Here is a 115,343-nt window from a genome sequence, read left to right as displayed (position 1 = left end):
CCGATTGCGGCAGTATTCGTAGCCGATGTATCCGGGAGCATGAGTGGTGAGCCGCTAAACCGATTAAAAGAATCACTGCTAACAGGCCAAAAGTATTTGGGCAGAGAGAATCGAATCGGATTTGTTTCGTATTCGAGTAATGTTTCCATCAATCTTCCTATAGGGAAGTACGATACGAATCAGCAGTCGATGTTTGTCGGAGCCATTAATAGCCTTCAGGCTGCCGGCGGTACAGCTACATTTGATGGGATTTTGGTCGCTATGAAAATGCTTCAGGAGGAGTTAGCTTTAAACCCTGATTTAAAGCCTCTGATCTTTGTTCTTAGTGATGGAGAAACGAATGAAGGGCATTCACTGAAGGATATACGAGAATTAATTGAGACATTCAAAATTCCAGTGTACACCATTGGCTACAATGCAAATATTAAGGCGCTTCAAAGCATATCAAGTATTAATGAGGCAGCAAGTATTAACGCAGATACAGACGATGTTGTATATAAAATCAGCAATCTGCTCAATGTTCAGATGTAATTTTTATTTTAAGGAGGGGAAAAATGTCATTTACTATGGAAGTCGTAAGTCCTGAGAAGCTAAAGTCTGCAATTGAAGAAGAAGTAAAGCCGGTCCCCGAGGAAGTGTTGCAGCTAAAGGAGCTGGCATTAAACAACGTTACAACGATTTTGGAATTAAATATTGAATCATTGGAAAAGCGGAAGGAGGTCTTGCAATCCATTGATAGCTTCGGCATAAGCTCGATGAGGTCGTCCTCGGAGAAAAACTCCCTCTTGCAGGTATCTGTAGCGAATTTATCCAAAACAGGGGATGAAGGCGGTCAAGTAGCCAAAGGCCTAACTGAGCTGCATCTCCAGTTGAAGGATTTGGACCCCAGTGTTGTTGATTTCGCAAAAAGTGGTTTTCTAGGTAAGTTCTTTAACCCTTTGCGAAATTACTTTGCCAAATACCAAAAAGCAGATGCTGTCATTTCGGACATTATCATTTCGCTTGATAAAGGAAAGTCCGTATTAAGAAATGACAATACTACTTTAGAATTTGAACAGCAAGCACTCCGGGAGCTCACCAAGAAGCTTCAAAAGGAAATCCAGCTTGGTATGTTGATGGATGAAGAGATCGAATCCCAGATTGGAGCAGCCAAGATTCGTAATGAGTCTGAAGATAAAATCAGGTTTATTACAGAGGAAGTATTGTTTCCACTGCGGCAGCGCGTGATGGACCTGCAGCAAATGCTGGTTGTCAATCAACAAGGAATCATGGCTATTGAAGTCGTTATGAGAAATAATAAAGAGCTAATCAGAGGAGTAGACCGAGCTAGAAATGTTACCGTATCTGCCTTAAAAATTTCAATAACGGTAGCCAGTGCGCTCTACAATCAAAGAATTGTCCTGAAGAAGATCGAGCTTCTAAATCAAACCACGGACAGTCTTATCAGCGGTACCTCAAGAATGCTTAAAGACCAAGGCGCCGCTATTCACAAGCAATCCCTTGAAGCAAGTATTTCTGTAGACACATTAAAAGTGGCTTTCACCGACGTGCTGTCAGCTTTAGATTCAATAAGTACTTACAAGCAGGAGGCACTTCCAAAAATGCGTGAAACGATCAATCAATTCAGGGAACTCGCTAATACGGGTGAACAGCAAATTGTACGTTTAGAGAAAGGGCAGAGACTCGGCTTGTAATCGATATTAGGAAAAAGGACGGTATCCAGAAAGTCTAGCGACTTTCCGGATATCGTCCTTTTTAAACTTACTATACAAGGATCAAGAAGAGGATTTTTGATCTGTCGTGGAGCTGAGCTGATGAATCTGCTCTTCTAGAACCGTGCCAGCCTTGCTTAAAAACTGCGTAATAAGAGCAAGTTCATCATCCGTATAGGAAGAGGCCAGATTAATCATAGCATCGTGCAGGGGTTGGTATGTATTGCTAACCTCTTCTTTATTTTCATACTCAGGAACAATAATCACTTTTCGACGGTCCTTTGGGTCATTTTGTCTGCGAACGTAGCCGATTTTTTCAAGCCGATCAATTAATGCGGTAACACTGCCTGTAGCAAGACCAGTTAATTTGGACAATTCCCCTGCGGTGATTGGACCTTTCTCACGCAAAATATCGACCGGTATAAAATCATGATTGTATAGCCCGAGAGAAGCAGCAACATTTTGCTGGTATTGTACGGTCCGTGTTCCTAGTCCACGCATGAGTAAAACAAAATTTTCCTTCGGATCGGTAGGCTGACCCTGTTGTTGGCTTGACAAAAGACAAACCTCCTTCTATGATGTTTATATCTTGATTATCGAGATATTTAGTATTGAGATACTTGATGAAGTGGATTATTAAAGTTTATTGTATCGGAAACATTAATCAATTGCAAAGTCATTTAGAATTTGAATGCGGGGGGGATATTTGTGAAAGATACCATATTAATTAAGGGTGCCCGAGAAAACAATTTAAAAAACATTTCGCTTTCGATTCCTAAATATAAACTGGTTGTTTTGACAGGACCTTCTGGATCAGGTAAATCCACACTAGCTATGGATACGCTCCAGCGTGAATGCCAGAGACAGTACATGGACTCCATGAGAATGACAGCAGATACGATTGGCAAGCCGAAGGTTGATTCCATTGAAGGACTATCTCCGTCCATCAGTGTGGGCCAGCATGTCACCAATCGAAATCCGCGCTCGACAGTTGGAACCGTGACAGATATCTACACGTTTATCCGCTTTATCTTTGCCAGACTGGGTGAGAGGATATGTCCTTCTTGCAGCGGCAGCATTCCGCCAACCTTTGAACCGACTGGTTTAATGGCAGAGGAAGATGAGGGATGGGGCTCCCAAACCATAGGCTGTCCGCATTGCGGGGCAGAGCTTGAGAAGCTCGGAATGGCTCATTTCTCCTTCAACAAGCCGGAAGGAGCATGCGGAGCGTGCAGTGGACTTGGGCATGTCGCCAGTATAAATGAAGCTGCTGTGTTCAATCCCGAGCTTAGCTTGCGTGATGGAGGAGTAGCTTCTCTAAATGGCGTCCATCGGGATATTCAAATTCGTATTTTAATGGCTGCTGCCAAGCATTATGGCTTTGAATTAGATCCGGATCAGCCGTTGAAAGAGCTTGGCGAGGTTCAACGTGATTTATTATACTGCGGTGCCGAGAGTGAAGCATTCAAGCGTCATTATCCGAATGCGAAGGCAGTCCAAGGCACCAAATTCGAAGGTGTCATCCCCAGTTTGTGGAGACGCTATAAAGAAAAAGAAGGGGAGGCAGGCGCCCAGGAAAAAGAGGGAGGATTTTTTCAAGAACAGCTTTGCCCCGAATGTCTGGGAGCACGCCTCAAGGAAGAGGTGCGTCTTGTACAGGTAGCAGACGCTTCCATCTCCGATGTGATGGACTGGTCGCTCGGTGAGCTATTCGAGTGGACGAGCAGTCTTCAAACGGCGCTGCCACCCGAAGGGCTGCATCTATTGGAGCCGATCCTTGCTGATCTTCCCACGCGGCTAAAGCGAATTATAGATGTCGGTCTTGGCTATCTGTCGATGAACCGCCAGACCGTAACGCTCTCTGGCGGGGAAACACAGCGGCTGCGGCTCGCATCGCTGCTTGGTTCTGGCCTAACAGGCGTATTGTATATTCTGGATGAACCGACAACGGGCCTGCATCCTCGGGATACTGTCGGTCTCATTCGAGTGCTTCAACAGCTTCGTGATCTAGGCAACACAGTACTTGTTATTGAGCATGATATTGAGATGATGCGCGCTGCTGATCATATTATCGATATCGGGCCAGGTGCCGGCTTAAATGGCGGAAATGTTGTTGGTGAAGGAAGCTTGGAGGATTTGATGGCCAGTGAGCATTCTGTTACGGGCGCCTATTTAAGAGATGAAGGGCTGCAGCCCCCTACTCGGATTCGCAGAACAGGGAACGGACAGCAAATCACGATTCGGCAGGCACAAGCGCGAAATATCAATATACCAGCGGTTTCTTTTCCACTTGGCTGTCTAGTATCGGTAACGGGAGTTTCAGGCTCGGGAAAATCCACGCTCGTCTTCGACATTCTAGCACAAGGAAGTGCGAATGGTCTTGACCAGACGGGATGCCAGGAGATTACGGGCTTAGAACAGGTCGGCAATATCGTTATTTTTGACCAATCTCCAATGGGAAGAATTCAGCGCTCAAATGTCGCGACCTACACCGATATGTTTACGCAGCTGCGCCAGCTGTTTGCCGGCTTGCCAGAAGCCAAGAAAAGAAAACTGACAACGAAACATTTCTCCTTTAACACGTCGGGAGGGCGTTGTGAGACATGTCAGGGACTTGGCGTGTTATCTTTAGACATGAACTTCCTCCCCGATCTGGAAGTCAGGTGTCACGACTGCAATGGCAGACGATTTACCGACGAGGTATTACAGGTTCAGTATGAAGGCTATTCCATATCGGATCTGCTCAATATGTCGGTGCAGGAAAGCCTGCCGATTCTTAAGACAGAGACGAAGATTGCAGGTTTAATCGAGATGTTATGCGAGGTTGGGCTTGGCTACTTGAAATGGGGCCAATCAGTCAAAACCTTATCTGGCGGCGAGGGACAGCGAATCAGACTAGCGAAGGAGCTGAGCAAGCCGTCAAAAAATCATACATTATATTTACTCGATGAGCCAACAACTGGACTGCATCCGTCAGACATCAAGCAGCTTCATATTTTGCTGAATAAGCTGGTCGAATCGGGCAATACCGTTGTTGTTGTTGAGCACAGTCTAGAGCTGATTCGGGAATCCGACTGGGTTATCGATATCGGCCCGGAGGGCGGTGCAGCTGGAGGCACATTGGTAGCTGAAGGAACACCAGAACAGGTTACAGAAGTAGCAGCATCGTACACGGGGATGTTTTTGCGAAGGGTTTTGGCTGGTGGGCTCTGAACGCAGCGAGCTCTTAAATAAGAAAAGCATCCCAGCCCGTTAAATCGGGCTGCGGATGCTTTTTCTTGTTTCTCCAATTTGGTGCTATTTCACAAGCTCAATAAACTTGTTTGCCGCATTGGAAAGGGGCATATTGCGCATAATCATGAATCCCACTTGGGAGGGCGGCATCTTGATATCTAATTCAATTTCAAAGAGTGAGCCCTCTTCCAGTTCCTTCGATATGAATTCTTTTGTGACATAAGAAATTCCGAGACCCTTCCGCGCAAACTCGATGAGCAGATCCACGCTGCCCACCTCAATTTCAGGTTTGATTTGATGACCGTAGCTTTCAAATAGCTCCGTGATGGCCATCCGTACCCGGCTATTACGCGAGAATAGAATAATGGGATATTCAAGCAGCTGCTTCAATGAGAGCACTTTGTTCTTAAGCTCGGCATAACGAGACCCCGCTACAAAACAATCCTGCAGTTCAATTCCTCTCATGACTTCAAGCTGGGAATCGACGATCGGCATACGAACGACGCCCATATCGATTTTACCTTCTTTCAAGAAAGCGATGGTTTCTGGTGTTGTCCCATGATTCAGATGTAATTTAATGCCGGGATACGTCTGAAGATAGCTTTCCAGATAAGGCAGCATATAGTGCTTGAACAATGAATCACTGCCGCCGATCCGCAGCTCGCCGCTGTCCAAATTTTTAAGTGCCGCCATCTTTTCTTCCGCGAGCGAAATTAAGATCTGAGACTTCTCGATATAGGAATAAAGGGTGGCACCCTCTGGGGTTAAGGACACGCCTTTGGAATTCCGATAAAACAAAATAATGCCAAAATTGTCTTCCAATTGCTTTATGGCATGGCTGACGCTTGGCTGGGTGATGTACAACGACTTGGCGGCCTTAGATAAGCTCCCCGTCTTCGCGGCCCAATAAAAAACCTTATATAGTTCGTAATTGATCATAGACATGGTCTATATCTCCTGTAAAATATATTAATTACCTGTATAGGTCTTATTGGTATTATAGTGGAATTAAGAAATAGAAACCAGTGCTAACAAGATGAAACTTATACTTCCTGTATTTCAAATAAAACGTAACGGAGGGAGAAGAAAAATGGAGGCAACCACTTTTGTCTTGTTTGGAGCAACAGGGGATTTAGCAAAAAGAAAAATTTACCCTGCCCTCTATAATTTATTCGTAGATCAGAAGCTACCACAATCTTTCTCTGTAATCGGCCTTGGAAGAAGAGAGCTTTCCGATCATACTTTTCAAGCGAATGTCGAGCAATCTCTTCGTATGTTTTCTAGACGCGAAGCGAATGATCCTGTTTTAATTAAAAGCTTCTTGAGTGCATTTCGCTATAGCGTTCTCGATGTAGGCCATAAAGAGGATTATCAAAAACTGCTGGAGATGATTGAGCAACGGGAAAAAGAGCTTCGTATCACGCCAAATCGGATGTTTTATTTGTCCGTAGGCCCTGAGTTTTTTGAAACGATTGCAGCCAACATTGATGAAAGCGGGTTAGGCTCTGCGAATGGCTGGAAGCGTTTGGTGATTGAGAAGCCTTTTGGCCATGATTTGCAATCTGCTCAGGATTTGAATAAAAATCTGAGCAAAGCTTTTACGGAAGAAGAGATTTTTCGAATCGATCATTATCTCGGCAAGCCGATGGTGCAGAAGCTTGAGGTTCTGCAGCAGAGCAATCCAGTCCTTCAGGCATTATGGGATAAGCGTTACATTGCCAACGTCCAAATAACAGCGAATGAAATTGTCGGTGTTGAAGAACGAGCTGGCTATTACGATCATGTTGGTGCTGTAAGAGACATGTTCCAAAACCATATGCTGCAATTGCTTATGATGCTGACGATCCACCTCCCGAACAACAGTACTTCAGAAAATGTCCGTTTCAAGAAAAAATTGGTGATGGACTCCCTGGAGCTGCTGCAAAAAGAGAATGTCAAATCCCATGTAGTCCGCGGACAGTATGGTGAAGGAACGATCCAAGGTAAACCGGTGGTCGGTTACACATCCGAACCCAATATTTCCGCAGGCTCAACAAATGACACCTTTATTGCAGCTAAGCTGCAAATCGACGATTATTTTTGGCGGGGAGTTCCTTTCTACATCCGCACAGGCAAAAGAATGAAGGACAAATCGACACGAATCGTGATCGAGTTCAAAGAACCTTTAAAACAATCAGCAACAAATGAGGATCATACAACACCTAATCTGCTCGTATTCGAAATCAGTCCAAACGAAGGCATCCTGCTCCAACTAAATACAAGAGATCCTCTGAACAATGGGGAGTTCAAGCCCATGAAAGTCAACTTTCATGAGGTGAAAGACAATGTACCCGAAGCTTACGAAAATTTAATTTACGATGCGTTTCAAGGAGATTCTACTTTCTTCGCGCATTGGGACGAAGTAGAATTGTCATGGCAATGGGTTCAACCTATCTTAGACGCATACAAAGAAAACCTAGTGCCGCTTCATCTCTATTCGGCTGGTACTTATGGACCCGCTGAATCGGATGAGCTGCTCGCACAAGACGGCTATCATTGGTGGTTCGATGATAAGTCAGAACAAGAAATCGAAACCATAAAAGGAGAACAATATGCCTATCACACAAACCATTGATCAACTGGCTGTTGATACGATCCGTACTCTATCCATTGATGCTATCAACGCCGCCAATTCCGGACATCCAGGGCTCCCAATGGGAGCTGCACCTATGGCGTATGCGCTTTGGGGCAAGCTGCTCAATCACAATCCAGCTCATGCAAAATGGTTCAACCGCGATCGTTTCGTATTATCCGCGGGTCATGGCTCGGCTTTGCTTTACAGTCTTCTGCATTTGTCTGGCTATAACGTTTCCATTGAAGATGTGAAGCAATTCCGCAAGCTAAACAGCAAAACGCCAGGTCATCCTGAATTTGGCCATACAGATGGCGTAGATGCAACAACCGGTCCTCTTGGACAAGGTATTGCGAATGCCGTTGGTATGGCGATGGCTGAAGCTCACCTAGCTTCGAAATTCAACCAAAGCGGTTTCCCAGTCGTTGATCATTACACGTATGCGCTTGTCGGAGATGGCTGTCTGATGGAAGGGATCTCCTACGAGGCGATGTCCATGGCAGGACATATGAAATTAGACAAATTAGTTGTATTGTATGATTCCAATGATATCTCCTTGGATGGTGAACTCAATCTTTCCTTCGCAGAGAACATCCAAAAAAGAGCAGAATCCGTAAATTGGCAGTATTTGAGAGTCGAAGACGGAAACGACATCGATCAAATTACTAAAGCGATCGAAACAGCAAAGCAAAATGATTCGCAGCCAACTATTATTGAGATCCGGACGATTATTGGTTATGGAAGTAAAGTAGCAGGAACGAATAAAGCCCATGGCAACCCGCTTGGCAAAGAAGAGGCAAAAGCAACGAAAGAAGCCTATGGCTGGAAGTATGAGGAGGAGTTCACGGTACCTGCTGAAGTCAAAGCTCATTTTGCGCAGCTTAAACAAAATGGCGAGGCCAAAGAAGCCGCTTGGACCAAACTGTTCGCTTCATATAAAGCAGAGCATCCAGCGTTAGGCGAAGAGCTTGAACAAGTCATTCATGGTTCCGTTGTGATCGAAGCCAAAGACATCCTTACCTTCGATTCTTCCAAGACACTTTCAACTCGCGTCGCAAGCGGTCAATCGATTAATCATTTCGTTAAATCTGTTCCTTCGATTTTTGGCGGCAGTGCCGACTTGTCTCATTCGACGATGACCGATATTACCGGAGAGAAAGTATTTGCGGTTGAATCTTATGCGGGACGCAATATCTACTTCGGCGTACGCGAGCATGCAATGGGCGCGGCTGGCAACGGCATGGCGCTTCACGGCGGCGTGAAACCTTTCGTAAGCACATTCTTCGTGTTCAGCGATTATTTACGCCCATCAATACGACTGGCTGCACTGCAAAAACTGCCTGTTACTTATGTATTTACTCATGATTCAGTAGCTGTCGGCGAAGATGGACCTACGCATGAGCCAGTAGAACATTTGACAGCGCTGCGTACTATTCCAGGTCTAACGGTCATTCGCCCTAGCGATGCAAATGAAACAGCTAACGCATGGGCTTATGCCTTGCAGCAAAATGAAGGTCCGGTAGCATTAGTGCTAAGCAGACAAAACCTGCCTATATACGAAGCGACAAAAGGGAATGTGGACGGGGTTGCCAAAGGCGCATATGTGCTGATGGAAACCAATGATCAACCTGATGTTATTCTAATTGGAACTGGTTCCGAAGTTTCCTTGGCAGTGAGCGCCAAAGCTGAGCTTGAGAAGGAAAATATCTCTGTACGAGTAGTTGCTATGCCGTCCCGTGAGCTGTTCGACCGTCAATCCGAGGCATATAAGCAATCCGTACTGCCTGCTGCCGTCACTAAGCGTTTAGCTATTGAAGCCGGCATTTCGCTCGGATGGGAACGTTACACCGGACCAAGCGGTAAAGTATTGTCTATCGATACCTTTGGAGCTTCGGGTCCTGGTACTGAGGTCTTGGAATACTTTGGTTTCTCCGTGGATAATGTCGTTCGTTTGGCGAAAGAATTACTATAGTAAATAGAACTAATAAACAGAACATTCGAAGCAGCTTAGATAAACTTTGTTCTCAAGACAAATTAGGTCAATACAAGTAATATAAAAATAAAACCAAAAAACGGAGGTAATTATTATGAAATTCTTTATCGACACTGCAAATTTGGTAGATATCAAAAAGGCTTATAAAATCGGTGTATTATCCGGCGTTACGACTAACCCATCCTTGGTTGCCAAAGAAGGAGTAAAATTTGAAGATCGCATCGCTGAGATTTTACGTGAAGTACCTGAGGTTGAATCCGTTTCTGCTGAAGTAACTCCTGATGCAGTAACAGCTGAAGAAATGATTGCACAAGCCAATGAACTAATCAAGATCAACAACAATGACAAGAATATTACAATTAAGCTTCCGATGACATTAGCAGGTTTGGAAGCATGCCGTTACCTGACGGAAAAAGGTGTTAAAACAAACGTAACATTGATCTTCTCCGTGAACCAAGCACTTTTGGCTGCTCGCGCTGGTGCGACTTATGTTTCTCCATTCCTTGGCCGCTTGGACGATATTTCGGAAGATGGCGTTCTACTCGTCTCCAAAATCGCAGAATTGTTCCGCACGCATAACTTGGATGCACAAATCATCGCAGCATCTGTTCGTCATCCGGATCACGTGACACGTGTAGCTATGGCTGGCGCGCATATTGCAACTATTCCATTCTCAGTTATCGAACAAATCTCGAAACACCCTCTAACGGATCAAGGCATGGAGAAATTCGCAGCTGATTGGAAAAAAACTGCTCAACTTTAAGTTGAGCTCTGCTCTTAAAGCATTTATCAGCAACTGGCAGTAATGATAGGAGGAAGCTAGTAATGAAGAAACAACAAATTGGCGTGGTCGGGTTAGCCGTTATGGGTAAAAACCTGGCCTTCAACATAGAGAGCAAAGGATTTTCCGTTGCCGTATTCAATCGTTCGGCGGAAAAAACAAATGAACTATTGGCAGAAGCGCAAGGAAAGGATTTCGTAGGCACCTACACCATCGAAGAATTTGTTCAATCGCTGGAGACGCCGCGTAAAATTCTCATTATGGTCAAAGCTGGTCAACCAACTGACGATACCATTAATCAGCTTGTGCCTTACCTCGATCAAGGCGATATTCTGATCGACGGCGGAAACGCATATTTCCCTGATACACAGCGCAGAAACAAGGATCTGCAGGCTCAAGGCTTCCGATTCATCGGCGCAGGAGTCTCCGGAGGCGAAGAGGGCGCATTGAAGGGTCCTGCCATTATGCCAGGTGGGCAAAAAGATGCGTATGAGCTGGTAGAACCGATTCTGACAGCCATTTCCGCAAAAGTGAACGGCGATGCCTGCTCGACTTATATTGGAGAAGGCGGCGCTGGCCATTATGTCAAAATGGTACACAACGGCATCGAATACGGTGATATGCAGCTCATCGGCGAAGCTTATCAGCTGCTCAAGGATGTGCTGAACCTCAGCACTAGCGAGCTGCATGACATTTTCACAGAATGGAATAACGGTGAACTGGATAGCTATTTGATCGAGATTACTGCTGATATTTTCAAGAAAATAGATCCAGAAACAGGAAAACCGATGGTAGATGTTATCCTCGATTCGGCAGGGCAAAAAGGAACGGGCAAATGGACTAGCCAAAGCGCATTGGATTTGGGCGTCCCATTGTCCATCATTACGGAATCTGTATTTGCACGCTTTATCTCAGCGATGAAAGAAGAGCGTGTAGCCGCCAGCAAGCTGTTGAATGGACCTGCAGTGTCCAGCTATGACGGCGATCCTAAAGAATTTATCGAGGCTGTTCGCAAAGCTTTGTATACGAGCAAAATAGCATCATATGCACAAGGCTTTGCACAAATGAGAGCTGCTTCTGACGAATTCAAGTGGGATTTGAACTATGGCAGCATTGCGATGATATTCCGCGGAGGATGTATTATCCGTGCACGTTTCCTGCAAAATATTAAGGATGCCTATGATCGGAATCCAGCTCTAAGCAACCTGTTCTTGGACGAATACTTCAGCGAAATCGTTGATAACTATCAAGACGCTTGGAGAAAAGTCATCTCACTTGCCGTTACTAGAGGAATCCCAGTTCCTGCTTTTGCTTCTGCTTTAGCCTATTATGACAGCTATCGTTCGGAGAGGCTGCCAGCTAATTTGCTGCAAGCACAAAGGGATTATTTTGGGGCACACACGTTCCAACGGCTAGATAAAGAGGGAAGCTTCCACTTCCAGTGGATGGACAAAAACGAATAACAACGGCGTGAACTTTACCTATATAACAAAAAGGTTGATCTTCAATATTGAAGATCAACCTTTTTGTTATATAATATGTGAAGAGAACATAGGTTCTCTAGCGGTTCGTTCTTTTTTCAAAGGAAAGGTGAAGCATTTGAATTATAGTAGATGGACTTTTGCTGTTATTAATATCATCGTTGTACTCATCCTGATATTAAATTGGAAAGAGCTGCTGATTTGGCTAAAAGATGACGACTACAGTTTCTTTCCGCTTGTATTTCTCCTGGTCGTGCTGCTCGCTGTTATTCCTGGAATACCTTTTGGTTTAGTAAGCGGAATTATTGGTGCTAAATATGGATTAATAACTGGCGGAGTCCTTAATTTAGTTGCTTCGACAATTGCAGCTGCAATCGTATACTCTCTAATGTACAAATTATTTAAAGATTGGGGGATACGTTGGCTGGAAAAATCTACGCAATTACGTCGAATAGATAGTTTTTTGCGAAAACGTATCTTTTGGTCGATTTTAACAGCTCGATTGATTCCGGTAATGCCTGCAGCTCTAATAAATCTTTATGCTGGTGTATTCGGTTTGCAATTTAAGATCTTTCTGACTGCAACGATTCTAGGTAAAATACCGTTCATTCTAGTTTCAACCTATGTTGGAGATAACATTCAATCCGGAGCTAATGAATGGATTATGGCAATCAGCATTTATGGGGTCTTTCTGACAATTACTTATATCGTATATCAACTTATTATGAAGCGCCGTTCTTTAAGATGAAGCTTCTAGTGCATAGTGTGTTTAATAACGAAGGAGAGATAGAGCGTTGAAAAATAATATCATCAAATACTGTTTAATGAAAAAAGGAGCGGCTAGGGAATATCCCTTCGGACCCGATTCAATGGTTCTTAAAATTGAAGGTAAAATGTTCGCGCTTATTTTCGAGGGAAAAGAAGAGTATCTTCAGATCAACCTGAAATGTGACCCGATGATTGCGGAGAACTTAAGAGAGCAGCACGAGGCCGTTCGACCAGGGTACCATATGAACAAAAAGCACTGGAATACAATTACAATCGATGGCTCCATGCCAGAGATGGATGTTTTTGAAATGATTGATCACTCTTACGATTTGGTTGTTGGAAATCTTCCTAAGAGTCTCCGTGAATCTATAACGAAAATGAATGAACTGGCGTAGAAACCGACGGATATTAAATAGATCTTAGGTAAATCCATACTACCTTCCAGCCGAATTCACCGAGTGGACTCAGTGAGCCGCTGTCCTTGTCTAAGGACAATAAGTTTCTCGCAAAATATAGGCAGAGTATTAATGTGAAACTTATACTCCGCCTATATTTTTAAAAAATTGACAACCTCCCCATAGAATTAGTATAATTTTAATGAACAACTGTTCATTAAATATCAGGAGGGATTCATCATGCGTTTAGAAGGAAAGGTTGCTGTCGTTACAGGAGCTGCGTCGGGCATGGGTAAAGCCATTGCGGAGCTATACGCGAAAGAAGGAGCACGTGTCGTTGTCTCAGATTTGAACATCGAGGGTGCGGAAGCTGTTGCCACCGCTATTAAATCAACTGGTGGGGAAGCAATCGCAGTAAAAACCAACGTTGCCGACCTGAATGACATTAATGCTATGATCGATACCGCCGTTAAAGAATACGGAACACTTGATATTTTGGTTAACAATGCCGGCATTATGGACAACATGGCAGCTGCTGGTGATGTAAATGACGAAAAATGGGATCTTATCTTCGATATTAATACAAAAGGCGTTATGCGGGCGATCCGCAAAGCACTTCCGATCTTTCTTGAGAAAGGAAATGGCGTTATTATTAATACAGCCTCAACAGGGGGCTTCAGCGGTGCTCATGCGGGTGTTGCTTATACAGCTTCCAAACATGCCGTTATCGGCATAACCAAAAATACAGGCTTTATGTATGCGCAAAAAGGCATCCGATGTAATGCGATTGCTCCAGGCGCAACGATGACAAATATCGCTAACACAATCAATAACGTAAATGAATTTGGCGCTTCGCGCACGAAGGTTACGCAAGGTGTTATCCCACGTGTTGGACAAGCGGAAGAAATTGCACAGGTGGCTCTGTTCCTGGCATCCGATGAATCCAGCTTTGTAAATGGCGCTGTAATTGCCGCGGACGGTGGCTGGACGGCAGGTTTCTAAACTTGCGATCTGCACTTTGCTTAAGCAGAATAAGCAATGATTGAAATTAATGCTAGGCGATATATATACTTTATTACGTTTGACACAAAGGCTACAGGCAGCTAGACTGCTTGCAGCCTTTTTTCTCTTTCAAGTGCTGCTAAGAGACGTCAGAGTCGTCGCAAAAAAGTACACATTTTGAAGAAAACGTTATATAATACACTTCATATTAAAGCTATTGAACAGACGAGTTCAAAATCGTTCATTAAACCAATACATATTTTATTTTACAAGAGGTGAATAGAGGACATGAATGAAAATGATTTAAGAGTTGTTAAGACAAAAAAAGCATTACATCAAGCACTCTTGGCTCTGTTAAAAACAAGTACGCTCGAATCGTTATCCGTATCCACGCTTTGCCGAGAGGCTGTAGTCAATAGAGGTACCTTTTACTTGCATTATAAAGACATTGGAGCATTATTTGACGAGCATCTTCATTATTTGCTCAAAGATTTGGAGGAGTCCTATTACGAGCCTTACCGGCATGTGTCACATTTAATTCCGAGCCACCTAGACCCTACGACGATACGTATTTTTCATCATGTGAAGAAATACCAGACATTCTATGAGATCGTGTTTGATAAGAAATCATCGTTGTCTTACTATTATTCATTATTAGAGAAAATAAAAAGCTTGATGCATGAAAGTACTTCGGTCGACCAATTACAAGATGTAGACGTCCCCTTGCTAGTCGCTTATCAGGCTAATGCAATTATGGGCTTGCTCATCGAGTGGAGCGATGATGGCTTCGCTCGCAGCCCAGAATATATGAACGAACAGCTCATTTATTTTCTGAGGATGCACGAGAAGGGCTCGGCCGCTGAAGACTCACCGGTAGATCAGTTATAGTACCTGAGCAGGCAGCTTTAAATAACGAAACAATAATGCTACAATTATTTATAAAAAAAAGCAGGTGCACATCGTGTCAACAACTTCTGAAAAAATTTCTTTTAGCGATTTCATGCTCAGTCCAAACTTTCTAGCGTTTAATAATGTTGAGCATGATAAACAACCGCGCATGAATGCTATAATTGAGAATTGGGATAACCACACATTAATTAGCAATATTTCAAAACTTAACCGAGAACTACTTAGACGTGATGCTCATGGAATAGATCAGACTCCATTTTCAGAAACAAATCAAGAATTGCATTTACAGCTTTATTCATTAATTATGTATCTGAAAGAACGTTTAGTGACTGAACCTTCTAATTGAAGGCTGAGAATAATTTCCCAAGTGAATTTAACGAGGAAAAGCAGCAGATCTGAGATCTGCTGCTTTTCCTCGTCGGTATTAGTAACGGTTCTAAAATGTAGAAAGCAACTTTGCCAGTTATAATGTAGAGATGTCAATAACGAACCGATATCGCACATCACTTTTAAGGACACGCTCATACGATTCTTCGACTTGGTCTGCACTGATCACTTCAATCATAGGGGCAATGCCGTGTTCAGCTGCGAAATCGAGCATTTCCTGGGTTTCACGAATTCCACCAACGAGTGAACCTGCAATGCTGCGACGACCCATAATTAATGAAAATACATGATACTGATCTGGTTCAGCTGGTGCACCGACATTTACAAGGGTCCCATCAATGCGAAGCAGTGATAAATACGCATCAACATTCAGATTTGCAGACACGGTGTTTAAGATCAGATCAAAACGACCTGCTAATTCTTTAAATGCAGCAGGATCACTTGTCGTAAAGTAATGATCTGCACCAAATTGTAATGCTTCTTCTTTCTTATGATTAGAGCGGCTCAATACGGTTACTTCAGCACCCATAGCATGTGCAAATTGAATCGCTACGTGGCCAAGGCCTCCCATGCCTACAATGGCGACCTTCTTACCTGGGCCCGCATTCCAGCGTTTTAAAGGAGAGAACGTGGTAATGCCTGCACATAATAGCGGACTTGCCACATCCATATCCAGACTATCTGGAATACGGACAACGAATCCTTCCGTTACAACGATTTTTTGACTATATCCTCCGTATGTTGGATTACCATCGTAGTCCAGACTGTTATATGTGTTGATAACACCTTTCGTACAATATTGCTCCTCACCACTGAGGCAGTATTCGCATTCTCCGCAGGAATCAATAAAGCAGCCAACGCCAACACGGTCTCCAACAATATATTTGGTCACTTCTGTTCCCACTGCTTCTACGACTCCGGCAATTTCATGACCAGGAACCATTGGGAAGATTCCACCAGCCCATTCACCGAATGCACTATGAATATCGGAATGGCAAATGCCACTAAACTTAATATCTATTAAGATATCGTGTGGCCGTAATTCTCTCCGCTTAATAGTGGTCATTTCAAATGGTGCTTTTGCACTTGGGACACTTAGAACACGTGTCGTAGTCATGTTTTTGCGATTAGTGCACATAAAAGATAACACAATCCTTTCTTTTGTGAAAATAATAAGTTGACTGACGAAGTAACGCTCAGCAGCTTATTTTTAAAGTATTTAGTAGCTGCATGAATAGCTTAAGCCTTAATGTCGACTTTAAGGCAAGGCTTTTTTGAAAATGATTAATAAAGAGCGGTGTCCCACTTCATTTACAATTTGACTCAATAAAAAACATCTTAATTCAATTTTTCTTTGTGGTACTTCTTTTCTAAATCATGATAATATTCTATTTTGGTTTCAATTTTGTTAAAAGCGTTATCCAAATCTCTTTGTTTCTCCATCATTTTCTCTTTATGTTTTTCAAATATCTGTTTGCGCTGCGAAGCTGTGCTGTCTCCTTCTTTTGTTAATTCAACGATCGCACGCAGCTCTGAAAGAGGGATGTCAGTTTTCCGTAAACAAATAATAAACTCTAACCATACTAAATCTGCTTCGTTGAAAATACGATTTCCATTTTCATCTCTTGTTATAAAAGGCAAAAGACCCTCTTGTTCATAATATCGGAGTGTATGTGTAGGCAAACCTATCTTGTCTGCTGCTTCTTTTATATGCATTTCCATTGTATCCTCCATACTTCGTATATAATTTTGCACTTATTATTACTGTGCTCTAACCATTAAGTTTTATTATAGACCTTAAAGTTAACTTTAAGGCAATAGCGCGTTTTACATCTTCTTCAGGGAATTTAAAAATATTTCTTGACTTAAAGTCAAGTTTAAGGGTTATTGTTGCTTTGCATTAAGAAAATAAAGAAGAAGTAAGGAAGGTTGGAGATCTATTTTTATGGCTAAACGAAGTAATTTGCTTATATTTATATTGACGGTTGGAGTTTTTGGTATTTTAAATACTGAAATGGGTGTTATCGGTATATTACCTTTGATTGCTGATTACTATGCTGTCAGTGTAGCAAAAGCAGGCTTGTTTGTTAGTCTCTTTGCACTTGCCGTTGCAATATCGGCTCCAAGTATGCCGCTCTTGTTTTCGGGTGCATTTACAGTAGCTGCTAACTCAGTAAGCAGTGATGAAGCACCAAAAGCTGTTTCTAAAATCATGTTGGGAGTCTCTGCCGGTATGGTACTCGGTGTGCCAATTACTAGTTTTATTGCTAGTGAAACTTCGTTTGAAATGGCCATGTTATTCTTTGCTATCATTAATACATTAACATTCATTGCTACATTACTATTTGTACCAACTATGCCTGTTAAGGAAAGACTCTCATACGGCTCACAATTAAGCGTATTAAAAAGTTCAATTACTTGGCTTTCCATTGCCGCAGTTATTTTTATAAATTCAGCAATATTTGGGGTTTACAGTTATCTCGCTGAGTATCTTGAAACCATTACTAATATTTCTGGGAAGACGATTAGTTTAATGTTAGTCATATACGGCGGGGCAAATGTTATTGGAAATATTGTGGCAGGGAAGTTGCTTACTAAAAATGCTATCAAAACTGTAGTGTCTTTTCCTTTCGCATTAGGAGCCGTTTACATCGTATTATTCTCTTTTGGACAGTTCACTGTACCTATGGCTGTCATTACTTTGGTTTGGGGAATATTATCTGGTATTGGAGGTAATATCGCTCAATATTGGATCACATCTGCAGCTCCCAAAGCTCCTGATTTCGCTAATGGATTATTTTTATCATCCGCTAATATAGGAACAACAATTGGTACTGCTGTAGGTGGATTATTTATATCAGCAATCGGTACACAATACATCGTAGTAGGGGGATTACTATCGTTGCTACTCGGAGCTGTGTGTATTTTGCTAAGAAACAACTTATTTAGTCCACGAAAACAACTTTCTATATAAGAAATTCAATAATGTTATTAAGAGAATGGAATAATGGGGGAGCATTGAAGTTTATCGTCTTAGCCTCAACTTTATCAAAAACCTAACGAAATAATTTCATGAATAAACAGAGACAAGAAATGAAAATATAAGGAAGTGGTATACATCTCATTTTCCAAAGGAGGATATCTGATATGGCTCACCAGAAAAGAAGGAAAGAGGCTGCCTGGAAGTCACGAAAGCAAGACCAGCATCCCCATGGTAAAGTCAAATCGCTCAAGGAATTGTCCAACGAGTAGGATTAGGAGTATACTGCTTATAAGAGAAGGACTGTCGGCGAAATTTACCGGCAGTCTTCTTTCTTGTGATAATATTCCATTAAACGTCCAGCAAGATAGCATGCCAATTATAATAAGACATAAAGGAGATAAAGATATGACGGAATTCTGGGAATCAAGTTTTATAGAAAAACAAACGATGTGGGGGTTTGAACCCACAGACTCCGCAATCGTGACAAAGGACTTTTTCCTTGAAAGGAATGTTAAGGACATCCTGTTACCAGGTATTGGATACGGCAGAAATGCAAAGGTTTTTATTGACAATGGAATAAATGTAACAGGTATTGAGATTTCAAAAACAGCGATTGATTTGGCAAGGCAAAATGGGCTTGATATTAGTGTTTTTCATGGTTCAGTAACTGACATGCCTTTTGATAACAAACTCTATGACGGTATATTTTGTTATGCACTTATTCACTTATTGAATAATCGTGAGAGAGAGAAGTTTATTAACGATTGCTATAATCAATTGAAGCCCAATGGATATATGATTTTTACAACTGTATCAAAAAAAGCTCCAATGTTTGGAAAAGGAACACAATTGGATAAAGATTATTTTGAGATAATGGAAGGCGTAAAAATGTTTTTTTATGATTCTGACTCCATAAAACAAGAATTTGAAAAATATGGACTAGTAGAGTTTTCAGAAATTGACGAGCCAAATAAGCACATGAATGATAAACCTCCAATAAATTTTATTATTGTAACATGCAAAAAAAGCTAACAGGGAACATTAGCTGAATCAAATGAAAACGAACGCAGTGATTATAAATGGTAAATTTGTGTTTATAAACAGGATGCGTGGACATAATGATTTTAGTGAACTAAGAGCAAGAACATTGCCGTGCAAAATCATACGAGAATAAGAGGGAGGTGTGATTAGTTAATGTCAAATAAAAAGAGCTACTATGCATTCGAGGATCCATCTGGCACCACAATTGAATTTCAAGCCACCAGCTTACAGCAGGCCATGGTGATAAAGAAGAAGAAGGCGCTAGAACTAGGGATTCATAAAGAGGCTTTTGAGCTAACGACCATACGTAAAAAACCAAGCCAGAGCGCATAGCCTGGCTTTTTATTTTATCGGTTCAAGTACTTGTCTTTTCGCGATGACAAGTACTTGAACCGATTCCAGTCAGAGGTTTCTTGAATTATCATTCTAATAAACATCTCGTGCATATCTTTTGGACTGTGACATTTCTTTCACGTATTGTTCGGCCTCTGCGACGCTTTTGCCTCCGTATTGTTGGATGATTTGCTTCAGCGCTGCGTCGACATCCTTGGCCATTCTACTGGCGTCGCCACATACATAAAAGTGAGCCCCTTGTTGCAGCCACTCCCACAACTCCGCACCACGCTCAATCATTCGATGCTGAACATATACTTTTTCCGGTTGGTCTCGAGAGAAAGCTGTATCCAATCTTGTGAGGATACCATCTTTCTGCATAGCTTCCAGTTCCTCTTTAAAGTAGTAATCATGCTCGGATCGTTGCTCACCGAAGAATAGCCAATTTTCACCCTTAGCCTGAGTAACAAGTCGTTCCTGTAGAAAGCCACGGAAGGGCCCGATTCCAGTACCTGGTCCTACCATGATTAAGGGTGCATCTGAGTCAGACGGGAGATGGAAGTGTGATGTTTTCTGAACAAAAATGGGCACTCCTTGTGTTTGTTCTGCTCGATCTGCAAGAAAAGCGGAACAAACACCAAATCTGCTTTTGTCATTGAATGGATAACGAACGGTTGAGACTGTTATATGCACCTCATCTGGATTTGCTTTCGAGCTCGAAGAAATGGAATACAGGCGTGGCTGAAGAGGCTTCAACATCTTAACAAATTCATTTGGATCAAGGGTCAAAGGGAATTCCTGTAATAAATCAGGAATTTGACGCCCCCATAGCCATTCCTTGAGCTCTGCGTTGTTTTCGTTCTTTAGAAACCTTGCAAGCTTTTCGCTTTTTGTAAGGTCTTGCACAGTCTGTAACAGGCTAGGCGTGATTCGTGTAATATCGTAATGCTTGGTTAAAGCTTCACTTATTGGCAGCTCTCCATGCCCGTTGACTGTTACGAGTGGTGTAGGCTGAAGGTTGACCGCTTGCAACACTTCTTCAACGAGGTTTGGGCAATTTGCCGGCCACACACCTAATGCGTCTCCAACCTCATATTGCAGTCCTGTATCTTTCAAATTGAAAATATAATGGCGTGTTTCTTTTTCAGAGCTTTCTGTGCTTAATCTCCGATTAGCGATTAGAGTTGTTTGTAGCGGATTATTTCGATCATAAATAGCTGTCACTGATGCTTCTTGCGTCGCAGCAATGGAATGGGCGGTATGAGCCAATTCGTTGCTGATTGTGTGCAAAGCAGGACGAGAAGTATCTTTCTCATTAAGCGATAGCTCAAGAGCTCCCATCCAGGCGTCGACATTGTCTTGAAAGTCCGTATCACAATCGATTCGCGGGATCATACGCTTTGCTCCAAGCTGTTCGAAGCGCATATCTAGGTTGCGCCCGAATCCACAAAACAGATCATAGTTGGAGTCTCCGAAGGCAAGCACCGAAAAACGCAAGCCAGTCAGTTTAGGAGAATTATCAGCTTGTAATGACCGCCAGAAGCCTTCACCGTTATCAGGGGGATCTCCGGCTCCGAAAGTGCTTGCCACACACAAAATAATTTGTTCGGAGGAGAGATTGTCGAAGGAATAGCTGTCCATATTCAGGTGTTGGACATCATGACCCAATGTCTTTAATTTGTTCGCACAATTTTGGGCAACTTCTTCGGCATTTCCGGTTTGCGAAGCCCAAAGAACGGTAATACGCATCGCGTTGGAAGGATTATCTTGCAAGGAAGGAGCAGGTGGCTCAAGAGTAGCCAGCATCGTATTTGACCCTGACACAGGAGCATATCCTGATTCGGGTAAATAGGTTCGAGAGAACATACCTGCAAGCATGCCATCGAGCCAAAAGCGTTTGGAAGCTTCAAGCGGCGCGGTAGGAGGTAATACAGGTACGCCAGCAACTGGTCGGAGCTCATCCGTTCGTAAGCTAGTAATAAAACCTGATAGATACATTTTCTCATGACTGTCCAGCGTCATCATCGATGTAGATTCTATGCCGAGCATGGTAGCGAGTGTATCAACTTTGGCCAAATAAATCTCCTCCTTCTGAGCATTAGTGTGGGCTTCAGATAACGAATGGGTAGGGGGCAGCTCCTCATTATTCGTCTCCACGGGACTATCAACACGAGCAAGGGAAACAGCACAATATTTAAATTCAGGCTGAAAAGAAATAGGATCAACAGCGTCATTAGTAACATCGTTAATAGCGAGATTTTTTCCAAAAACATCATTCCAATGAAACGGAGCGAAGCAATTGCCAGGTCGAACCCGATTCGTAACGACTGCCGGTAGTATAGCCAAACCGCGTCTTGAGCGAATCTGTACTTTGTCGCTGTCTTCAATTCCGAGAATAGCCGCATCCTCCGGATTAATTTCGATAAATGGACCCGGATTCAATTTATTCAACTTTGCAATCTTTCCAGTTTTGGTCATGGTGTGCCACTGATGCTGTAAGCGGCCAGTATTTAAGATAAGCGGATAATCCATATCTGGAAGTTCTGCGGGCGGTAAATACGGCCGAGCTAAAAAAACACCTTTTCCGGATTCCGTTGCAAATACGATACGTGGGCGACTGCCGTCATCTTTAACTTTTAATTTTTGACTCATACCCGTATTTAAATATCGAATTGGATTTCGATCATTAACGCTATCTGGAGCACATGGCCATTGCATTGGAGTCTCGCGAAGCCTTCTATAAGAAGCGCCACGAATGTCATAGCCGGTTTTTGGATTCCAGGCTTGTTGAACTTCTTGGTAGACTTCTTCTGATGTGGAATAAGAAAAAGCATCAGCATAACCCATCTCGCAAGCGATACGTGCAATGATAAGCCAATCTGGCAATGCTTCGCCTGGCGGCGTCACTGCCTGCTGCATTAATGTCAAGTTTCGTTCTGAGTTAATCATAACGCCTTCCGCTTCTGACCATAATGCCCCAGGAAGCATGATATCCGCATAACGATTCGTTTCAGTATCGAAAAAGGCATCCTGTGTAATGACTAGCTCTGCAGCCTCTAAACCTGCAATAACATTTCGACGGTTCGGAACGGTGGCCACCGGATTTGTGCAAATTATCCAACAAGCTTTGATATCGCCAGATTGCATGCTCTGAAACATGGAAACAGTACCTGTACCCACTTCCGTTCTGAGCTTACCTCGCGGTAGTTTCCACATGTCTTCTATAAAAGCTCGTTCCGATTCGACAAATACAGAACGTTGTCCAGGTAATCCGGGACCCATGTAGCCCATTTCACGGCCACCCATAGCATTGGGCTGACCAGTAAGGGAGAAGGGACCGCTGCCAGGACGGCATATTTTTCCGGTAGCCAGATGTAAGTTGCAAATTGCGTTCGTATGCCAGGTGCCATGTGTGCTCTGATTCAAGCCCATCGTCCAGCAGCTGATCCATTCCGGCGATTCTCCCATCCACGAGGCCGCCTGACGGATATCTGCTTCGGGAATGCCTGTAATCTCTGATACTTTAGCGGGTGGATAATCGTCAAGAAAGCTGGGCATATCCTCCCATCCGGTAGTGAATTCAGAAATAAAAGTGGAGTCAATCGCGTTATTCTTCACAATCAGATGCAGCAGCCCATTTAAGAGTGCCAAATCCGTTCCAGGTTTGATTTGCATAAATAAAGAAGCTTTATCTGCGGTTGTATTTCGGCGAGGATCTACAACAATGAGCTTGGCACCAGCTTTTACACGATCCATCATGCGAAGGAACAGGATGGGATGACAATCAGCCATATTTGCACCAATAACGAAAAACAAATCACTGCGATCAAGATCCTGATAAGACCCGGGAGGCCCATCCGCTCCTAGCGACAGCTTATAACCACTTCCTGCGCTCGCCATGCATAGGCGGGAGTTCGATTCTATATTGTTAGTACCTACGTAACCTTTTGCTAGTTTGTTAATAAGATATTGCGACTCCAAAGACATTTGTCCAGATACGTAAAAGGAGATGGCGTCTGGCCCATGTTCGTCTATAATCCGACGGAGCCGTTGAGCTGTATTGCTTATAGTCTCGTCGATACCTACTCTGCCTGGATCGCCTTTACGAACTGGACGTACATAGGCGTACTCCATACGTCCGGATTCTGTGATCGCTTCTGCACAGGTATTGCCTTTGGTGCAAAGCCTCCCAAAATTAGTAGGATGTTCTTTATCACCGCTTACTTTCACTACACGGTTATCGGCTACTTCGAGTACGATTCCGCATCCAACCCCGCAATAGGGGCAGACGCTTTTTACAGTTTTAGTTGACATACAGTTCACCACCAAGATTGAAGCATATTTATAGCCTATAGAATGATTGTTTTAAAGTTAATCATGTCTAAATATAACGGGATATGCTCAAATATATATCGTACTGCGATTCAAGTCAATGCTCTAGTGTTATGTTTTATGACATGAAAACGTTTTAGTTTCAAATAATTTTTGATTAGCTAACATCGAGTTAGAAAAACTTACATTGTCATCAATCTTAAAGCAATTGTTTTGTTGTTTTTGATTGTTCAGGGATTATGAATGATATAGACTATAGATATTCATAAATAGCTTAGGAGTGGGATATGACAAACCAACGTTTGCCTAAACATGTATACGAGGAGCTTGCTTTATTTCGTTACCGCATTCGCAAGTTTATCCGATTTAGCGAAGATGCGGCTAGAAGCAAAGGGCTTACTCCACAATATCACCAACTTATGTTAGCTATCATGGGATTTCCAGACCGGGAGTACGCAACACCAAAAGAACTGGCGGAACGCCTGCAGCTAACACCTCATGCTTGTATAGAACTTATAAAACGATGCGAGATTTTAGAGCTTGTACAGCGATTGCCCAATCCGCAGGACAAACGCAGTATTTTTATAAGTGTGACAGAACGCGGAATGGGCATATTGGAAGAACTATCAGAAATTCATGTCGAGGAATTGAATAAAGCAGGTTTGCTTGAGGTTCAGAAAGAGCAGCATGTACAAGACAAATAATATATGGGTGCAATTTAGACCTCTTCCAATCGGAAGGGGTCTTTGCATTTTTGGCAATATATTAAAGAACTTAGATTTTCATGTTATATAAACTAACATAAATAGATTGATTTATGTCGCGAAACGATATATATTGATAATGGATTATATGGTTTAGATATATTTAGTATGTTTTGGTGCGGAATTATTAAAGAGAGGGGGATGGCTAGAATTAAGGGGCAATAAGTTTTGTCATAGCCTGAAGAGGTATGATGGTCCTACTATTACTTAAAATATTTGATATCACAAACTTTATTCAGGAGGGTTTATATGTTAAAGGTGTTCAAGAATTTTACGATGTTATTGGTTGTTGCTGCTATGGCTTTAGTGTTTGCAGGCTGTGGAGCAACACAAAATGCGAATATCAATTCAAGTACTGCGGCTCCGTTAGAAAGTACAGTAGAGCCTAGCCAACAGCCGGCTCAAACCGTTGAAATTACGATTTCTGCTGCAGCAAGCATGACCGATGCTTTAACGGAAATTCAGAAGACTTATGAATCTAATAACCCTACAGTTAAACTTAGCTTTAATTTTGGTGCATCTGGTGCGCTGCAGCAGCAAATTGAGCAGGGGGCACCTGCTGACTTATTTTTGTCTGCGGCTGTTAAAAACATGACAGCTTTGGTTGATAAACAATTAATAGATGAGAGCCAACAAATTAATTTGCTGAAAAATGAGCTGGTAGTGGTTGTAGCTACAGACGCTTCAACATCAATTCAAAAAATAGAAGATTTGACGAAAGCGGAAGTAAAAACAGTGGCAATAGGCATTCCGGAAAGTGTGCCTGCTGGAAGCTATGCGAAGGAAGCACTCACGAGTGTGAAGTTATGGGACGTTTTGCAGCCTAAGTCCGTACAAGGTAAGGATGTAAGACAGGTACTGCAATATGTAGAAACCGGAAATGCGGAAGCAGGATTTGTATATAAAACAGACGCACTAACGACTGATAAAGTAAAGATTGGATTTACGGTTGATCCTGCTGCTTACAAAACGATTCAATATCCGATCGGTATCGTAAAAGCTACTAAACATGCAAAAGAAGCCGAAGATTTTTATAAGTATCTGCAGTCACAAGAAGCATTAGATGTATTTGTTAAATATGGATTTTCTGTTTCAAGCTAATCAAATTAGTCCTGAAAAATTTCGTAATTCAAGATCGTTCTATTTGGAAAAACGAATGGAAAGTATTCAGTCATACAAATTATGCAAAGGCTGCCGAGCTAATTGGCAGCCTTTATGGGTTGACTTTGGGTTCTTCTCGTCAAGGCCGGACAGCAAACACCGTCAATTTACGGGCATGCAAGCATGTCTAACAGAAATATCAAGTAAGTGAAATAAAATTACAAATGATGATGAATGAGTGTCGCCGTTCATTTTAAGTTCTAGTTAAGTTCCATTTAAGTAACCCATCTTATAATGGTAACAAGGAACGGACGGAAATTCACCGTCAGATACGACGAAGAAATGGGGATGGACAATGGCGAAAAGGAAAGACAAATGGAGGAAGTGGAAGATCGGCGCGGGGAGCGCGACCGCGGTCATGATGCTGTTCGGCGCCATACAGAATAGCGAGACGTTCAAGCGCCAGGCGCTGGAGAAAAGCCAGGACGTGGACGGCGACAGCTACGTTGCGGAGGATGGCGCTTCCGAGACAGGCTTCGCCGAAAACTGGCAGTCGGAAGCCTCTTCCGGAAGAGGGAGCTATGGCAGAGGGAATGGGAGCACTGGGAGTGGAAACGATGCGGAGAGCAGTGGTGAAGGCGAAGGGTACTGGACGGAAAGGGAAAGTACAGGCGCCATGTCGTCACGTACGGGTAAATCGTGATGGTGAGGCGCACGGACATGGCGTTCTCGTCGATGAATACACGGATAGAGGTGCAGTTGGAGCATGAAGAAGGGGATGGCATTACTTCCGAGCAATATGCCAATGAGCTGCGAGGATGGTTTGAGGAATGCGAGAGCCGATTCAGCCGATTCCGACCTGATAGCGAGCTGTCTAGGCTCAACAGCTCCGGAGGAGAATGGATCATTCTCTCCGACAGACTGTATGACGTGCTGGCTCAAGCCGAGAGTTATCGGAAGGCCACGAACGGCTGGTTCGATATTCGCATTTTGCCTGCGTTGGAAGCCGCGGGGTACGACCGCTCTTATGAGAAGTTTGCAGCAGGCGTTGATGCAAGGCTTCCCATTTTAATCGAGGGGAGCTGCACATCTGATAAAAGCTCTCGAAAGCGTCAGGAGGGGATAAACGCAGACCCGGCAGGCTTTCTTGAACAGAATCCCGGCATGAAGGCGGTACGGCTAGCGGAAGGATCTTTACTTGACCTCGGCGGTATAGCAAAGAGTTGGACGGTGGCGCAAGCGGGGCTATGGTTTCGTGCCCGCAGAGGTTTGCGTGCGGGTATCATTAACGCGGGGGGAGATGCCCTCGTCTGGCAGCATGACCGCAACGGCGAGCCCACTAGCTTCGTGATCGAGTCGCCGTGGGACGGGAAAACGTCGATTGGCGAGCTGATGCTGCTGAACGGAGCGGTTGCGACCTCCAGCGTGCTGGGCAGACGCTGGCTAACGGATGATGGCGTTCGCCATCATCTAATAGATCCCGTCACAGGTCAGCCATCTCGCAGCGAGGTTGTGCAGGCGACGGTCGCGGGGAGAGATGTCGTCACTTGCGAAATATGGGCCAAGGTGCTGTGCATGGCTGGCGCCGAGGCAATATCAGCCATGCAGGCCCATTCTCCCGGTTGCGAAGCGCTTATTGTTAAGCATGATGGAGGGATCGTTTGGAGCGGACGCTCATCATCGGGATTTACATGCCAATGGCGGAGCGACGATTTTGTGCCGTCGTCACAGGAGTCAGCGCGAATAAGAGAGTTGTCCCCAGAGATAAGAGAATTAAGGAACAGAAGGGGGATTATCGTATGATTCAATGGGTATTGAGTTGGCCAACCTGGCCCATGACACGAATATTCGGTATTTTGGCGTATTTGCTATTGTTCGGAGGCATGGCGCTTGGCATGCTGTATGGTTATCCCTTCGCAAAAGGACCGCTGAAGGCGAAGCTGTACCGGTGGCATACGCGGCTGACTGGCGGTGGCGTCATCATTTCACTTTTGCATGCGGTCATTTTGATGATCGACACTTATTCCCCATTTACTGCTGTTGAAATATTGGTTCCTTTTATGGCTCGCTCGCATCCGTTCTGGTATGGACTCGGAACACTCGCGTTGTACGGCATGTTGGCGTTGATGTTATCTTCGGATATGCGTCCCAAGCTGAAGCGTCCGCTGTGGATTGCCATCCATATGCTATCGTATCCCATCTATCTCATCGCAATGCTTCATGGCATCAAGGCCGGAACGGATACTTCACATCCACTGGTTCAGGCGATGTACATAGGCACCTTCATAATTACGCTGGGACTGTTCGGGGGCAGAATGTTTCTGCGAAGCTCGTCCGCAGCCGGGGGAATCCCTAAACGGACCCCGCGGCGGACGGGATGATGGACAACCCGAAGCTCAAAGCGAAGTGATCTTCGAACAGATGAATAATCGGATAGCAGAAGGGAAACTATACCATAAGTAAAAAACTCTGACATACAGATCAGGAGGGGACAATCATAGAGGCATCGATATCTAGAATACAAATCATTTTTTTGATGCTTCTATCGCTTGGAATTTCCAATCATGTACTAATTATCCCACATCTTCTCCAAGCGGCGGAACGTGATGCGTGGTTCAGTATTTTGATTGCTTACGCAGCATTGATTTGCTGGAGTGTGATTCTTTATTTAATTTTGAAATCAATGAACACGTTGGCCTTTACTGTTTGGCTTAAAAACCGTATAGGGAAAGTCGGATTATGGTTTATAACTGGAGGCATATCTCTTTATTTATTCGTCTCAGGAATTATGATTGTCTTCGATACAACAAAAAATGTGAAAATCTACTTCCTTCCCAATACACATGAATTTGTCATCACTTTAAGCTTTATAGGATTATCGTATATAACGGCAAAAGGAGGATTTAAGACTCTAGTTTATATGTCTGCAATGTTATTACCCATTGTATGGATGTTAGGAATCGGAGTTTCTTTGATGACCACAGGTGTCAAAGATTATGGCATGCTCCACCCACTATTGAAAGAAGGAATTGCTTCTGAACTTATGGGCAGTGTTGTAGTTTTTGGCGGAAGCATGGATTTGCTGATTTTACTTTTGATACAGCATAGATTAAAAAAGCCTTTGAATTACGGAACCATTTTTATATTATTATCTCTGTTGGTCGGGCTAATTATGGGACCAACGCTTGGTGCCATAGCTTCGTTTGGTCCATTTCAAGCTGAAAATTTTCGATTTCCCGCTTTTGAACAATGGAGGCTGGTGATGATTGGAAGTAGTATTTCTCACGTGGATTTTTTTGCTGTATTTCAATTAATGGCGGGCAGCGTTATACGAACATCACTTATCGTCCATCTCTTGTGTGAACTTGCCGGTGGCCATTCACAAAAATTTCGCCAGACAGTAATGCTCATCATTTCAGTTATTATATCACTGCCTTCGCTTCTAAGGTTAAGTGACATCGTGATGCAGAAGCTGATTCATGACTACTTTTATACCTATTCACTCTGGTTCGGAGTTACACTAACCACACTTCTATTTCTGATTACTTTTGTACCACAATGGAAAGGAGCAAGAAATGAATAAGTCATCTGAAAAAACGTTGTTTCTAGAAGAGGAAACCTTGTTGCGCGATGGAACCTTGTTAAAGGGACAACTGCAAGAAGCATTCGCAAAGCACTCGGATATCCAATTTCCGACACTTCCACAACTGGAGTGGTCTGATCACATGACCGCCTTTTATTGCGAGGGCATGATTGAAAAAACTGAAATGAATGCCTATTTTACTAGGTCTATTCATTATATAAATCGTCTAACTAACAATCTCGATGAAATTGTTCTAGAATATTCAGAAGAAATGCCGTTGTTCGAGATTAATCGTACATTCGGAGAAATGATTACTAGCTTATTTACGGGTAAATTGATCATTTATCGGGAAGGAGATTCGAACTTCTGGGCATTTGATATTTCTAAAGTCCCCCAGCGATCTTTGCAGGAGTCCAATACTGAAATTTCAATAAAGGGGCCAAAGGATGCTTTTACTGAAGACATATATACAAATATATCTCTGATACGGAAACGAATGCAAACAGGATTGTTATTCAGTGAGCAGTTCATTATTGGAAGCCTAAGCAAAACACAAATATCTTTGCTTTATTTGAACCATAAAGCGAACCCGAAAATGATTTCCGAAGTACGCAAACGCTTGGAAACTTTTCAAACGGAAAGTATTGTAAGCAGCGGTCAGCTAGAACAGTGGTTATCAGATAGAAGCTTCTCGTTGTTCCCATTGATTGATTATATCGGTCGGCCCGATTTTATCATAGAAACGTTGCTGCGAGGAAGGTTCGCCATCCTTGTTGATGGTTCACCTATGGCTCTAATAGGACCTTGTAATTTTCTTGAATTAATAAAGTCACCTGAAGATGTCCATTTCCCTTTTCATTTTGTTATATTTCAACGGATTCTAAGGATTTTCGGTCTGGTAATAGGTGTTTTTTTACCGGGCTTCTGGATCGCCATTGCATCAGTAAATATTGATCAGATTCCATTTTTTTTACTGTCAACGGTTGTCACCTCGCGAGAGGGAGTCCCGCTGCCTTCTTTTCTTGAAGCGTTCCTTCTTATATTTCAATTCGAATTACTGCGAGAAGCAGGTATTCGCTTACCGAAAGCTGTCGGTCAGACGATTGGAATCGTGGGCGGATTGATTATCGGAGACTCGCTCATCCGAGCCGGTCTTGCATCTCCGACACTACTCGTTGTCGTAGCTCTTTCTACCGTAGCAACTTTTTGCTTAGTAAATCAATCATTGTCCGGTACTGTCAGTATAATTAGAATTTTTATTTTGCTAATCTCCTCGTACCTTGGCATATACGGATTTTTCCTAAGCATGTTCTTAATTATGATTTATCTCTGTCGTCTTGAATCCTTTGGGATTGCGTATCTTGAACCCATTTCTTCTTTGAAATTTAAAGATTGGCTGGCAGCGTTCGTCCTTAATCCATTCCGTAGAACACGTTTCTCGGCGTCCATGATAAGTAAACGAAAGAGGTGAAAGAAGTGATTTACAGCATTCGTTGCATCTTAATTGTAACGGTTATATTATTTGCATCGGGCTGTTCTACAGACGTCAAGGATATTGAAAAGTTAAGCTATGCTTCTGCTATAGGTGTCGATTATAAGGACGGTAAGTATCATGGTTACATTCAATTTATCGATTTTCAGTCCGTTGCAAAAACGAGCGACGGCCTAAAAGCACCTTCAAAGATTTGGGTTGGTGAGGGGATAGGGGATTCTTTTGAAGAATCCCTATTTGAGCTTTACCGATCGGCGCAAGAAAGAATTTTTTGGGGTCATGTGACCTCTATTGTGATTAGTGAATCGACATTAAAAAAAGGGATAGGAGAAGTTTATGATAGTTTGATTCGATATTATGAATTTCGTCTGACACCTTGGGTATACAGTACACGAGGATCAGTTAAGGAAATCCTCTCCGCAGGCGGTTTTTTTGGACAGTCCCCACTTAGTACCATTCTACATGAACCACTAGGGACGTACTCCCAGACATCAATAATTCATCCGATCAAACTCCATAGATTAATTGGACAGATAAATGAACCTGGGTTTACTTCATGCATTCCATCTCTCACGATAAACAAAAAAGATTGGTCTGAAAAAAATAAACCCGAACCTAAATTGGCAGTCAATGGGGCAATCTTCATTAAAAATGATGTATTTAAAAGCTTTATACCAATTAAAGAGTTGAACGGGCTGCGTTGGATACAAAAGGGAGCGATACGGGCTGGTATTCCCGTTCCAAATAAGAAAGAGCCTGCAGTACAAGTTGTTGTCGAGAAACCAAAAGCCAAGTTGAAATTGGATAAAGCAGTGGGGGGTCTTCGTTACAATATTGATATGAACGCGAGGGCCTACATCGTCAACCGAACCAATAATAACTTTACGAATCTGAAACAATTAACTCAGACTTCAGCTGCTGTTATTGAACAAGAAATTCGGCACACATTTCAATCAGGCCTAAAAAAAGAGACGGATGTCTTTAATCTCGAACATAATTTATTTCGATATCACTACGAGAGCTGGAAGAACAACTCTTCCGTGGAGCAGAATGTGTTAAAAGATATGGAGATCCAAGATATTCATATTGACTTAAATATTGAACATTCGAGCTCTGAAAAAAATTCAACTATTCGCAAAGGTGAGGGAATAAATAATAAATAGATACTCACTCCGTTGATTTATGGCGCAGCTTCAAACTATGGAGCTGACAAAACCTGTACTGGTTGAGAAGTTACAATAACGAAAAGATGCTCGCTAAAAGCTGCGTATATCGCGGCTTTTATTAACTTCGAGGATAGCTATCTTTAATCAAAATATATTGGGGTTGAGGTCAGGACGTTGTCAACAAGGATGGATTATAACTTGATCCTTACTTTTAAATGATGTATATTAATTTTATATCGACATTACTGCAGGTCTAAAGAAGGAGGAACCATGTCACCACGTACCAAAGAACAGAATGATGCGATCCGGGAGATGCGGATGATTCAAATTATGCAATCGGCTGCGGAAGTATATTTGGAGAAGGGCATCCAACTCGAAATACGCGATGTTGCGGTCAAGGCAGAGCTCGGCTACGGAACCGTGTATCATTACTACAAAAATAAGCACATGCTTTTGGAAGATTTACTGTGGGATGCTCTAAATCGAACGGAGTCGGCAATACAGCCTGCTTTGACGGGGGACGGCGGAAGTTTGCTTAAAGCTGAGTCATTCTCCAGGCTGCTCCTGCGGAAGTGCATCCAGGATCCTTCTGTATTTATTTTACTTAAAACGGTTGCGGATAATTTTCATCACTTCCCGGGGAACCGGTTCATCAAGCTGTTTACCGATTTTCAGGAACGGATCTATTTGCCGTTTGTGGAAATGATTCGTGAAGAAATCGGTTCCAAATCACCGGAGAAAACAGCTAATCTGATATTTGGCTCGATGGTTGGCTGCGCAGCATTGAACATCCACCACAATATGAGAAGCGAGATGGATGTGGAAGGGATCGTCAATATGATTTTTTCAGGCATACAGTTAAAGGAGAAATGAACGGAATGGTCATCCTGAAATCAAGAGCAGAAATTGAAGAAATGAGAAAAGCCGGGCGAATTGTTGCTGCTTTTCATCAAGCAATCGCAGGTATGATCCGGCCGGGTGTCACGACGCTCGATATCGAATCGTTCGCGGTGCAGTTCCTGAAGGAGAATGGAGCCAATGCTTATACGATAGGCTACAATGGCTATCCGTTTGCGACATGTGCGTCTGTCAACGACGTCATTGCGCATGGTTTTCCGAACGGGAAGCCGCTCGAGGAAGGCGACATCGTCAAAATCGACATCGTCGCGGAAGCGGATGGCTGGATCGGCGATTCAGGTTGGTGTTACGCGGTCGGCGAGGTGTCGGAAGAAGCCCGTAATCTGATGCAGGTAACGAAGGAATGCTTATATCTTGGTATCGAAAAAGCTGTCGTCGGAAACCGGATCGGCGATGTGATGCACGCGGTTCAAACCCATGCCGAGCGAAACGGATTCTCGGTGGTGCGCGATTTACTCGGTCATGGCGTAGGAAGGGCGATGCATGAGGAACCTAATTATACCCACGTCGGGAAGCCAGGTAAAGGATTCCGCTTGAAGGAAGGATTGGTTTTTACGATCGAGCCGATGCTAAATGCCGGAAAAGCGTTAATGACGATTGATGCCGACGGATGGACCGCCAGAACCGCTGACGGCTCGCTTTCCGCACAGTACGAGCATACGGTAGCCATTACTGCGGATGGCCCGATTATATTGACCGCACAATAGAATTCATTCCTTTTGTTTATTCGAATTTGATATTGAACGGTGATTCGGAGAAGAAAGTTCAATCACGAAATCACGGCAGCTGGTCTCACGAACGGCTGCCGTTGTTCATTACAATATTTGTGGAGTTGAAAGTGATTATGCATATAAGACGACGTATTAAGTCATTTATATTATTTGGTTTTTTTCTAATTTCTTATATTTTTCTGTTTCTGCTCATATTTCTTTTTAAGTATGTTTCACCGTTAGACTTATTTAGTCCAGATAGAATATACATTAGATCTGTAGATGTAATACCATTTTATACTATATATAGTTATTTATCAGGTGCACTGAATGTTCCGACTATTATCGTAATGACGAATATATTGGGTAATATTATATTGTTTATGCCTTTGGGCGTGTATGTACAATTATTAAAGAAGGACAAGAGAATATCCATAAGTATGGTTATTGTTTTTCTTATTAGTTTACTTGTTGAGATATTCCAATTTATATTTGGAATTGGAGCCACAGACATTGATGATATTATTTTAAATAGCTTAGGTGGATTAATTGGGATATTAGTATATAAAGCTTTATTATTGAGCTTTAAAGATGAGGAGAAAGTGCGTTTGACAATTGTAGTAACAGGACTAATCCTTATTTTGTTTGCTATTGCATTTGAGATAATATCTAATCTATTCGGCATTAGAATTAGATTACTGCCACGCCTGTAAGCGATTGAGTGAAAAACGGGTGAAACAGACTAATTACACTTTTTCATTCTTTACTGATCGTTCTCAATATGTTATATTGAGCATGGGAGGAGGGAAAGGAATGGCAAGAAGCAAAGAATTTGAGGAAAACGTAGTATTAGATAAGGCCATGAAGCTCTTTTGGGAACAAGGATATGAGAAGACATCCTTAACTGATCTAGTGGAGCATATGGGGATACATCGTAGAAGTTTGTATGACACGTTTGGTGACAAGCATATGCTCTTTCTTAAAGCAATAGATCGTTTTCGTGCTAAAATTAATACGGAGCTTACTGGAGTAATTAAACGCTCCGAGACTGCCGAGGAAGCTCTTCAGTTAATTATTAACTTCATGATATATGGTGGTGAAGAAGGATCACCTTCTGGTTGTTTAATGGTGAATTCGGCGGTGGAATTGGCAATGCGTGATGCCGAAGTAGATTCCAAGTCCACTGAATCGTTTATACTATCAGAGCAAATGTTTAAGGATATTATATTGTGGGGACAGAGGAATGGAGAATTCACTTCAGCTTACAATGCCGGAGAGCTAGCGGAGCATATGCATGCAGTATGTGTTGGATTGAGGGTAATGACAAGAACCTCCATTGCCAAAGAAAAACTACACCGTACAGCCAATATATCCATAAAACTTTTAAAGAAATAGTTTGATATATTTAGAATGATTGTTCTAATAGGTGTAAGTATAAGCTATGTTATGAAGCTTACTCCTAAGAGGATAATATTCTATATACCCATTTTAGAATGATCGTTCCCGTATTTTGAGATTTCCCTTCGCCCAACACTCTTAGGAATTCATTACTTGCGTTTTTTAAAAGAGGAAACGATTGATGTACCCATATCAGATAAGAAAAGGAGCAACATAAAATGAAAATCTCTGAACAAATCGCTTTTGTCACCGGTGCGAACAGAGGCCTTGGCCGAGAACTTACACTTGAACTTCTTTCCAGAGGGGCTAAGGTTTATGCTGGAGCAAGAAACCCAGAGTCCATTGATATTCCCGGAGTAATACCTGTGAAGCTCGACATTACGAATCCTCAAGAGGTAGCTGCAGCCGCTGATATTGCTAAGGATATTACGCTTTTGATTAACAATGCAGGATCGTCTACAGGCGCTTCCTTGCTTAGCGGTAATCTTGACCAAATCCATTTGGAGTTTAATACGCATTTCTTTGGCACACTTTCCATGGTTCGCGCTTTCGCTCCGGTTCTAGCTAATAACGGCGGTGGATCGATTCTGAATATTCTTTCTGCATTATCTTGGGTTAGTTTGGGAACTGGTGGTGCTTATACAGCTGCAAAGGCAGCACAGTGGGCATTGACGAACGATCTGCGTTTAAATTTGCATCCTCAAAAAATACGAGTAACTGGATTACATGTGGGCTATATGGAGACAGACATGACGTCGGGCTTAGAAGTTCCTAAATCCAACCCTGCAGACATCGCGAAAATTGCTATTGATGGAATAGAGTCCGACAGTTTTGAAATTGTTGCAGATGACACGAGCCGTTATATCCAAAGTACTCTTGCCGGAGGAGTTTCATCGATATATCCACAACTATCCTAATAAAATCGACTAATCAAGTAATACGTCCAAAATATATAACCAATTCATAACAGCAAACACCACACCATTGATAACAAATGATAAGAGGAGTGTAATAAATGAATAAATTATGGAACAAAACGAAGATTGGGAACTTGGAATTGCCTCATCGTTTAGCAATGGCACCAATGACTCGTAGTAGATCGAATGAAGATGGTATACCAGGAGAATTAACAGCCCTTTACTATGCTCAACGCGCGTAAATGGGACTCATTATTACAGAGGGTACACAACCTTCTGATGATGGTCAAGGGTACTTATGGTCACCTGGAATATATACGGATAAGCATATTAAAGGATGGAAAATGGTTACCGACGCTGTGCATGAAGCAGGTGGATCAATGTATATCCAATTAATGCATGTCGGTCGCATGTCGCACCCAGAAAACACTCCACATCATCGTCAACCTGTTGCACCCTCTGCAATCGCTCCAGGTGTACAAATATTCACTGCTAAAGGTATGCAGGATATCCCCGTTCCGCGTGAATTAAGTAGAGAGGATATTCAAACGACCATTGCTGATTTCCGAAAAGCTGCGGCGGCGGCTATTAAAGCAGGCGCGGATGGCGTTGAAATTCATGGAGCCAATGGTTATTTGATTAATCAATTTATCGGAGAAAGTTCGAATACACGTACGGATGAATATGGGGGATCTATAGAAAATCGAACTCGCTTCGCGATTGAAGTAACGAAAGCCATCGTCGAAGAAATTGGAGCAGAAAGAACAGCATTCCGGATCTCGCCAGGGACACCTCTAGGTGGGATACAAGATGGTGAACAAGGACCTGAACTTTATCGTTATCTTGTAAAAGAATTAGCTCAGCTGGATTTAGCTTACCTTCATATCATGCATCTCGGAAACGAAGAGTTGCTCCAAGATATTCGCTCAATCTGGACGAATCCTTTGTTAGTCAATCGCGCAGGGCGAGCTCTAGAAAATTTAAGTATTGATCTTGATAATGGTCTGGCTGATATCATACCAGTCGGTGCATGGGCATTAGCTAATCCAGATTTAGTCGAACGACTTAAAATAGGAGCTCCATTGAATGAAGCAGATCCTTCAACATTTTTCGGCATCGGAAGCAAGGGGTATACTGATTATCCTACGTTGAAAGAACTGGAATCGCAGAAGGGATAGGCTCAAACAATAAATCAATATTACACATATTAGTCTTAAGAGAGATTTTGGATTGTGTCACAAGCCATGTGTCGGACGACAAGAACATATATACAACTGAAGTCGCATACTATGCGGCTTTTTTTTACTGTATATGTAGTCGTTTGCGCAAGACAAGAACTTCTAAGCCACCAAATCACTAACTGAACAGGGAAGTAACAAAGCTGAGAATACAGGACTGCTAGAGGGCATATTTCCAAATAAACCAACAGATAAACTGAAAACAGGATTGGGATTAATATTTCTACCTTCTCAATTACCGCTAAGATGGAGAGAGAACCTCCAATTGCTAGCGATCCAGTATCACCCATAAATGCTCTGGCGGGATAAATATTGTAGAGCAATAATCCGAGTAGACATCCAATCATTACAAGCGAAAATGTTTGTACTTACTGCTTGTCTGAGATTAGAAAAAAGAAAAAATAAGTCGGGATCGCAACATTGATCAATAGACCGTCTAGACCATCTGTGAAATTGATAGCATTAGATGATCCAATTACAAATAATAACATGATAGCTATGTACACGTAAACGGGCAAGTGTAGCTGAAAACCATTGAACAACGAAATATCGCTCGTCAGTGTAAACGAATGGAACAAAGTGATAAGCAGAATACCGGTAAAGGCGAATTGAAACACAAGTTTCGTCCGTCCGGAGATGCCTGAGGGATCTTGCCTTGCTGCCTTTTTGAGATCATCCATAAAACCAACAGAACTGAATAAGAGAAACGTAACGCACAAAAAGATCATCAATGATGCAGGGTGAAATTGTAGAGATGTTACCACACCGATAAGCAAAATGAGGCCAGCCATTAGTGGTGTCCCTTGCTTGGCTTGATGGTCAGGGGGTAACTCAGAGCGAATGGGCTGCGTTAGCTTCAAGTTGCGCAGCCCCCAAATGAGTAGTGGTGTAAAAAACGCCACAAGCAAAAACGAAAGACCAGATATACCCAACATTCCAAACATTCTGAAAAAACACCCTTCCTTGCACGAATCAGTTATACTTTTAAATCAACTATACAAAAGGTTTTAAATTCATTAAAGTGAAGGTTTGCTTGGCTTTTTTTTCATATTTTCATATAAGTCGTTGAATTCTAACGGGACACAATAGCTTAACCAGACATGAACATGAGGACAGTCCTCTATATTTCTTAGTACGAAACGCGCCCCGCCGCCAAAGGACGGCGTAGCCTTTTCGCCTTGTGTCTGCCGGATGATTCGAATATGATGGAAGGAGGACCTAGATCGACCTAAGGAGGCGAAAATGAACGAAGCCGCTTTTGATATGAAGTTATTTGAGAGCTACAAGCCGGGGTTAACCTCGTATTGTTATCGAATGTTGGGATCCATTGATGATGCGGACGATGCTGTACAGGAAACCTATATTCGGGCATGGCAGAGCTGGGATCGATTCAGACAGGACTCATCTATTAAAACATGGATCTACCGCATAGCGTCGAACTTATGCCTGGACAAGCTGAGGCAAGCGAAGCGCCGTATGCTTCCCGTTGACCTGTCCGACCCGGCGGTCAAGATTGTCGAACCGAACGCAACGCTGCCAGACTCATCCTGGATTTGGCCCTCACCCGAATTTGGAGAAAATCCGGAAGATGCTCTCGTTCGCAAGGATACCCTTCAGCTCTGCTTTATCGCACTCTTACAAACCTTGCCGCCTCGTCAACGCGCGGTTCTTATTCTGAAGGATGTCTTTGAATGGTCTTCGAAACAAATTGCGGAAACGTTGGGAATGTCGCCGGCAGCGGCGAACAGCGCCCTGCAACGAGCCAGGGAGACGATGGACCGAACGCGGCTTCGCTCCGACGAATTTAGCAAGATGGATGTCAATCCCGACCAAAATCTTCTCTCGCGGTATGTGGAAGCGTTTGAGCAATTTGATATCCTTGCGCTTGTGTCATTGTTCCATGAGGAAGGTTGTATGTCCATGCCGCCTTTCGCCATGTGGATAAGCGGGCAAGAAGATTTGTCCGCGTTTTTTGCGCTTACGCGCTGGCATTGCGAGGGGTCTAAATTTTTACCAACTACAGTGAACGGCGGTTATCCCGCTCTGGCGCAGTATGTGCCGGATAAGGAGACATCCGTATTGGTGCCTTGGGGCATTCACGTAATTGAAGTGAAAGATAATCGGATATTCCATGTTCAAAATTTCATAAATGCAAAATTATTTTCCCGATTAGGGCTTCCGGAACAAATAGACCGATGAATTCGGAGATTGGCATTCGTCTATACTAGTGAAAAACAAAATTCCCGTAAAGAGGTGTCCTTCACAATGGAAACAAGCAATCAAACGAAAGTAACTGTAGAGACCGTCGTTCAAGCCCCTGTAGCAAAAGTATGGAGCTATTGGACCGAACCGGACCACATTACGAAGTGGAATCAACCTTCTGAGGAATGGCATGCGCCAAGAGCGGAGAACGACTTGCGGGTCGGCGGCGAATTCCTGACAAGGATGGAAGCTAAGGATGGCAGCATGGGTTTTGATTTTAGCGGAATTTACGACGAAGTGAAACTCCATGAGACGATTGCCTACACATTGGGAGACGGACGGAAAGTGGATATTGCGTTCGTCGACCAAGGCGAGGACACTAAGGTTGTTGAAATCTTCGACGCCGAGAGCACTCACCCCGTTGAATTCCAACAGGCGGGTTGGCAAGCGATTATCGATAATTTCAAACGATATACGGAAGCATCATAAGAATACATCGAGGCGCCCATTAGGGCGCCTCTTTCAACATACAGGATAGTAAATGACATCGTCCTACTTTCTCTATATTTCTCGGAACGAAACGCGCTCTGTCACCAAAGGACGGCAGAGCGCGTTTTGCATTGGATGAAAGTGCAATCGATCTTCGTTTGTTCTGTTCCCTATCCAATGTTGTTATTGTGCTCTATCGGTAGACGATAGCATATAAGAGGCACTGAAGACATGAGAGGTGAACTCAATGTATTGCTACATTAGTATCCATTCTGATGATTATACGAAAAAAGTAAAGTCAACGCTCTTGGAGCAATTCTTAAGTCGTAATTTGAAAAGGTTAGTCACCTGACAGAATGTATACCGATTGCCGTTAAGCTATTTATCATGTGTTTGGCTTGTTTCTCAATAAAATAGAGGTGGAATAGTTGAATAATAAATACGAACCACAAAATGATAAGTTCTATATGGGGTAGCGTCAGTAAAAAACGATTACTTTACGTATAGAAACCGTTGTTTATTTAACTTGTTTCTCTAACGCCTCCGTTAATGAAATAACATGATAGTTTAAATTAAATATTCCAATAAGCTTTTAAAAAATAAGCAATCTTAATATCCATTGAAACAAAAATGTTTACAAATAATAATATTTTAATTATAGTTAATACAGAGTCAAAATGTCTATAATAAGAAGGAGCATTGAAATGAATCAAAAATTAATTAGAAAAATAAATAATTTGGAGAATATACAGCGATTCCCTGCCGATGAGCTATTTCGGTTCGTATCCCTTAATAAAGAAGATAAATTATTAGATCTTGGAGCAGGAAGTGGCTATATAAGTCTTCCAATTTCTAAGTATGTAGATGAAGTAATAGCACTTGATTATGATGCAGATATTTTAAAGTACTTGGAAACAAAAGCTGTGGAAAATGGAATTAACAATATTAAAACTCTTGTATCAGATTTCAAAGATATACAACTAGGTAACGAAAAAGTTGACAAAGCTATTGCTTCAATATCAATTCACGAAGTTAAACCACTTCCGCTTGCATTAGGCGAAATATATAGGGTCTTAAAAAATAAAGGAGTGTTTCTTTGTATTGAATTAGAGAAGTCAGAGTTATCAACTGGTCCGAGAGTATCTTCAAAAAATATGAAAGAAGAAGTTCTTAATGCTGGCTTTGATATCGTCGATATTTTTTATCCTCAAACTAAAGTGGCTAATCAATCTGTTTATATAATTGTTGCACAAAAAAATGAATAAAACGGTATTGAACTATAGAAATTATGGATAGTTTTAAACATGAAATAATATAATAAATGGGGTTGGAAGGATGCAATTTGCGAAAAATACTGATTATGCACTACATGCCTTAGTTCATTTGGCTAATTCAGAGCACGAATACAAAATAGGTATTAAAGAATTATCCAATATGCTAGACGTATCAGAGAGTTATTTATCAAAAATTATGACTAAGTTACGGAAAGATGGGATTGTAAGAGCTGTCCCTGGTGTGAAAGGCGGATATGAACTATCACGTTCAGCTAGTCATATCACATTCTTAGAAGTTATTTTGTCTACTGAGGGTAGACAACAAATGTATAATTGTTCTAAATCAGATTCTAGACAACATACATCATTGACAGATGAAAGCAATGGCCAATTAATAGATAAAGAAAAGAATCAAGGTGTTTGTAGAATTAAAGAGGTCATGGATAATGCTGAAAGTGCCTTACACCAATTTTTAAAAAATCACTCCATACAGTCTATTTTAGATAAGGCCAATAAAGACTGTAATCATCATTTGCAAAAAGAAAGAGAATGATTTTATTGCTATCTATATAAGTTGAGCAACGGCTGAATCTCCTTTTTATTTCATTAAAAAATGAAATATGCCACTAATCATGTACTCATTTCATGCAGTGACCGCCACAGCAGGTGCATATTTGCTCTTCTTCGAGCAATGTATACGTGATGATTTTATAGGAAATCCATCCCACTTGGCTTCATGAGTGCCAGCGGATTTCTTGCGGCTGTAGATGACCGTTTCCATATCCGGTTCTTCAGAGGTAGACCTCGCCAGCACTTCGGCTTCGTTGAATAAGTTCATCTCTAATTGATCGGGATGTGTCTTCTCACTCGAAGCACCGAAGCGTTTCTGCTGCGCAAGACGGAATTGTTCCTCATACCAATGGAGTTTGGCTGTCAATTCCGCAACTTGCTGTTCCAGTTGTTCAACTTTCACTTTGTTATTTTCAATTGTAGGTGTTTGTATTTCCGCTCTATTTTCCATAGATAATGATTTCGATGAGATACGGTTTAATCCCGCTTAAAAGTAAGGCAAAATGATGAAAACAGATCGTGCTAAATGACGGTTTCTGCGGTTACTTTAGGATGCGCTTGTCGTTGATGGAGTGAAAGGCCATCCAGCAGCCAACGATAAAACAACCAGAAACCATTATGCTCCCAGTATAGGAGCTTGAGCTTATTGCGTTCACGATTGCAGAACACAAAAAGGCATGTCGAGAAAGGATCAAGCCCGAAGCCTTCTTGCACAATAGCGGCTAAGCCATCGATAGACTTACGCAGATCGGTTGATCCGCAGGCAAGGTAAACGCGAAGTGAACCAGGCAGTGTTAGCATGACGAATCTAGTGCCTGCCAGTCTAGTAAACGTTGTTCTTTCTTGGTCATGAGGCAGCCTCCAATGATTAAGTTTCCTTATTCTCTCACGGATGAAAGCTGCGTTGAAGGTGGTATGTATTCATGATGAGGATACGGGATCCGATGCAGTCTACATACACACACCAAACCCTAATTCGGACGATTTTCCAGCGCACTTTGATTTTCTTAAATGGGATTGTAAGCTTCCAAATGTCTTTTCTGACCTTATAGATACAGCTCAATTCAACATTGGATATTATGAATCTGAGATTGAACGTGTTTATTACATACAATCAAAAAACCTAAAATTCCATTAACACAGTTATTAAATTAATGGGGTACTATAGCTTAATACCTACCAGGACGAAGCTGCCGGAATGAAACGGCAGTCTCGTTGAGCTAACGGGAAAGATAGTTAAACAACCTTCCCTAATGTGTTATTTCAAAAATGAGCAATCGAAAAGAAATCACATCAACCGTGCTATGGTATAATATTCGTATACAAATAATTACATAAATTAAATCCTTTTAAAGAAGGGGAATGAGCAATATGGCAAATATTGAGCACTTACAGACCGTGAATGTTCCAGCTTCAACGGTATATGAAGCATTAACCACTGCAAAAGGACTTTCAGAAATATGGACAAATGAACTAATAGTCAATGATCAGGTCGGTTGTATAAATGAGTTCCGATTCGGGGGCAAAGGCTTAACGAAGATGCGAGTTAATGAGCTTGTTACCGATAAAAAGATTTTGTGGCAGTGTGTTGATTCAGATCCAGAATGGATAGGTACGACAATTTCTTTTGATATAGAGGAAAAAACCGGGAAGACTTCAATCATTTTTCGTCAGATGAATTGGGAGGAAGTGACCACATTTTATCGCATATGTAATTATAACTGGGCTATTTTTTTGTACAGTCTTAAACAGTATTGCGAAGAAGGCGAGGGTCTTCCATATCATAAACGGAAATTTTAGAACCATTGATAACACAGATGGGTAGACTAAAGTACATGATCCCGAGAACTGATTTCGGAAGTATTGGGTAAGTACGAATGATTGTCACCCAAGTCTTGACAATCATTCGTTCAACTAACTCCAGTTTAACAGTAGGCAAACTTAGAAATTATATTCGTACATATGTAATAAGAAGATGGCTAATCCAATGATCGAGAGATCGACAACATATAATATATATGTTGGATGACAAGAATATGAGCCGATTAATTACCGCGTATATTGCGGTTTTTTTGTTTTATCGGTACACATTCTTGTCAATCTGTAATGTCAAGAATATGTGCCGTTTGCCGAATAAGATCAAGAATATGTTCCGATTACTGGTCTTACTTAAAGCATGTGTAGCAAATTGAATCCTCACTCAACTCAGATATGATATTCAAAGCAATAATTTCTCCTTGGAACACAAGTTAAAAGCTGCCGATGAATTAAATTCAAATTTGGGGAACTTTTCCTGTGTTAATTGGTCTTATTAATAGAGGTGAATTGATGTGGAGAAGCAATATATAAAATATTTAGCTCCAGGTTTCAATCGTGATCTTGTACTGGAGGATCTCATGACCACATATGGCCAGGATGTCTGGAATTTCGCCTTCTTCCTGACCCGCCGCGCCGATGCAGCGGATGATATATCTCAGGACGTTTTTTTAATTGTGTATAACCGACTTTATACATTTCGCGGAGAATCTTCGATCAAGACTTGGATTCTGAGTATTACGCGCAATAAAGCTCTCAATTACTTGAAAAGCGCCTTTATTCGGAAAGTTACATTAATAGATACAATGTTGCATTTTAGCGGCCAGTCGCCATCGGCTGAACAGGTAGTTTTAGACCATATTTCATCCAGAGCAATTTGGGAGCAGGTGCTGAAGCTGCCCTTGAAGTTCAGAGAGGTGATCATTTTAAATTACCATTTCGAGCTTTCAGTTGACCAAATCGCTGCGACGCTTCAAATCTCGGAAGGCACGGTGAAGTCGCGTTTACACCGAGCGAAGAAAAAAATGTCAGTGCTGTTGGATAGTAAAAGAGAGGGAGTGTGAACCTCATGACGAATAAGGTAAAACCACAATGGGCTGAACTCTTGAAGGATTCGCCATTTGATCAACCACATTTTTCAGAAACAATAAAGTCGAAAATCCGGCAAAAAACGAAAATAAAAAACAAGGGTAAACTAAGAATTGCTATCATCCTACTCGCTGCAGCAGCTTTAAGCTCCATTTTTTTGTATCTCTTTATCGTAGATAATGAAAAAATGACTGAACCTATCGATGAGCGAAATGCCTATTATGATAGAGGAGAGCTACTATTACAGGTCTTTCCTGAACCAGACCTGCAGGCTGGAAGTCCTACAGGCTATGTCTTTAACTTCTCAGAGCCGTTCACCATTTACCAAGGAAAAGAGCTATTTATCCGTGCAATTCATATCAATACGGGGCAGCAAGTGGTCGCTGTTCCAACCGTGAAAATAACCGAGCCGAGCAGCGGATACAAGAGCTTAGAGCGTTTTACTGCTAACTTCGCCCTTCCATTAGGCGGATTGTGGAGATTTGAGGTAGAATTGGACGGTCATTATTATGGGGATGTGATTTTATCTGTAAAAGATCCTCTCTGGGAGCTTAGTTCCGAGTTTAAGTCAGCAAGCTATATGTTAAGAGGTAAGGATCAAAATGTAGGATTCATTGACCCAGGATTTATCGCGGGTAAAATCAATAAATACATGTGGCATTTATGGGACAACAACAGGGACTTGAACGGTGAATTTACCGTGAAGGCAGTTAAGAAGGGGGACGATCATATGATCGAAGTGTTCTCCGGCTCAAACTTAGGAGGCTCATTGAACGATGCGGATCGGAGCATACCGAGTTCGATGTCTTTGCCGATAGCGGGTGTATGGAGGCTGCTTCCTATGGTTGGTGGCAGACTTGTTGACAGCATTGTCATTGAAGTGAACGAGTGAGAAACTCACTGTAATTTAGAGCAGCAGCAGCTGTACCGAAGGGGAGGGTCGAACACGTCACCCAAACTGGGTTACCTCGCGAAAAACCCCTCTCAAACCCATATTTTACGTTAAATAAAATGACCTCGTTTTGAAAAAAGAATTGATCAAAACGGGGTCATTTTAATATTTACCAAGAAAATATTTTATTTCACTTAAATTGGCAATGATAAAAACTTAGAGCGTTGTTCTTCATGCTTGTCGAGCACAATCTGTTCCGGCTTGATGCCCTGTTCACGCAGCACTTCAATGTTATGCACGAGGAATTCGTCGCTGCCGACAACATAGAAGAGTCCATCCTTGTCTCCAGCAAGATTTTTCACTTCTTCATAATAGTCTTTACGGTTATCGACGAACTGTGATGTGAACTTCTTATTAGGTGCGGATTCAAAAATATCAGTGAATAAGAAATTCTTTGATGAATCGATGTTTAAGGAATGAAGTTGATTGACGTTTTCAGAACGTTCGAAATACTCAAGTACAAGTGGTCTGAAGGTTGCCAGTCCGACACCAGAGGACAGTAGGTAAACATTTTTGTCTTCTCTTTTAAGCGGTACATTTGAATGAATTTTAAATATTGCAACTTCATTGCCGATTTCAAGATTTCTTAAAATCGCTTTAAACTCAGAGCACTGTTCTCTGATGCGTGTTGTAATACCGATGGAATTTTCACGCGGTAATGTGGAGATTGACATATGGCGAATCAGGCTGCGGTTTGGTTTATCTTCAGTATTAAAACCTTCCAGTGCGAAGTGGGTGTGGGAACCTTCTTCCCATGTGAAGCCTTCCGGACAGTCGAGCAGGTACGTTCTAACCTCAGGAGTTTCTTCAATAATTTTATTTATTTTAGTCCAATATATTTGCATTATACATTCTCCTTACTCAATTATAGTTATCATTATTATCTAGTATACAACAAGTGATAACAATTCTCAATTAAACGGATTAATTATTTCAGATCATTTATGCGACTTGAAGTTTACTTTATCACTGAATACAAGGTATGGTTGAAAAAGCACTTAAAGAGTCGCAAAGATTTCTGTGAAGTCCTGTTTGTGACGAAAACAAATCCCACCCGTCGAATGTCCATACCGACGATCAGATGGGCGCTAAAGCGGTTAGCAAATCGGGGGCAAAGGCTTAACGTAGATGCGAGTTGATGAGCTTGTTACCGATAAAAAGATTTTGTGGCAGTGTGTTGATTCAGATCCAGAATGGATAGGTACGACAATTTCTTTTGATATAGAGGAAAAAACCGGGAAGACTTCAATCATTTTTCGTCAGATGAATTGGGAGGAAGTAACCACATTTTTTCGCGTATGTAATTATAACTGGGCTATTTTTTTGTACAGTCTTAAACAGTATTGCGAAGAAGGCGAGGGTCTTCCGTATCATAAACGGAAGTTTTAGAACTATTGATAACACGGATGGGTGGACTAAAGTACATGATCCCGAGAACTGATTTCGGAAGTATTGGGTAAGTACGAATGATTGTCACCCAAGTCTTGACAATCATTCGTTCAACTAACTCAAATGAGGATGAATATCTGAAGGGATTAGGAGCAAAACAAATTATTCATCGTAACGAAATCGTCGATGCTGATAAAGTTTCAATGCGTAAAGTGAAATGGGCAGGTGCTATCGATCCTGTTGGTGGGAAAACGCTGCAATACATCTTAAGTACATTTAAAGTCGGCTAGGTATTGACTCGGTATATTGTCCCATGGATAAACGTATAAAAGTTTGGAATCGTCTAAGTGATGATTTGAAGCCAACAGCTTTAAATGCAGAAATGGTAAATGAAATTCCTAAAGGAGCTAATTATCAGTGGTAGCAAGGGCTTCAATCGATTGATTGACATATGTACAAAATACGAGTTTTGTGCAATAGTACAGGCATTCATTAGTTTAGTTGCTGATTTTGACTTATTAATCAGTTAATGAGTTATGAAGCTTTTGCTGCAATTAATTATGTCATAACTGCTTCTTTCAATCATTTTTGAATACTGTGTTCTAGAATTAACACTCTTACATGTTTACTTGATAGGCTTCAAGTTTTCAACCACTGAAGTATTTTGTTATTAATAATTTAGTTCGTTGTACTTACAGAAGTTTATTCTTTTTCCATTTCAAATAAATGAAATGACATTTTCGTTTGTTCAAGATAAAATCATGCTCTTATTATAACAATCATTATTTTAATGTGACACATTTTATCAAAATGCTTATATATATTGGTTTCTCATGATAAAGTTAAGATTAGACTTTATATAGTATTTTGTGCATATGTAAATAACAACCCTCACTTTTTACGCCATTCATTAGTCTATAAGAAAATAAATAACTGCCTTGCTTAGGCAGTTATTTATTCAATGATTTTTCTTACTATTTCCATTACTGTTTAGTGCTTTATCAAGTTCTTTAATTGATTTAACTTCCGTCTCCCAACATCCAATCATTTAAGAATAAGACTGACCCGATAATAGAAAATATGCAATGAACCCGCGTGTCCAAAATGACTGGACATGCGGGTTCACTTTGTGGTCTATACTATATTCGGCCATCTCACTGTCTATTTAGAATACAGTAACGGGAAGAATTCATTATCAAACTTCTGTCCGAATTCCGGACGTGGTCCGAGCAATCGAACATTATCATGCCGAGCTCTGCCTTCTTTGTAGTATGTATCTCCAGGCATTAGATGAGCGACAACAGATAACCGAGGCTGATCTGTGAAATTCGTTGCTGAGCCATGGAATGTAAGCGAGTGGTGGAAGCTCGCTTGGCCAGCTTTTAAAATACATGGCTCCTCTACCCAATCTCGAGTTGCAAAACGCTGCTTCAGCTTCATCATATCCTGTTCAAAGAAGGCATCACTCCCCTCAATAGTGCCCCACTTGTGTGAACCCAGGATTGTCATCATGCCTCCATTATTCAGGTCTGTATCCTGCAGCGCAATCCAAACGGTTACCATATTAGTTGTACTGCTTGCTCGCCAATAGGCGTAATCCTGATGCCAGCCAACATTCCCTGCTCTTGTTTCTTGGCCTGAAGTACCTGGTTTGTAGATTACTTGATCATGCCATAGGCGAATCTCGTCCTCGTTCAGCAGATTCGATGCCATTTCACCTAAATTTGGATCGGTGACGACACTACGTACCTCATCGTTAATCCACCAGCCATTATCGAATTTGCGAAGAGCAAATGAATCGCCAGATAGTTTGAAGCCATTAAGAGGCATACCTGTTCCATCATAATCACTCTTCCAAATACGCTCATGTGCGCCGCGAAGACGCTCGATTGTCTGGTCATCCAGCAATTTCGGACTGATCCAATAACCGTCTTGATCAAACCTCTCTTTATCCGCTGTTGTAATTTTATAAGGAATAACTCCCATAATGGACACCTCATCTTTTCTTGGTCTATTTGGCTTACTAGATTTATTGTAGACCACAAGATGAGCCTTGACTTTCCAAAACCTATCAAATAGGATTGGAAACATAAAAGATCATTAGAAACGATGAGGACGATGACTATGGCGAAAATAAAGACTGAAACAGCGCGTTGGGTGTATGAATTTCCGGAGTCAACACAGCTATCCCATGTCTCAGAATTAATAATGCTCGGCTATGACCGCTTTCAAGAGGCTTCACCTTTAATCGTTCATCAGCATGAACGTTCGTACGAATTTGTATTCGTGGAAAGTGGGAAGGTTACTTGGGAGGTGGATGGCCACTTATTTCCTACCCACACTGGACAGTTCTTCTACACCCGTCCTGGTGAATGGCATCGTGCAAGTTTTAATTTCATCGAACCCAGTAGCATCTGGTGGATGATTATAGCAGATCCCTTCGAGCATCCCGGCTGGCTAAATTTAGAAGATGAAGACCGTATCGAGATACATCACCAACTGCAACAGCTGCCAAGAATCGTATTCGTGGATAGTCGTGTCCGTGAACCTTTTATCAAACTAAGAAATGTTATTGAGCATGACGAGCCACTGGCATCCTGCCGTGTACGTCATTACGTACTCGATATTATTCTACAAATACTGAACCCGTCCTCTAAACGTCAAATCCCATTTGATTTGCAAGAGGCCATGATTAAATTGACCAAAGACATCCAAGCAGCGCCAGAAACGAGATGGAGTAATAAAGAGCTCGCTGATCAGATTGGTGTAAGTGAATCCCATTTCTACCGATTGTTCCATGATATGCATGGGCAGTCGCCTGCTAATTATATTGATCGGCTGCGGATAGATATTGCCTGTCAGATGTTACGTCAACAAGAGGTCAGCGTTACATCCGTTGCGATGGATCTGGGATATAAGACTAGCCAGCATTTTGCCACGATATTTAAAAAGTATATCGGTCTATCACCCTCTCAGTGGCGCAGCTCCTCTTAACTGATAAGTTCGTGGAAATAGGCAAAATCCGCTCCATACAAATTATTTAATCCCGATATTTAGAATAAGCGTTATCTGACTCACCATGTAATGTCTGATTTATAACCTGAAGAAACGATTAGAATCCTCCACCAAGGTTTTCAATATCTCTAAAGATTGACACAAATCATCAACTTCTAATGCGTGATTGGCATCTTTTATTCTAAGCACAACTGTATTTGAAAAGCCTTCGATTTGTTCAATGTCATTCTCATGAAAAACTTGATCTTTTGTGCCGCATACAACTAATCCACCATGTTTTTCAATTAAAGGGATTGCTGATCGGATAGGTGTTAAGAATAGATGTCTTACCGATCTTGTTGTAAATAATTCAGCTGTTTTTCCAGCTATGTAAGTTCCAAGACTCTTGCTGACAAAAACGACATTTTCATAGTTATTAATTATCTGGTTTATTGTTTTGTAGCATTCTTGAATCAGGTTATCAACTTTTGATTCTTCAAATGTTTTTCTTGCAGATTGGTAGCCATACTCAAGCAATAATAGATCATGTCCCGCATCATATGCCGATTTGCTTGTATAGTATAAAAGAGGCAATTCACATGAATAATTTTGTCCAGGGAAAAATACTACAACAGAGCTGTTATTGTTTTTTACATGTTTACAAGTAATATCCATGCCCCAAACTGAAGATAAAGTAATCTTATCTACTTGCATAAACAATCACCTCACAACATTTTACTTTTTGAAAATATTCTATATTTATCCACTTATCTCCTTCAACCTTGCTCGCGAATTGTTGAACAAATCTGCCCGTTAACACTATAGTTTGATCGATCTAAAATCTTCTATTTCTCTTTTCATCTAAATATATATCGAGTACTGCTATCGCTCTAATCAAAAGCTTTATTATTAAATAAACTGTATATAATCCAAGTAAAAGGAAAAGTCCGTAAACAATTAATATAATTAGGGGCATATATTCCACCCCCTTAATAATGAAATTTATATGTGCTATTACTAATAATTTGGAACAATTACCACTTTTCAAGCGACTCCTTATATTACCATAATTATAACTTCACTTCCCATTTTTTTACACCTATATGTAATTTCATCTCGCCTAAGAATGTTAATATAACAAATGTAGAGAATGCACTATGGGCATTCTCTACATTTGCTCTGCAATGAAATTAAAATCATATTCTTAATTTTTCAAGCCTTCTTTGATAGCATTTACTTCATACATATTCCATTACCTAACTTCGAATTGAACTTTAGGAGTAGACTGAACACCTTGTAATTTCGTTTTTCCTTGAGAATAACGATATAGCTCCTCGTAAAAGCCTTGCAGTTCTAACAGCTCATGATGTGTTCCCGATTCGACCATTTCTCCATGACGCAGTACGATAATCCGGTCGGCTTGCATAATGGTTGATAAGCGATGCGCAATAACGATCGTTGTTCGGCCTTCGGATACGACATTCAATGCCTGCTGGATCAACTGCTCCGTCAGAGAATCCAAATTCGCAGTCGCTTCATCCAGAATAAGGATCTTTGGACGGAATACGATGATGCGTGCAAAGGACAGCAGCTGTCGCTCACCTGCCGATAATCCACTTCCCCGCTCAGACAACTTCGTATCGTAGCTGTCATTCATTTGTTTTATCATTGAATCCGCCCCTACGAATTCGCAAGCTCGAATAACTTCTTCACGGGAGATCGTTTCATCAAACATCCGTACATTGTCAATAATACTACCCGCGTACAAATAGGGCTCTTGCTGGACCAGACCAACAATCCGGTGAAGCTCTGCCTGCTGCATATCACGAATATCATGATCATCAATTTGAATACTGCCTTCCTCCACATCATAGAACCGGCATAGCAGGCTCATGAGCGAGCTTTTACCAGCACCAGTCGTACCGACGATACCGATCATCTCGCCTGAACGGATGTGAAGGTCAAGTCCACGAAAGATCGGCGATCCGCTTTCATAGCTAAACGTTATATGATTAAAATCTATACGCCCTTGTACGGATTCCAAATCAATGTGAATCGGCTTCTGACGTTCTATAATATCAGGCTGAATATCGAACACACCCCAGATTCGATTCACAGCGACAGTAGCTGATTGCAGCGTGTTCCATTGTTGGGTAATCGCATTGATCGGCTGGAAAAATTGGCGGATATACGTAATGAACGCATAGAGAACCCCGAATTCAAGCGTCTGGCCGAGGACCGCCTTGCCTCCGATCCATGTCACGTAAGCAATAGCTAAGTTGCTCAAAAGATCGAAAGAGCGATTAAATATAACCATTGTACGTATCTCACGAATATTAGCCTTGAAATACGCGTCATTCCGTTCCTCGAAGCGCTCCGCTTGCGCTCTCTGCTGTTGGAATACTTGAATCAGGTTCATACCTGATAGATTTTCAGCTGTGAACGAAATAAGTCGTGATAAGCGTGTACGTGCCATTTGGTATGTTTTGCGCATATAGGAACGGAATGAGACTGCAATAATGGCTATAATCGGAAGCAATACAAGGCAATACATGCCAAGCGTTGCATCAAGCTGAAACATCAATATAAGGATAAAAATTAACGTAAGGCCGTCACGCAGCAAGGTGAGCAGCACTTGGTTGAAAAATTGGTTCACAGCCTCGGTATCGCTTGAAACATGTGTAATTAGGCTTCCACTGGGAGTCTTGTCGAAAAAAGACATAGAAAGCTTAGTAATATGCTCGAACAACTGCTTCCTTATCTTAGACACGATGCTTTGTCCTGCAGACTGCAGCAAATTATTTTGCAAATAAGTAAACAAAAAACCAGATACGGATAGCCCAAAATAGACCATGCCTATAATAAGGATACTACCGAAATTGTTGTTGTCTGCCATCAAATGATCATCGATAACGATTTTTACCAAATAGGGTTGAAATAGCTCCGAAGCAATCGCGATTATCGTGCAAATAAATACTAAAGCAAAGGTTATTCGATGTGGTGCGATATAGGAGCTCAGAATTCGAAATGCAGATCGATACTCGTATTTTGGTTTCGGCTGCTTGCTAACGTCCGCCTTCTGCTCTATATTCTGATTATTATTAGGATGAGGCATGTTGGCTTCCCTCCTCTTGGATCGCGTGGAGCGTGGCGTACTGCCCTTGTTCAGCAAGCAGTTCCTCATGTTTACCTCGCTGTACAATTTGCCCTTTCTCCATAACGATGATAAGGTCAGCGTCCTTCAATGCACTTATTCGGTTAGCAATAATAATCGTTGTTTTACCTCGGCGTTCTTCCTGGATCATCTGAAGAATTTCAGTCTCTGTGATTGCATCCACAGCACTAACGCTATCGTCGAGGATCATGAAGGGTGACTGCTTGATGAGGCCGCGTGCCAAGCTCGTTCGTTGTCGTTGTCCACCGGACAACGTTACCCCGCGCTCACCAAGCTTCGTCTCGAAGCGATCAGGAAACTCCATAATATTGCTGTAGATTCGCGCATGTTTAGCAGCTGCTTCAATCTCGTCCTGTTCGGCATCTCGTTTGGCAAAAGCGATATTCTCGCTAATTGTCGTGCTAAATAGGAAGCCATCCTGAGGCACATAAGCAATCTGGCTGCGCAGACTATCAAGCTTAATCTGGCGAATGTCTCTCCTACCGATCTGAATGGAATTATTCGGAGGTTCATACGTTCGCAGCAGCAGCTTAACAAGCGTTGACTTCCCGCTTCCTGTACGTCCAACGATGCCTAGCGTCATGCCTGGCTTAATAACTAGATCAATCTGCTGCAAAGCGGGCTGAGAAGCCTCTGGATATGAAAAGGTCAGCCCTTGAATATGTACTGCAGATTGAGCTAACTCAACGGAAACCGCATCCTTCGCTTCGGTAATATCCGGTTGAATGGCAACCAATTCGTTTAGTCGCTGCAACGATGCGCGTGAGCGCTGCACAGTATTAATAACATTCCCAATTTGCTGCAACGGGTTCATCAGCATACGGATATATAGCGTTAATGCGACGAAATTACCGAGCGTAATCCTTCCAGTAACAGTCAGGTAACCGCCGAGCACCAAAGCAATAATCATGGACATTGATCCAAGGAACGGTACGATTGCTTGAAACAACGAGGAAATTCTTACAAGTGATAGCTGATTGTTTCGAATCAGGTCGACAGAGGCTCCGAACCGCTTGATCATGATCGGCTCGACTGCAAATTTCTTGGTGACCCGAATTCCGCCGAATTGTTCCTCTGCTGTTTCGGTCATCGCCCCGAGCGCCTCCTGCACGTGCAACGATCGTTTACGAATGGCTGGACCTAAGCGTGTTACGAACCAGGGGATGAAAAGTAAAGGTCCCATAGTCGCTGCGATTAGGTAGAGTGGAATATCGCTTAGGAGCATGGCACCTATACAAGAAAATAATAGCATAGCTCCCATCGCTAATTGATTGATACCCATGGAGATCGATTCTCTTACGCCAGTTACATCATTCATAAAGTAGCTTAACAGCTTGCCCGTACCGTTCTTGGAATAATAGTACTCACTCAGACCCGATAAGTGCGAAAACAGTCTGCGACGGGTGATATTTTCAAACAAACGACCAACATACATGATCAGATATTGACCATATCCCCCGATGAACACATAGCCCACACCAATGACCAAAAGCAATAGGCTATAATGCATAACATCCTGTGTCATCAAGTCGCCGCTCTTAAGTCGATCCGTGAAATCGCCGAGCACCTTAGGGAAGAAAGCAAATACGATGCTGGCAGCTGCATGAAGCGTAATCGACGACAAATAAATGCGCCAGGTCTCTTTGAAATATGGTTTTAAAATTCCATTTGGCTTCAAGTCCTATTGTTCCCTTCCTCCGTATCGTTTGAAATGATCTCATGCAGCTGAAACATTTGGATAAATTCTTCGATGATCGCTTCCGTAGCTTTTAGTTCACCACTTATGACTTGTTTAATCGATTCAAACTGAGGGTCGCTTAACTGCCGCTGCAAAGTGGAACGATTAACATTAAGCTTATCCAAAAATGCGATAGCCCTCCCTCGGCGAAACGTTTGAGCGATTTTATGCTGATCCTCCTTCAGCCCATCCTTATTAAAATGTCTATGCTCCCTATGTTCTGGATGATCTCTATGAGCGTGTCTTCCTCTGTGTCCATGTTCTTCGCGCATCTTTTTTTCCTCCTTTTAATTTCGTATACATTTGTATACATCATACTCTTGTATACAAATGTATACGAAAGTTGTAGTTGATGTCAATATTTTTTTATAATGATTTTATTTTCCCCTTAGTTCTATTCGTATACAAAAAAGCGCTGCCACATCTGGGCAACGCTCTCCTTGTTCAATTATTTAGTTATAATATCTCTTGCAGCTTTACATCGTTCCACCGCCACGACGGAATTGTGCAGGTATTTTCTCCGGCCCTTCATTAATATACGTATAGATAAAGGTGGCAACTTTCTCCTCGTCATATTCATCAAGCGCCATCGTTTTAGTCCACGCATTAACGACAACTTCCTTGTCCGCAGGAATATCTTCATTAGGAACCGCTAATATGCCCGCTCCCGCTTTTCTGAAGTTGACAAAAAATTTAAGCTGATCAATGATTTCCGGTTTGGCATCCGCTCTATAATAAATAATGATATCGCCATGCTCTAAATTATGAACAAGCATCTCTGTAGCAGGCTTTTCGGTATAAAAACCAAACTTCAAATCATGAGGACTATGTGTTCCAGAGGTTGGGATTTTCATCGCATAGGAAACAGGATCATCTGAATGCTCCGCTCCATAATACGCATCTTCAGTTACATCTAGCTCTGCTTTAAGATTTAAAGAATTCACATCGTAGCTCTGACCCAAATCTTTGGCAAAATGAACGATAACAACGAGGACAGCTAAGCTTAATAATACATGTCCAGCTGCACGGGCTTTTTTCGTTTTTTGCTTCAATGCTGCCTTTTCTTCTTTTTTCAACTGGCTTGTATTTTCCTTTTTCCATTTGGAGGCATACCAATAGCTAATAACAGCTAATAATAAAATAATACCTGCTGTGTATAGTAAAAAAACCGTTGATTCTGATTGTTGGTGTAATACCAAATGTGATTCCATATCAAACGTTGCTCCTTATTGCACTACGTTATGTAGTGTTAATATTCGAAAAAAGACTAAGTGACAGCTAATAAAACCATGCCCATAAATAGAAGCAGGAAATGAATAGAAATCACGATAGTCATAATGCTTAGACGCACAGGTATCATCTGAGTAGGATCAATAAGCTGCTGTAATCTATAGTTCACGACACCATCGGAAAAATAAACCAATACCGGTGTAGGATTATCGCTAAAGCCTTTTTTGATTAATTTCAGAAGTGCGCTTCCCAAACCTAGCTCCGAGCCCGTTTCTTTAATGGCATATTCATCGGCAAGCAGTTCACTGATCAGCTTATAGTTTTGATAGCTCCATTTTGTTAAAGGAATAAACCAAAGCGATTGTGAAATAATCTGCAATAAAAATATTTTGAGAGCATCGAATTGCCGTTGATGGAAGGACTCATGTTCAATTACAGCTTCGAGCTCCTGATGATCAAGTATTTCTGTTAGTCCGCTTGAGAGAACCACTAACGGTCGCCGAAAACCAACTGTAAAGGCTATGGCATGCTCATGGTCAATAACAATAATATTTTGGTTTAACGGCTGATACTCCTTAATGACATGTGCAGTTAAACTAATATTTCTGAGCGACATAAGCTTTGTTTTAAACCGTCTGGATAAAATGTATTGCTGGGTTACCTTCATCAGCGTAATTAAAATAGCATAAGCGATTACAACGTTCAGGAACGTGATTACTAAAAAATAATAAACCGTATTTTCTTTAAATAAGCTGACACAGAATCTAAAAAAGTTCACCTTTACATCTACGCCAAATATGAGATGAGCTAAATACATCCCCATTTGACTCCATACCAAAACCGCGATAAATAAGCTGATGACAAGGACGGTGGTCGATTTTTTTTGCCATCTCATGAGAGCTTGTCCTTCTTGAGCTGCTGAAGTTTGTGTTCCAGCCTATCTAAAAGGGATTGGTCCACATCCTTAAGCGCATCAATCATGTGATTAATGACTACGCCACCAAACTCATCCAACAGATTTTTAGTCAACCGTTTGGATTGCTGCTCAATGAAAACCTCCCTCGTTTCGATTGGCCGATACAGCGATAGTCTTCCTTTTAATCTTTTTTGTAAAATGCCTTTGTCCAATAAACGGTTCATCACAGTCATTACCGTATTGAAATTGACAGCTTTATCTTTCTCTAATCGGGCCTGTACATCTTTAATGCTAAGCTCCTCTGCATCCCAGAGGATATCCATTATTTTCGCCTCAAGTGAACCAAAAAAACGATTCAGTCCAACCTCGTCGTATTTAAAGTTTTTGATATCCATCGCTTTCCCCTTCCACTACATATTATAGTGCAGCGTAAATACCATTTCAAGAGGTTGATTTTGCTATGCTTTTAGATCACGAGTATGAAATTGGAGCATACTGCTCAATCTATAATGGCTGGAGGTGATACAAATGACAGGTAGAAACAATAAGCCAGATAACGATGGACCAGCAGCTAGCCCTTCACGTCTCGATCAATTTGGAGATAAGCAAAGCAGAGATGATGAGAACATTCCAAAAAAAGCAAATCAAAACAAAAGTAAAAACTGTTAATAAGCACGCAAAGACAGCCCTTACTATAAGGGCTGTCTTTGCGTGCGAACACATGTTCCTGTATCCTGTTTTAAGCACTTTTCCAAAATAACGCCGCATTTTATACAAACTTGATTCATTAATAATGATATCATTTATGGTCTCCATTATGTTATTATAATCATATATTTGAATATTCATATATTAAGGAGTACAGATAATGAACCGAGAAATTTTACACTTTAAAACGGAATTCTTCAAAGCACTCGCACATCCTATGCGAATTCGGATTTTGGAGCTGCTAAGTGAAGGCAATAAAAATGTTAATGAATTGCAAACCATTCTAGGCTCTGAAGGTTCTACGGTATCTCAGCAGCTAGCTATATTACGAAGCAAGAACGTGGTATATGGCATTAAAGATGGAACATCTGTAATTTACTCACTTCGCGATCCTTTAATAAAAGATCTATTGGTGGTTGCTAAAGCTATTTTTGATAATCATCTCGTCGATACGATATCTTTATTGGAAACCATGCGGAATGAATAAGGAAAATACCAGAAAAGAAGGTTAGATACTGTGAAATGGACTGGAAGGTACTATGGATATTCTGTAGCCGCATTTCGTAAGGATTTAGTTTCTGGCTTAATTGTAGGTATTATCGCCATTCCACTTGGGATGGCTTTTGCCATTGCTGCTGGAGTGAAACCGGAATATGGCATCTATACAACGATCGTAGCTGGTATTCTGGTTTCTTTATTTGGAGGGTCCAAGTTTCAAATTGCAGGTCCTACGGGAGCCTTTATTCCAATCCTCTTTGCCATTGTCATGAAATATGGTTATGAAAACTTACTGATTGCTGGTTTTATGGCAGGTATTATACTTCTGTTATTAGGCTTATTTAAGCTTGGTGCCTTAATCAAGTTTATTCCTCGACCTGTTACGATCGGATTTACATCTGGAATTGCGATCATTATTTTCAGTGGACAAATTGGCAACTTTTTAGGCTTGCAAGAGATGCAGAAACATGAAATGTTTCTAGATAATATGAAAGAAATGTTTCTCCACCTCTCGACCATTCATCTATATAGTGTAGTCATCTCGTTCATTTGTTTAACGTGTCTATTCCTAACCCCTCGATATTTCTCGAAGATCCCAGCTTCTCTGGTAGGGATCCTTATTTCAAGCGTAATAGCCTTTGTATACTTTAAAGGAGAGGTTGCTACAATTGGCTCATCATTCGGTACGATATCTAGTCAATTACCAGCATTTCGTTTATTAGATATAACATGGGAGCGAATTGAGATCTTACTTGGCCCTGCCTTTGTTATCGCGATGCTCGGAAGCATTGAATCGCTTTTATCCGCTGTTGTTGCAGATGGAATGACCCAAACCCGTCATAATAGCAATCGCGAGCTGATTGGCCAAGGCATTGCAAATATGATCACGCCTTTATTTGGCGGTATTCCTGCTACAGGTGCGATAGCTAGAACAGCCACCAATATTAAAAATGGAGCTGTATCCCCTTTTTCCGGCATTATACATGGGGTGGTTGTGCTTATTGTACTGCTTGTCTTTGCGCCCTATGCATCCCATATTCCGCTTGCAAGCATCGCTCCGATTTTAATGCTTGTAGCTTGGAATATGAGTGAGCGGAAAGAATTCGTTCATATTCTTAAAACTAAAACAACGGATTCCATAGTCCTTATCCTTACATTCGTATTGACGGTTTTCACTACATTAACAATTGCTGTTGAGGTGGGACTTATACTCGCTGTGATCTTGTTTGTAAAACGGATGAGTGAAATGCTTACTGTGGTTAAGGTACTACCGGATCCAACCGTCAAGCATGAGAAGCTTCGCCCTCATATGGTTAGAGAAGATCATGACTGTCCACAAATCACTATTTATACCATTGAAGGCGCCCTTTTCTTTGGGGCAGCTGATATTTTCGGAAAAGCCTTAATGCCTACGATAAATCTTCGACCAAAGGTATTGCTTTTACGCATGGGAAAGGTCCCTTTTATGGATACGACGGGTGAAGCAAATATAGCTAGTCTGGTGATGCATTTCCGAACATTTTCTGGACAGGTGATTATCTCAGGCATTAAAAATCAGCCTAAAGATGTACTAAAACGCACAGGACTTTACCCACTTATTGGCGAAAATCATTTTTTCGAGCATACAGGTGAAGCGATTGATTATGCCATTACTCAATTGGACACGAATCGTTGTATCGGATGCAAGCATTATGCTTTTCGAGAATGTGGACTGTTATCAAATCCAGAAACGCCTACAAATGGAAGGTGATATGAATAAGAACATTTGTTCCCCTACCGTGGTTTCCACCATTTTTCAGATAAAAATCGTCTATTCTGCTTCAATTTCTTACATAACTGTGCAATCGCCTTCTCCTGATCAACCTCCTTGATATCGTACATTGAAAACTCACCGTTATTTGATCAGTATTAACCAAAGAAATAACTTATATAAATCATGACAAGCAAACCTATGATGAAAGAATACGTTGCTGATCGTTCAAAACCATGCCCATGAGTCTCAGGTATAAGCTCCTTGTATACGATAAATAGCATTGCACCTGAGGCAAATGCGAGTCCATACCCAATTAGCCCTTCAACATAGCTTGCTGCAAAATAACCCACGATCGCGGAAACAACCTCCATCAGCCCGGTTAAAGTTACAATTAGCATCAGCTTAAGCTTGCTTACCTTGGAATGGATGAGAAATATCGCAAGCACGAGACCCTCAGGCATGTTTTGCGCACCTATTGCGATGGCAACCATCGGTCCTAAGCCACCGTTTGTACTCGCATAACTAAAACCGGTACTCAGCCCCTCAGGGATGTTATGAATGAATAAAGCAAAAATAACGAGCAATGATTTGCTGTCAAAGGAGCTGACTCCTCTTTTTTGCTCAATGTCGATATGGGGAAGATTTTTTTCAATCAAATCAAGTGCGATGACACCTATCAGCAGTCCTAAAGTTAACGGAATTAGACCAGATTCATTTAGTGCTTGCGGCAGCAGGCCAAAGGTAGAGGCTGATACCATAATTCCAGCGGTAAACGCAATCAATATGTCCTTCCATTTCTCCGATAGGCTCTTAACAAAGAGCAGCGGTATTGCACCGAGCACCGTTGCCATGGCCGAAATAAAACTACCTATGAATGCTTCTATCATGATGTTTCTCCTTATTGAGCAAACGTTTCTCTTCTACTTCATTCTTTATTTTGTGCCTTTTATTCAAAAAGCATCCTGTAACGTCCATATATCACCACTCTCTCGTTCGCACGTTATGCCAAGCCATTTTTAATCATGTTCATAAAATAATTCTGATGCTCAAGGCGGCAAGCAATGAAATAAGGCTGTTTATTCATTCCGCTGAATGGATGACCCTCGTAGTCGATAATACTGCCTCCCGCTTCTTTCACCATTAATATGCCGGAATATAAATCCTCGCCTTCCGAGTTATATACAATGATTGCGTCCAAATCTCCTCTGGCTAACATCGTCCATTGCAGCGTTGGCGCCCAAAGCCGCCTCATTCGTTTCGTATTAACATCGATGTAATGTCTGAGCCTAACTGCTCTTTGTTCATTTTGCACAGCATGCCCTTGAATCCAGCCAACTCTAGCTTTACTGAAAGGTTTTGCTTCTAAAGTTCTAAGTGGAAGCGAGTTGCATGTAATGCCCTCACCCGCGGTTGCTGCATATAGTCGATCAGTCATTGGCTCATAGATGACAGCGAGAATAGGATCTTGCTTAAAATGATGCTCTCAGCCAAGTAATCAACCTCGGTTACGATATCTCCATGGTCATCCTTTTCTTCATAGTGATCAAGTGTTCCAAATCTCTCGCGTGTAAGGCGTCCCGCTTCATATGCGGCAGCAATAGCTACCTCTCTAGCCCTATCTATAATCATTTGATCCAAGTTGCTTGCCTCCCATTTACGATTGATATAAGTTGATTATTTCGCAGAATAGAAGTGAAGACGATTGCCAAATGGATCTGTGATGCTTACTTGATTTCCTTCCACATCAAAGCCAGGTCTAGCGTACGTATAGGTTTTGCTTAATAGATGCTGCTGCAGTGCTTTAGCATCTTCCACCTCAATACGAATCGCTGAGCCTGGCGTACAATCCCCGTAATGCTCGGACAAGTGAAGGATGCAATCACCATTGGAAATTTGCATATACAGCGGCATATCGGACTCGTAACGATGCTCCCAGTCACATTTGAATGCCAAAAAGTCAAAATAAAATTGTCGCGTCTTTTCTTCATCAAAAATACGAAGAATTGGAGTTATTCGTTTCATTTGGAAAGTCATCTCTTATCCACCCTTCAAGCTGTTGTCTTCCATGATTATACATTGATTTCAGCCTGCTTTGGAATACTGCTTAAACAAAAAGGACTGCCCCTACAGCGATAATCGCTTGTAAGTGCAGTCCTTATTAGTTGTTGTTATTCCTATTTTACAATGCTTTCAAGAACATCATCGATGACTTGCGAGTAAGCAATGGTACCAGCATACAACCAGCTTGATGTGCTTGGATATTCGTAAAGATTGCCGTTTTTAACAGCAGGAATGTTTTTCCAGATTGGATCGCTGAGTGCACCCGAATCTGTGTCTGTGCCGCTGTTAATGAGGAAGAGATGATCGGCATCAAGCTCTGCAAGCTTTTCAAGCGGGATAGCATTCCAGTTGCCAGTACCTGCAGCAGAAATCTCTTTCACCACTTCAGGAACCGTTAAGCCAAGCTGATTGTAAAGTAGGTCGCCGCTTGACAGCTTCTCACTTACGATGTAGAAGTTGTCTTGTACGAACCAAAGCGCGGCCGCTGATTCTCCAGCTGCTACAGCTTGTAGTTTTTCCTTAGCTTCTTTTGCTTTTACATCATAATCGTCTAATGCTTTTTGAGCTTCTTCGCTCTTGCCTAGAACCTCACCGACTTTTAGCAAGGTAGCACGCCAGTCAGCAACCAATGTATCACCGATTGTAAATGTAGGAGCGATTTTTGAATACTGTGTGAATTTATCGCCTTCCACGTTGCTATCATAAGCCATTAGAATAAGGTCTGGTTCAAAGCTTGTTACTGCTTCAAAAGGAAGATCATAAGCAATCGTAGGTACACCTTCTAATGCTTCGCTCAAATAATCTTGAATTCCGTTAGGAACAGACCATTGTGCTACTGGTTTAATTCCCAAAGCAACTAAATGATCCTCTAAGTATGAACCGATGATACGTTGTGGATCTGCAGGAATAGTTACTTCATTACCAAGCGCATCTGTTAGCGTTCTCTCTGTAGGCGCTTCAGTAGCCGTAGGCGCATTCGTTGCTGCATCTGTTGCTGCGGAATTATTTGACGCGTTATTTGCGTTACTGCTTCCATTGCTTCCGCAAGCTGCAAGCCATAGCGACATGACCATCAAACTAATTAATACGAATACAAACTTCTTGTTGTTACGATTATTCACAGTATTTCCCCCTGTAGGACGGTATATTGGTATGAAGTGAATAGGATCCACCTCGAAAGTCAACTAATGATAACAATTATCATTTTCATTGTCAACCGTATTTCCTACCTTTTGACTCATCTTTATAGGGGAAGCGCTGTCATTTGTCAATATCTATCTTTCTCTTGCAATTACGAAACCTCTATCCGTTTGTGTAAAGCCAATTCGCGGATAATAATCCAACGCAGCAGGAGCGGAAAGCAGAACTAGCGAGACCTCAGGACCAAGCGATTCACGCAGCAGCTCAACTAACTTTTTTCCGATCCCAAGCTTCTGGTATTTATCGTCAACAGCCAAGTCTGAAAGATAACAACAATAAACATAGTCCGTGATGGCGCGCGCTATACCTACTAATTTATCTTCATCCCAAGCGCTTATGATGATATCAGCATGATCGATCATTTTTTGCAGTCGCTCTAGATCTTGAAAGGGGCGTTTAATGCCTGACGCTTCGAATACCTTGGACAGGTCTTCTGCCGAGAGCTCTTTATTATTTTGATAATGAATCATCTGCATTCACTTATCCTTTCTAGTTTTTAATTTTCTAATATGTAAAATTCCTCACAATTGCTTCGTATATATTGATTCATATGGCTAATGCATTGCTCTGCTGTAGGCAGATAAAGATCAAACAATGCGGTTACACGAGCAAGCAGCTCGGGATTTTCATCCAAATCAGAAGCCATTGCTTGACGCCATGAGCCATCTGACTGTAAATTAACGAATTCCACTAGCTCTTTCATGTCATGGCAAATCTGAACTAGCGACTCTTCACCGTAAAACAAAAGTCCATTTGTCAACGTGGGCCAGCCTTTAAGGTCACTTATAAAATAAGAAGAAAACCAATAAAATTCTAGTATCGATGATTTTGAATGATTATGGAATGCATAGAAGATATACAGCGCTCTTTGCCCTTCATTTAAACGGTTGTATGCGTCTGCTTTAATCGTAGAATCCTTCCCACGGACGCTTTCGAGAATAGGCTTCACACATAACCAGGATAACAGCTCACTGTTTAAGTCTTGTGGATGTAGAGTAACCCTCATAGCTTCCTCCTCTCAAAGTAAACTAAGCAGCTCATCGAATCTTCGGATCGTATAGAGCGGCTTAGCTACCAGCCCTTCACGCCAAGGCTGATTTACCTTTATCCATATTGTAGATAATCCTGCTAGGTGAGCTCCCTCGATATCATTTAACGGATGATCACCAATATAAATACATTGATCCGGTCCCAGTTGCAGAGCATTACAAGCAGCTTCAAAAATACGGCGATCAGGCTTCTTGCAGCCTGCCTCCTCTGAAACAATAATAAAATCAAAACTTCCTCTTAACCCCAATTGATCTATTTTGCCATACTGAATTGCATTTCTGCCATTCGTAATTAATGCGGTTTTGTATTTACTTTTGGTATGTCGAAGAACCTCTTGTGCGTTTTTCATGAGAACTGCGCTCTTCACATAATGCTCATTGTAATAATCCATAAGGTCGTTATGCTCTGGCTTAGTTCGCCATGGCAGCTGATCGAGGAGTTCACGAAATAACTCCCGCTTTTCCTTATAACCATCCTGATCGAGCTCAAGGATAAGCTCAAGCAAGGGTCGATGATTTTCTTCATGATCAAAATAATGTTTCAGCAGCAAAGCAGCAAACGACTGAAATAAGCTAGTGCGGTCTAATATCGTATTATCCAGATCAAAAATAATCGCTCTGATATCCTTCAATGCCGTTCCCTCCACTTCACTTCCATGATTAGACAACTAATATATTCATGTCTCCTTTATTAGCATCAAGTCATATGCTAGCCAAAGGAATGTGTTTCAATATAGCTAGTAATTGGTTCAAAGAGTGCTTCCTGCTCCAAAAGAACCTTAAAGCCCTGAATGAACGCAAACTCTGCAGCTTGCTCTAACGGTGCATGCAGCCAAGCTTCCTCAGCCACTCCCAGCTCCATATCTATCCCGCTCGCATAACTTATTCTTAAAGAGGTAAGCGGCCCCCGCTCCTCTTTCGTTAATTCATCTATCGCTTCGAATTGAAATTGATGGAGAATAGCCTCCACGGTTTTCGCTTTCTTATCTGAAATAAGCAGCAGGCTTAGATCAGTTTCTTCTTCGTTCTCATCATCTGCACATGGGCCTACTAAAGCTATCCCCGCAATATGCGATTGTCCGCCTGCCCACATCACGAACTCATACATTAACTTATAATGATCCGGTCTCATCACTCATGCTCCCTCTCTTGCCAAATCATGCTCACTTCATCCACAATAAAATGAACAAAAACTAGCCAACACATCGTCAGCTAGCTCTAACCATCCTAATCCTTATTAATTCCCTAAACTGGAACCGCATCTATTCTGACTTACTATACGCAACGACTTCTTCATAAGATAAATTGCCGCCAAAAATATCAAGCGCGCTGCCGATCGTAATATCTAGCTTCCCGCCTGATAGCTCTCTAAATTGATCCATATCCGCAAGCGACCTTGCTCCGCCAGCATAAGTAGTCGGAATACTCACCCAATCTGCGAGTGCGCTTACGAGACTTTGCTGAATTCCGCGCTGCTTACCTTCTACATCCACGGCGTGAACTAGAAATTCATCACAATACTGCTCCAAAAACGCTATATTTTCCTTATTTACTTCAAAATCACTAAATTGCTTCCATTGATTCGTTACGACAAACCATTTGCCGTCCTTTTCCTTGCAGCTCAGATCGATAACAAGGCGATCCTTCCCCACTACGGAAACGATGTTCGCAAGATGCTCTTTATTCAGCTGTCCATCCTTGAAAATATAGGAGGTCACAATAATATGCGACGCACCTTTATCCAAATAAAAGGATGCGTTGTCCGCGGTAATGCCACCGCCAATTTGCAAGCCGCCTGGATATTGCTGAAGTGCGCTAACAGCTGCTGCTTCATTGCCGCCACCGAGCATAATCACATGTCCGCCAGTGAGCGCATCCTTCTTAAATAGCTCCGCATAATAAGCAGAATCTTGCTTGGATACAAAATTTTCTATGATCTCAGTATTGAGCGTTTCTCCAACAATTTGCTTTACTTTTCCATCATGCAAATCGATACAAGGTCTAAACTTCAACTGTTTTCCTCTATTCTGTATGTTCTATGTATGAATATCCTTATAAGCAAAATAACCTATATGATGCACATAAATCAACCATTAATCATTATTATTTCAATTTGCTCGACACTTCTTGCTTAACAGTATAGCTTCTCAAATATTGTTCTCTGCGTTCAGAAATCATTTCTAAATCCACGGATATTTCCTTATGCAGCACTTCCATTAAAACACCATTCTCATACCTGCAATGATGATCATAACAGCCCTTTTCTTTAAGCATATAGGGTAATGTCAACCGAATGTTGGATACGATCCCGACATTATTGCTGTCCATAATCCACTCTAATTTCTTCCAATCCAAAATACCCTCATCCATTTTCTTTGGTGTTGCATATTCAATATTTTCAGGAACCTCTGCAACATAAGCGTACATCCCGCCAAAATCAAAATCATCGCCGCTCCAAGTCACTAGCCCTTTAAAGTGCAAATCGTATTCTTCAATTCCTGTTTCTTCGACCATTTCTCGTATCATCGCTTCGCGTGGCGTCTCCTGAGAGTCAAGCTTGCCGCCAATTCCATTCCAGCAGCCCATCCAGCTTGATCTTTCGCGATTGAGCAGCAATATTTCATTCCCACGCTTAACAAAACAAATATTATATTTCAGCATATAAAAATATCTCCTAATGAAATTGAAGTGTCGATATCATAAATAATTTGTGCTTAAAGCAAATAGGAGCATTCCTATGACAAGTGCGGTTATAATATAACCAATCACTCTTATGCCGGTCGGCAGCGTATTCCAAACTATCTTTTTCGGGGTGCCTCCGCCTTCAATTCGTTGTGCATCCTCGAACAATGGGTTAATGGGACTAGCTGGAGTCACTTCTGCTCTTGATGACAACGTTTCATGTAGGTTTTTCGTTTCATTCTCCATATCATGACCTCCGCCTATCCAAGTTTTGAAGCTAACTCAACGTATACATATTTTACCACAGAAGCAACTGCACGGAATAAGTTAATTCTATAGGTTATCCATGCACAAAGAAAGACAAAGAATGGATCATTCTTTGTCTTTCTTAATAACAATCTTAAATTTAAAAATCAAAGTTATCGGGATCAGGACCTACGCGTAAATTTTCATTTAGTCCGCTAATCCGAGCCATATCTTCTTCCGATAGCTCAAAATTAAACACATCCGCATTCGCGATAATTCTATCTTCCTTCGTTGATTTTGGAATCGTAACGACTCCATTTTGCAAATCCCATCTAAGAATGATTTGAGCAACTGATTTATTGTAGCTAGCTGCAAGCTCCTTCAGAAGAGGATTGTCGAACAGCTGCCCCTGCATGAGCGGAGACCAAGCTTCGAATTGAATGCCGTTTTGCGCGCAGTAGCTGCGCAGCTCCTCCTGTGTTAAGCGAGGGTGATACTCCACCTGATTAACCATTGGTTTAATGGTTGCGACCTTCATTAATTTCTCAATATGATGAATTTGAAAATTGCTTACGCCTATCGCCCGTACTCTTCCTTCCTTGTATAACGTCTCCAATGCTCGCCAAGCTTCCTCTATTTTCCCTTCAACAGGCCAATGAATGAGATATAGATCAAGCTCCTTAAGGCCAAGCTTATTAAGACTCGCTTCATAGGCAGCAAGCGTTGACTCATAGCCTAAATCGGCATTCCATACTTTAGATGTCACAAACAATTCCTCTCGGCCAATACCAGCTTGCTGAAGGCCTTGAGCAATGCCTCGTCCTACTCCCGCTTCATTTCCATAAATAGCGGCTGTATCGATACTGCGATAGCCATTTTTAATGGCAGTCGCTACTGCATTTTCCAGCTCTGCGCCTTCTTCAACTTTAAATACACCTAAACCAAACCAAGGCATTTTCACCCCGTTATGCAATGTAGTTGTTGTTTGTAATTCATTCAACATATCAATTCCCCCAAAGTTTATAATATCGTTCCTTTTAATGTATCCTTACGCTCAAGCTTTAAACTTACGCCTGTCAATGCGACAGCTGCAACTACCATTATTCCACCAAACCAAGTCGTATGAATCAGACCCATCGAATCGGTCACGACACCTCCTAGATAAGCGCCAATCGCTATACCAGCGTTAAATGCTGCAATATTAATTGCAGAAGCAACATCGACCCCACTAGGCACGAATCGCTCGGCTAGCATTACGACATAAACTTGAAGACCTGCCACATTCATAAAATGAAACAACCCCATAAGTACAATCGTTATCAATGCCGCAATTTTAAACGGAGCCGTAAAGGTTAATAGAAATAGTACAAAAGCTTGTACGATAAACATATAAAACAAAGCAATTAACGGCTTGCGATTCGCAAGCTTGCCACCGATTACGTTGCCTATTGCGATTGCAATACCGTACAGAAGCAGAATAATGGTTACATGTTTTTGCTGAAATCCGGTTATTTCTTGTAAAAACGGGGTTAAATAAGTAAAGACGGTAAAGGTTCCACCGTAACCTAAGGCAGTAATTAGAAACAGCAGCAATAATCTTCGGTTTGTAATTAATTTAAACTGCTGCGACAGCGTAGTCGGCGTTCCCTGGCGCAGATCTGAAGGTACAAGGATACTATTGGAAATGAATGCAATAACGCCAACAATGACTATGGCAATAAATGCCGCTCGCCATCCCAGCTGCTGTCCGATAAATGTCCCAATGGGAACACCGGTAATCGTAGCAACCGTTAAGCCGGTAAACATAATAGCGATTGCGCTGGCCCGACGATCTGGCGAGACGACGTCCGCTGCGATGGTTGAACCAATCGACATGAATACGCCATGCGAGAGGGCTGAGATGATTCTTGCGACTAACAGCAGCGTAATGGATGACGCGGTCGCAGCCAGCGTATTCCCGAGTATAAATATGACCATAATTCCGAGCAATAATGCTTTTCGCGGTATTTTAGTCGTCAAGGATGTTAGAACCGGTGCACCGAAAGTAACGCCCAGCGCGTATAAAGTCACGGTCAAACCTGCTGTGGTGACCGATATATTCAAGTCCTGCGAAATAAGCGGCAGCAGTCCTACGCTAATAAATTCCGTAGTCCCGATAGCAAACGCACTGACCGCTAACGCCAGCAGAGCTAATGTACTTCGTCTCTTCTCTCTTGTCATCATGTTTCCCCCTGTTCCAAAAAGATAAATCAATATTGTGTAGCTATGATCGGCCGATGAATGTTATTATCGTTTATGCTGAATGAATTGAACAGTACGTACTTTAAAGTACTATAGGTACAAAAAAGTACCTGTAATTTGAAATAGAGGAGAAATATGATGATCAAAAAGAAATATAATGTGACAGTAGAAGCGACTCTCGAGGTCATTGGGGGGAAGTGGAAATGTATCATCCTTTGTCATTTGACGCACGGCTTGAAGCGCACGAGCGAGCTTAAGCGGCTCATACCAGAGATCACTCAAAAAATGCTGACACAGCAGCTGAGAGAGCTCGAAGAAGACGGTATTATTGATCGAATCGTCTACAATCAGGTTCCCCCAAAGGTGGAATATCAACTCAGTGAATATGGACAGAGCTTGCGCAGCATTTTAGACTCGTTGTCTGCTTGGGGAGAGTGCCATATCGTGAAAGTTTTCGGAAACAAACATGATGTGTTGGAAGAAAACATCTTCAATAAATAAAGAAGAATTTCCATTTGACTGCAAGCAGCCATTTGGAAATTCTTCTTTTGTTTTAGGGCTCGTATGCGTAGCCGGGGTATTTGACGACAGGCCATTTCTCTTTTCGCAGTACATTCAGCAGTTCGTCCGAAGCATTCAAATTTTTCTTAACTAATTCCCGTGGTGTTAAGGCCATCCACTGATTTAAGGATACATCGACAAAACGATCACTTTTGAACATTTCCAAAAACCACAACGATTGGTCGCCAGTATTTTGAATATAGTGTCCATAAGCAAAAGGGACATAACCTACATCTCCTGCTCTATAATCAAAGGTTCTAGCGATCCCGTTTCCTGCAAACACAGTCATTCGTCCCTGCCCAGCAAGGTAATATTGCCATTCATCATTGTTCGGATGCCAGTGCAGCTCCCTCATTCCTCCAGGCTCTACCTCTACTAAGGCGGCAGCAACGGTTTTCGCTATCGGAAAGTTAGAGGAATCGACAATTCGCACATTTCCACCGGGCGTTTTAAGCGGCGGCTGCGAGAGCAGACTATGCGTAAAGCTGAGCGGGACCGTTCCATAGGGTGACTGAACCTTCTGACTCTCTAGTGAACCAGGCACCTGATCCTGAAAGATATAAACCTGATCAGATGGGATGTCGCTAAAAGCAGCTTCAGGTACGCCAAAACTGGCTGAGAGTACCTCCTTTGGAGTATGCGCAAACCAATCCGAGATCGATAACGTGTTGAGATCGGAGAAGCTGCCGTCACCAAAGACAAGCAAAAATTCACATCCATCCTCCAGCCCCTGAATAGAATGAGGAATTCCCGCTGGGAAATACCATAGATCACCTTCGCTTACGTCAGCGATAAAATTGCGTCCAGCTTGATCAACGGAAGTAATACGGGCTTTGCCTAGCAGCATGTAGGCCCATTCTGCCTGCTGATGCCAATGAAGCTCCCGAACCCCGCCTGCCGTTAGGCTCATATTGACTCCAGCAAGAGTAGTTGCAATAGGCAGGTCACGGACAGTAATCTCGCGTGACCAGCCACCTTGATTTAATTTCATATGTGTATCTGAGAAGGAAAATTTCAAATTGGGGAGCAACCCCGCATCCGTAATTGGCGGTACAAACATATTAGCATTTTCTTTGTCACGCATAATATCACGCGGTCCGCGATCTACACCTCCTGCCCCGTCACTCCTTCTTATTGGCTGTGGAATTTGATTATAGACATTATCATTCTGAGGTAGATTTTCCATTTTCCCACTCCTCATCATCTATCCTTCTAAACATAGCTTTCTTAACCTATACAGCTTATGATGATAAAGAGTGGGATATACTGTTAACTGATGCAATAAACGATAACCTAACCTTTCAATTATAGGAACTATGCTATGAGGAGGAATTGTTGATGAATATGAAAGTAGCCACACTCCTTTCAATCATGTTGATTTTCACTAGCTGCAGCAATCCATTGTCGTCAAACCAATCAGCCCCATCTCCCACTCCAAGCATAAGCCCAACTTTACAGCCCACAAAGGAGCCGACTGCTGAACCTACAGAAACCATTGATCCATTAAAGGAAAAAATAGCCGGGCTGACCTTAGATGAAAAAATCGGCCAAATGGTCATTGTCGGCCTTGAAGGAACAACGATGCAGGAACAAGCAAAAGAAATGATAGATAAATATGAAGTTGGCGGATTTATTTTATATAAAGACAACATCATTGATGCTGACCAAACGTTAAAGCTGCTAAATCAGTTAAAGGCGTCCAACCAAATGAATGATATTCCGCTATGGCTCAGTATTGATCAAGAAGGCGGAAAGGTTAGCCGGCTGCCTGATGAGTTTACAAAGATTCCTTCAACTGCTGATGTTGGGAAAGCAAATAATACCTCCTATACCTCTCATATCGGACAAGCAATTGGAGAAGCTGTCCATGCACTTGGCTTCAATATGGACTTTGCGCCAGTCCTTGATATCAATAGCAACCCAAAAAATCCGGTAATTGGCAACCGTGCCTTCGGTGCGACACCGGAATTGGTCATTACGCATGGCATTGAAACGATGAAAGCCATTCAGTCCAAGCAGGTAGCTGCAGTAGTCAAGCACTTTCCAGGTCATGGCGATACGTCAGTGGACTCGCATCTTGATTTGCCTGTCGTGAATAAATCATTAAAGGAACTCGAAGCCTTTGAGCTGCTGCCGTTTGCTGAAGCCATTCAGGAAAATGCAGATGCGATTATGATTGCTCATTTGCTAATTCCGAAAATCGATGAGAACTATCCCGCATCGTTGTCAAAGGAGCTTATTACCGATCTCCTGCGAGAGAAACTAAACTATAACGGTGTTGTCATGACTGATGATATGACGATGGGCGGCATTACAGAGCATTATGATGTCGGGGAAGCAGCCGTTATGTCCGTGTTAGCAGGAAGCGATATAATTCTGATTGGTCATGATTATGACACTCAAATTTCTGTTCTCAAAGCATTGAAGGAAAATGCACGGGACGGCGTAATTACGAAGAATCAGTTAGATCAGAGCGTGTATCGTATTTTAAGTTTGAAGGCTAAATATGCACTGGAGGACAAAGCAGTCCCGTCTGTTGATATCGAGGCTGTTAACCACCAAATCCGCTCTGCCTTGCAGGCCAAAAAATAAAATAAGGCTCAGACCTCGTTTCGAGATCTGAGCCTCATTTTCATTCCAATCTATAATGCAAGAATATGATAACCAGCGTCGACATGCAGCACTTCACCCGTAATGCCTCTAGACAAATGACTCAGCAGGAACATCGTTGCATCGCCAACCTCATCCTGATCAATATTGCGGCGAAGCGGCGCTCTTTCCTCAATAGTAGACATAATATCATTGAAGCCGGATACTCCTTTAGCTGCTAGCGTACGAATAGGGCCTGCGGAAACCGCATTGACCCGAATGCCGTATTTGCCCAAATCCTCGGCTAAGTACATAACACTCGCTTCAAGCGCAGCCTTCGCAACTCCCATGACGTTGTAGTTTTTGACTACACGCTCCGCACCAATATACGTTTGTGTTACGATGCTGCCGCCTTCAGTCATTAGCTTCTTCGCCTCGCGAGCAACCGCGACTAAAGAATACGAGCTGGAATTTTGTGCAAGAAGATAACCTTCCCTAGTCGTATCTAAATATTCTCCCTTAAGCTCGTCCTTATCGGCAAAAGCTACCGAGTGCACGACCCCGTGGATCACACCAACGTTTTGCCCAATTTCGTTAAATGCTTCCGTAACACTGCTATCATCCAGTACATCACAGGATACCGTCCGCAGTGCAGTAATTTGATGCTGCTCCAGCAGCTTAGTTAACTTATCTAAGGACCTTTCCTTGCGGTAAGTGAAAATGAGCTTAGCTCCTTGATTATGAAGCGATTTTGCTACTCCCCATGCAATGCTGCGATCATTTGCTACACCCATAATAACGATAACTTTGTTTTCCAGTAAGTTAGACATGCTGCTCCTCCTAATTGTGCTGCTCTCTTTTAAAATCGTATATGTTTAACCTGCGTTAATACGCGGTCATACGCTTTCTTTATTGGTCCACGGCTGTCTTGAGATAAGACAATATTGCTCATCGAAGCGATACGTTCGGCATTATCAGAAACGGTTGTTCGATTAGTATCCAAATGAGTGTGAAACTTGTCATCCGACAGTGCCGTAACACATCTCTTTATTTGCTGCTCTGCCCAAGAATGACTCTTTTCGCCTCTGCCTCGAAGTCGTTTTTTCAACGTTTCTTCTGTTGCACACAGACTAAAATGATGCACCGTTACACCATCATCCCTTAATCGACCTATGATTTCATCAAAATATTGCGGATTAACGATCGTCATTGGTGCAATAACAATCCCTTCATAGGTTTCATCGAGATGCTTCAGCATCTGATAATTACATTCTCGCCACATCGGATAATCCTGGAAATCTTTTTCTCGAATCGAAACTGGTACGTTTTTCCGAATGAAATAACCTGCGTTCTCGGGATCATAAACATAAGATTGAGTCGTTCTTCTATGCAGTTCATATGCGGTCTGTGTCTTTCCCGCTCCAAAAGCGCCATTTATCCATATGATCACGGTTAACACCTCATACTAAAAACTAAGTACATTGTTCTATACTAACGATAACCAATCAGATATTCAACTTTTATTCTATATAAGTTGAACTAAACATTTACGTTTTGGTCGCTGCGCGAGTAGATCATTCTGAAGGGTCGCTGTTGCAGCCAGATTCTTTGATTTCCTAAGACATTTAAAGGTAAGAATCCACCTGCAAAGGCGAACACTTCGTTTCTCCAGAACGTTCTTCTCGCTTCGCTTAAACTTCATTTTTTTAGTTCAATTTATATAGAGCTAAATTTCAGACCTATTTTCGTCACATCAGTCTAAAAGATAATAATAAGTCTAGTACATAGACCTATTTCCTTTTGTTCCTATCGAAATGAGGTTCATACATCGATTTGAGATGAAATAGCTCTGAATTTTAGACCTAATTACATCAAATCAGCCTAAAAGACAATAATATGTCTAGTAAATAGACCTATTTACGTTTTGGTCGCTATGCAAGTAGATCATTCTGAAGGGTCGCGGTTACCACCAGATTCTTTGATTCTCTAAGACATTTAAAGGTAAGAATCCACCTGCAAAGGCGAACACTTCGTTTCTCCAGAACGTTCTTCTCGCTTCGCTTAAACTTCATTTTTTTAGTTCAATTTATATAGAATCAAGCTTCAAGGATTTAATTACCATCAGTTTCCACAACGATAATATTCATAGGAATTTGAGCAATCGCAGATAGCGTAACTTCGACCTGCTGATGTGAAGAGAAATGATGAAGCATTTCCGGAGCAAATATTCTAATCTTCTTTACTTGCCCATTTTCTTTTAAAACATAAATGATATTTTTATATTTGCTAACGTACTTGGCTCGAACGACCCTATGATTTTTATTAAATAGATCGACAAGCAAGATGATAAATATCGTAATCGCAAAAAGCGCCGATAAAAAGAACAAGAAGCCTAAAGCTTCCAGACCATCATTCACATAAATGTTTATAAACTGAAATATAGAATTCATACCGAGCATAAAACTCGCAATCATAGCAAAAGTAAAAGCTTTTCTAGGCTGAAGGTTTATAATTACTCCCCCTATTCTACTCGTTCATATCGATAACAATCGTATGCGCTCTAAGCCACAGTGATCAATCTATGATCCTCGACAATAAGCTTTCGCGGCTTCATCAAACTATTCAGCATGAATATAGCAATTACAACCATGAAACCAATTACACCATAATTGATCATATGATCCCAAGACTCTAAATCGAAAATCCGGTTCACGATGTTTAATGAAATAAAGGCTAACGTAAATACAGATACATATTTGACAGTCACATAAGGCAGTTTTATTGCAAATTCTGATGGTTCACTCGTTTGAATCATCCATAACCCCTCCACTGTGACCTTTACTCTTTTGGGCAACATAAGTTATGCAATTACTTGTGAGTAAAATTTCCCGATCATTTCTAACGATCGTAAACTCAAGCTGCTTCACATGAGTGTTAAGAATATTCCAGTCTTTATACACTTCTTGCAGCAGCATCTCCATCTGTTTAGTGCTCACGTTGATCTCCATATAGGGCTCGAGGATCTCATGCGTGTGTTTATCCATTTCTTGAATGCTAGTGTTAATAATGATGCAATTAATGCCGTTAATCTTAGTGCCTGAAATCATACTTAGCAAAACTTCCTTCAGCACTTCTTCTGATTCCACATGCTCAAGTGAAGATACTGCTACGATATAATCAAAGCCACCTAAAAGAATGTCATAATTCCCTATATCGCTTGCAACTGGCTTCAAATACCCGTCTACGCCATTTTGCTCGGCATAGCTCATTAATTTATATAATGCTGACTCCAACAAATCAACGCATATGACCTGCCCCTGACTGCCAATCAGAGATTGAGCCATTGGGATGCTGTTCCTGCCTACTCCGCAGCCAAGATCAAGAATAGTGGGATTTTGATTTTTTTCAATTACGGAGAAATATTCCATGACCGTTTTCACTGGTTTATGCAGCCAAGAGCCTTCTTCAAACAATTTATATTGGTCATAGCAAGCCTCATGATACTTTTTCTCTTCTTCACGAATGAGTGATAATCTCGTATTCATATGAACATGCCCCGCCCCATCATTATGGTGATCCCAATTATTTCTTTGTTTTAGACGCAAAATAAGTACTCGTTAAAAATGCTATCAGCCCAGCAATCCAACCTATAATGGGTGAGTATTCTATCGTCCTTTGCAGAGACATGCCACCTATGACAAAAACAACACCTAGGAATAAAAAAACAAGCGATAATTGCTGATTCTTGTTCATATTTATCACTCCCAAATTCGTATTGTTCATAACTCTTCAATCCACATCTCTTTGTAAGGTATCAACCATTAATCAGAAGCAAGCAGCTCCTTGATCGCTTCGATACCTTTGGTCGCTCTGAGATTAAGAGATCGTTTGTCCTTCAGATCAAATAATTGCAATTCATGACCTGGGTCAATAATCAATGGCTTTAGTATAATATCGTCTAAAATTTGTGCAGCTGCTTTATACGCTTGGTGGAGCAATTCGGTTGAAGACTGAAGCTTAACAAGCTTTATGATTTCAATTATGTTTTCCGCGTACATCAGTTTAACGATACTATCTGACGACATGATATGTCGCGAAGCAAAGGCGACCACCTGCTCTAAAATTTTGCTGTCAGGATAGTTTTTAGCGACAGACAATAAGTGAAGAACAGCGTCCCAATTTCTAATGGATAACTCCAACACATCATTTGCTATCATTTCATCAAACCACGCTGTCTCTACATCCTTAGTAATGTCAAATGATTTATATTCCTCAAGAGTTCCCAACCGATGCATCTGAAAATAATTGCCGAAAACAGGAGTAAACAGCTCTTTTGCTCTTAGTAAACCTTCACTCATTCAATCTCCACCTTACATTTATGCGTTGCTCGCTGCCTCAAATCGATTGCAAATATCATTAATATCATCTAATCTTGCTAATGGATTAATCCATTTCTCAGGGATGGCTTCTATGCCATAATAAAGACCTGCAAGGCCGCCTGCAACCGCACCCGTTGTATCTGTATCCTCACCTAAATTGATGGCACGCAGCACCGCATCGCTATAGCTGTCCGTTGTCAGCAAGCACCACAAACTCGCTTCCAGCGTATGCACCACATAGCCCGAGGACTCAATTTCATCAACGGTCAGCTTGCTGATATCTCCATTTAGCACGCGGTCAAACTTCATCATCTCGGTATGATTAGTATCCTTATAAACATCTTTTACAGTCTCTCTCATTCGCTCGATCGCCTCTTGCAAGGACAGACCATTAATTAGATGGATAGCTACCTCTATATAAATGACACAGGCGATGATCGATCTTGGATGGCCGTGTGTTACAGAAGAAACCTGTGAAATAATCTTCACCCGATCCTCAATCATTTCCCCCTTAAGCAGATAGGCTAGCGGTAAAATACGCATCAAAGAACCGTTTCCATTACTATAAACATCGGTCCCGCCAGCTAAATCAGGTCGAATACAAAGCTCCTTATATCGATCAATCGCTTTTGCCGTAGCGATGCCAACATCGAATGTGACGCCATGCGGCGTCCAGTAGCTTTTGTACAACCAGCTTGAAAACTTATCAGCCAAATCATGTAGATCTAAGTTCGGGAATTCAATTAGACTTTCCATCAAACAAAATACTAAAGAGCTGTCATCTGACCAAGTTCCCGCCGGCTGCGAATGGCTGCCGTAACCAATCATATCAGTTAGCGGCTTAGCCGATAAAGCTTGACGAGTTTGAAATTCTACTGGAACGCCTAGTGCATCGCCAACACAAAAGCCGATAATTCCGTCACGTATTTTAGTCATTTTACACCTACCTCCGATAACTCACTACATCGTTTCTATTCCTTTTAGTATACCAACGTTGGATTGATTTGGAAATGACATCCCATGCAAAAGAAGCACGACGTCCATGCTCGAACGCAGTGCCTATTTTAACTTCTTATTCAATGAGACTAGCCTCAGCGTAAATTAGTTCTATACAAGAACGCCGCTAGCAGCAAGCTCCTGCTCAAACTGCTCGATCAACAGCTGTTTCACATTATCCTCGAGAAAAGCTGCCTTAATACCATTCATAATGACTGTACCAATGTCGTCCAGCGTGAGGCCGCAATGCGCTATGAGCAGCTCATACTCCTTCTGGATTGTTGTGTGCGAAACCGTTCGATTATCTGTATTTACAGTGACTACGATGCCTTGCTCCATATAGCCGCGAATCGGATAATTTGCCCAGCTTGATACCGCTTTGGTCTGTATATTGCTTAGTGGACACATTTCAAGCGGTATTTGCTGTTCTTTGACTAACCCAACGACCTCGGAGTCCTCCAGCATTCGTACGCCATGGCCAATTCGCACGGCACCAAGCTCCGTTATGGCTACTTTAACACTTGCGGCGCCAGCGGCTTCACCTGCGTGAATCGTAATCGGTAATCCCAACTGCTTCGCTTCTTCGAACAGCTGGCGGAACAGCTTAGCAGGAAAGGAAGCTTCATCACCGGCTAAATCGACAGCAACGACTCCTTTTTCTAAAAAGCGTGCTGCCTCCTTAATCACCTCCGTATTTATCTCATATGAATGACTTCGCAAACAAATAATGATCGCCCTAGCTATCGTTCCAAAGGTTTGTTCCCCGCGCTGTAAGCCAGCTAGAACATGTGCGATCACCTCATTATTCGTTAAGCCCTGAATACGATGCAGCTGTGGCGCGAAACGAACCTCGATATAGCGGACATTTTCGTTGGCCGCTTGTTCGACGAGCTCATAGGCAACTCGCTCGATCGCTGCACCAGTCTGCAAATATGGCAATACAAAGCTGAACTTCTCTAAATACTCCTTCAAGCTCTCACAATGCTCCTCTACCTGCATATGGGACAACAGCTCTGTGTTCGATTCCATTTGCAACGGATTTCCTTGTTCTCTAGCGAGCTCCACAAGCGTATCCGGCTTAACACTTCCATCTAAATGCACATGCAAATCTACCTTAGGCAGCTGCGACAACAACGCTATTACTGCTGCCGATTGTTCCTTCACTAACGTCATTGTAATTCCCCTTTCTATTACATTCATTCACATTCAAGTCGACTGGTATACTAGCACCGCTTCTAGCTTCCGCGATACGTGCTGTAACCGCCAGGCGCAACTAATAATGGTACATGATAATGTTTACTGGCATCTCGGATATAGAACCGTATCGGAATCAAATCAAACATGCTCACAGGCAGAGCAGCCAAATGATTCGCCCTCCGAAAAAAATCACCTGCAGCAAATATAAGCTCATACACGCCTAGCTGAACATCCTCACCTTCGAGCATAGGCTGTTCGACACGGCCATCACTATTCGTTTGGTAGGCACCAATTAGTCTCGTCAACGGCTCTGAATCCGGAGTTCCCGCTTCCTCCCCTAAATACCACAGCTCGATTGTTATCCCAACGACCGGTCTTCCTCCTGCAAGATCAAGCACATGTGTCGTAATTCGCCCACTCATTATAACTCTTCCCCTTCATCCAAGTCAGCCCTTGTCAACGTAAATCCTTGAAATCCATAAGGGGGACGCGGCTCCGTATAAACACCGGCTGCTGCGGAACTCGCTGGCTCTACAACAGTTTCCCAAGTACGGTTATTGGACTCAAAGCGAACTTCTGCAAGCTGCGGAAAGCTCGTTAAAATGTTTTTTCCAATCCGATAAATTAAATATTGAATGGAAGGTGACTGGGAGGAGTGGAATAAGGTATGTGCGAGATCATGCACCTGCTCAGAGGGAACATATCGCCCGCGTCCGCTGTCGAAAGCATCCTCAGCCTTTTCATATGTCCAATAAATAGTTAAAAATATAAATAAAGGGCGGTCATAGCTCTCCGGCAGCGTCGTATATTCGTCCCGTACGAACCCATAGAACGAGCTGCCGCTTACCTTAATGAGTTGAATATTCGACAGGGAGCTTTCGTGCTGAGCAAGGACAGCTTCGCCCTCTGCACCTCGAATCCACTTCAGCGATGCACTGGCATGCTCATTATGGGATCGACGAAACACGAGCTGGCTATCGTTCCAAATACCATCCTCCGAAATAGGAACCGAATGAAACGGAAGTCGACTTGCACTGATTTCGATAGCATCGATATGCGGATACCTCGTGAGAAACTGCTCGCTTATGAACGCAAGCAGCCCCTCGGTCGTACTGCCATTATAATTTGCCGTTTGGCGCAAAATAAAATTTTTCATAGAATCCGTAGCGACAACCATCGTATTATCCCCTTCAGTGAAGGAGGTAAGCAGCACCTCGCTGCTGACCGAGAAGGTGATGTTATGAGCAAAAATAACGTTGCTGTCTCCTAGAAAACGAGATTCCGGTATTTCATTGACGAGCAGCGGAGCAGCGTAAGTCCGATAGCTGAGCACATCCCCTTTTCCATAATAAAGCGTTCGTCCATTACGTAATTTAAGCATCTTACTCCATCCCTTCTCTACTCGATTAGAAGTTCCCTTAGACGAAAACCAGATATTTTTTCAATTTCAAGCAAAGCCTGCTCTGCTTCCTCACTTGCTGTATGCCACAGCCTAGTGTTCATGGCTGCAACAATATCCTCCTTTGTTCTACCTCTTACCGCGAGAATAAAGGGAAAACCAAAGGTTCTCACATACGTTTGATTTAAAGCATGAAATTTCTCATATTCCTCAGCTGACAGCTGATCAAGGCCCGCACTTTGCTGCTCCTGTGACGAAAATTCAGCGACAGCAAGCCGTGTTCCAAGGTCGGGATGCGCACGAAATAAATCAACAATCGCTTCCACTCTTGATTCCCTCACAATATTGATCATCGTCTTATGCAGTACATCAACGGATGGAAAGGGGAGCGAGCTAAAGGCTGCGGCGGCTACCCAGGGGGAATGCTCAAAGATCGCACCCAAAAAATCAACGAATTGCTCACGGCTGCATCCATTTATTTGCTCCAGTGTTTTCTTCATATCAATTCCTCCTTCTGCTCCATCGCAAGCAGCTGGCGCTTCCTTTCTACCGCCTGCTTTACCGCCCGCCAAATACCGCCATATCCGGTGCATCTGCAAATATTGCCTGATAGAGCTTCAGCAATTTCATCATCGGTTGGCTCTGAATTATCATCAAGCAGCGCTTTGACAGATACGATCATTCCGGGTGTGCAATAACCGCATTGAAAGCCGCCCTCCTCCAGAAACGCTTGCTGAATATAATCAATCCCCTGCAGCGCTACCCCTTCGATCGACGTAATATGCTTTCCTGAGCATTGATAAGCCATCGCGAGACAGGAGTTTACAGCCTTTCCATCTATCAGCACCATACAAGCGCCGCAGCGCCCGATATCACAAGATCGTTTTGTACCGGTAAGCTTTAGCTCATCTCTTAAAATAGTGAGCAAACGGGTGGAAGGAGCCGTCTTAATGCTTTCCTCTCCTTCATTAATGAAGCAATGCAGCGAATAGGGAACTCCTTCCTCTACAGCTTTATTACTCATTTCGTTCACCCCTTCCTTAGAAAAAATGGCATTTCCTGCAGCAAGCTTGGTTCAACCGGTAATTTGGTTACCCATTTCCCGCACGCCTGCCGTATTGCTGCTGCAATAGCGGGCGCCACGGTTACAGATCCTACCTCTCCAACGCCCCGTGGACCATAGTCATCTTCCTCTGGCAAATGCTCTATCGCCTCGACCTCAATTAAGCCTCGCTGATCCTCTATCGTCGGTACAAGATACGTATCTAAATTCCGGGCAATGTAATGTCCTTTATCCATCACAGATTCTTCCAAAAGCGCAAAGCCCAGCGCCATGCTGCTGCCGCCTTCAATTTGACCTAGATAACCCTGAGGATTAACGACGGGTCCCGCCGCTACTGCATGATATTGCTGCAGCACCTTTGCTCGGCCGGTTAGCGTATTTACTTCCACCTTCACAACAACAGCGGAGTAGGTATACATAAAGTGGGCACCTACTCTGCTCGTAGACGAGGTCGGAAATGAAAATGATGTTTCGCAGATGATTGGCGTACCAGCTGCTGCCGCCAGCTCTTTATACGTGAGCAGCAATTCATCACCATCCGCTCCTTTTATTCCTCCCTTGCCAAGTCGGAGCTGTTCAACGGGTCGGTCGACCGAAGCTGCCGCTCGCTGAAGCAGCTGATCAGAAAATGGCTTTTTTAGCCGTTGCAACGATTTCCACATCATGGCGGTTGCACGCGAAGCCGTCGTTGATCCGCTGTCAGGGACAATATCGGTATCGCCAATGATCATTCGGATGTCCTCGCTGGCGAAATCAAATTGCTCGATCAGCATTTGTTCAAGCGCAGCAAGCAGGCCCTGCCCAAACTCCTCGTACCCAAATACGGCTTCGATTTTCCCATCTTCCGCCAGCTTCAGGCGTCCGCCTGCCGGATCAGGAATGCCAACCCCTAGGCCTGCGCCATGCATCGTAAAGGCGGCGCCGATTCCGGTTTTTATCCAAGGCTCTGCTTTCTCATCCATCGTTGTTTCTAAGCGGTTACGCTCTTGCCATAGTGGACAGCCGGCAACAGCTGCCCATACGTGATCAGCGCCATGTGTCATAACAATCGGTTGATCAAATGGTCCTAAGTCATCTACTGCACGCATATTCAGCTTCCGAAAGGTCCAAGGGTCCATTCCCAGCTTCTCCGCTAGTCGATCCATTTGTCCTTCTAGTGCAAAGACCGCTTGATTGCCGCCAAAGCCTCGAAACTCTCCGGACATGCCGTTATTCGTGAACACGGAAACTCCATTTACATCCAAATGAAGGTATCTGTAAGGACCAATGACATGCTCGGTTGCAAAATTCAAAACCTCTGCTCCTAAAGTAGAATAGGGTCCTGTATCCGAAAGGATACTCACTTGATGAGCCAGCAGTCTCCCAGCTGCATCTGTGCCAGTTTTCATCGCTATTTTCATCGGATGGCGCTTTAGCCCTGCCCGAACGGACTCCCATCTTGAGTTATGCATTTTGATCGGCTTTCCTGTGTGAATAGCAAGAAGGGCTCCATAAGGCTGAACGTTTAATTCATCCTTTCCGCCGAATGAACCGCCAATTGGACTTGAAACGATGCGAATACCTGCTTGAGGCACCGCCAAAATACGTGCTAGCTGCATACGATCCATGAAGCCATGCTGGGTTGGTGAATAAACAGTTAATCGACCATCTTCCCCTGGTACGAACAAGCCGCCTTCTGTCTCCATATACGTGTGCATTTGACGCGGTGTATAATAAATATCTTCAATAATATGAATGCACTGCTTAAATCCTGCCTCGACGTCACCTCTGCAAAAGGCCGTTCGATGAAGCGCATTCCCTTTGGGATGCAGCTGCTGAGAGTCAGGCAATAGCGCACGCTCAGGATCATCGACGACCTCCAGCACCTCATATTCAATCTCGATGAGCCCAGCAGCAAGCTGGGCTACAGCTAACGAATCAGCAGCAATGGCCGCCAGTGCATCACCTACATATCGAACACGCTCTTCGCATAATACAGGCTGATCTGGATGGGCGATGCCAAAGGCGTTTAATCCCGGAACATCCAGATAAGTAAGAACGGCATGAACGCCTTTCAGCTGCTTCGCCCTATCCGTATGAATTGATTTGATGCGGGCATGCGGATGCTCGCTGCGAAGCACGAGTCCATAAAGCATGTGATCCACCGACATATCCGTTAAATAAGCCAAGCCTCCCGTCACCTTATCCGGCCCGTCAGGACGAATTCGCCAACGTTCTCCACTGCTTGCGCGGTTTAAGAGCATAGACCTCATCCTCCTATTTACGTATCATCCCTCACTGCCTTCCACAACTCCGCGGCGATTAGATTAGCCGCTGTAGACTTCCGATATTCGGCAGAAGCGAATAGATCCTCCCTTGGCTCATAGAGCTGCAAAACTCGCTCGTATGCATGCTGAAGCAGCTGGTTGTCTACGATTGCTCCTGTAATTTCCTTCTCTAATTTATCCAGTCTACTCGGAACCGTCTGTCCTCCACCAACCGCTATACGGATATGCTGAATCACCCCGCTGCCTGTTAATCTTCCATTGATGCAGATGGTGGCGACTGAAGGCGTAAAACCCTCACGCCGTCCAACTTTATGGTAAGCGCCAAAACGCTTCATTTGCGAACTTAATTTATCAGCTTCATCGCTGCTTATCGTCTCCTGCTCCATTTCTTCAAAGGGAAGCACCATTTGGAGCAGCAATCGCTTATCATCATGCTTAGCACCCTGACCTGTTTGCAGCCAATTCATTAATAAGCTGCGCTGCTCAGCTATTCCGTCAAACCAGATCACTTCGGCATCATATCCAAGCAGTGCAACAATCGAATCACCTATATAGCAGGCTACATTGCCCCCGATCGTCGCTAATTGACGAATAGAAGGTGCTGCAATCGTGCGTATAGCCTCCGTAATCATCGGAAAATGACGCTGGAGAAGCATATTCGTTCGGCAGGACTGCAGCGTTGCTTGGCTTCCGATTAGGAAGCCCGCTTCTCCAATTCTCAGCTCACGAAGTCCTCGAATAGTACTCAAATCGATGAAATGCTGCGGCATAGCTGCCATGCCTGATTCCCAAAATGTCCGAAGCAGCGTTCCTCCTGAAATGTAAATGCTCTCTGTTCCATAGGTTTGCTTCAACTGCCACGCCTCTTGAGGCGTTTGCGGATGCCATACTAGAGGAGACGCCAAAGTCTCTTGCACGTTCATACCCATAGTTCTCTCCTCCCCTTTTCTTTAAAATCGCTGCTCGCGAATGTAAGGTATGCCGAGGGATTCCGGCGAGCCAGATGGCTTGTTGCGATTTCGCCACCCGAGAAACATGAGCACTAAAATGGTCACTACATAAGGAATCATTTTTAAGAAATAGGATGGGATCTCGCTCCCTATTAGTTGAATGCGGAAGCCGAGCATATCGAGCGCTCCGAAGAAATAAGCGCAAAAAAGTGCACGAATCGGATTCCATCTTGCGAAAATAACTAAAGCAACCGCGATCCAGCCGCGGCCTGTTGTCATACCTTCCGTCCAGGTTGGCGAGTATACGAGCAGTAAATCCGCACCAGCCAGACCGATGAGGATTGAGCCAACCATAATATAGCCATAACGAAACACCTGCACATTAATGCCCATAACATCTGCTGTGGCAGGATTGTCGCCCATCGCTCGCAGATGCAGTCCCCAAGAGGTGCGGTGAATAAACAAATGAAGGGCAATGACAAGAACGAAGCTGAACCATGTAAATAAATCAAGATGAGCAAAGATTCGTCCGATAAACGGGACGCTCTCGAGCCAGGGCATATCCAGCTTCGGTACCGCTCTTGGCACTGGGATTCCACTGAACGGTTTGCCTAGATAGGCGCTAAATCCAGCACCGAATAAAGTCATGGCAAGCCCGCATACAATTTGATTCGCTCGCAGTGATACGCTTAGAAACGCATGAACGCCGCCTAACAACAGGCTTATTCCGCAAACAGCCAACAGCGTAATTCCGAGGCTTCCGGTTTGCAGATACGTCATACATGCCGTTACGGCACCCATCAGCATCAGACCTTCTGCGCCAAGCTGGATAATGCCTGAACGCTCGATCAATATGCCGCCAAGTGTTGCGAACAGCAGCGGAGTACCGGAGGATATAGCAGCGAGCAGCATTTGATACACGATTTCCATCGGTTATACGCTCCCCTTCAACGGATTCTGCGGAGACGAAACTTACTAATTGTGCCGCCTGCAATAAGAAAAAATAAGATAGCACCTTGCAGCATCTCGGAGATTGAGGAAGGCAGTCCGATCGTTTGTACGCTGAATCCTCCTACAATAAGCCCGCCAAATAGAAAAGCGGAAACGACAAGGCCCGCTGGATGTAATTTGGCAAGCCATGCGACAATAATTGCCGTATACCCATAGCCTGGGGATATACCGTACATAAGGCGATGCGTTACACCGGATACCTCAGCCATTCCCGCAAGACCGGCTAACCCCCCGCTGATGAGCATGACTAACAAAATATGTCTGCTAATTCGAATGCCTGCATGTTTAGCCGCTTCGGGATTTGCTCCAATCAGCCGCAGCTCGTAGCCCCAGCGTGTATATTTAATAAGGAAGCCATAAAGAACAATAGCAATAATGCCAAACAATAGGCCGAGATGTAGCCTTGAATCTCCGAGAACGGGTAGAGACTGCGCAGCAGTAAACACCGGAGTACCTGGAAAGTTCATCCCCTGCGGATCCTTCCAAGGCCCAAACACAAAATAATCCAACGCAAGCAGTGCGACATAATTAAGCATCAGAGACGTAACCAGCTCATCCACTTGGAAGTAGGTGCGTGGAATCGCCGTCAACAAGCCCCAAAGCCCGCCAGCAGCAATGCTGAATATAATCATCGTTGGGATAATGAGCAGGCCTGGCATATTCGGAAAATAAATCGTGACAGCCGTTGCGGCCATCGCTCCTGCCGCAAATTGTCCTTCCGCTCCGATATTCCACACCGATATCCGATAAGCAATCGCTACGCCAAGGCCGCATAACAGCAGCGGAATAGCTTTAACGAGCGTTTCTGTTAAACCGTAGGCGGTACCAAAGGCACCCATGAACATTTTCTTATACACAGGGAGCGGATTCATACCGTTGGCTGCAATAAAAACACCGCATACGATCAGGGCAAGCAGCACCGACACAAACGGAATCCACCACGAGCTGCCTCTCTTTGAGCTGTCGATTTCGATCCGATAGGATCGCCATTTCATTTTGCTAGGCTTTGGTACAGCCTCGATAGCCATTGTCCCGCCATTGGTTGAAACCGGCTCATGCTCACTCATCCCGCTTCCTCCTCTGAAGCGTGAAGCCCTGCCATATACATCCCGATCTGCTCACGATCAGCATCCTTGCCGCTCATTTCGCCTACAATCTGACCGTTGTAAATAACAAGAATGCGATCTGACAGCTGAATGACTTCGTCCAAATCCTCTGAGATGAGCAGTACACTTTTCCCTTCGTTTCTCATTTCATCTAATAGCCCATGCACCCCTTCCGTTGCTCCAACATCAAGCCCCTGCGTCGGATGAACCGCAACCATCAGCAGCGGCTCTTGATTAACCTCTCTAGCAAACAGCAGCTTTTGTTGATTACCGCCCGACAATTGCTGTACCGGCGTCTCAAGATCGGGTGTCCTCACATCAAATTGCTCAACTAGCCGCTGCGACCAAGCTCGGTTCCTGCCCATTCGGAGAAAGCCAAGGCGTGAGCGCTCCATGGATCGATAGGATTTGAACAATAAATTATCTACGATGCCAAGACCGCCGGCCAAACCGCTTTTCATGCGATTTTCGGGTACATGGGCGATTCCCGCTTCAATTGCCGCCCTCACAGATCCGTTCCGTAGTGCTTTGCCTGCAAAATGAATCGTTCCTTGCTTCCAGCTCCGCAGCCCGGTCAAAATCTCAGCGAGCTCCTTTTGTCCATTGCCCGCCACCCCTGCTACACCTACAATTTCACCTTCATTGACATGCAGTGAGAATCGATCAAGCGATTTTCTGCCGTGATCCGCATATACATCTACCTGGTTTACGGCAAGCAATACGTTTCCTTGCGGACGAGGCTTGAAAGCTCTCTCCTCTCCTATTTCTTTCCCTACCATAAGCTTAGCCAGCTCGCGCTCCGTTGTGGCTGTTTTCGCGATCGAGTGAATCATCTTTCCTTTCCGCATGACCGAAATATGATCCGCTGCCGCCATGACCTCCTTCAGCTTGTGCGTAGTTAGAATAATAGTCTTTCCTTCTGCCTTCATCCGCTGCAGCGTTGCAAACAGCTGCTCCGCCTCGCCGGGAGTCAGTACCGATGTAGGCTCATCTAATATAATAAGATCCGCACCCCGGTAGAGCGTCTTAACGATCTCTACTCGCTGCTGCTCTCCAACAGAAAGCTGCCAGATCGGAAGATTAACTGGGATCGCTAATCCAAAACGATCCGCAATCGCTTCAATTTCCTGCTGCTTCTCCTTCAACCATTTGGCCCCTCGCCAAAAAGACGATTTCTCTCCTAACACGATGTTCTCTGCGGCAGTTAACGTCTGAACAAGACGGAAGTTTTGAAACACCATGCCCACTCCAAGCCTCATGGCATCCTTTGGCGAACGAATTTTCGCTGGCTCCCCATGAATGAGAATTTCGCCGCTGGTTGGCCGATATACGCCCGACAGCATGCACATCATCGTACTCTTGCCAGCTCCATTCTCGCCGAGCAGCGCATGAATTTGGCCTGGTTTCGCATGAAAATCAACATGATCATTTGCTGACACATGGCCAAATTTTTTTACAATTTGGCGCATCTCTATCGAGTATTTTTCATGCATACCTTCCCTCCTCCGCTGATTCCAAACGCTGTTTATAGATCAACCAATCCTTGCATTCAAGGATTGGTTGATTTAACTTTATTTTTTCAATCTGCTATTTCGGAAACGTTCCCTCGACACCCTTAACGAACCAGTCCATAACCAAAATATCTTCTAACGTCAACGTTTTGCCTTCCTCCACCTTTACGACTCCCGATGCGTCAATAATTGGTCCAGTAAAAACACTTAGCTCTCCTGCAATGAGCTTTGCCTTCGCATCATTCACTAACGTCCTCACATCCTCTGGAACACTTGCTCCAAACGGTGCAATATCCACCATGCCGTCAGCAAGTGAACCGGAATACTGCTCGCTTTTCCACGTTCCGTCAATGATCGATTGCACAGTTTTTGTATAATAAGGACCCCAATTCCAGACCGGATTCGTTAAGTAGGCTTCTGGTGCGAAGCGTGTCATATCCGAATCATTGCCTCCTGCTAGTGCCCCCCGCTCAGCAGCAGCTGTTAGCGTAGCAGGTGAATCCTGATAAGCAAGCAGCACATCCGCTCCTTTGTCCAGCAAGCTTACCGCTGCTTGTCGCTCCGTTGTCGGATCAAACCACGTATTTGTCCACACGACATTTATGGTCGCATCCGGATTTACACTTTGAACGCCAAGTGTGAAGGCATTAATGTTATAAATGACCTCCGGAATCGGGAAAGCTCCGACATAGCCGATCACGTTTTTCTCAGTCATCTTTCCGGCTGCGATACCGCTCAAATAGCTTGCGTCATAGTTTTTACCAAAAAAAGTGCCCATATTTTCATTCGTTTTATAACCTGATGTATGAAGGAACTTTACGTTAGGAAATTTTTTGGCTACATTAAGCGTATATTCCATATAACCAAAGCTTGTTGTAAAAACAACATCGTGATTTTGAGCAAGCTCGGTTATAATTCGCTCTGCATCCGCGCTCTCCGGTACATTTTCGACCGTGTCCGCTTTAATGCCGAGTTGTTCTTCCATGAACAATCTGCCCTTGTCATGCTCGAATGTCCAACCGCCATCACCTGGAGGCCCGATATAAACGAATGCGACACGTGGAAGTTTTGCAGGCTCATCTGTACTCGCACCAGCTTCTGTTGTTCCCGTTGGCACATTAGTCGCACCTTCGTTTGCTTGGTTCGTATTGTTGCTTGAACAACCACTAATGATCAGTACGAGCATTAAAAGAAAAGCTGCACCTGTAAATATTACTTTTTTTTGCTGTTTCATACCGTTCCTCCCCAACTATCTATTTTTTCGAGAGATAGCCATTGATAAGTTAGCATACCGTTCTCTCGCAATGTCCATGTCTGAAACGGTATCGATGTCCATTAATGCGGGCCCATCCAATACCGATAAGCCTTCCCCTTTAAATGCAGGTAAGTGAAACAATTTACGCGCCCCCTGATCACCTTCCAGACGCGCAAGCGAAGCAAACATCGAACGGGATAAGACAGCAGGCGGCATCAAAATCATCGATTCCCCGCTTGCGTCATATGAAGCAGTAGCAACATAATCCAGCTCTGGTCGTTCAAGCCAGAACTGTATACGCTCCGTTAACATACGAGATGAAACAAATGGCTGATCTGCTAAAACTACCAACACAGCGTCAAGTGATGAATCAAGGGCAATTAGCGCTTGGAGCCCGGAACGGATAGAATAAGCGATACCCTTCGAGGCCTCAGTGCTGCTCACGACATGAACAGCTGCTGCATCATCCAGACCCGACTTGCTATAACATTCCTCAGGAAACCAATCCAATGGGTCCTCTGGATGCACGACAACCATAATACGTTTAACAGGGCTGGATAATAAAGCAAGAAGCCCTTCCCCTGCGAGTGGTTTATTTTTCGCCAGCTCTAGAGATTGCTTGCGAACCCCCATTCGCCTGCTCAGTCCTGCGGCCAAATAAAGGGCTGAAATAACCATCCTTTATCCTCTCCTTCTGAGAACGCTGCTCATGTCCTGCTCGTATGGCAATGAGCTCGGCAGCAACGCTCACTGCAATTTCATTCGGACCATCCGCCCCTATGGAGAGACCGATTGGAGCCCTCACATTCGAGGGAATTAGAAACGTTTCAAACAACGTTCGAATTCGTTGCTTGGAGCCCATGATTCCGATATATACGAGCTGCAGCGGCAAGGCAAGTCGTATCATCTCCTTATCCTGCTGCAAATGATGGCTGCAAACAATTAAATAGTCATTCGTTCGGAAGCTAAGCTGCTCGACAATTTGCTCTGGAGATCCAACGATACAATCCGCTTCAGGATATCTCTCCTGCGTACATAGTGAAGACCGCCAATCGGTTACGACAACCTGAAATCCAATATGCCGAACCAACCCATAAATGGCATCCGCATCCTTGCCTGCTCCGAACAAAACTAATCGCGGTCTTGGACTAATCTGTATCGACAATCGCTTCTGATCCGCTTCCTGCATGATGAAATTTCCAGTCCCATCCTGTATATCATCATGGAGCGTATAACTCATTTCATCTGCTTCCCAACTTCGCGTAAGCCTAACAGGAGTCCCCATATCGTTCCTCTCCTTAATTTTTAGTAAGATTGCACGCAGCCGTACATCGACGGGTTCCAGCAAAATGCGAATTTCTCCACCGCAGCCTATACTCTCGCCCCAGATCACGTCCTCTCCTTGCTTTAAGTTATAGTCAATTCTCTCGAATTGGCCTGATTCCCATACCCTCTCTGCTCTTTCCAACAAATCATTTTCAAGACACCCTGGACTTAAAGAGCCAATTTGTTCATTGCCTAGCTGGAAGAGCATGGCCGCTCCTGCTTTACGGTAAGAATGGCCATCCACACAAATGATTGTCGCTAGTACAGCTCGACCTGCTTCCTTCATTACCGAAACCAATACATCGTGCATATCCATTTGTTATCCCTCCCTAGCATCAGCCCATGCGGCAGCTGCATCTAATGCTTTGAACGAATTCTTTTTTTTCAAAGTCTTTGGAGCAAATTCCGCAATGAACGATCCGCCTCTTTAAGCACAACCTTTTTATCTATCGTTTTTACGAGCTTATTCTCCATGACCAGCTGCCCATCAATAATTACGGTATCCACATCGCCTCTCGTTGCCGCATAGACGACTCTGGAATACCAATCCGCATCAAAGGAAGGGTACACATGAAAATCCTCCAAATCAAGAAGCTGCAGGTCAGCCAGCTTGCCAATTTCTATACTTCCGATTTTGCTTTCTAAACCGAGCACCTTCGCTCCGCCCATCGTTGCCATCCGCAGCACTGTTCTCGCGTTCATGACAGTGGGGCCATGCTTTACCTTTTGCATATAGGCTGTTAAACGCATTTCTTGAAACATATCCAGATTGTTGTTGCAAGGAGCGCCATCAGCTCCAATCCCAACGTCAATGCCCTGTTCCAGCAAAAATGGTATTTCAGCTACTCCGGATGCCAGCTTCATATTCGAGCCTGGACAATGTGTTACCTTGACACCTCGTTCACGAATGATACGTTTTTCGTCGTCATTCAGCCAAATACTGTGTGCTAACACTAAATTGGGCTTCGCTAATCCGATATGATCCAAATACACAACATTTCTCATCCCGCGCTCTGCTTCAACGATTGCGATCTCGCCTGTATTTTCCGAGGCATGCGTATGCACCATGACACCATACTTTGCAGATAAATCACGCACTCCGATAAGCAGCTCCTCCGTGCAGGAGACGACGAATCTCGGACAAAACGCATATTGAATTCTTCCGTTCTCAGCGCCATGCCATTTTTCCAATAAATCCACACTATCTTGAAGCGATTTTTGTGTGTTTTCTTGCAGAGCTACTGGAACCTCAGTGCCATGATCCATCATTACTTTTCCCGAGACTGCCCGAATGCCGCTTTGTTTTATCGCTTGAAATGCGAAATCCGTGTAATGGACTGTTTCCATATCCAATATCGTTGTCGTACCGCTTCGTATCAGCTCGCCAATCCCAAGCATTGCGGAGTAATAAACGGAATCCTCACTGTGTGCGGCCTCCAGCGGCCATATTTTTTCTTTTAACCATGAAATAAGCGACAAATCGTCAGCTCTTCCACGGAATAGTGTCTGACAAAGGTGGATATGAGTTTGAATGAAGCCAGGCAACAGCACCTTTCCAGCTGCATCGATGACTTGGTCCGCTCCCCTTGCATTCAATCCAGCTCCTATTTGCACAATACGATTACCTTCAATGAATACATCACCAGTAAAGATATCATCCTGATCATTCATCGTCATAACAACTGCGTTCTGGATGAGTAATGAGCTCATCTCATCCCTCCTTGTAGCCAGAATCATTGTCAAGAATTAATATTCCGAATATTCTGACTTTTATTGAAGTGAAACGTTCTGAATTGAGTTAGCTTTCCTAACATCATAATGCAGAACTTTCCGATTATCAACCATTTTTCTAATTATTTATACGCTCCATTCGTTGGAATCGTTCTCATATGACATATACATAACGCGATATAGACGAAATAAAAGGCATCGATTCATCATCGATACCTTTTTGTTTGAACTATGTTGACAAAGTAACACTCCATTCAATGAACAGAGACTGCCATATAATCCGGAATAATATGCTCGAAAATTAGCCGTCTTGCATATATGGCATCATTTCGCTTCGTTACCTTTTTGCGAACAACAATGACAAGCTCATGCTCAGGCACGATAAGCAAATATTGACCACCATGACCAAAAGCAAAATAACATTCGCATTGGCCATTATGGCTCACAGGCGAGTGCCACCAATGATAACCAAACCCGCCATAAATCGGAGGTTCGTACTGCAGCAATCCTTTATGATGCAGCATCGTAGACTCGTCTACCCAAGAGGACGACACGATCTGCTTGTTCTCAAACCGTCCTCTTTGAGCAACAAGGCTGCCGATTCGCGCCATATCTCTACCATATAGATACAGCCCCGTTCCCCCTTTATTAATTCCCGCTAAATCCGACCAGCGCGTGCCATGAAAGCCAAGTGGACCGAATAAATGCTCATTGGCGAAAGATAGTGCCGACATGCCAACTGCTTTGGTCAAAATTGCCGCTAATAAGTGTGAACCTCCTGAATTATAGGCAAAGGCTGTTCCAGGATCAGAGATAAGCGGCTGCTTAAATACAAATTGAATAGGATCTTCTGCCGCTTCAAAATCTTTATACGGTTTATCAAAATCAGGCCAATCGAAGCCCGGCGTCATCGTAAGCAAATGCTTAATCGAAATTTGACTTAACGCACCGTTGATTTCTGCAGGATGCTCCAAGTAGTCTGTAATCGGTTGATCCACATCGGTTAGAAAGCCTTTATCGATCGCAATGCCAATGAGCACCGACAATATACTTTTCGTGCAAGAATATAACGGACCGACGGAATCTTTTCCACTTACATACCATTCACCAAGAAGCTTCTCTCTTTGATAAATAACAACTGAATTAATTTTCCATTCGCGGAGCAGCTCACTATATGCCTCAAGATCCAAAGATTTCATAAGCTATTCGACCTTTCTATGAAGCGATTCGTCGCTGCTGCTCAGTCTGATTAAGCTTAGGCAAAGCAAGAGATACCAAAACAACAAGCACCGATAGAACGGCTACCCAAACAAATATCGTATGCAAGCTTGCAGCAAGAACAGCGGAATTGATTACCTCCGCTTGCCCCGTATGCAGGAGCAAGCCGAAGACCGTGATTCCAATAGTCTGACCTAAAGTCCGAATAAAATTATTGCTGGCGACAGCTGAGCCGCGCTGCTCCCATCCAACCGCTGACGATACAGCGACAGTTAGCGATGTCAACGATAAACCAAATGACAAGCCTGCCATAAACGTGAATACGATGAATAAGACAATTGAGGTGGAAGCTGTCAGCGTTGCAAAGCCGATACTGCTTGCTAATAGAAAGCCTGAGCCGATTACACTGATAAAGCGCAAGCCTTTTTTGGCAATCCAATTACCGGCCAAAATCGAGCCGAGCGGCCATGCGATCGATAACGGAATCATAGCAAGACCCGAATAGGTTGCCGGCTTGCCGTAGACGCCTTGAATCCATAACGGCAAATAAAAAATAATGACAACATTAATAACGCATAACAAAAAACTAACCAGATTCGCCATACTAATGATCCGATTGCGGAATAACTGAAATGGAATAATGGGCTCGGGCGAGCGGCGCTCGATGACCGCAAAAAGAATAAAGAAAAGAATAGCTATGGCAAAAAACGAACCGATTCTCACCAAGGGGAGACTCTCAGCCGAACCCTCCCGAAGCAGCGTCATCCCATACAGGAAGCTGAACATCGCAATCGTAAACACGGCTATGCCAGGATAATCGATATACCTCTTTTTCTTCTCAATCGTCTCCCGCAGTGATGTGAACAATAAATAAATAGCCACAACGCCAAACGGCAGATTCATGTAAAATATCGCTCTCCAAGATATGTAATCCACAAGCAGTCCGCCAGCCATGGGCCCGGAGATACCCGCGATTCCCCAAATGCTGGACATCCAGCCTTGTACCTTGGCCCGCTGCTCGAAAGGATATAGATCAGCGATAATCGTGTAGGGTATGGTGGTGAGTGCTCCCGCCCCTAAGCCTTGAAGCGCGCGAAATAGGATAAGCTGATTCATCGTCTGTGACAAGCCGGACAGCATGGAGCCAGTGAGAAATATGAGTGCACCGATAATAAACATCCTCTTGCGGCCATATAAATCAGAAAGCTTACCATAAATAGGTGTTGTAATGACGGTTGCAAGCAAATAAATCGAAATAATCCAGCTGTATTGTTGGATGCCCTTAAGCTCTCCAGTTATGCTGGGCATTGCTGTACTAACGATCGTTCCTTCAATTGCAGCTAAGAACGTGGCGACGAACAAAGCAACTGTCACTTTTTTACGGGTTTGATTAGCGTTCATTGTTCATCCTTTCAGCATCTGCGTATAGAAAATATAAATATTGAAGATTATCTATTCTATTATGATCGCTGTAAACGTGAAATATCAACGTATTTATTCATGTTAGGATGTTTTCACCTGATTTTGCTGATTTTGCCGTTTATACTGCATACACTCGCACGTGCATAATCTCAAAATATAAGGCGGTTTTTCACTTTCTTCCATTAGCCAAAAGCTTTTATCGGCAAAGAGCTGGCATAACACCCGTTCAGCCGTATTGTTTGCTGCTTGTTCTTCTGTAAGCAGGGTGACGCATACTGTAAAACATAACGATTCAAACTGCCTCAGCTTTTCAATCTTTTTCTGAAAATCAAACATGAGAATAGCCGCCCCTTCTTACAAATAAAACCTATTCTCTATTGTAGCTGGTGCTTGGATGGAATAAGTTACGAAATGGTTAAATTTGAATCCTTCTTGTTCTTCCTGCGTATGAGAGGTATCCTTTCGAATTTGAATATGTTAACCTAGTTGAAGCCATATGAACTCTGCAGTACTAATTGGAAGATAAGGATGTTGTTAAATGTATGATTTGCTATTAACTATAATAGAAGAAATCGGCTATTTCGCCCTGTTTCTCGTCTTATGTCTCGGTTTGATTGGCTTGCCAATCCCGAATGAAGCCGTTGTGATGACAGGTGGCGCTCTTGCAGAGTCTGGCGTATTATCGCCTTTACCTGCATTTATAATGACCTTCCTAGGCATATGCTCTGCGATGACCTTTGGCTATAGCATTGGGAGATTTGCTGGTAGCAAGCTATCCAATTGGTTCAGCAGCAAAAAGAATATTAGTAGATTCGTCGCTAAATCCGAGCAGCTCAGTGATCAATACGGCGGCTACGCGATTAGCCTCAGCCTATGCCTGCCTTTTTTAAGACATGTAACTCCTTATGTGATGGGAATGAACCGTATGCCTTACAAGCGGTTTGTCATGTTCGCATATCCTTCTGCTCTGATTTGGACACTCATCTACTTCATCATCGGTTCAATTGTAGGCGATAAGGTACAGGATTTATCCAATCATATCTATCAATACGGTATTTGGATTATTGTTGCACTCGGCGCTGCCATTGCGGGCATTATAACCATTAAACATTTTAAAGGCAAAGAAAACAAGGATCCGGTTGATCGGCCCATGTGAAAATCGATTTAATAAAGGAAGCATCGCAAACTGCGGTGCTTCCTTTATTTATGATTTATTGTATAATAACGCTTAGTATGCAACGACCTAAACCTTTCTGAGTTTAGAAAGCTATCATAATCAAATGGTAATCGCGTTCAGTTGCTTCGTCTAACTAAACTTCAAGGAGGCTTCTTTGTTTTGCTCGAAAAACTTAAAAAATCTTGGTTTTCAAATGTTCGCGGTGATATTTTAGCAGGGATAACTGTTGCCCTTGCTCTTATTCCAGAATCGATCTCCTTTTCGCTAATGGTAGGGGTCGGTCCAATGGTTGGTCTTTATGCCTCATTTTGTATCGCGGTTATCATTTCGATCGTTGGCGGGAGACCAGGAATGATCTCAGCAGCTACGGGTGCAATGGCATTGTTAATGGTATCCCTTGTCAAGGACCACGGCATTGAGTATTTATTTGCCGCTACCATTCTTGCCGGTGTTCTGCAATATGTTATGGGCGTTTTAAAGCTGGGCCAGCTTATCCAATTTGTCCCACAATCTGTCATGCTTGGTTTTGTAAATGCACTTGGCATTCTCATTTTCACAACTCAGCTCGTTCATTTTGTCGGTGCTACCTGGATTATGTATGCATTAGTCGCCTTAACCTTAGTTATTATATACACGCTGCCCAAATTCACCAAAGTCATTCCTTCACCTTTAGCAGCTATTATTATTGTTTCGATTATCGCTGTAGCCATTGGAGCTGATCTTAAAACGGTTGGCGATAGAGGCATCATTGAGAGCACATTACCGCTATTTCATATTCCGGACGTACTATTCTCTCTCAAAACACTTTGGATTATTTTGCCCTATTCCTTCTCATTATCGATTGTCGGCATATTAGAGTCACTCTTAACCGCTTCCGTTCTCGATGAGATGACGGATACGACCAGCAATAAAAATAAAGAAGTAAGAGGGCAAGGCATTGCGAACGTTGCAACAGGTTTTTTCGGAGGAATGGCAGGCTGTGCCTTGATCGGACAATCCGTTATTAACGTCAAATCCGGCGGCCGTTCAAGGCTTTCAACGCTTGTAGCAGGCTCCTTCCTGCTATTTCTAATTATGGCCTTAAGCGATGTCGTCAATAAAATTCCGATGGCTGCCCTTGTTGGTGTCATGATTATGGTTTCCATCAGCACCTTCGATTGGAAATCGGTTCTTCAAATTCATAAGGTGCCCCGTACTGATGCATTAATTATGATCGTTACCGTCATTATCGTTCTCATTACGCATGATTTATCTAAAGGCGTTTTTGCAGGTGTCGTGCTAAGTGCGTTTGTTTTTGTTGGAAAAATGGCAAAGATTCGTGTAAGCATTTTATCGAAAAAATCAGAGGCTCGCACCTATAAAATAACCGGTCAGCTCTTTTTTGGAACGACCAGCCGCTTCGTCACACTATTTGACTATCCAAACGACCCAGCCCATGTGACGCTTGATTTCAGCAGCTCCCACATATGGGACCAATCTGCTGTTACGGCAATAGCAAAGGTGAAAAGTAAATATGAGCAATTAAATAAGCAGGTCTCCTTTGTTGGCCTTAACGATGACAGCAAGCTCATCATCAGCAACCTAGGCTTAACCTCCTCCAATGGTCATTAAACATAAAGAAGCACATACGGTCACTCTTTCAAAAGAGTGGGAGCGTATGTGCTTCATTTGTCTGAATATACTATTCTGCTTTCTCCAGCTTTTCCTTCGCTGTGTCAACAAGGAAATCAAATAGTTCGTCCTCTTCTTCCAATAGATCCTCTAAAGCCAGCAATTCCTCTTCCTTGCCTGATTGATTCAAGAAAAACAATCCGTAGCCCCATTCTTTGCCCTTCTTGCTATGCAAAGCAATCTCATACTCATTTACTTGTCCTTCTACTCCAAAATGAACCTTGCCCACATAACCATCTTCCTTAGAATAGGTCATTGAGGCTTCCAACACATTGATGTTAATCACGATTATTCTTCCTTTCTATTCCTGCATTACGGTGTAAGCTGACTCAATTGATTTAACAGCTCGTTAATTTTGTTCATCGTATCCGGAATACCTGTAGAATCGAATGCGGCTCTTCCCTGCTCTATATTCGTCAGAGCTTTATCCAGCCCTTGCTGAAGCGTCGCATTGTATTCGGTCAACGATTCATGAAGTTTTGTTGCGTAATCAGGCACCTGAAGTCCCTCATAGCGAGTGATCTGCTGCTTGAGTGCCTGCAGCTGCTCGATTAGAGTTGTTCTAGCGTCCAGATCCGCTACGGCTTGCTCCGCAAGTGTATTCATATCTTGCCCGAAATCCTTTAACGATTGTAAGTAGTCCGTTGTCTCTGTTGCAAAATTTACCGTTTGTCCTACTTCATTTATAATACCACAGCCAGCAGTCAGAAGCATTAAAGAGAGCAGCAACAGCATCGATACTCTTCGCTTAATCATTCTATTCCCCCTCGGTTGTCTCCCATACGTTCAAGATGAACGCCTATCTGTGTATTTGCATACATTACTATACGAATTCAGTTCATACTGGTTTCGTGTATGCCACAAGGAGATGATCGGATGGACATTCATTTATCGGCGCTACACTGGGTTTACCTGGGCTTTGTTATTGCCATTATTGGCTTTATGCTAATGCGGCGAGATACGACGATTATCTGTATTGCAGGAATTTTAGGAATCGGCATATTGGCAACTACTTCAGCAAGCGGTTCAGTAAGCGGTATTTTCAACAGCTTTATTTTCGCGATTAAAGAGCTGATTGGAACGATTTTAATCATATCCATTATCGTCGCCATGAGCCGAGTGCTCATACGTACTGGCATAAATGAAATTATGATCTCTCCATTCACTCGTTTTCTAAGAACACCCGCGCTGGCCTTCTGGGGCATCGGCCTTATTATGATGGTTACATCATGGTTTTTTTGGCCATCACCCGCAGTAGCTCTTATCGGTGCTGTATTGCTGCCTGTTGCCATTCGTGTCGGTTTGCCCGCGCTCGGAGCTGCCGTTGCCATGAACCTATTTGGACACGGCATTGCCTTATCTGGTGATTATATCATTCAAGGAGCACCTAAGCTTACAGCCGATGCGGCAGGTATTCCGATTAACTCCGTCATGCAAGCCAGCATTCCGTTAGTCATCGTAATGGGTGCAGTAACGACAACTGTCGCCTTCTGGATGATGCGCCGCGATCAGAAGCTGGGAACATGGCGTGACGGGCTAATTACGACAACAGATGCTAACGATCAAATCTACGATCCACATGCTGAGGCTGATCGCAGCTCACTGTCACTAAGTACGAAGCGCTTACTCGCTATTATCATTCCTATATTGTTTGCATTAGATGTATTTGCGATGTTTTTGCTCGATCTTCAAGGTGGCGATGCCACAGCTTTAATTGGCGGTACTGCTATTCTCATTATGCTTCTGATCACGATGCTGACCCATAAAGGGAAAGGCTTCGAGAAAACAACCAGCTATTTAATTGAAGGCTTTTTATTCGGCTTTAAAGTATTTGGCCCTGTTATCCCCATTGCGGCATTCTTTTATTTGGGTGACTCTGGCTTCCTAGCCATGTTTGGAGAGAAGCTGCCAGAGGCCTCTCATGGGATTGTCAATGATTTGGGTAACGCGCTCGCACATGCTGTGCCCGTCAATGGCGTTGTAGGTTCGATCACATTAACCGTTGTCGGAGCTGTCACAGGTCTTGATGGGTCTGGCTTCTCAGGCATTTCTCTGGCTGGCTCCATTGCTCAGCTATTTGGTCATGCGATCGGATCTGGCATTGCTACTTTGACGGCGCTTGGTCAGGTAGCTGCTATCTGGGTAGGCGGCGGTACGATTATCCCTTGGGCTCTCATACCAGCTGCAGCTATATGCGGCGTAGATCCCTTCGAGCTGGCACGTCGGAATCTAAAACCAGTGCTGATCGGACTAACGGTGACTACAATTGTAGCTATGTTCTTGATTTAGCTCCCTTATATCTGCGATAAAGCAATAGTCCGGATGAAGCTGCAACGATTACGCTCAAAAAAACAATAAGATTTCTCGCAAAAACATCATTAGACAGCTGTTCTTCTAAATTAGGCTGTGGCGGAAGTGATCCGCTGCCAAGCACCATAAACTGCTCATCAGCTTTACTATGTAGTACCGTTTGACTGCAAAGGTTAACCTCAAGCGCTTTTCCTGTTGCCGTCGCATAGACCAAATACCGTTCTCCCTCTACGAACTCATAGCCGCAGCTATCACTGCCTTCCGCTGTAAGCACTTCGATGGTTGGCGATACATGCCCCTTCCAAACTTCATTTACTTGAAAGCTTGCTTTGACCGCCTTCACAGAGGAGCTTAACAAACGCGCGGATGTTGGTTTTACTTTAGTTACCGTACCTTCAAAAACGGCATCACTTCTTACGTCAGCCTCTTGAACTGAGCCAGGCTTCACACAGCTGCATGCCGCAGCTCTAGCTGGAAATAAAAGCGCACTGCTGCTTATCAAAATAGAAACGGCCAGCCATACCTTAATAAAGCGTATTCTTCTCAATATGAATTCCCCCGACTTTTCTCTATAATAGGCAGACAGCCCTCTAAATAAGACGTATGTGATTGGGAAAATGTTTCATTTTTAGGAAAAGAAAAAGGGTTGAATCTTATGCAGCATAAGATTCAACCCTTCTTATTAATTTCTTGCTCTTAGCTTAGGCTCTTCTATAAGCTCAACCTTGGCTGGCCAAAATGCTTTTTTGCCAAGCAACGCTGTAATGGCCGGCACTAGGAATGGGCGTACAATAAAGGTATCCATTAACACACCAATAGCTGTAATTAGACCAAATTGGACAAGCACTTGGATCGGAAGAGTTGCTAAAACAGAGAAGGTTGCTGCAAGAATAAGTCCTGCTGATGTAATTACTCCGCCAGTCTCTCCTACCCCTTCTTTAATTGCTTGCTTCAAAGGCATTGTTTTGCGTTTCTGCCAAATGCTTGAGATCATGAAAATATTGTAATCCTCTCCAAGCGCGATAAGGAAAACAAAGGAGTAGAGAGGTATCGAGGCTTGAATCGCATCAATCCCCATAAAGTAATGAAGAATGATCCACCCAAGGCCAAGTGCTGCACCGTAAGACAGCAACACCGTTCCGACTAAGTAAAGCATCGCCACAATCGATCTTAGGTAAGCTACGAGCAAAAGCATAATCAGCACAATGACTAAAGGAATAATTACGCTATTATCGTGGTTGGTAAGCTGCCTTGAATCATACTGGGATGCGGTTTGACCGCTAATCCATACCTTTTGGTCAACATCAGCAACGTTTGCGCCTAGTAAAGCCGTCTCGACTGCTTCTCTTAGCAGCGGGATCGTATCCATCGCTTCTTGTGAATAGGGATTGATATTCAATATGACAGAATAGGAAACTAAATTCGGATCATCCAAGCTCTCCTTCGGCTCTTGAACATGATCGACGAGTGGAACGCCTGCCAGCTTGGCAGCTAGATCAGCTCCTGCACCCTCTGTCTGAATAGCAACGGTGACCGGAGCCAAATCGCCCGGTGTAAACGTCTTGGAAATCACTTCAAAGCCTTCTCTTGATGGCATATCTTTAGGGAACGAAGACAATAAATCATAAGTGAACTTGATTTGGCTGCTGAAGCTAGCGAGAATTCCAAGCACAACTACAGCAGAAATAACCACTGTCCAAGGCTTAGTGACAACGATATTCCCCACTTTGTAGCCAAGCTTCTTCTCTGGGTCAGGCTTGCGGAATGTTTTACCTTTCTTTGCAGCACGAGCTTGCTCCATCGCTTCCGTACGTGGAAGAAATGGATAAAATGATGCTCGGCCGATAATGGCAAGCAAGGCTGGGACAAGCGTTAAGCTAGCAATTCCCATAACAAGTATAGATAAGCTGAAAGGGACTGCGAAGCGATCATAAGCACCGTATTTTGCCGCTAATAAAGCAAGCAAGGATAGTACCACTGTAAAGCCGCTCATAGCTATTGCTCCGGACGCATCTTTGAATGAACGCTTTAATGCTTTCATTTTATCGCTCTCACGCGTGAGCTCTTGCCGGAAATGTGAGATGAAAAATAAGCAATAATCCGTTCCAGCACCGAATAAGAGAACCGTCATAATTGAAATCGCTTGTGCATCAACGATGATCCAGCCCTCACGAGCCATCCATCCGAGCAGCGGACTCGTTACTATATAAGCAAAGCCAACCCCGATAAGCGGTATCATTGCAAGAATTGGCGAACGATAGATAAGGAGCAGTAATATAAGTACGATGAATACTGTAGCAATTAACAGAGAAACATCGGCGCCTTTAAATAATCCAGTCGCATCAACCGTGATCCCTACAGGACCGCTGATCCGCACGCTCAGTTCAGTCGCATCGTTAATGGCAATAGCAAATGGATCTCTGCCCGATTCATTTCCAATAATCGTTTGAATCGCTTCTATATTTTCTTTCAAAATTTCGGTTTCAGTCTGCTCTGCAAAAGAGATCGGTTGAACTAGCGTTGTACCGTCCTCTGAAGTGAATTGCTGCAAAGCCGGCATTGGCAATTGGTGCAGCGGCACCAGCTCTCCCTGCTCCTGCAATGGCTGTTCAACTAATGTTTGCGTCGTTTTCTGAACAAGCAAGTAGTCTTCCTCAGTCAGTCCACTCTCACGATGCCATACAACGAGAGCTGGAATACCCGATGAGCTAGGAAACTTGTCTTTAATCAATTGTTCTGCAATGACAGAAGGACTATCAGACTCCAGGTTTTGTGCATTATTTTGCTCCATATCACCAACAGCGGGAAGAAATACGCTGAGAAGCGCTGCAATGACTATCCATGCAATCAAGGTTACCCATTTGGTACGAGGTCCTGCGATGATACCAGCTAATCTTTCAATCATGTGTTACATCCTCCATTTCACATTTTGGCTAATATCGTTTAAAATAAATGAATAGCATAATTTAATTATATATACCCGAAGGTTAATTAATCAATCATTATTTTTTACAATATTATGAATGGAGGGTACGGTAATGATCGATGAGCCTACAAAACGCAAACCAGGCCGACCCAAAGGCACAGGTACAATACAGACGATGCAGCAAATATTGCGCACTGCTGCTTATCTTTTTATGGAGCAAGGGTTTGAGAAGGTATCACTGGAGAGTGTTGCTAAAGCTTGCGGTGTAACGAAAGCCAGTGTTTATTATTATTACGAGAATAAGTCTGTTCTATTTACAGCTTGTCTTCAATTTGTTCTTAAGATGGCTTACGACCAAACAGCCAAATTTATTGAAGGGCCTGGTACACTAAAGGAGCGGCTGTATGAGGTTGCTGTACGTCATATGAAAAATGCTCATGTCGAGTTTGAGACGATGATGAGAGAAGCATCCAGCGGATTATCTGAGGAGCAGGTTAATGATATTCGAGCAAGCGAGAACGCACTGCATGAGCTGATTGGGAGAGAGCTTCAGAAAGAAATGGACGCTGGAAATATTAACAAAGGAGACTCCCTTCTGCTTGCCCATGTCTTTACAGCTATGCTAACCGTACGAAATCGCAAAGAAATCATAAATGCTGATAAAAGTGTGGAACAAGCTGCCTCTGAGATCGTAGATATACTGTGGGCCGGTATTGAACCACACAAAAACTAATTTTATTTGGAGGTAAGCATTTCATGTTGAAGACCGCTTTAGGCCGATTTCGCATCATAGGTTTCTTGGAAGGAGTTTCCTTTATATTGCTCTTAATTGCAATGCCGTTCAAATACTTTGCTGATTTACCGCTTGGTGTGACTGTTATTGGCAGCTTGCATGGATTATTATTTGTTCTTTATGCTTTTGCACTGCTTCACGTATGGATCGTTCACCGGTGGTCTTTCTTGAAAGCTCTAATCGCATTTATAGCATCATTTCTCCCCTTCGGTACTTTTATACTTGACAGAAAAATGCTAAGCAAATAAATATTAAAGCTAGTAGCTATAAAAGAGTAAAATTCAAAAAACAGGCTGTCTCACAAGTCGTTTGATCTACTTGTGGGACAGCCTCGTTTTTTAAAATATAGCATTAGCTATGAAACTCTTGACCATCATTTACGGCTTTAACATAACCCGCACGGATTACAAAATCTCCGAAATGCTCCCCTGTTTCACGCTCTTTGGCATACTGATTAATGATCGGCTTCAGCGTGTCGATGATCTCAGTCTCGTCAATATTTTCAAGATAAAGCTTGTTCAGCCTCTCGCCTGCAAAGCCAGCACCCATATACATATTATATTTGCCGAGTGACTTGCCGATGAAAGAAATTTCTCCGAGAGCTGGTCTCGCGCATCCATTCGGACAGCCAGTCATACGGATGTTAATTTCCTTGTCACGAAGTCCTGCTTCGTTAATAATCGGCTCCAGCTTATCAATCAGCTCGGGCAAGTAACGCTCTGCTTCCGCCATTGCAAGTCCGCAGGTTGGCAAGGAAACACAGGATAAGGAGCTTCTGCGCAGCGCAGAATGCTGTGCCCCGTCCGTAATTCCGTATTGCTCAGCCAATTGCGTAATTTTACGTTTCTTCTGGCTGCTGATGTTTCCGATAATGAGATTTTGGTTTGGTGTAATTCTGAATTCGCCGGTATGAAGCTTCGCAATTTCACGAAGTCCTGTCATTAACGAATAGGTTTCATTGTCCTCGATTCGCCCGCTTTGGATATATACCGTCAAATTCCATTTGCCGTTGCTGCCCTTTAACCAGCCATAACGATCGCCATTATTATCGAATGAATAAGGGCGAACGTCCTCAAGCTGCCAGCCAAGACGATTTTGAAGCTCGGTTTTGAACCAGTCAATGCCATGACGGTCAATGGTATATTTAAATCTAGCGTTTTTACGAATCGAACGGTTTCCGTAGTCCCTTTGAATCATGACGGTCTTCTCTGCCAGCGCTACGATGCGCTCTGGAGGACAGAAGCCAATGACTTTCCCTAGTTGAGGATACGTAGCTGTATCGCCATGAGTCATACCCATACCGCCGCCAACCGAGATGTTAAAGCCCTTCAGCTTGCCGTCTTCAACGACAGCAATGTATCCGATGTCCTGTGAGAATACGTCAACATCATTATAAGGGGGAATTGCAAATCCGATTTTGAATTTACGCGGCAGGTACACTGGTCCATAGATAGGCTCGACCTCAGTACCGTCCTGCTGACCATCGACAACCTTCTCGCCATCAAGCCAAATTTCGTGATAAGCACGTGTACGTGGAGCCAAGTGATCATTCACTTGACGAGCCCAGTAAGTAACCTCTTCATGAAGCTCTGACTGAAAAGGATTCGGGCTGCACATAACATTACGATTTACGTCTCCGCAGGCAGCTAGTGTCGTCATAAGCTCGCTGTTGATTTTTTGCAGCGTGGGCTTCAAATTCCATTTTAATATGCCATGCATTTGAAACGTTTGACGAGTCGTCAAACGCAACGTGCCGTTGCCGTATTTATGCGCTAATTCATCCATAGCAAGCCATTGCTCAGAGGTAGCTACACCGCTTGGCAAAACTACTCGAATCATAAACTGAAATGCAGGCTCTAGCTTTTGTTTTTCACGCTCATTACGCAGATCTCTGTCATCCTGCATATAACTCCCATGAAATTTCAACAACCGATTGTCATCCTCAGGCAAGCCCCCTGTAATCGGATTTCTCAAGGTTTCGACTAGCGCACCGCGCAAGTAGTTGCTCTCGATTTTGATATGCTCTACTTCGCTTGGCGGGCCGCCGATAGGCTTAACCAATTGTTCTTTTGCCATTGTTGCTATCTCCTCTCACAATCATTAACGCACTCTATATAAGTTAAACTAAACATTTAGTTTTGGTCGCTGCACGAGTAGATCATTCTTACGCTCGCTGTTGCAGCCAGATTTATTTCTTAATATACGTCACGTTGATAACGCTGCTCTTGTTGAAGATTATCCAAGTAAGCTGCTGCTGCTTCTGCGTTTAATCCGCCCTCTTGCTCGATGACCGTCAGCAATGCTGAATGAACATCATGCGCCATATGCTTCTCATCACCGCAAATATAAACATAAGCACCTTCTTGAAGCCATTCAAATACTTCACGACTTTTCTCAAGCAAGCGATGCTGTACGTAGACCTTCTCCTCTGTATCACGAGAGAATGCAACATCAAGCTTCGTAAGTGCGCCGTCCTTCAGCATTCTCTGCCAATCGGTCTGATATAAGAAATCCGTAACAAAATGACGGTCTCCATAAATGAGCCAAGATTTGCCGTCTATGCCAAGCTCCTCGCGCTCTTCAAGGAACGCACGGAATGGAGCGACGCCTGTGCCAGGACCAACCATAATAATTGGAGCATCCGGGTTTGCCGGCAGCTTGAAGTTCGGATTTTGCTGAATGTAAATCGGCAAGTTATCGCCTGGTTGAACACGCTCAGCGCAATGAATGGAGCACACGCCATAACGATCACGGCCATGCGACTCGTAACGAACCGCTCTAATGGTGAGATGAACCTCATCTTCATTGGCTTTGAAGCTGCTCGCAATGGAATAAAGACGAGCAGGAAGCTTTCTAAGAATAGCAACAAGACTGCTCGGCGTAGCTTGCCAAGGTCCGAAGTCTTGCAACAGATCAAGCAAATCGCGGCCATTCAAATAGCTCTTAAGCTCTTGCTCCTTGCCTGGCGCCACTAGCTCGCGCAAGCCAGTATTCGAGGTAAGCTCTGCAGCCTGTGTAAGAAGCGGCTTTGTCAGCGTTGTAATTTCATAATGCTTAAGCAGCGCTTCACGCAAATTGCCTTTATCGCCGTTCTTATTCAATGTTACGATTTCTTCTGGATTCCAGCCAAGCTCATTAATGATCGCTTCTACTAGATCAGGATGGTTCTCTGGATAAACGCCCAGACTATCTCCTGGCTCATATTGCAAGTTCGATCCTTCCAGTGAAAGCTCCAAATGACGTGTTTCACGATCAGAACCGCGGCCATTTAAATTAATATTCGCAAGCACTTCTGCTTTAAACGGATTAGTACGTGAATACTCGGATTGTTCCAAAGCTATTTCACTGCCTGTACTCGCTGCGATTGGTACAGCTCCCGAAGCAGCATTCAACCGATTATTTAATGATCCGATAACAGCTGCTGTCCAGCTTGCTACAGATTCGTCGTAATCAAGATCACAATCTACACGTGGGCTAAGACGCTGACCGCCAAGCTCTTCAAGCCGCTCGTCAAAATCTTTACCTGTCTTGCAGAAAAATTCATACGACGTATCGCCAAGTGCAAGAACAGAGAAATGCAAGTTCTCAAACTGCGGTGCTCGCTTGCTATAAAGAAACTCATGGAAGGACATCGCGTTATCCGGTGGATCACCTTCACCATGTGTACTTACGACTAACAGCAAGTTTTCGATTTTTTTCAAATTATTGGTTTTGAATTTATTCATTGCTGCGATTGTTACCTGCAAGCCCTGCTCTTCCAGCTTACGGCCCAATCCGGTTGCCAGTCTCTGACAATTTCCGGTTTGAGAACCAAATAAGATGGTAACCTCTTTGGAGGCAGCAGATTGATTCACAATAGTGACAGCTTCCGATGCAGTTGATGCTGCAGAGATCGCTTGCACTTCAGCTAAAGCTGTAGTAGCTCCTGCTGCATTTTGTCTTGCGAATAAGTAGCCTGTAAGCCATATTTGCTGAGACTCGGTCAGTGTTGGCAGAAGACGATTTAGAAGCTCGACCTGCTCTTGATTAAAAGGACTGTTCGTTACCTGAAGTTGCAACAGTATCCACCTCTCATAAACATAAAATCATCATCATATTTTATCGTAGAAAAAACAATTACAATATAACTAAAGCTAACATAATCAGACAAAACCTTCAACGACCTTCTAAAGGCTAAAATAACCATTATTTATGAAAAACTGCGTAATAAGGCTATAAAATAAAGAAATCAGGGCGATTTGCCCTGATTTTCGTAAGTTTATTAGAAAAAATGATCGCTTAGATATAAAAAAGTGATAGGTAAAAATCTTGATTTTTTTGTCGAAAAAAGCTAAATGAAAATGGTTCTCGCTAATTCGGCTTCATTTACAAAATTATGAAATAAAAAAGTGCAGCAAGAGCAAAACGATAATAAGCAAACCAGGACAGTTTAATCTTTTTCATCATGTTAATAAAAGTAACTACAGCGATCATAGCAACGATAAAAGCTGCAATAAGACCGATCAAAAATAACGGCAAATCAGCCATCGTAAGAAACTCACGGCTTTTCAAAAGATCGATTCCACTTGCCGCTGCCATGATGGGTACTGAAACGATAAAGGTAAATTCTGCTGCTGCCTTCTGACTTGTGCCAAACAGCATGCCGCCTGATATGGTTGAGCCGGAACGCGAGAAGCCTGGCCATAACGCAAGCACTTGAAAGCAACCGATCGCGAACGCCTGCTTATAGGTGATATCATCGAGCTCCTCGGCAGCGGGCTTCCGCTTGACCCGATCAGCAATAATCATGAGGACACCACCCGCCACCAGGCCAATTAATACCGTCTGCGGACCAAATAAATATTGTTTGATCACGGAATGCAGCAGAACTGCAAAGACACCAGCTGGAATCATAGCAAGCAGAATATGTATCGCATTTAGGCCTGAGCCCTTGCTTATTTTGAAATTAAGCAAGCTTGCAAATCGTTTTCGATATAAGACAAGCACGGCTAGTACAGCCCCAAATTGTATGACGACCTCAAAGGTTTTGGCACGATCACCAGTAAAATTCAACAGCTCGGCAGTTAAAATTAGATGGCCGGTTGACGAAACAGGCAAAAATTCCGTCAAACCTTCCACAATGCCCATAATAATGGCATTAATTAAGTCACCCAACGCCCGATTCCCCCTTAGAACTAGACCTATTCGCATATTCTCTATACAAGCTTATGCGTGTCCGTATGCATTCATTTCGGATTCACTCAAATCCGTAATAATTTCTATTTTCCGAATACGGTTATCATCTCTCTCTCGTATGATGAACGTCATATTCCCGTATTCCCATGGTTCACCGATAGGCAGATCAGGCTTCTGGTTAAATAACCAGCCTCCAACCGAGTCCATATCCACACTAAACAGATCCGTTCCAGCAGCTTCATTCCAATGACTAATTAGTGCGTTGCCATTAACGAGGTAATGCTGCTCCTCCAGCCTTTCAATTTCCTTAACTTCATCCGCATCAAATTCATCACGAATTTCCCCAACGATCTCTTCGATGATGTCCTCTATCGTAATTAAACCTGCTGTTCCGCCATACTCGTCCAAAAGCATTGCAAGGTGTACACGCTCCAGCTGCATTTTTCTCAGCAGCTTGTTGATCGGCATCACCTCCGGAATGGACATGACCGGCTGAAGCAGTGTCGCTAGGTCGACATCCCTGTCTTCATCATACTTCAGAAAAAATTGTTTCGTATTGAGTATGCCGATAATATTGTCCTTGCTTCCCTTAGCTACCGGAAACCGTGTATACTTCTCTTTCTTAATAATTTCCAGGTTTCGGTCTCGGGAATGCTCAACAAATAGGCATATCATATCCGTCCGTGGCACCATAATTTCGCGCGCCAGCCGTTCGTCGAATTCAAATATGCGATTCACGAAGCCGTATTCGCTTTTGTTAATTTTTCCACTCTCATAGCTTTCGGACAAAATGATGCGAATTTCTTCCTCTGAATGCGCCTCATGCTCATTCGTAGGCATTAATCCAAAGAGACGCACCAAACCATTCGCCGAGCCGTTAAGCAGCCATATAAATGGATACATTATCTTGTAAAAAATGATAATGATCGGTGCTGTCCATTGACTTATTGCTTCCGACTTGATGATCGCTACCGTCTTTGGAGCAAGCTCGCCCAGCACGACATGCAAATACGTGACGATGACAAAAGAAATAACAAATGACAGCACCGAGCTTAGATCTCCTTCGATATGCAGCCTGTCAAAGACCGGATGAAGGATTTGCTCGATCGTCGGCTCACCTAACCACCCTAGGCCAAGCGCTGTGATCGTAATGCCAAGCTGGCAGGCGGATAAATAGCCATCCAGCCTACTCGTCACCTGCATAACAGCTCTAGCGTTTTTTGCCCCCTCAGCTACCATCTGATGTACTCGGCTTGAGCGCAGACGAATAATCGCAAACTCCGTCGCGACAAAGAAAGCGGTAAATATAAGCAATAATGCGAATAGTGTGAGCTTTAAAACCATCGTAGTCTCCCTTATGGCAATGGAAATGCGATTAGTAGCCTACCTCAACCGACGCATTCACGATATAGATCAAATCGTTTTTATCGTCTTTATCAGGAAGAACCACACCGCTAGTCGTAAGCATCCCGCCATCCAATAGCTCTACAGTCACTTGACCGTAAGGCAGCACGGCCTTTACCTGCTCGACATCAAGCAGCTCATGGTCGCAAGGAAGCGCAAGCTTTACCCGAACCTTCATATTGTCCAGCGACCCTCCCGGCAGAACTGACCGGAGTCCAGGCATCGAATTGTGGTGAATCGCGTTTTGTACCGCGCGCACCGATGCTTTCGTAATATTTTGACCGTGAAGATCGCATCCCATGCCTATTTCAATAAAAAATATGTTGTCCACTTATATATCCTCTCCCTTATTCCTTAATTTGATACCTTCACATAAAGCTACCAAGGCCCCACATCGTTAACTGCAACCTCTTTACCTGCAGGCGTATAGCTGTAGCTGGAATCTGCGTCATCCGCCGGCTGCTTGCTGCCAATTCTCGGCATCACATCTACCAAATCCAGCGGCTGAACAAGTTCCACAGGTGACATTCCCTTCTCGAATTGAAAAGCGTCGCCTTCGATGACAACAACATAACGACCATTGTGCTTAGCAAAATGAATGGCATCGCCAAAGTCTGCAAGCAGCCCCTTTACGGTGACACCGCCGATCTTAAAGGAAAACGGCAAATCTGGCTTCTGCTCAACTAGCGCTGCCGCTGCAACCTCTACTTGCTCAGGCGTCCACCACTCCTGAAGGTCACGCTTCTCGCTCGCCGCCCATACCTCGACTGCATTCTCCTCCTCACGACGCTCGCTGCTCTCATCCTCTTGCCATTTGTCAGCAATATATTGATGAACCATCTCGATAACCTGCTCGCCCATGACCTCAGGAAGCGGCTTTTCATAGGATACGTATTTCAAAAAATCTTCAAAATAGCGTGCATGCGACGCTTGATGAATCTTAAGCTCCCAATGCTCAAGCATGCCTTCCTCCGGCATATGAGGATATTGAATGGACTTGATGCTGCGCGCGCTTATCGCCATCTCGACCTGCGAAATCAAGCTCTTCTCATCCGAAATACGAGCGATCTTAGGCTCGAAATCACATTTTAGCAGAAATAAAAAAGGCTCGTCGAAATACGTATTCAGCTTAGACAGCGCAATAATAAACGCACCGCCCCTTACTGCGCTTGTGTCCATATAAATTCGAACGAGCTCGTCTGCGATACCGATAAAACGTTCCTTTGAATCCGCATCACGAAGCCGCTGAAACAAATTATAGTTCTGATTGCTGCCCAGCTCGTAGCCAGGTTCGACCATAAATCGGCCGATTTTCGTAGGAGCTCCCGCAGAGTTTGGGTTGCGCTCTACCTTCCTTTTGACAATCCGCTTAAACTCATCATCCAAAAATCTTTGAATTTCGCTATCCTCGTAGGTATCCTCTTCCAAAGTCTGATAATGCTTGAATCGCTTGCCCGATGAAGTTGCGCTTTCCTCCCCATCCGTATGAATGACAAAAAAAGATAAATATTGCATATTAAAATCCACGTCTATTATTCCTCCAGCTGACTAATTTCATCTCTTTAGAATAGCACACCTCGGCACCTCGTGACATCAGCCGTGAGAACCTCGTGCGGTTATAGCGTTGAACTAATATTCGCTCTAGCTTCCTTCCAAGATCGATGGAGCCGTCCTCCGCGAACGCTGCATGAGCAAAGGAAGCAGGCGTGTTGATTATTCAAGTATTGAGTCATAGGAAAATATGCCCATTGGGCGGTAACGTGGGGGAATAGGTCTATTTATTAGATCTATTCCTGTGCTGTGAGCTAAATTAGCAGATTTAAATCTAGAAATTAGACTTATTTTACCGTGGAGCGGACATTATTTGCCCATTTGGTCAGAACGCATGTGAATAGGTCTATTTATTAGACCTATTCCTGCGATGTGAACTAAATTGGCGGATTTAAATCTAAAAATTAGACTTATTTTACTGCGGAGCAGGCATTATGTGCCCATTTGGTGGGAAGTTTGTGAACAAGTCTATTTGTTAGACCTATTCCTGTGCTCTGAGCTACATTGGCGGATTAAGATTAAAAAATCAGAAGTGTTGATTTTCAAAGAATGCGGTTACTGGTTTGTATTTACGCATGTTCCCCGCTTCGTGCAGAAGAAAGCTGGAAAACCTATCCGGAAGCCTTTCGCAAGCTGAACAGAGCTTCTAAATTGCACCAAGAAGCGCTTTGCTCAGCAACATCACTGCCTTAATACGGTGCAGGCTGATAGCGATACGCAGGCGAGCGCTCAGTATCATCAAGGCTGCGATGCCATATGCCGGTCGTTGCCGGCGACATTGGCGGGATGAGCCATGACCAGCGGCCTGTCACCGTTCTGCCGTGACCTTGCTCCTGCTTCTCGAATCGAAGAAATTGCTCTGCTGCTGTATGATGATCAACAATGCTTACGCCATGCTTCCTATATGAATGAAGTACGGCAATATTCAACTCGATTAATGCACGATCCTTCCAGAGAGAAGTATTCGTCGTCGTATCAAATTGAAACAGCTTCGCGACTGTAGGAAGCTGGTTATAGCGATCAGTATCCGACAGATTTCTAGCACCAATCTCAGTCCCCATATACCATCCATTAAACGGAGCTGCATGATAGATAATGCCTCCAATTTCGAGCTCCATATCCGCTATAAATGGCACAGCATACCATTGCAGCTTCAATTTCTCAAAATCCTCATTCTCAGGATGGGACAAAGGTACGGTAAGAACAGTTTCTTGCGGCAGCGAGAACCACTGCGGCGCCTCACCGTCCCTTTGAATGACAAGCGGCAGCACGTCGAATCTTGTTCCCTCGCTAGTCCAGCCAAGCTTCTCACATGCAGCAGTGAACGCGATGGAGGATGAATCGCCAACTATCCCTTCTGCCTTGTCATAGCCTGCATAACGAACGAGCTGATGATTCCATATTCTGATTCGATTAGGAGCATGATTAGCAGGAAAAACCGTTATTGCCGGCCGAATTCGACCGTTATTCGTAGCAAAGCTCATATGTTGGAATATACGGCTTGCTGCGTCGTGCTCATCCTGAATGTCACGTGCATCGAACACTTCGAGCGTATTCCAAAACAACCGTCCGATACAGCGATTATTATTTCGCCATGCCATCTTAGCACCGTGCTTCAGCTCATCGTAGGTGTGCGTATAACTGCCTGTCTGCTCAATTTGCAGCATTACTTCTTCTATTCGAAGTTTAGCCTCTTCTTCGCTTTTCCCCAGCTCAAAATAAGCTTCGCCTAAGAATGCGGCTGCTTGCTCTGCTATTTTTTCAATCGTTGTCGTTGCCATTATGATTCGCCTCATTCTCCGCAAGCTTTAATATCACTCTTCGCTTTCTATATAGCATGGTGGCTGCTTCTGCTACATCGTTCAACATGCCTCGATTAATAAAGGCTCCGAACAGCATGCCCGCAACCGGAATCATTTGAAATAGCTTTTTCCAACCAAAATTGTCACGATACACCATTACAACCTCGCGCCAGCCCTGCAGCTGAGACATCATTTGATTGCTTTTCCTCAATTGGTCATAAGAGCTTAGCTCCTCAAGAATCGCCTGCTTCCCTACGATATCCGAAGAGGCGAATTGCATGACCTTAACCGCAAATACACGTTCTTCCTTATGCGCTGGATCAAAGCCATAACAAATCGCGATTTCCTGAATGATTTTGAGAGACAGCCCCAAAATCGCCGGTATATCAACAGCAAGCGTAAAAATACCGCCAATGCCTGTAGTCGCTCCCTGCAGCGTCGCTAGCTTCGAGCGGCTTGACGACAATTGCTCAGCACTAACATTCATCACAGCTAACGGCAGGTTAGCGATACGCTCGATTGTCAGTTCTTCATCCCCATATGCATTCCGTTGTAATCGCTCGATGACCGAGCGCTCCGAGATGAGATATTTGCCGCCATTTTGAATATAACCGCCAATCTCGTCAACCGCTTGTCCAAGCTTCTCCTGAATAAACTTTGGCGTTACTTTGTCGAGCAGCATGAATGGCAAGCGCCCAAGCTTCTCCCAAAACCATATATCCTTTTGGTCACGTTCCCAAGCCGCAATTTCCTGCAAAGCTGCTTGCAATTGCTCATCCGTATCGATGTCAGGCCGCAAAGCCACCACACTCCTTCTAAACATATAATACGCTCACAAGCCGCAACTCGATTCGTTGTTCACATGATTGCTTTATTTATCATCTCATAAACAGCAATGACCGCCGCGATAGCCGCAGCGGTCCAAGAGCTAGTGACAGGAAACATCTAAACCAGCTTATAACTATTCACACTATAAATAACCACGGTTCTGCTTTACTGCTCTCTATTATAACGCTATTCATCCTTATCGGCT

General features: G+C 43.1%; 117 protein-coding genes and 2 pseudogenes (2 of these 119 only partly in view). 49 read left to right on the top strand and 70 right to left on the bottom strand.

Annotated features, from left to right (window positions below; genetic code table 11):
- Positions 1–531, top strand: the final stretch of a protein-coding gene (locus MHI37_RS15965; RefSeq protein WP_076334788.1) for a VWA domain-containing protein. The gene continues 1,158 nt to the left of window position 1, outside the view; 531 of the gene's 1,689 nt are visible here — the last part of the coding sequence; the start codon falls outside the window, past its left edge; it ends in the stop codon at positions 529–531.
- A 23-nt stretch (positions 532–554) separates the two neighbouring features.
- Positions 555–1,694, top strand: coding sequence for a toxic anion resistance protein (locus MHI37_RS15960; RefSeq protein WP_076334789.1), 1,140 nt, complete (start codon positions 555–557; stop codon positions 1,692–1,694).
- Between the two features lie 81 nt (positions 1,695–1,775).
- Here MHI37_RS15960 and MHI37_RS15955 read toward each other — a convergent pair whose 3' ends face one another.
- Positions 1,776–2,270, bottom strand: coding sequence for a MarR family transcriptional regulator (locus tag MHI37_RS15955; RefSeq protein ID WP_083676025.1), 495 nt, complete (start codon positions 2,268–2,270; stop codon positions 1,776–1,778).
- Positions 2,271–2,420: 150 nt separating this feature from the next.
- On the opposite strand from MHI37_RS15955, the gene uvrA reads away from it, so the two are divergent.
- On the top strand, positions 2,421–4,925 hold the full coding sequence (gene uvrA / locus MHI37_RS15950) for an excinuclease ABC subunit UvrA (RefSeq protein ID WP_076334790.1): 2,505 nt from the start codon (positions 2,421–2,423) through the stop codon (positions 4,923–4,925).
- Positions 4,926–5,009: 84 nt separating this feature from the next.
- On the opposite strand, the gene MHI37_RS15945 is transcribed toward uvrA, so the two are convergent.
- Complete coding sequence (locus MHI37_RS15945) at positions 5,010–5,891, bottom strand: LysR family transcriptional regulator (protein WP_076334791.1); 882 nt, start codon at positions 5,889–5,891, stop codon at positions 5,010–5,012.
- A gap of 145 nt (positions 5,892–6,036) precedes the next feature.
- Here MHI37_RS15945 and zwf point away from each other — a divergent pair, with 145 nt between their 5' ends.
- The 9 genes from zwf (at position 6,037) to MHI37_RS15900 (ending at position 15,232) form a co-directional block, all read left to right on the top strand.
- Positions 6,037–7,560 (top strand): glucose-6-phosphate dehydrogenase, encoded by a 1,524-nt coding sequence (gene zwf, locus MHI37_RS15940; RefSeq protein WP_076334792.1) that lies wholly within the window; start codon positions 6,037–6,039, stop codon positions 7,558–7,560.
- Positions 7,544–9,529 (top strand): transketolase, encoded by a 1,986-nt coding sequence (gene tkt, locus MHI37_RS15935; RefSeq protein ID WP_076334855.1) that lies wholly within the window; start codon positions 7,544–7,546, stop codon positions 9,527–9,529. The genes zwf and tkt overlap by 17 nt, the downstream gene beginning before the upstream one ends.
- Positions 9,530–9,644: 115 nt before the next feature.
- On the top strand, positions 9,645–10,313 hold the full coding sequence (gene fsa, locus MHI37_RS15930) for a fructose-6-phosphate aldolase (RefSeq protein WP_076334793.1): 669 nt from the start codon (positions 9,645–9,647) through the stop codon (positions 10,311–10,313).
- Between the two features lie 62 nt (positions 10,314–10,375).
- Complete coding sequence (gndA, locus tag MHI37_RS15925) at positions 10,376–11,794, top strand: NADP-dependent phosphogluconate dehydrogenase (RefSeq protein WP_076334794.1); 1,419 nt, start codon at positions 10,376–10,378, stop codon at positions 11,792–11,794.
- A gap of 136 nt (positions 11,795–11,930) precedes the next feature.
- Complete coding sequence (locus MHI37_RS15920) at positions 11,931–12,560, top strand: VTT domain-containing protein (RefSeq protein WP_076334795.1); 630 nt, start codon at positions 11,931–11,933, stop codon at positions 12,558–12,560.
- A gap of 46 nt (positions 12,561–12,606) precedes the next feature.
- On the top strand, positions 12,607–12,975 hold the full coding sequence (locus MHI37_RS15915) for an MmcQ/YjbR family DNA-binding protein (protein WP_076334796.1): 369 nt from the start codon (positions 12,607–12,609) through the stop codon (positions 12,973–12,975).
- Between the two features lie 240 nt (positions 12,976–13,215).
- On the top strand, positions 13,216–13,977 hold the full coding sequence (locus tag MHI37_RS15910; RefSeq protein WP_076334797.1) for an SDR family oxidoreductase: 762 nt from the start codon (positions 13,216–13,218) through the stop codon (positions 13,975–13,977).
- Positions 13,978–14,265: 288 nt separating this feature from the next.
- The gene (locus MHI37_RS15905; protein WP_076334798.1) at positions 14,266–14,865 is read left to right on the top strand and encodes a TetR/AcrR family transcriptional regulator; all 600 of its coding nucleotides are present in this window, start codon (positions 14,266–14,268) and stop codon (positions 14,863–14,865) included.
- Between the two features lie 73 nt (positions 14,866–14,938).
- Entirely contained in the window at positions 14,939–15,232 is a 294-nt protein-coding gene (locus MHI37_RS15900) for a hypothetical protein (RefSeq protein ID WP_083676027.1), read from the top strand.
- A gap of 117 nt (positions 15,233–15,349) precedes the next feature.
- On the opposite strand, the gene MHI37_RS15895 is transcribed toward MHI37_RS15900, so the two are convergent.
- Together MHI37_RS15895 and MHI37_RS15890 are read right to left on the bottom strand one after the other, a co-directional pair.
- Positions 15,350–16,411 (bottom strand): NAD(P)-dependent alcohol dehydrogenase, encoded by a 1,062-nt coding sequence (locus tag MHI37_RS15895; protein WP_076334799.1) that lies wholly within the window; start codon positions 16,409–16,411, stop codon positions 15,350–15,352.
- 200 nt (positions 16,412–16,611) lie between these two features.
- On the bottom strand, positions 16,612–16,995 hold the full coding sequence (locus MHI37_RS15890) for a MerR family transcriptional regulator (protein WP_076334800.1): 384 nt from the start codon (positions 16,993–16,995) through the stop codon (positions 16,612–16,614).
- Positions 16,996–17,218: 223 nt separating this feature from the next.
- Between MHI37_RS15890 and MHI37_RS15885 the strand changes: the two genes are divergently transcribed.
- The 4 genes from MHI37_RS15885 to MHI37_RS15870 all read left to right on the top strand — a co-directional run bounded on the left by MHI37_RS15885 (position 17,219) and on the right by MHI37_RS15870 (position 19,630).
- On the top strand, positions 17,219–18,247 hold the full coding sequence (locus MHI37_RS15885; RefSeq protein WP_076334801.1) for an MFS transporter: 1,029 nt from the start codon (positions 17,219–17,221) through the stop codon (positions 18,245–18,247).
- Positions 18,248–18,420: 173 nt separating this feature from the next.
- Positions 18,421–18,525 (top strand): DUF6254 family protein, encoded by a 105-nt coding sequence (locus tag MHI37_RS15880; protein WP_256709571.1) that lies wholly within the window; start codon positions 18,421–18,423, stop codon positions 18,523–18,525.
- Positions 18,526–18,661: 136 nt separating this feature from the next.
- Positions 18,662–19,288: a class I SAM-dependent methyltransferase gene (locus MHI37_RS15875; RefSeq protein ID WP_076334802.1), complete on the top strand. Its 627-nt coding sequence runs from the start codon at positions 18,662–18,664 to the stop codon at positions 19,286–19,288.
- Positions 19,289–19,450: 162 nt separating this feature from the next.
- Entirely contained in the window at positions 19,451–19,630 is a 180-nt protein-coding gene (locus MHI37_RS15870; RefSeq protein ID WP_076334803.1) for a hypothetical protein, read from the top strand.
- Between the two features lie 93 nt (positions 19,631–19,723).
- Here the strand turns inward: MHI37_RS15870 and MHI37_RS15865 are convergent, their stop codons facing one another.
- On the bottom strand, positions 19,724–23,944 hold the full coding sequence (locus MHI37_RS15865) for a sulfite reductase subunit alpha (protein ID WP_076334804.1): 4,221 nt from the start codon (positions 23,942–23,944) through the stop codon (positions 19,724–19,726).
- Between the two features lie 305 nt (positions 23,945–24,249).
- Between MHI37_RS15865 and MHI37_RS15860 the strand changes: the two genes are divergently transcribed.
- The 14 genes and pseudogenes from MHI37_RS15860 to MHI37_RS15795 all read left to right on the top strand — a co-directional run bounded on the left by MHI37_RS15860 (position 24,250) and on the right by MHI37_RS15795 (position 37,189).
- On the top strand, positions 24,250–24,666 hold the full coding sequence (locus tag MHI37_RS15860; RefSeq protein WP_076334805.1) for a MarR family transcriptional regulator: 417 nt from the start codon (positions 24,250–24,252) through the stop codon (positions 24,664–24,666).
- A 309-nt stretch (positions 24,667–24,975) separates the two neighbouring features.
- Complete coding sequence (gene modA / locus MHI37_RS15855) at positions 24,976–25,827, top strand: molybdate ABC transporter substrate-binding protein (RefSeq protein WP_076334806.1); 852 nt, start codon at positions 24,976–24,978, stop codon at positions 25,825–25,827.
- A 355-nt stretch (positions 25,828–26,182) separates the two neighbouring features.
- Positions 26,183–26,530: a hypothetical protein gene (locus MHI37_RS15850; RefSeq protein ID WP_076334807.1), complete on the top strand. Its 348-nt coding sequence runs from the start codon at positions 26,183–26,185 to the stop codon at positions 26,528–26,530.
- A gap of 32 nt (positions 26,531–26,562) precedes the next feature.
- Positions 26,563–27,630 (top strand): FAD:protein FMN transferase, encoded by a 1,068-nt coding sequence (locus MHI37_RS15845; RefSeq protein WP_179090126.1) that lies wholly within the window; start codon positions 26,563–26,565, stop codon positions 27,628–27,630.
- Positions 27,627–28,208 (top strand): ferric reductase-like transmembrane domain-containing protein, encoded by a 582-nt coding sequence (locus MHI37_RS15840; protein WP_076334809.1) that lies wholly within the window; start codon positions 27,627–27,629, stop codon positions 28,206–28,208. The genes MHI37_RS15845 and MHI37_RS15840 overlap by 4 nt, the downstream gene beginning before the upstream one ends.
- 113 nt (positions 28,209–28,321) lie before the next feature.
- Positions 28,322–29,410, top strand: a complete 1,089-nt coding sequence (locus MHI37_RS15835) for a GerAB/ArcD/ProY family transporter (protein WP_342556564.1) — start codon at positions 28,322–28,324, stop codon at positions 29,408–29,410.
- Positions 29,403–30,881 (top strand): spore germination protein, encoded by a 1,479-nt coding sequence (locus MHI37_RS15830; RefSeq protein ID WP_076334811.1) that lies wholly within the window; start codon positions 29,403–29,405, stop codon positions 30,879–30,881. Before MHI37_RS15835 ends, MHI37_RS15830 begins: the two co-directional genes overlap by 8 nt.
- A 5-nt stretch (positions 30,882–30,886) precedes the next feature.
- A complete protein-coding gene (locus MHI37_RS15825) occupies positions 30,887–32,065 on the top strand; it encodes a Ger(x)C family spore germination protein (protein ID WP_076334812.1) in 1,179 nt (392 codons plus the stop codon).
- Positions 32,066–32,338: 273 nt separating this feature from the next.
- Positions 32,339–32,941: a TetR/AcrR family transcriptional regulator gene (locus MHI37_RS15820; RefSeq protein ID WP_076334813.1), complete on the top strand. Its 603-nt coding sequence runs from the start codon at positions 32,339–32,341 to the stop codon at positions 32,939–32,941.
- Positions 32,942–32,946: 5 nt separating this feature from the next.
- Positions 32,947–33,693: a type I methionyl aminopeptidase gene (gene map / locus MHI37_RS15815; RefSeq protein ID WP_076334814.1), complete on the top strand. Its 747-nt coding sequence runs from the start codon at positions 32,947–32,949 to the stop codon at positions 33,691–33,693.
- Between the two features lie 137 nt (positions 33,694–33,830).
- Complete coding sequence (locus MHI37_RS15810; RefSeq protein WP_076334815.1) at positions 33,831–34,409, top strand: VanZ family protein; 579 nt, start codon at positions 33,831–33,833, stop codon at positions 34,407–34,409.
- 100 nt (positions 34,410–34,509) lie between these two features.
- A complete protein-coding gene (locus tag MHI37_RS15805; RefSeq protein WP_076334816.1) occupies positions 34,510–35,091 on the top strand; it encodes a TetR/AcrR family transcriptional regulator in 582 nt (193 codons plus the stop codon).
- A 221-nt stretch (positions 35,092–35,312) separates the two neighbouring features.
- The gene (locus MHI37_RS15800; RefSeq protein WP_076334817.1) at positions 35,313–36,011 is read left to right on the top strand and encodes an SDR family oxidoreductase; all 699 of its coding nucleotides are present in this window, start codon (positions 35,313–35,315) and stop codon (positions 36,009–36,011) included.
- Between the two features lie 98 nt (positions 36,012–36,109).
- Positions 36,110–37,189 (top strand): annotated as a pseudogene (locus MHI37_RS15795) (alkene reductase).
- Positions 37,190–37,437: 248 nt separating this feature from the next.
- Here the strand turns inward: MHI37_RS15795 and MHI37_RS15790 are convergent.
- Positions 37,438–38,193 (bottom strand): annotated as a pseudogene (locus MHI37_RS15790) (phospho-N-acetylmuramoyl-pentapeptide-transferase); the annotation flags it as partial.
- A 298-nt stretch (positions 38,194–38,491) separates the two neighbouring features.
- Here MHI37_RS15790 and MHI37_RS15785 point away from each other — a divergent pair.
- From MHI37_RS15785 to MHI37_RS15770, 4 genes are all read left to right on the top strand, one after another.
- Positions 38,492–39,448: a sigma-70 family RNA polymerase sigma factor gene (locus MHI37_RS15785; protein WP_076334818.1), complete on the top strand. Its 957-nt coding sequence runs from the start codon at positions 38,492–38,494 to the stop codon at positions 39,446–39,448.
- 66 nt (positions 39,449–39,514) lie between these two features.
- A complete protein-coding gene (locus tag MHI37_RS15780) occupies positions 39,515–39,940 on the top strand; it encodes an SRPBCC family protein (protein ID WP_076334819.1) in 426 nt (141 codons plus the stop codon).
- A gap of 704 nt (positions 39,941–40,644) precedes the next feature.
- A complete protein-coding gene (locus MHI37_RS15775) occupies positions 40,645–41,205 on the top strand; it encodes a class I SAM-dependent methyltransferase (protein ID WP_076334820.1) in 561 nt (186 codons plus the stop codon).
- 70 nt (positions 41,206–41,275) lie between these two features.
- Positions 41,276–41,767: an Rrf2 family transcriptional regulator gene (locus MHI37_RS15770; protein ID WP_076334821.1), complete on the top strand. Its 492-nt coding sequence runs from the start codon at positions 41,276–41,278 to the stop codon at positions 41,765–41,767.
- A 90-nt stretch (positions 41,768–41,857) separates the two neighbouring features.
- On the opposite strand, the gene MHI37_RS15765 is transcribed toward MHI37_RS15770, so the two are convergent.
- Together MHI37_RS15765 and tnpB are read right to left on the bottom strand one after the other, a co-directional pair.
- Complete coding sequence (locus tag MHI37_RS15765; RefSeq protein ID WP_076334822.1) at positions 41,858–42,235, bottom strand: hypothetical protein; 378 nt, start codon at positions 42,233–42,235, stop codon at positions 41,858–41,860.
- A 71-nt stretch (positions 42,236–42,306) separates the two neighbouring features.
- Positions 42,307–42,585: an IS66 family insertion sequence element accessory protein TnpB gene (tnpB, locus tag MHI37_RS15760; RefSeq protein WP_076334823.1), complete on the bottom strand. Its 279-nt coding sequence runs from the start codon at positions 42,583–42,585 to the stop codon at positions 42,307–42,309.
- A gap of 570 nt (positions 42,586–43,155) precedes the next feature.
- On the opposite strand from tnpB, the gene MHI37_RS15755 reads away from it, so the two are divergent.
- The 3 genes from MHI37_RS15755 to MHI37_RS15745 all read left to right on the top strand — a co-directional run bounded on the left by MHI37_RS15755 (position 43,156) and on the right by MHI37_RS15745 (position 45,580).
- The gene (locus MHI37_RS15755; protein WP_076334824.1) at positions 43,156–43,584 is read left to right on the top strand and encodes an SRPBCC domain-containing protein; all 429 of its coding nucleotides are present in this window, start codon (positions 43,156–43,158) and stop codon (positions 43,582–43,584) included.
- Positions 43,585–44,114: 530 nt separating this feature from the next.
- A complete protein-coding gene (locus tag MHI37_RS15750) occupies positions 44,115–44,663 on the top strand; it encodes a sigma-70 family RNA polymerase sigma factor (protein ID WP_256709582.1) in 549 nt (182 codons plus the stop codon).
- 5 nt (positions 44,664–44,668) lie between these two features.
- Complete coding sequence (locus MHI37_RS15745) at positions 44,669–45,580, top strand: hypothetical protein (RefSeq protein ID WP_076334826.1); 912 nt, start codon at positions 44,669–44,671, stop codon at positions 45,578–45,580.
- A gap of 194 nt (positions 45,581–45,774) precedes the next feature.
- Here the strand turns inward: MHI37_RS15745 and MHI37_RS15740 are convergent, their stop codons facing one another.
- The gene (locus MHI37_RS15740; protein WP_076334827.1) at positions 45,775–46,485 is read right to left on the bottom strand and encodes a dihydropteridine reductase; all 711 of its coding nucleotides are present in this window, start codon (positions 46,483–46,485) and stop codon (positions 45,775–45,777) included.
- Between the two features lie 621 nt (positions 46,486–47,106).
- On the opposite strand from MHI37_RS15740, the gene MHI37_RS15735 reads away from it, so the two are divergent.
- Entirely contained in the window at positions 47,107–47,319 is a 213-nt protein-coding gene (locus MHI37_RS15735; protein WP_076339759.1) for a hypothetical protein, read from the top strand.
- Positions 47,320–48,190: 871 nt separating this feature from the next.
- On the opposite strand, the gene MHI37_RS15730 is transcribed toward MHI37_RS15735, so the two are convergent.
- Complete coding sequence (locus MHI37_RS15730) at positions 48,191–49,015, bottom strand: phytanoyl-CoA dioxygenase family protein (RefSeq protein ID WP_076339758.1); 825 nt, start codon at positions 49,013–49,015, stop codon at positions 48,191–48,193.
- A 138-nt stretch (positions 49,016–49,153) separates the two neighbouring features.
- Here MHI37_RS15730 and MHI37_RS15725 point away from each other — a divergent pair, with 138 nt between their 5' ends.
- A complete protein-coding gene (locus tag MHI37_RS15725) occupies positions 49,154–50,023 on the top strand; it encodes a helix-turn-helix domain-containing protein (protein WP_076339757.1) in 870 nt (289 codons plus the stop codon).
- Positions 50,024–50,122: 99 nt separating this feature from the next.
- Here the strand turns inward: MHI37_RS15725 and MHI37_RS15720 are convergent, their stop codons facing one another.
- The 7 genes from MHI37_RS15720 to MHI37_RS15690 form a co-directional block, all read right to left on the bottom strand.
- Positions 50,123–50,737: a hypothetical protein gene (locus MHI37_RS15720; protein WP_076339756.1), complete on the bottom strand. Its 615-nt coding sequence runs from the start codon at positions 50,735–50,737 to the stop codon at positions 50,123–50,125.
- Positions 50,738–51,275: 538 nt separating this feature from the next.
- A complete protein-coding gene (locus MHI37_RS15715; RefSeq protein ID WP_076339755.1) occupies positions 51,276–53,138 on the bottom strand; it encodes an ABC transporter ATP-binding protein in 1,863 nt (620 codons plus the stop codon).
- The gene (locus MHI37_RS15710) at positions 53,125–54,876 is read right to left on the bottom strand and encodes an ABC transporter ATP-binding protein (protein WP_076339754.1); all 1,752 of its coding nucleotides are present in this window, start codon (positions 54,874–54,876) and stop codon (positions 53,125–53,127) included. The genes MHI37_RS15715 and MHI37_RS15710 overlap by 14 nt, the downstream gene beginning before the upstream one ends.
- Positions 54,873–55,208, bottom strand: coding sequence for a hypothetical protein (locus MHI37_RS15705; protein ID WP_076339753.1), 336 nt, complete (start codon positions 55,206–55,208; stop codon positions 54,873–54,875). The genes MHI37_RS15710 and MHI37_RS15705 overlap by 4 nt, the downstream gene beginning before the upstream one ends.
- 204 nt (positions 55,209–55,412) lie before the next feature.
- Positions 55,413–56,147: a DUF3105 domain-containing protein gene (locus tag MHI37_RS15700; protein ID WP_076339752.1), complete on the bottom strand. Its 735-nt coding sequence runs from the start codon at positions 56,145–56,147 to the stop codon at positions 55,413–55,415.
- Between the two features lie 56 nt (positions 56,148–56,203).
- The gene (locus MHI37_RS15695; RefSeq protein ID WP_076339751.1) at positions 56,204–57,061 is read right to left on the bottom strand and encodes a M56 family metallopeptidase; all 858 of its coding nucleotides are present in this window, start codon (positions 57,059–57,061) and stop codon (positions 56,204–56,206) included.
- The gene (locus MHI37_RS15690; protein WP_076339750.1) at positions 57,058–57,477 is read right to left on the bottom strand and encodes a BlaI/MecI/CopY family transcriptional regulator; all 420 of its coding nucleotides are present in this window, start codon (positions 57,475–57,477) and stop codon (positions 57,058–57,060) included. The genes MHI37_RS15695 and MHI37_RS15690 overlap by 4 nt, the downstream gene beginning before the upstream one ends.
- A 133-nt stretch (positions 57,478–57,610) precedes the next feature.
- Here MHI37_RS15690 and MHI37_RS15685 point away from each other — a divergent pair, with 133 nt between their 5' ends.
- The 3 genes from MHI37_RS15685 to sulP all read left to right on the top strand — a co-directional run bounded on the left by MHI37_RS15685 (position 57,611) and on the right by sulP (position 60,038).
- The gene (locus tag MHI37_RS15685) at positions 57,611–57,751 is read left to right on the top strand and encodes a hypothetical protein (protein ID WP_179090331.1); all 141 of its coding nucleotides are present in this window, start codon (positions 57,611–57,613) and stop codon (positions 57,749–57,751) included.
- A 199-nt stretch (positions 57,752–57,950) separates the two neighbouring features.
- Positions 57,951–58,277, top strand: coding sequence for a metalloregulator ArsR/SmtB family transcription factor (locus MHI37_RS15680; RefSeq protein ID WP_076339749.1), 327 nt, complete (start codon positions 57,951–57,953; stop codon positions 58,275–58,277).
- 30 nt (positions 58,278–58,307) lie between these two features.
- The gene (gene sulP, locus MHI37_RS15675) at positions 58,308–60,038 is read left to right on the top strand and encodes a sulfate permease (protein ID WP_076339748.1); all 1,731 of its coding nucleotides are present in this window, start codon (positions 58,308–58,310) and stop codon (positions 60,036–60,038) included.
- Between the two features lie 158 nt (positions 60,039–60,196).
- Here the strand turns inward: sulP and MHI37_RS15670 are convergent, their stop codons facing one another.
- The 14 genes from MHI37_RS15670 to MHI37_RS15605 all read right to left on the bottom strand — a co-directional run bounded on the left by MHI37_RS15670 (position 60,197) and on the right by MHI37_RS15605 (position 69,499).
- The gene (locus MHI37_RS15670) at positions 60,197–60,928 is read right to left on the bottom strand and encodes a ZIP family metal transporter (RefSeq protein WP_076339747.1); all 732 of its coding nucleotides are present in this window, start codon (positions 60,926–60,928) and stop codon (positions 60,197–60,199) included.
- Between the two features lie 113 nt (positions 60,929–61,041).
- Complete coding sequence (locus tag MHI37_RS15665) at positions 61,042–61,476, bottom strand: inositol monophosphatase family protein (protein WP_256710714.1); 435 nt, start codon at positions 61,474–61,476, stop codon at positions 61,042–61,044.
- Positions 61,473–61,679, bottom strand: a complete 207-nt coding sequence (locus tag MHI37_RS15660) for a hypothetical protein (RefSeq protein WP_256710713.1) — start codon at positions 61,677–61,679, stop codon at positions 61,473–61,475. The genes MHI37_RS15665 and MHI37_RS15660 overlap by 4 nt, the downstream gene beginning before the upstream one ends.
- A gap of 36 nt (positions 61,680–61,715) precedes the next feature.
- Positions 61,716–62,075, bottom strand: a complete 360-nt coding sequence (locus MHI37_RS15655) for a glyoxalase superfamily protein (protein WP_076339746.1) — start codon at positions 62,073–62,075, stop codon at positions 61,716–61,718.
- A gap of 140 nt (positions 62,076–62,215) precedes the next feature.
- Positions 62,216–63,175, bottom strand: coding sequence for an ABC transporter substrate-binding protein (locus tag MHI37_RS15650; RefSeq protein WP_076339761.1), 960 nt, complete (start codon positions 63,173–63,175; stop codon positions 62,216–62,218).
- 201 nt (positions 63,176–63,376) lie between these two features.
- The gene (locus MHI37_RS15645; protein WP_076339760.1) at positions 63,377–63,772 is read right to left on the bottom strand and encodes a GNAT family N-acetyltransferase; all 396 of its coding nucleotides are present in this window, start codon (positions 63,770–63,772) and stop codon (positions 63,377–63,379) included.
- 26 nt (positions 63,773–63,798) lie between these two features.
- A complete protein-coding gene (locus MHI37_RS15640) occupies positions 63,799–64,308 on the bottom strand; it encodes a hypothetical protein (protein ID WP_076339745.1) in 510 nt (169 codons plus the stop codon).
- 12 nt (positions 64,309–64,320) lie between these two features.
- A complete protein-coding gene (locus MHI37_RS15635) occupies positions 64,321–64,983 on the bottom strand; it encodes an HAD family hydrolase (RefSeq protein WP_076339744.1) in 663 nt (220 codons plus the stop codon).
- 77 nt (positions 64,984–65,060) lie between these two features.
- Positions 65,061–65,483 (bottom strand): hypothetical protein, encoded by a 423-nt coding sequence (locus MHI37_RS15630; protein WP_076339743.1) that lies wholly within the window; start codon positions 65,481–65,483, stop codon positions 65,061–65,063.
- Positions 65,484–65,613: 130 nt separating this feature from the next.
- Entirely contained in the window at positions 65,614–66,363 is a 750-nt protein-coding gene (gene hisA, locus MHI37_RS15625; RefSeq protein WP_076339742.1) for a phosphoribosylformimino-5-aminoimidazole carboxamide ribotide isomerase, read from the bottom strand.
- A 91-nt stretch (positions 66,364–66,454) separates the two neighbouring features.
- Positions 66,455–67,012 carry an 8-oxo-dGTP diphosphatase gene (locus MHI37_RS15620; RefSeq protein WP_076339741.1) on the bottom strand — a complete coding sequence of 186 codons (558 nt, stop codon included), beginning with the start codon at positions 67,010–67,012 and terminating at the stop codon, positions 66,455–66,457.
- 36 nt (positions 67,013–67,048) lie between these two features.
- Positions 67,049–67,279, bottom strand: coding sequence for a hypothetical protein (locus MHI37_RS15615; protein WP_076339740.1), 231 nt, complete (start codon positions 67,277–67,279; stop codon positions 67,049–67,051).
- A gap of 160 nt (positions 67,280–67,439) precedes the next feature.
- Positions 67,440–68,282, bottom strand: coding sequence for an aldo/keto reductase (locus MHI37_RS15610; RefSeq protein ID WP_076339739.1), 843 nt, complete (start codon positions 68,280–68,282; stop codon positions 67,440–67,442).
- Positions 68,283–68,299: 17 nt separating this feature from the next.
- Positions 68,300–69,499: an MFS transporter gene (locus tag MHI37_RS15605; protein WP_076339738.1), complete on the bottom strand. Its 1,200-nt coding sequence runs from the start codon at positions 69,497–69,499 to the stop codon at positions 68,300–68,302.
- Positions 69,500–69,658: 159 nt separating this feature from the next.
- Between MHI37_RS15605 and MHI37_RS15600 the strand changes: the two genes are divergently transcribed.
- On the top strand, positions 69,659–70,021 hold the full coding sequence (locus MHI37_RS15600; RefSeq protein WP_076339737.1) for a helix-turn-helix domain-containing protein: 363 nt from the start codon (positions 69,659–69,661) through the stop codon (positions 70,019–70,021).
- A 52-nt stretch (positions 70,022–70,073) separates the two neighbouring features.
- On the opposite strand, the gene MHI37_RS15595 is transcribed toward MHI37_RS15600, so the two are convergent.
- Positions 70,074–71,267, bottom strand: a complete 1,194-nt coding sequence (locus tag MHI37_RS15595; RefSeq protein ID WP_076339736.1) for an oxalate decarboxylase family bicupin — start codon at positions 71,265–71,267, stop codon at positions 70,074–70,076.
- A gap of 152 nt (positions 71,268–71,419) precedes the next feature.
- Here MHI37_RS15595 and nagZ point away from each other — a divergent pair, with 152 nt between their 5' ends.
- Positions 71,420–72,673, top strand: a complete 1,254-nt coding sequence (nagZ, locus tag MHI37_RS15590) for a beta-N-acetylhexosaminidase (RefSeq protein ID WP_076339735.1) — start codon at positions 71,420–71,422, stop codon at positions 72,671–72,673.
- Between the two features lie 50 nt (positions 72,674–72,723).
- Here the strand turns inward: nagZ and fabI are convergent, their stop codons facing one another.
- From fabI to MHI37_RS15465, 25 genes are all read right to left on the bottom strand, one after another.
- Entirely contained in the window at positions 72,724–73,500 is a 777-nt protein-coding gene (gene fabI / locus MHI37_RS15585) for an enoyl-ACP reductase FabI (protein ID WP_076339734.1), read from the bottom strand.
- A 29-nt stretch (positions 73,501–73,529) separates the two neighbouring features.
- Positions 73,530–74,120, bottom strand: coding sequence for an AAA family ATPase (locus tag MHI37_RS15580; protein WP_179090330.1), 591 nt, complete (start codon positions 74,118–74,120; stop codon positions 73,530–73,532).
- A 661-nt stretch (positions 74,121–74,781) separates the two neighbouring features.
- The gene (locus MHI37_RS15575; RefSeq protein WP_144023757.1) at positions 74,782–75,129 is read right to left on the bottom strand and encodes a hypothetical protein; all 348 of its coding nucleotides are present in this window, start codon (positions 75,127–75,129) and stop codon (positions 74,782–74,784) included.
- A 101-nt stretch (positions 75,130–75,230) separates the two neighbouring features.
- Positions 75,231–75,485, bottom strand: a complete 255-nt coding sequence (locus MHI37_RS15570; protein WP_076338661.1) for a hypothetical protein — start codon at positions 75,483–75,485, stop codon at positions 75,231–75,233.
- Positions 75,469–76,215: a class I SAM-dependent methyltransferase gene (locus MHI37_RS15565; RefSeq protein WP_076338660.1), complete on the bottom strand. Its 747-nt coding sequence runs from the start codon at positions 76,213–76,215 to the stop codon at positions 75,469–75,471. Before MHI37_RS15565 ends, MHI37_RS15570 begins: the two co-directional genes overlap by 17 nt.
- Positions 76,216–76,252: 37 nt before the next feature.
- Positions 76,253–76,423: a hypothetical protein gene (locus MHI37_RS15560; protein WP_179090279.1), complete on the bottom strand. Its 171-nt coding sequence runs from the start codon at positions 76,421–76,423 to the stop codon at positions 76,253–76,255.
- A gap of 68 nt (positions 76,424–76,491) precedes the next feature.
- Positions 76,492–77,028 (bottom strand): hypothetical protein, encoded by a 537-nt coding sequence (locus MHI37_RS15555; RefSeq protein WP_076338659.1) that lies wholly within the window; start codon positions 77,026–77,028, stop codon positions 76,492–76,494.
- A gap of 18 nt (positions 77,029–77,046) precedes the next feature.
- A complete protein-coding gene (locus MHI37_RS15550; protein WP_076338658.1) occupies positions 77,047–77,985 on the bottom strand; it encodes an ADP-ribosylglycohydrolase family protein in 939 nt (312 codons plus the stop codon).
- 171 nt (positions 77,986–78,156) lie between these two features.
- Positions 78,157–79,218 carry an adenosine deaminase gene (gene add, locus MHI37_RS15545; RefSeq protein ID WP_076338657.1) on the bottom strand — a complete coding sequence of 354 codons (1,062 nt, stop codon included), beginning with the start codon at positions 79,216–79,218 and terminating at the stop codon, positions 78,157–78,159.
- 62 nt (positions 79,219–79,280) lie between these two features.
- On the bottom strand, positions 79,281–79,664 hold the full coding sequence (gene uraH / locus MHI37_RS15540; RefSeq protein ID WP_076338656.1) for a hydroxyisourate hydrolase: 384 nt from the start codon (positions 79,662–79,664) through the stop codon (positions 79,281–79,283).
- Complete coding sequence (pucL, locus tag MHI37_RS15535) at positions 79,664–80,623, bottom strand: factor-independent urate hydroxylase (RefSeq protein WP_076338655.1); 960 nt, start codon at positions 80,621–80,623, stop codon at positions 79,664–79,666. The genes uraH and pucL overlap by 1 nt, the downstream gene beginning before the upstream one ends.
- Positions 80,624–80,640: 17 nt before the next feature.
- Complete coding sequence (gene uraD / locus MHI37_RS15530; RefSeq protein ID WP_076338654.1) at positions 80,641–81,141, bottom strand: 2-oxo-4-hydroxy-4-carboxy-5-ureidoimidazoline decarboxylase; 501 nt, start codon at positions 81,139–81,141, stop codon at positions 80,641–80,643.
- Positions 81,138–81,665: a (2Fe-2S)-binding protein gene (locus tag MHI37_RS15525; protein WP_076338653.1), complete on the bottom strand. Its 528-nt coding sequence runs from the start codon at positions 81,663–81,665 to the stop codon at positions 81,138–81,140. Before MHI37_RS15525 ends, uraD begins: the two co-directional genes overlap by 4 nt.
- A 5-nt stretch (positions 81,666–81,670) precedes the next feature.
- Positions 81,671–83,947 (bottom strand): xanthine dehydrogenase subunit D, encoded by a 2,277-nt coding sequence (pucD, locus tag MHI37_RS15520; protein WP_076338652.1) that lies wholly within the window; start codon positions 83,945–83,947, stop codon positions 81,671–81,673.
- Positions 83,948–83,964: 17 nt separating this feature from the next.
- Positions 83,965–84,900: an FAD binding domain-containing protein gene (locus tag MHI37_RS15515; RefSeq protein ID WP_076338651.1), complete on the bottom strand. Its 936-nt coding sequence runs from the start codon at positions 84,898–84,900 to the stop codon at positions 83,965–83,967.
- Positions 84,901–84,921: 21 nt separating this feature from the next.
- Positions 84,922–85,851, bottom strand: a complete 930-nt coding sequence (locus MHI37_RS15510; RefSeq protein ID WP_076338650.1) for an ABC transporter permease — start codon at positions 85,849–85,851, stop codon at positions 84,922–84,924.
- Positions 85,852–85,868: 17 nt separating this feature from the next.
- Positions 85,869–86,960, bottom strand: a complete 1,092-nt coding sequence (locus MHI37_RS15505; RefSeq protein WP_076338665.1) for an ABC transporter permease — start codon at positions 86,958–86,960, stop codon at positions 85,869–85,871.
- A 35-nt stretch (positions 86,961–86,995) separates the two neighbouring features.
- Positions 86,996–88,531, bottom strand: a complete 1,536-nt coding sequence (locus tag MHI37_RS15500; RefSeq protein WP_076338649.1) for an ABC transporter ATP-binding protein — start codon at positions 88,529–88,531, stop codon at positions 86,996–86,998.
- A gap of 94 nt (positions 88,532–88,625) precedes the next feature.
- The gene (locus MHI37_RS15495) at positions 88,626–89,783 is read right to left on the bottom strand and encodes a BMP family ABC transporter substrate-binding protein (RefSeq protein WP_076338648.1); all 1,158 of its coding nucleotides are present in this window, start codon (positions 89,781–89,783) and stop codon (positions 88,626–88,628) included.
- 15 nt (positions 89,784–89,798) lie between these two features.
- The gene (locus MHI37_RS15490) at positions 89,799–90,482 is read right to left on the bottom strand and encodes an NTP transferase domain-containing protein (RefSeq protein WP_076338647.1); all 684 of its coding nucleotides are present in this window, start codon (positions 90,480–90,482) and stop codon (positions 89,799–89,801) included.
- Positions 90,397–91,446, bottom strand: coding sequence for an XdhC family protein (locus MHI37_RS15485; RefSeq protein WP_076338646.1), 1,050 nt, complete (start codon positions 91,444–91,446; stop codon positions 90,397–90,399). Before MHI37_RS15485 ends, MHI37_RS15490 begins: the two co-directional genes overlap by 86 nt.
- A gap of 68 nt (positions 91,447–91,514) precedes the next feature.
- Entirely contained in the window at positions 91,515–92,840 is a 1,326-nt protein-coding gene (locus tag MHI37_RS15480) for a 5'-deoxyadenosine deaminase (protein WP_076338645.1), read from the bottom strand.
- Between the two features lie 275 nt (positions 92,841–93,115).
- Positions 93,116–94,060 (bottom strand): serine hydrolase, encoded by a 945-nt coding sequence (locus tag MHI37_RS15475; protein WP_076338644.1) that lies wholly within the window; start codon positions 94,058–94,060, stop codon positions 93,116–93,118.
- A gap of 16 nt (positions 94,061–94,076) precedes the next feature.
- Positions 94,077–95,480: an MDR family MFS transporter gene (locus MHI37_RS15470; protein WP_076338643.1), complete on the bottom strand. Its 1,404-nt coding sequence runs from the start codon at positions 95,478–95,480 to the stop codon at positions 94,077–94,079.
- Positions 95,481–95,582: 102 nt separating this feature from the next.
- Positions 95,583–95,837, bottom strand: a complete 255-nt coding sequence (locus MHI37_RS15465) for a hypothetical protein (RefSeq protein ID WP_076338642.1) — start codon at positions 95,835–95,837, stop codon at positions 95,583–95,585.
- Positions 95,838–96,039: 202 nt separating this feature from the next.
- Between MHI37_RS15465 and MHI37_RS15460 the strand changes: the two genes are divergently transcribed.
- Together MHI37_RS15460 and MHI37_RS15455 are read left to right on the top strand one after the other, a co-directional pair.
- Entirely contained in the window at positions 96,040–96,657 is a 618-nt protein-coding gene (locus MHI37_RS15460) for a DedA family protein (RefSeq protein ID WP_076338641.1), read from the top strand.
- Between the two features lie 180 nt (positions 96,658–96,837).
- Positions 96,838–98,289 (top strand): SulP family inorganic anion transporter, encoded by a 1,452-nt coding sequence (locus MHI37_RS15455; protein ID WP_076338640.1) that lies wholly within the window; start codon positions 96,838–96,840, stop codon positions 98,287–98,289.
- A 70-nt stretch (positions 98,290–98,359) separates the two neighbouring features.
- Here the strand turns inward: MHI37_RS15455 and MHI37_RS15450 are convergent, their stop codons facing one another.
- Together MHI37_RS15450 and MHI37_RS15445 are read right to left on the bottom strand one after the other, a co-directional pair.
- On the bottom strand, positions 98,360–98,635 hold the full coding sequence (locus tag MHI37_RS15450; protein WP_306010683.1) for a hypothetical protein: 276 nt from the start codon (positions 98,633–98,635) through the stop codon (positions 98,360–98,362).
- Between the two features lie 26 nt (positions 98,636–98,661).
- The gene (locus tag MHI37_RS15445; RefSeq protein ID WP_076338639.1) at positions 98,662–99,105 is read right to left on the bottom strand and encodes a DUF6376 family protein; all 444 of its coding nucleotides are present in this window, start codon (positions 99,103–99,105) and stop codon (positions 98,662–98,664) included.
- 120 nt (positions 99,106–99,225) lie between these two features.
- Between MHI37_RS15445 and MHI37_RS15440 the strand changes: the two genes are divergently transcribed.
- The gene (locus MHI37_RS15440) at positions 99,226–100,638 is read left to right on the top strand and encodes a hypothetical protein (RefSeq protein WP_076338638.1); all 1,413 of its coding nucleotides are present in this window, start codon (positions 99,226–99,228) and stop codon (positions 100,636–100,638) included.
- Here MHI37_RS15440 and MHI37_RS15435 read toward each other — a convergent pair.
- Positions 100,622–101,206 (bottom strand): hypothetical protein, encoded by a 585-nt coding sequence (locus MHI37_RS15435; RefSeq protein WP_076338637.1) that lies wholly within the window; start codon positions 101,204–101,206, stop codon positions 100,622–100,624. The genes MHI37_RS15440 and MHI37_RS15435 overlap by 17 nt on opposite strands.
- A 135-nt stretch (positions 101,207–101,341) precedes the next feature.
- Positions 101,342–103,564 carry an MMPL family transporter gene (locus tag MHI37_RS15430; protein WP_076338636.1) on the bottom strand — a complete coding sequence of 741 codons (2,223 nt, stop codon included), beginning with the start codon at positions 103,562–103,564 and terminating at the stop codon, positions 101,342–101,344.
- Between the two features lie 133 nt (positions 103,565–103,697).
- Here MHI37_RS15430 and MHI37_RS15425 point away from each other — a divergent pair, with 133 nt between their 5' ends.
- Positions 103,698–104,318: a TetR/AcrR family transcriptional regulator gene (locus MHI37_RS15425; RefSeq protein ID WP_076338635.1), complete on the top strand. Its 621-nt coding sequence runs from the start codon at positions 103,698–103,700 to the stop codon at positions 104,316–104,318.
- 23 nt (positions 104,319–104,341) lie between these two features.
- Positions 104,342–104,626, top strand: coding sequence for a DUF3817 domain-containing protein (locus MHI37_RS15420; RefSeq protein ID WP_076338634.1), 285 nt, complete (start codon positions 104,342–104,344; stop codon positions 104,624–104,626).
- 103 nt (positions 104,627–104,729) lie between these two features.
- Here MHI37_RS15420 and cysI read toward each other — a convergent pair whose 3' ends face one another.
- From cysI to MHI37_RS15375, 9 genes are all read right to left on the bottom strand, one after another.
- The gene (gene cysI, locus MHI37_RS15415; protein WP_076338633.1) at positions 104,730–106,454 is read right to left on the bottom strand and encodes an assimilatory sulfite reductase (NADPH) hemoprotein subunit; all 1,725 of its coding nucleotides are present in this window, start codon (positions 106,452–106,454) and stop codon (positions 104,730–104,732) included.
- A gap of 119 nt (positions 106,455–106,573) precedes the next feature.
- Positions 106,574–108,436 carry an assimilatory sulfite reductase (NADPH) flavoprotein subunit gene (locus MHI37_RS15410; RefSeq protein WP_076338632.1) on the bottom strand — a complete coding sequence of 621 codons (1,863 nt, stop codon included), beginning with the start codon at positions 108,434–108,436 and terminating at the stop codon, positions 106,574–106,576.
- A 307-nt stretch (positions 108,437–108,743) separates the two neighbouring features.
- Positions 108,744–109,532, bottom strand: a complete 789-nt coding sequence (gene bacA, locus MHI37_RS15405; protein WP_076338631.1) for an undecaprenyl-diphosphate phosphatase — start codon at positions 109,530–109,532, stop codon at positions 108,744–108,746.
- Positions 109,533–109,583: 51 nt separating this feature from the next.
- Positions 109,584–110,897 carry a hemolysin family protein gene (locus MHI37_RS15400; protein ID WP_076338630.1) on the bottom strand — a complete coding sequence of 438 codons (1,314 nt, stop codon included), beginning with the start codon at positions 110,895–110,897 and terminating at the stop codon, positions 109,584–109,586.
- A gap of 31 nt (positions 110,898–110,928) precedes the next feature.
- Positions 110,929–111,288, bottom strand: coding sequence for a Lin0512 family protein (locus MHI37_RS15395; protein WP_076338629.1), 360 nt, complete (start codon positions 111,286–111,288; stop codon positions 110,929–110,931).
- 47 nt (positions 111,289–111,335) lie between these two features.
- Entirely contained in the window at positions 111,336–112,484 is a 1,149-nt protein-coding gene (locus MHI37_RS15390) for a DUF3900 domain-containing protein (protein ID WP_076338628.1), read from the bottom strand.
- A gap of 713 nt (positions 112,485–113,197) precedes the next feature.
- Positions 113,198–114,289, bottom strand: coding sequence for a nitric oxide synthase oxygenase (locus MHI37_RS15385; protein WP_076338627.1), 1,092 nt, complete (start codon positions 114,287–114,289; stop codon positions 113,198–113,200).
- Positions 114,270–115,133 (bottom strand): EcsC family protein, encoded by an 864-nt coding sequence (locus tag MHI37_RS15380; RefSeq protein ID WP_144023754.1) that lies wholly within the window; start codon positions 115,131–115,133, stop codon positions 114,270–114,272. The genes MHI37_RS15385 and MHI37_RS15380 overlap by 20 nt, the downstream gene beginning before the upstream one ends.
- Before the next feature lie 191 nt (positions 115,134–115,324).
- Positions 115,325–115,343 carry the final stretch of a UvrD-helicase domain-containing protein gene (locus MHI37_RS15375; protein ID WP_076338625.1) on the bottom strand. Its footprint extends 2,066 nt past the window's final position, so only the last 19 of its 2,085 coding nucleotides appear in the window; the start codon falls outside the window, past its right edge — the gene reads right to left on this strand; it ends in the stop codon at positions 115,325–115,327.

The organism is Paenibacillus sp. FSL H8-0548, assembly GCF_038630985.1.
Classification (GTDB): domain Bacteria; phylum Bacillota; class Bacilli; order Paenibacillales; family Paenibacillaceae; genus Pristimantibacillus.
This window is presented reverse-complemented; position numbering and strand designations above follow the sequence as displayed.

Coding starts and splice junctions, on each gene's coding strand:
- MHI37_RS15960 (WP_076334789.1), top strand. CDS start 555: ATGTCATTTACTATGGAAGTCGTAAGTCCTGAGAAGCTAAAGTCTGCA.
- MHI37_RS15945 (WP_076334791.1), bottom strand. CDS start 5,891: ATGTCTATGATCAATTACGAACTATATAAGGTTTTTTATTGGGCCGCG.
- zwf (WP_076334792.1), top strand. CDS start 6,037: ATGGAGGCAACCACTTTTGTCTTGTTTGGAGCAACAGGGGATTTAGCA.
- fsa (WP_076334793.1), top strand. CDS start 9,645: ATGAAATTCTTTATCGACACTGCAAATTTGGTAGATATCAAAAAGGCT.
- gndA (WP_076334794.1), top strand. CDS start 10,376: ATGAAGAAACAACAAATTGGCGTGGTCGGGTTAGCCGTTATGGGTAAA.
- MHI37_RS15910 (WP_076334797.1), top strand. CDS start 13,216: ATGCGTTTAGAAGGAAAGGTTGCTGTCGTTACAGGAGCTGCGTCGGGC.
- MHI37_RS15905 (WP_076334798.1), top strand. CDS start 14,266: ATGAATGAAAATGATTTAAGAGTTGTTAAGACAAAAAAAGCATTACAT.
- MHI37_RS15895 (WP_076334799.1), bottom strand. CDS start 16,411: ATGTGCACTAATCGCAAAAACATGACTACGACACGTGTTCTAAGTGTC.
- MHI37_RS15890 (WP_076334800.1), bottom strand. CDS start 16,995: ATGGAAATGCATATAAAAGAAGCAGCAGACAAGATAGGTTTGCCTACA.
- MHI37_RS15885 (WP_076334801.1), top strand. CDS start 17,219: ATGGCTAAACGAAGTAATTTGCTTATATTTATATTGACGGTTGGAGTT.
- MHI37_RS15880 (WP_256709571.1), top strand. CDS start 18,421: ATGGCTCACCAGAAAAGAAGGAAAGAGGCTGCCTGGAAGTCACGAAAG.
- MHI37_RS15875 (WP_076334802.1), top strand. CDS start 18,662: ATGACGGAATTCTGGGAATCAAGTTTTATAGAAAAACAAACGATGTGG.
- MHI37_RS15870 (WP_076334803.1), top strand. CDS start 19,451: ATGTCAAATAAAAAGAGCTACTATGCATTCGAGGATCCATCTGGCACC.
- MHI37_RS15865 (WP_076334804.1), bottom strand. CDS start 23,944: ATGTCAACTAAAACTGTAAAAAGCGTCTGCCCCTATTGCGGGGTTGGA.
- MHI37_RS15860 (WP_076334805.1), top strand. CDS start 24,250: ATGACAAACCAACGTTTGCCTAAACATGTATACGAGGAGCTTGCTTTA.
- modA (WP_076334806.1), top strand. CDS start 24,976: ATGTTAAAGGTGTTCAAGAATTTTACGATGTTATTGGTTGTTGCTGCT.
- MHI37_RS15850 (WP_076334807.1), top strand. CDS start 26,183: ATGGCGAAAAGGAAAGACAAATGGAGGAAGTGGAAGATCGGCGCGGGG.
- MHI37_RS15845 (WP_179090126.1), top strand. CDS start 26,563: ATGAATACACGGATAGAGGTGCAGTTGGAGCATGAAGAAGGGGATGGC.
- MHI37_RS15840 (WP_076334809.1), top strand. CDS start 27,627: ATGATTCAATGGGTATTGAGTTGGCCAACCTGGCCCATGACACGAATA.
- MHI37_RS15830 (WP_076334811.1), top strand. CDS start 29,403: ATGAATAAGTCATCTGAAAAAACGTTGTTTCTAGAAGAGGAAACCTTG.
- MHI37_RS15820 (WP_076334813.1), top strand. CDS start 32,339: ATGTCACCACGTACCAAAGAACAGAATGATGCGATCCGGGAGATGCGG.
- map (WP_076334814.1), top strand. CDS start 32,947: ATGGTCATCCTGAAATCAAGAGCAGAAATTGAAGAAATGAGAAAAGCC.
- MHI37_RS15810 (WP_076334815.1), top strand. CDS start 33,831: ATGCATATAAGACGACGTATTAAGTCATTTATATTATTTGGTTTTTTT.
- MHI37_RS15805 (WP_076334816.1), top strand. CDS start 34,510: ATGGCAAGAAGCAAAGAATTTGAGGAAAACGTAGTATTAGATAAGGCC.
- MHI37_RS15800 (WP_076334817.1), top strand. CDS start 35,313: ATGAAAATCTCTGAACAAATCGCTTTTGTCACCGGTGCGAACAGAGGC.
- MHI37_RS15785 (WP_076334818.1), top strand. CDS start 38,492: ATGAACGAAGCCGCTTTTGATATGAAGTTATTTGAGAGCTACAAGCCG.
- MHI37_RS15780 (WP_076334819.1), top strand. CDS start 39,515: ATGGAAACAAGCAATCAAACGAAAGTAACTGTAGAGACCGTCGTTCAA.
- MHI37_RS15775 (WP_076334820.1), top strand. CDS start 40,645: ATGAATCAAAAATTAATTAGAAAAATAAATAATTTGGAGAATATACAG.
- MHI37_RS15770 (WP_076334821.1), top strand. CDS start 41,276: ATGCAATTTGCGAAAAATACTGATTATGCACTACATGCCTTAGTTCAT.
- MHI37_RS15765 (WP_076334822.1), bottom strand. CDS start 42,235: ATGGAAAATAGAGCGGAAATACAAACACCTACAATTGAAAATAACAAA.
- tnpB (WP_076334823.1), bottom strand. CDS start 42,585: ATGCTAACACTGCCTGGTTCACTTCGCGTTTACCTTGCCTGCGGATCA.
- MHI37_RS15755 (WP_076334824.1), top strand. CDS start 43,156: ATGGCAAATATTGAGCACTTACAGACCGTGAATGTTCCAGCTTCAACG.
- MHI37_RS15745 (WP_076334826.1), top strand. CDS start 44,669: ATGACGAATAAGGTAAAACCACAATGGGCTGAACTCTTGAAGGATTCG.
- MHI37_RS15740 (WP_076334827.1), bottom strand. CDS start 46,485: ATGCAAATATATTGGACTAAAATAAATAAAATTATTGAAGAAACTCCT.
- MHI37_RS15735 (WP_076339759.1), top strand. CDS start 47,107: ATGATTGTCACCCAAGTCTTGACAATCATTCGTTCAACTAACTCAAAT.
- MHI37_RS15730 (WP_076339758.1), bottom strand. CDS start 49,015: ATGGGAGTTATTCCTTATAAAATTACAACAGCGGATAAAGAGAGGTTT.
- MHI37_RS15725 (WP_076339757.1), top strand. CDS start 49,154: ATGGCGAAAATAAAGACTGAAACAGCGCGTTGGGTGTATGAATTTCCG.
- MHI37_RS15720 (WP_076339756.1), bottom strand. CDS start 50,737: ATGCAAGTAGATAAGATTACTTTATCTTCAGTTTGGGGCATGGATATT.
- MHI37_RS15715 (WP_076339755.1), bottom strand. CDS start 53,138: ATGCCTCATCCTAATAATAATCAGAATATAGAGCAGAAGGCGGACGTT.
- MHI37_RS15705 (WP_076339753.1), bottom strand. CDS start 55,208: ATGCGCGAAGAACATGGACACAGAGGAAGACACGCTCATAGAGATCAT.
- MHI37_RS15700 (WP_076339752.1), bottom strand. CDS start 56,147: ATGGAATCACATTTGGTATTACACCAACAATCAGAATCAACGGTTTTT.
- MHI37_RS15695 (WP_076339751.1), bottom strand. CDS start 57,061: ATGAGATGGCAAAAAAAATCGACCACCGTCCTTGTCATCAGCTTATTT.
- MHI37_RS15690 (WP_076339750.1), bottom strand. CDS start 57,477: ATGGATATCAAAAACTTTAAATACGACGAGGTTGGACTGAATCGTTTT.
- MHI37_RS15685 (WP_179090331.1), top strand. CDS start 57,611: ATGACAGGTAGAAACAATAAGCCAGATAACGATGGACCAGCAGCTAGC.
- MHI37_RS15680 (WP_076339749.1), top strand. CDS start 57,951: ATGAACCGAGAAATTTTACACTTTAAAACGGAATTCTTCAAAGCACTC.
- MHI37_RS15670 (WP_076339747.1), bottom strand. CDS start 60,928: ATGATAGAAGCATTCATAGGTAGTTTTATTTCGGCCATGGCAACGGTG.
- MHI37_RS15665 (WP_256710714.1), bottom strand. CDS start 61,476: ATGACTGATCGACTATATGCAGCAACCGCGGGTGAGGGCATTACATGC.
- MHI37_RS15655 (WP_076339746.1), bottom strand. CDS start 62,075: ATGACTTTCCAAATGAAACGAATAACTCCAATTCTTCGTATTTTTGAT.
- MHI37_RS15650 (WP_076339761.1), bottom strand. CDS start 63,175: ATGGTCATGTCGCTATGGCTTGCAGCTTGCGGAAGCAATGGAAGCAGT.
- MHI37_RS15645 (WP_076339760.1), bottom strand. CDS start 63,772: ATGATTCATTATCAAAATAATAAAGAGCTCTCGGCAGAAGACCTGTCC.
- MHI37_RS15640 (WP_076339745.1), bottom strand. CDS start 64,308: ATGAGGGTTACTCTACATCCACAAGACTTAAACAGTGAGCTGTTATCC.
- MHI37_RS15630 (WP_076339743.1), bottom strand. CDS start 65,483: ATGAGACCGGATCATTATAAGTTAATGTATGAGTTCGTGATGTGGGCA.
- MHI37_RS15620 (WP_076339741.1), bottom strand. CDS start 67,012: ATGCTGAAATATAATATTTGTTTTGTTAAGCGTGGGAATGAAATATTG.
- MHI37_RS15615 (WP_076339740.1), bottom strand. CDS start 67,279: ATGGAGAATGAAACGAAAAACCTACATGAAACGTTGTCATCAAGAGCA.
- MHI37_RS15610 (WP_076339739.1), bottom strand. CDS start 68,282: ATGTTGAATGAATTACAAACAACAACTACATTGCATAACGGGGTGAAA.
- MHI37_RS15605 (WP_076339738.1), bottom strand. CDS start 69,499: ATGACAAGAGAGAAGAGACGAAGTACATTAGCTCTGCTGGCGTTAGCG.
- MHI37_RS15600 (WP_076339737.1), top strand. CDS start 69,659: ATGATCAAAAAGAAATATAATGTGACAGTAGAAGCGACTCTCGAGGTC.
- MHI37_RS15595 (WP_076339736.1), bottom strand. CDS start 71,267: ATGGAAAATCTACCTCAGAATGATAATGTCTATAATCAAATTCCACAG.
- nagZ (WP_076339735.1), top strand. CDS start 71,420: ATGAATATGAAAGTAGCCACACTCCTTTCAATCATGTTGATTTTCACT.
- fabI (WP_076339734.1), bottom strand. CDS start 73,500: ATGTCTAACTTACTGGAAAACAAAGTTATCGTTATTATGGGTGTAGCA.
- MHI37_RS15575 (WP_144023757.1), bottom strand. CDS start 75,129: ATGCTCGGTATGAATTCTATATTTCAGTTTATAAACATTTATGTGAAT.
- MHI37_RS15570 (WP_076338661.1), bottom strand. CDS start 75,485: ATGATTCAAACGAGTGAACCATCAGAATTTGCAATAAAACTGCCTTAT.
- MHI37_RS15565 (WP_076338660.1), bottom strand. CDS start 76,215: ATGAATACGAGATTATCACTCATTCGTGAAGAAGAGAAAAAGTATCAT.
- MHI37_RS15560 (WP_179090279.1), bottom strand. CDS start 76,423: ATGAACAAGAATCAGCAATTATCGCTTGTTTTTTTATTCCTAGGTGTT.
- MHI37_RS15555 (WP_076338659.1), bottom strand. CDS start 77,028: ATGAGTGAAGGTTTACTAAGAGCAAAAGAGCTGTTTACTCCTGTTTTC.
- MHI37_RS15550 (WP_076338658.1), bottom strand. CDS start 77,985: ATGACTAAAATACGTGACGGAATTATCGGCTTTTGTGTTGGCGATGCA.
- add (WP_076338657.1), bottom strand. CDS start 79,218: ATGACGTTAGTGAAGGAACAATCGGCAGCAGTAATAGCGTTGTTGTCG.
- uraH (WP_076338656.1), bottom strand. CDS start 79,664: ATGAGTGGGCGAATTACGACACATGTGCTTGATCTTGCAGGAGGAAGA.
- pucL (WP_076338655.1), bottom strand. CDS start 80,623: ATGCTTAAATTACGTAATGGACGAACGCTTTATTATGGAAAAGGGGAT.
- uraD (WP_076338654.1), bottom strand. CDS start 81,141: ATGAAGAAAACACTGGAGCAAATAAATGGATGCAGCCGTGAGCAATTC.
- MHI37_RS15525 (WP_076338653.1), bottom strand. CDS start 81,665: ATGAGTAATAAAGCTGTAGAGGAAGGAGTTCCCTATTCGCTGCATTGC.
- pucD (WP_076338652.1), bottom strand. CDS start 83,947: ATGCTCTTAAACCGCGCAAGCAGTGGAGAACGTTGGCGAATTCGTCCT.
- MHI37_RS15515 (WP_076338651.1), bottom strand. CDS start 84,900: ATGGGTATGAACGTGCAAGAGACTTTGGCGTCTCCTCTAGTATGGCAT.
- MHI37_RS15510 (WP_076338650.1), bottom strand. CDS start 85,851: ATGGAAATCGTGTATCAAATGCTGCTCGCTGCTATATCCTCCGGTACT.
- MHI37_RS15505 (WP_076338665.1), bottom strand. CDS start 86,960: ATGGCTATCGAGGCTGTACCAAAGCCTAGCAAAATGAAATGGCGATCC.
- MHI37_RS15500 (WP_076338649.1), bottom strand. CDS start 88,531: ATGCATGAAAAATACTCGATAGAGATGCGCCAAATTGTAAAAAAATTT.
- MHI37_RS15495 (WP_076338648.1), bottom strand. CDS start 89,783: ATGAAACAGCAAAAAAAAGTAATATTTACAGGTGCAGCTTTTCTTTTA.
- MHI37_RS15490 (WP_076338647.1), bottom strand. CDS start 90,482: ATGGTTATTTCAGCCCTTTATTTGGCCGCAGGACTGAGCAGGCGAATG.
- MHI37_RS15485 (WP_076338646.1), bottom strand. CDS start 91,446: ATGGATATGCACGATGTATTGGTTTCGGTAATGAAGGAAGCAGGTCGA.
- MHI37_RS15480 (WP_076338645.1), bottom strand. CDS start 92,840: ATGAGCTCATTACTCATCCAGAACGCAGTTGTTATGACGATGAATGAT.
- MHI37_RS15475 (WP_076338644.1), bottom strand. CDS start 94,060: ATGAAATCTTTGGATCTTGAGGCATATAGTGAGCTGCTCCGCGAATGG.
- MHI37_RS15470 (WP_076338643.1), bottom strand. CDS start 95,480: ATGAACGCTAATCAAACCCGTAAAAAAGTGACAGTTGCTTTGTTCGTC.
- MHI37_RS15465 (WP_076338642.1), bottom strand. CDS start 95,837: ATGTTTGATTTTCAGAAAAAGATTGAAAAGCTGAGGCAGTTTGAATCG.
- MHI37_RS15460 (WP_076338641.1), top strand. CDS start 96,040: ATGTATGATTTGCTATTAACTATAATAGAAGAAATCGGCTATTTCGCC.
- MHI37_RS15445 (WP_076338639.1), bottom strand. CDS start 99,105: ATGATTAAGCGAAGAGTATCGATGCTGTTGCTGCTCTCTTTAATGCTT.
- MHI37_RS15440 (WP_076338638.1), top strand. CDS start 99,226: ATGGACATTCATTTATCGGCGCTACACTGGGTTTACCTGGGCTTTGTT.
- MHI37_RS15430 (WP_076338636.1), bottom strand. CDS start 103,564: ATGATTGAAAGATTAGCTGGTATCATCGCAGGACCTCGTACCAAATGG.
- MHI37_RS15425 (WP_076338635.1), top strand. CDS start 103,698: ATGATCGATGAGCCTACAAAACGCAAACCAGGCCGACCCAAAGGCACA.
- MHI37_RS15420 (WP_076338634.1), top strand. CDS start 104,342: ATGTTGAAGACCGCTTTAGGCCGATTTCGCATCATAGGTTTCTTGGAA.
- cysI (WP_076338633.1), bottom strand. CDS start 106,454: ATGGCAAAAGAACAATTGGTTAAGCCTATCGGCGGCCCGCCAAGCGAA.
- MHI37_RS15400 (WP_076338630.1), bottom strand. CDS start 110,897: ATGGTTTTAAAGCTCACACTATTCGCATTATTGCTTATATTTACCGCT.
- MHI37_RS15385 (WP_076338627.1), bottom strand. CDS start 114,289: ATGGCAACGACAACGATTGAAAAAATAGCAGAGCAAGCAGCCGCATTC.
- MHI37_RS15380 (WP_144023754.1), bottom strand. CDS start 115,133: ATGTTTAGAAGGAGTGTGGTGGCTTTGCGGCCTGACATCGATACGGAT.